Source organism: Lysobacter antibioticus (assembly GCF_000731095.1).
Classification (GTDB): domain Bacteria; phylum Pseudomonadota; class Gammaproteobacteria; order Xanthomonadales; family Xanthomonadaceae; genus Lysobacter; species Lysobacter antibioticus_B.
In genome coordinates this window covers 1-82,849 of record NZ_JMTZ01000004.1, presented here as the reverse complement: position 1 = coordinate 82,849, position 82,849 = coordinate 1, and the positions used below count along the sequence as shown (strand labels likewise).

Genomic DNA, 82,849 nt, shown 5'->3' with positions numbered 1-82,849 from the left:
CGACTCGGCGTCGGCTACAACTTCACCGAGTTTAGCGATGACATGACCGACTTCGACTACAAGCATCGCGGATGGTTCTTGAACTTGACGGGCAGCTATTGATCGGCCTGGTTTGTTCAACTCCACTTTGTCAGTTTCTACAGGACCGTGTCGATAGACATTGGATCTATTTGTGGAAAGGATGCGAGTAAAGCATATGGAATGTGCGCTTCACCTGTCTATTGTAGATGATTCGAGCTAGAAAATTAGGTGCCAGAGGAGTCCATAGTTCCCGCTCTTTGGGGAGGTAATTCGCATGATCAAGTACGAACTTGCCTCGGCCGAATCAAAGGCGTACTTAAGCGATGAGCAGTGGAGTTTCATAGTCGCATCCCTCTCGGGGAATATAGCGAGCAGAGCGAAGCACGATAGGAACCAATACAGGCGCTTCGTCGAAGCCGTGTTGTGGGTAGCGGTCAATCGAGCATCCTGGAACGCACTGCCGGCGAAGTACGGTTCGCGCCGATCGGTCTATATCCGCTACTTACGCTGGTACGAAGCGAATATTTGGTCGAGAGTCGAGTGCGCTCTTGGTGCGAGTGACCTGGGTGCTCTTTTGAGCCTGCTTCTGGTCAAGCATCGAGATGAGCAACGAAAGCGCGAGCGCCGGTAGCAGTCATCGAAGTGCGCGGATGATCAAGCTGAAATTCGACAAATACCGGCTGCAGCCAAATGGTGTTTGATGGGGGCGGCGCTTAATGACAATGGATCTTGGGCAGCGTGGCAAGGTTGCGAGGGAGGTTCCGTCAGCGTTTGGATAGATAGCCCTATGAAAATGTACTGGTCGGCTGCCTTGTTGACGTCTTGTTGTACCTTCAGTGCGAATGCCGCTGACGGCGTGAGATATGCCTATTGGGAGGCTGTCGGGTGCCGCCGCACATGGGCTCGCTGACCGCTTGAGATGGGCTATGTGGCGCTGCTATATGTTGCGTCCTCAGAAGGTAAGGGGCGAGGCAGGTGAAGAATGGGCGATGACTCATTACCCTTAAGTATCCTGATCGCCGATGATCATCCCATTATCATCGTTGCACTCGCAGAGATGATAAAGGCCGCGTTCGGTGAGCACCGCGTTCTTGTGGGTTCTGTAACGGGAAGTGACGCGCTGCTCTTTCGTCTGCAGGCGGAGGTCTGGCGCTGCTTAGTGCTGGACCTACATATGCCCGGTCGGTTAAACAGTGCCCCGTTGCTGCAAGCCGTTTTGACTCAGCTGCCTGACCTTCAAGTGGTAATTTACACTGGTTCGGAGCAGCCATTCCTCGCCCAGACTTTGATGGAGTTAGGTGCTCGTGGTTTTGTCTCAAAGGCCAGCGGCCCAGAGGTGGCAATCGAGGCGATCAATGCCGTGATCGCAGGGGGGCGCTATGTTGATCCGGCGATCGACTTAGATGTGGCGGCTAAGCATCCTTGGCGCCAGCTGACTAGCGGGGAGCGCGCAGTTATAATTTCCTTAGCGCGAGGGGAGAATTTGCAAGCGATTGCGATTGATAGCAATCGCAGCTACAAGACTGTGGCGTTTCATAAGTACAACGCGTTTCGTAAGCTCGGTTTGAAATCTAAAGATGAAATCGGAAAGTACCTCGTCCAGCACGGGCTCGATTACTTGCTTTAGATGCTCTATCGTGCGCCGCAATTGCCTGTTACCTCAATCTTGATGTTGCTGAATGTCGCATGCTCAGGAAATAGATAAGCCTGAAAACGCAGTCCCAGTTGCCAACTGTAGTTTGCAGTGCAGCTAAAGTTTTCTGGGTGCGAGCTCATATGGAAGATGCGTATCATGCGTGTAGGCTTCGCCGAGTTGGCAATGGAGATTCATGAGGGTCTGTGTGTATAGAGCGGGACTAAGAACTGTTAGAGCCTGTGAGGAGAATCGTTGATGACAGCCCACTTTCCGGAGCTCGCCCGACTGCTTCATAACGATGAAGACCGGGTTCAGCGGGTCGTATGGGAGTTCTATCGCTCTGCGACTAAGGATCTGCATCAACTTGACAAAGCTGCAGGTGATCGGCGATGGCTGGCCGCACGGGATATCGCACGTTTAATCTTCTTCAGTTGCCTGCAGGTAGGTGAGCGCGATGCGGCGGAGGCAGCGGCAGACTTGGCGCGTACTCCGGACGAGCTCTTTGCTGACGCCTATCGCGAGCGAGGACCGGAGATCGTGTGCTCCCTGAATCGCGCAGAAGAATTCGTCGCTCGTCGGATCGGAGGATGTCAAGTAGGGTCCGATTCGGCAGATGGTGAGGTCACTAGGCACTAGCTCGAGGCAGTAGCTCGGAGTTGTTGGCAATTGCGCGGCAAGCCGATCGACCGTAAGTTGTGATGATGCTAATGATTTGAGCCCATCGTTGCCCTGTTCCTGTCACTGCGCGGGAGCCAAGCGCATAGATAAGCTGGCTCGACATGGATTCGAGAAGGTCAAACTAAACTAGGTGAGAGTGCTCTAGGCGCCGCTATTTCCTCGTTTTGGTTAACGCAATCTCAAGTCTTTGGAGGTCATATGTTAAGCTTTTCGTGGCTCCATGAATTGGGTGACGATCGTTGGCAGCCGGCTCGCGATGGCGGCTGGTATATCGTCATTCCACTGACCGCGTTTTTGGATAGTAGCGGTGCACGGCAAAGCGATATCTGGGATGAGGCTTTTGATGCTTGGGGTCGTCAGCAGTCGCGAAAGTATTCGCTCGGCCCTATTGTAGGCTTCGAGAGTCAAGGTGATCTCTGCGTAGTTATCTTGGCTGCAATGGGGGGCTTGCCAAGGCCAGAGCTTCCCGAAAGAGAAGCGCAGTATCGTGATCGGGATGCCGTCATTTCCTCTTGAAGTAACTGTGGAGCGATGATGGGCTGGGAAGATCAGCTCATTTCCGGATCCTTGGCAGAAGCTCATGTTCGTTGCGATGGGTGCCGACACGGCCCTGTCTGCCCGTTCGATCAGAGGCCCGATGCTGACTATTGAACGTGCCGTTACCCGGACATAAAGGAAATAGCGCGTCGTTAAAATTATGTTCGAAAGTGCGCTGCCTAAGCTGGTGCCACATACTTCTGCAACTAAGTTGTTTGACCCCAAGCCTGCGTCCCGAGCGCTTTCAAGGGGCGGGCGTGAAGATAGATCCGCCTTAAAAAGCAGCCTCCCCTTTGTCTGGCGTGCTGGGCTTCCTTTTGTCTATAGTTATCGTGGAATGCAAAGCCGATACTAAATCCAGGAAAGCTTGTTTGCTACTGGTGCGCGGACTAGGCAGATGCTATTGGTCTAGATCCGACGGGGATGAATCTTATGCGGCGATTGGTAATGGGATTGCTCTCGTTAGTCCTGCTAATCCCGGCGGGGGTAATGCCGCTCCCATCGCAACGCCGCTTCTATCAGTTCATTTAAGTCACGACAGTGGAGAAACCTCCTTCGATCTTTTTGATCGTTATAAGGGGCTTGCCAGCGATAGAGCGTTGACGGTACTTGTTGACAAGTACGGATTCATTTGGATTGGCGGAAACAATGGTCTCCATCGATTCGATGGTCATAGCTTCTATTCTCTGGACCGCGATCCGAGCGTTCCGGATTCGCTCGCAAGTAGAATTTCCCTATTGCTTGCGGACACTTCTGACGCATTGTGGATAGGTAATCAAGACGGAGTTCTGCAGCGACTAGATCGGGCGAACGGCCGTCTTGAACGGATTCCGATACGTACTACCGTTCGAGCCATTCAGGCAGGCTTCCGCCGCTACGACGCGTCGATTCGGAGGGACGGGGCTGGGACTGAGCACTGTCAAGAATCTCATCGAGGCGATGGGAGGGGTTGAATGCAAGAGTCAGATAGGCGCAGGCACATGTTTTAGCCGGGCCATTGCTGCGCCGGTAGTGGAGGTGGCGGACTTTGAGTCGAAGCCATTGCGAGGAATGACGATTCTAGTGATCGCCGCGGAGCACGATGCCAGAAGGTTCATTCATGAGCCGCTGCGCTGGCTGGGTGCAACGGTTGAAGTCGCTCAGACTTCCGAGTCGGCAATTGCGAGAGTTCAGAACACCGAGCTTGCATCGGTAGATGCGATGGTCATCGACAAGAGGGAGCCGACGGATGCCCATATCGCGTCGCTCCGACGCGAAGCGAGAACGTCCGTCATGCCAGTCATCGCTGTTGGGCACCTCCTTCAATCGAAATCGCGATCGCCAGGAGTTGTGTGGATCGAAGGGAACCCACTGCGCATTCCGCGCTTACGTATGGCATAGAGCTCGTTACCGGGCGCTCGGCAGGAGGGAGGAGAGAAATGGGAGGGGTTGCTTTGCACACGGAAACTATAGCCAAGCATGATCATCCGATCCTGTTGGCAGAGGGCAATTTGATCAATCGCGAAGTGGCAATGAGGCAATTGGCTCGACTTGGATATACATACGAATCCGCCGAGGACGGAGAGGAGGCATGGAGCACGCTTCAGCTTCCTCCTGGCCGCTACAAGCTTCTTATCACCGACGGGCAAATGCCGCGCTTGAATGGATATCGGCTGACTGACCGCATCCGCAAGCAAGAGGCGGACACCGGCAGCCCGCGTCTTAAGATTGTCATGATTACGGCAGACGTTCTTGCTGCCGAGCAAGAGCGCTGTTTGGAGCTCGATATAGATGGATTCTTGACCAGGCCGCTGTCGATCGACACCCTTAAAGATAAGCTGTCCGAGTTGCTGAAAACTCTCGAAGCGTCTGAGCTGGACAGGCAGAGAGACCGTTTAATACAGGACCTCCAGGCGGAATTTTCTCCATTGATGGATAGTGTTCGGGGAAATCAATCCGCCTTCAATCGCGTAATTGATATCTTTGTCCGCACAACGAATGCTGACTTGATCTCTCTCGAGAGAGCAATGCAGAGCAGGGACTTCGGCAGAGTTGGTGAGTTGGCCCATAAGCTCAAGTCGGGCTGCTTTCAGTTGGGTCAGGAGTCGGCGGGTCATGCATTGGCTCGAGTAGAGCGTGCGGCATCGCAGTCTGCAGGCGATGAGGCATTATTTAATCGGCATGTTGAAACAGCGAAGCGAGAGCTTAGACTCGCACTGTCGTTGGCTAGGAACTATCTGCAAAGCAGTCAGGGCAAATAATTGCCCTGTTTGAGGCGCCGGTGGCATAAATCATGGATAGGTCAGGAGTCTGCGTGTATCCAATGTAGATACTCCTATCGAAGGCATGCCCGTCAATTCATAAGTGAACTATGGCATAGGGAGGGGCTGGTCGCTCCTCTGGTCTGCCGGCCGTTCTGCGAGCGCAGTTAGGCAATTTTCGTTGCTATCTTCCGCAATGCGAGACGCCACCGTGCCCAGCACGTCCCACACGAACGGATTCAAGATGCTGATCGTAGACGACGATGCAATGATTACGGAAATCATTTCTGCGCTGCTCATGAGCGCGGGCTGTGAATCTTTCGATACCGAGGCGAGTGGCATCGATGCTCTGGAGCGGCTGGCGGCCGGCCCTTTCGAGCTGATGATCTGCGATCTAAATATGCCGCACATGGACGGGATCCACCTGATGAGTCAGGTCGCTTCGTTGTCTTAAGCCCCGGCGATCGTCCTGCTGAGTGGCGAGGATCATCGTGTATTGGACGTGAGCAAGAAACTTGCCCAAGCGAAAGGTCTGACTTGCTCGGGGCCGTGTCGAAATTAGTGGATCTCGATTCTGTGATAGAGAAGCTTCGCGAATACAGTTCGACAGTGCGGAAGACGGCCGCAGTCCCCCGGCAGCAGCGCTGATATACGATGGAATTTGCGATGGCATCGGCACGGATCTGCAACTGGTTTACCAGCCAAAGATAGACCTTAGGCGTGGCTCGCTCGTTGGAGCAGGAGCTCTCTTACGCTGGTCAGATATGGAGCCAGGATGGATTCGAGTCCCCGATGTAATCCGGGTTGCGGAGCGCGACGACCTCATCAACGCGCTGACCCTAGCTGTGGCAGAGCGCGTGGTTCATGATCGCGCTGTCTTAATGCGAGCGGACATTGGCATCAATCGCGCCTTCAATGTTTCGATGCACAACCTGCATAATTTGTCGATTGCAGAGCGGATGTCCGAAATCGGCCAAAGTCGCCATGGACGATAATGGAGCCGGAGCACCGGCAACGCAGTTCCTAATGGAGCTGCTCAGTGCCGAGTTGAAGATAGAACGCAGCTTCGTAAACGCTGCGCCGCGCAGCGAACATGGGCGAATTTTGTTCCAATCCGCGATAGAAGTGGGGGCGACCTGGCCAGATCGTCACGGGTGCTTAGACGGGCGTCTTCTGCTAACGAGTCCCTCTCGGAGAAGTTCACCAGCGTAGAAATTCTATTGTGTGTAATCTGCTGATTCGCGCCGAGCATAGTTCTGCCGAATAGATACTCACCGACACGGTCTAGCGCGGAAAATTCCCCCAATCTACCTAACGATGGTGTTTGCAAGTGGAGCCGAATTTCAACGCCGGTGTCATCAGGGGCGGTCATTCGATTGCAGCAGAACGTTAGCGTCTTCTTGGTGGAGTCGATAGGAAAGTAGATGCCAGAAGAAACTGGTAGATAGGACCAGGGCAGTTTCCTGCTGCTCAACCGAAATCGTTCGAATTCGGCGGAGCGGCATAGCCAAAGACCGAGGCCACTTGATTCGCGAACAGGCAATGCCGGGGGGGCGATCAGCGCGTGGGCCGTTCCAGCCGTAGTGTGCCAAGAGTTTTCCCAGTTTCCTGGCTACCGATTAGCTACTTAATATGCAGTTGGAGAAATCCGTAGGAAGAAGCTGAGGCTGGTCTCGGGTGCTCTATTGCTAGTCGGTTGGGCGTGGTTTCGAGGCAAATTATGGCAAATAGAAATGAACAGGAGCGTCGTCCTCCCGATGAGTTAGCTTCGGCTCTGGGCTGTTGCCGTCTATTGCTACGACTCGCAAAAGGCCGGGATCAGGATCCTGACTACGCGGTTGCTACCACGGAGCTGAAACGCGCTGTGCTTCATTACGGCGAAGTACACGGCACTAGTTTGGCGCTGTCGAGCGTGCGCTATCGGAAATTAAGCTCCTCTAAGGTGCCTTTGGCCTTCCGAGCTAAAGGGGGCGGCTACCAGGTACTCCTGGGTCTATCCCCAACGCAGGGTCTGGTGCTCTGTCCCGGTGACTCAGCCCCGCAGGTCGTGACTAACGATCAACTACAGGCGGACTGGACAGGCGAGGTCATCCGCATACTCGACTCATCGCTCAAGTTCGATATCCGCTGGTTCATCCCAGAGTTCATTCGTCACAGGCGCCTACTTGGCGAGGTGCTGCTCATCTCGTTGATTTTGCAGTTGCTCGCTCTCGCGGCGCCCCTATTGTTCCAGGTGGTAATGGACAAGGTTTTGGTCCACAAGGCGCTGTCTACGCTGGATATTCTCGCAGCCTCACTGATTGTGGTCGGGCTGTGGGAAGTGGTTCTAACCGGGCTGCGTGAGTACCTGTTCACTCACACCACCAACCGGATAGATATAGCTCTCGGAGTGAAGCTGTTTAGACACGTTCTCGGCTTGCCTCTCATGTACTTCAAGTCCCGTCAGATCGGGACAATCATCGCCCGGGTACAGCAATTGGAGGGGATTCGCAACTTCCTTACCGGGTCGATGTTGACCCTGTGCGTAGACGTGATCTTTACCTTCGTCTTCTTCTACGTGATGGCGCGTCTGTCGTGGACCTTGACCTTGGTCGTGCTTGCTGGATTACCGTTCTACCTGGCTCTTGCCTATGCGAGTACAAGACCGCTGCAGAAGCGCATCGAGAGGCAGTTCCAAGCCGCTGCAATGAACAAGTCACTTCTCAACGAATCTGTCAGGGGCGTAGAGACAATCAAGAGCATGGCGGTGGAGCCGAGAATGCTTCGCCGTTGGGAATCGCAAGCCGCGGAGGCGGTCGAGGCAGGCTTCCATACCCAAACCTTGAATAGCTCCGTCAGTCATGGGGTGGTGCTGCTGCAGAAGGTTGTTGCGGTCGGCATCATTTGGGTCGGCGCCAGCATGGTTACCTCCCTGGAACTTACGATCGGGCAACTGATCGCCTTCAGTATGATGGCGTCACACGTCAATGCGCCCATCGCGAAGCTCATAGAGCTCTGGCAGCAATTCGTTCAGGCACGAGTTGCGGTGGAAAAACTGGGCGACATGCTCAACCTGCCGGCCGAGCAAGAGCAGGTTGGGTTGAGGCCCGAGAACCCGATCATCGGATCCTTGCGAATTCGCGGTCTTGTTTTCCGGTATCAGCCGGATTCGGAGCCAGTGCTCAAGGGGGTCAATCTCGATATCAACGCGGGGGAGAGCATCGGTATCGTTGGGCCTTCCGGCTCAGGTAAAAGCACGCTGGCTCATCTCCTGCAGAAGCTCCATTCCCCGGACGAGGGCGAGATCCATCTTGACGGTATTCCGCTTCATCAAATGGATACCAAGTATCTGCGCAGCCAGATCGGCGTGGTTCAGCAGGAGAGCTATCTCTTCAATCGTAGTGTCCGACATAACATTGCCATCAGAGATGCTGCTGCGTCGTTGGACGATGTCGCCCATGCGGCAAAGCTTGCCGGCGCCCACGATTTCATCCTGCAGTTGCCCTTTGGCTACGACACCGTACTAGCGGAGGCGGGTAGCTCTCTCTCTGGGGGGCAGCGTCAACGAGTCGCGATAGCCCGGGCGCTGATGGCGAACCCAAGAGTGCTGATATTCGACGAGGCCACGAGCGCTCTCGATGATGAGTCACAAGCCGTCATTCAAGAAAACATGGCTGAAATTGCCAGAGGGCGAACGGTCATCACGATTGCGCATCGCCTGTCTGCGGTGCGCCGATGCGATCGAATCGTCACCTTGGAGCAAGGTCGAGTTACTGAGATTGGCAGTCACGAAGAACTGCTTGTTCGCGGAGGCTGCTACGCCAGGCTATACGAACTACAGCGGGCGTTTGGCGGTACGGGAGCGGAAGATGTTCATGAATCGCATTAAGTCGGTTTCCAGGGATCTATTTGGCAAGAGCAGCGGTTCGGCTGTTCCCAAGCGAAGCCGCGATGAGTATGAATTCCAGCCAGGGTTCTTGGAGATCGTCGAGCGCCCGCCGGTGCCGTGGTCGCGCAGAACCGCCGCTGCTCTGATCTTTGTGTTCCTGGCGGCGCTACTTTGGGCGATATTGGGACACCTCGATATTCAAGCGGACGCTGTCGGGCGCCTGTTGGTGCCGAGCAACTCTAAGGTAGTACAGGCCATCGAGGCGGGTGAAATTTCGGCCATTCATGTACGCGATGGTGTGCGGGTCAAGGCCGGCGATTTACTGATCAGCTTGAATTCTGTCGGCGCTAACGCTGAACTGAGCGAGCTGCGTAGCCAGCTCAATTTCAAACTCCTGGAACGGGCCAGGCTGCAAGCCTTGCTAACAGACGATCCGGTCGGCGGTTTCGTTCCTCCCGAGGGAGTGCCCAGCGAGGAAGTCGCTCGCGCAAAAGAGCATCTTCTTAGCGTGACAAGAGAAAGGATGGCCAATCTCGTCGCTCTGCAGGATGAGATGGGCATCAATCGGGCCGGCCAGCATGCGCGCGGAACCGATATCGCTGCGCTACGAAAGCTTGCGAAGAACATACAGGATCGATTAGGGGCCTACCGTGCATTGGCGGAAAGAAAGCTGCTGTCGAATGTGGAGCTGCAGCAACAAGAAAGAGAAAGGCTGGAAATAGAACGCTCGATCGCTCAGCAACAGGCTGAACTAGGTGTTCTCAAGGCCCAGCACGAATCTATGGTAGGCCAACGTAACAGCTACTTGGCGAAAACCGCGAAGGAGTACCACGACAGCTTAAGTGCGGTAGAGATCGAGATCTCCGGGCTCTCTCAGCAGCTAGTCAGGGCCAATGAAAAGCTTCGTCTACGTAGTCTGAGGGCAACGGTAGAGGGGGTCGTACAACAGCTGGCGGTTCATACCCTTGGAGGCGCGATACAGCCTGGCGAGCAGTTGATGGTTATTGTGCCTAGCGAGAGAGGGCTGCAGGCGGAGGTCATGGTGCTGAACGGAGACGTGGGCTTCGTGCGTCCTGGCCAAGCCGTAGAGCTGAAGATCGATTCGTATCCCTATACCCGCTACGGCACGATTCCGGGAAAGATCATCCATGTTTCGCGCGACTCAGTGAAGGACGAAAGACTGGGTTTGGTTTTTCCGGCAAGAGTCGAGCTGCAGCGATTCCATATGTCGTCCGAGGACAAGAGTCTTTCGCTGCAGGCAGGCATGAGCGTGGTCGCAGAAATTCGCACGGGCGAGCGGAGGGTCATCGACTATCTGCTTAGTCCCCTACGCGAGTATGGTTCGGAAGCGCTGAGGGAACGGTAATGGCCGCAGTCGAGAAAGAGCTGCGTACCGCAGTAGGGGCTATAGCTGTACCGCACAGCGGCCTAAGCGCCCTGGCTTATGCGGCGCGTCATTTCGGCGTATCCGTTGAGCCCGGGCAACTGAGTCATCGGCTAGGCCTGGAGCATGGGCCGGTCGGCAGCCACGACATTTGTCGATGCGCTCGCTTGATCGGTGTCAGGGCACGCAGCGTCGATACCGGGGTTGATCGGATCGGCGCGTTGCCGCTCCCAGCGCTAATCAACACGGCCAAAGGCTGGTTAGTGCTTGAGCTTGCGGACACGGAAAGGGCGATACTTCATGACCCAGGCACGCAAACGCGCCTGGACGAGACTCACGCGGGCCTCGCCGAACTGTGGCGAGGGCAGGCGATCCTCTTAGGCGAAGCCACAGACCGTCCGAATAGACGGCCATTCGGATTCGGTTGGTTCATTCCATCGATAACGAAACATATCGGTCAGTTCAGAAACATCTTGTTGGTATCGTTGGTGCTGCAGATCATCGCACTTGCTACGCCTGCACTTTTCGAGAACATCATAGATCGGGTACTGGTGAGCCGCAGTATTTCCAGCCTGCATGTGTTGGGAATCGCGATGTTGGCACTGGCCGTGTTCGAGCCCGCGTATGGGTTTCTGCGTTCCTGGCTGTTCTCGAATCTCGCCGCCAAAGTCAACTCGGAGCTCTCTGCACGCGTCTATCAGCATCTCATGGCATTGCCCATGGGGTATTTCCGGAAGCGCCAGACCGGCGAGATCATCGCCAGAATCGGCGAAATGGACCATATCCGCCAGTTTCTCACCGGGTCAACCCTGACCCTGGTGTTGGACCTGCTATTCCTCGGGTTGTTCATCGCCGCGATGATCTCCTACAGCGCCAAACTGACGTTGGCGGTCGTCGGGACCCTGGTGATCTATTTCCTGATCTGGATGGTCTTTGGTCCGCTTCTGCGCTCCCGGGCGAAGCGGGAGTATGAGCTCAGCGCGGACAACACGGCGTTCTTGACCGAATCGATAGCAGGTATCGAGGTCATAAAGACCACCGCTACTGAGGGTGGCTTCCTACGGCAATGGGAAGGCGAGCTCGCGAAGTTCGTCCGCGCAGCCTTTCATGCCAGTGTGCTGGGCATAGCCATCGGCCAGGGAGTCAGCTTGGTTCAAAAGCTGTCCAGTGGTTTGCTCCTTTGGTGGGGCATTCGTTTGGTGATGGACGGCAAGCTCAGCGCTGGTGAATTGGTCGCCTTTAATATGCTTGCCGGCCACCTGACCCAGCCGATCCTGCGTTTGGCGCAGACGTGGCAGGACTTGCAGCACGCGTTGATCTCTCTGCGGCGGGTTGGAGATGTTCTGGATGAGCCCACGGAGAACGGTAACGGCGGTTTGGCGTCGATCCCTGAGCTGCAGGGAGGCGTCGTGTTTCGCGCGGTGCAGTTTCGCTATGGCGAGGATGGCCAGGAAGTCCTACGCAACCTCAGCTTCGAGGTGCGACCGGGCGAATTCATCGGAATCACCGGGGCGTCCGGATCGGGTAAGAGCACGATAGGCAGGTTGTTGCAGCGGCTCTACGTCCCGCAGCGCGGCCAGGTATTGGTAGATGGCGTCGATCTCGCTATCGCGGATCCAGTTGCATTGCGTCGCCAAATGAGCGTGGTGCCGCAAGAAAGCGTGCTCTTTTCGGGAACGGTAGCGGAAAATATCGCGCTCTGCAGACCCCGGGCGTCGGAGGCGGAAGTCGTCGAGGCGGCCACTCTGGCCGGCGCCGATTCCTTTATTCGATCTCTGGCCGAGGGTTACGGCACCCAGGTCGGCGAACGAGGTTCGCGCTTGTCGGGCGGCCAGCGCCAGCGTATCGCCTTAGCTAGAGCGCTGCTCACCCAGCCCAAGATCCTGTTGCTGGACGAAGCGACCAGCGCGCTCGATTACGAATCGGAGGCGGCGATCATGGCCAATATAGACGTCATCGCCAAGGAGCGCACAGTCATCAGTATCGCGCACCGGCTCAATACGCTGTGCCATGCCGACCGAATCCTGGTAATCGATAGCGGAGCGGTCGTAGAAAACGGATCGCATCGCGAGCTTGTCGCGCGCGATACGGTTTACGCCCGATTGTGGCGATTGCAAATGGGTTGAATGGAAGCTGCGGAGAGCGGATCAGGCAGCGAGCGCGAGACAACTAATACCGATCGACATCAGAGAGCTTCCACGTGGCATACAAATTTACAAAACAGACGCTGAAAAACGGCAAAACAGTGACGCTGGTCAGCTGGGAGGGTGCGGTGCCGCCCAATCACTCCTCCAAAATCGCGGACAGGCCGTGGGTGGGTAGCGAACCCCGCACGAGCGTCAGCTTCTACGAGGCCACGAACGAATTCATGCGCAACGACTGGGCGAGCCAGAACATGCAGCCGAAGTCGTTCATGCTTCCATCTGCGTCAGGACAGAGCGCTGTCGCGGTGATGTTGTACTACCACGCCGCTAGCAACACCTGGCATACCAGCGATGCACTCGACATCGACCACATCGTGCAATGGCGCGACTATTTTGGCCAGGTTGGGGTGGCGAATCATGCCGAAGCGAATATGGCCTACAACGATGTGCAGAACTTGCGTATGCTGCCGTCGGCTATCAATCGCGCCCGCGACAGCGCCGATCAGACGCTGGCCGTCTTCGGCGCCGACTCCAGGGAGTGGCGTGCCTGGGTCGACAGGCACTTTGCATTCGATCCAACAAAGAATCATCCGGATTTCGACCCGGACCTGGATTGGGCGGGCCGGACGACGGCCACGCAGAACCAGCGCTGGGTACCGGAGGACGGCCGCGTTGGATTGAGGTTCGATACCAAGGTGCTCGGGAAGTGGTTCGAGGCCGAGTTGCATAAGTCCTATGTGCGCAGTGTGACGGTAACCAATGCCGCGGGCCAGACACAAGAAGTGCCGCTGTTTCGCTGCGCCGCCTCCGGGCAACTTGTGACTCGCGACGCGTTCGACATCGATCACCATGTGCCGTTCGACGTACTGTCGAAGAAGATGGTCGATGACGCGCCGGGCGGCACTGTGAGTGTGGCCGAAATGTTGGATGCTTATAACGATGTCAGTAATCTGCGCTTGGTCAGCCGTAGCGTCAACAGTTCTCACGAGTTCGAGGTCGACGCCAATAACGAGTTTCCGGACGAGGAAATTCCGGAGATCCCCGGTGAGTTCGACGACTTCATCGACGACAGTCCGCAGTTGGGTGTCGCGCCGCGGTTGGTAACGGGAGTCAATGTCGACAAGTGGGCGCCTGCGCAGGTAGGTAAGAGCTATGAGGATAGCGATAGCCGGTATGGCCGGCAGATCATTCTTCAGCTCGAGAACGACCCAGCCGCGGCCGAGGCCGCCGCCCGCCTTGCCGCGAAGCATCCCACTACCAGCGTCATCGTCCAACTGGACGAGCAGGGCAATTACCGAGTGGTCTACGGCGATATGCCGGCATTGGCAGCCAGCGATACGCTGATGCGTTGGCAGATAGTCGGGCACGGCCGCAGCGATGCGAACGGCCAGCGCACGTTGGGCGGGATGGGGGCCGCGAACCTGGCTCGACATCTGACAGCTTTTCACGCCAAACTGACCGAGACCATCCAGAAGAATGTCGGCACGCCAGCGCGGATCAGCCTGGTGGGTTGCACCCTCGAGCGAAACGGCGAGCCAGAAGGCTTCGGTTACCGCTTCGCCAGCGCGCTCAAGTCGCCCTTGATTGAGGTGTCGATACATACCTCGGACCTGGCAATCGATCGTGAAGGCCGCAAGTGGCCGACTTCGGCGTCGAGAGAGATCGCGTCGGTCGTGGACAACAATAGAATCGCGTCGGTCGTGGACGACAATAAAGTGGTCTATCGATGGCGCTGGGAAGGCGGGGTCGTCCAGACCCGCGAACAGTCCAAGCGGATTGTGCTGATCGGACCGGACCTGATCAACGTCGAGGAACTGGTCGAGGACATCCGCGCCTCAAACAATCGGCTGTCCGGCCTCAATGCTGCCGAGAGAGCGGCCCTGAGTCGCTTCTACCCAAATGCGGCCGGGAACGACCTAGACGAAACCGGACTGCAGGTGGCGCTCGCGAGTCCCGTCGAGTACGCCAAGTTGCTTGACGTCATCAAGCGCATCGGCATGGTTCAACTTGGTTTGCCCGGTAGTGTCGGCCTGGGCGCCCGTGCGCTGGTGAACGCTGAGGACGACGTCGCGTATCGAGCCGCCGCACGCCAGCAACTGGCGACCATGGGCACGGTTAAGATCGATGGAACCCATATCTCGCTGGTCCTATTGTTCGACCTCGGAGCGGCGTTCGATGGAAGCCCGCTTACTCCGGAGCTTGCGACAACATTAGGTGCGGACGTTTCCGGGAAAAAGATCGCTTTCGACCCGGTTAGGCTGGTCGGCACGATGTTCGAGGTGCCGACGCAGGCGGAGCTCGAGGCGTTGGCGAATATCGTGAAACGCCAGCTGTCCGGCATCGGAGGCGATATCGCGGTGCTGCTGCGCGACGGGCCGTTGACCGATGTGCGAGCTGGCTGGCTGCTTGAAACACTCGATAAATCGAACCCTTCGGCCCTGGAGGTTGAGGTCGCTGGCAAGATAAAAGAGTGGTACGGGGATAGCGCATCGGTACGCGCGAACTGGCTGTCTTTGGCGCAAGGCCTGGATCCAGCGCAGCGGCAGCTGGTGCAGAAGCTGTATGTCGAGGCCAGCGAGGCGTCCGGATTCGATATCGCAGAGTTCCGGAAATTCAGTGCAGCCAATCCCGGTCTGTCCAAGATCGAAATCCTGCAGAGGATGGCATTGGATGCGGCCGAACGGAAAGTCCGGTACGACAGCGATGCCAGCGCCGCGATGAAGATCGCGGCCTGGGGAGAAGAGGATGCCGGGCAGTTCCTGATTCATTCCAAGCTCGCAATGAGAAGCGAAATCGGCGGGATCAACATCGATGTCACCAAACTGAATCAGTTCATTGATTCGGCCAGTGCGATGAATCGCATTCGTATCACCGCCGCGATGCTGAAGCTGTCCGGTGAGACATATCGGACTCTGCGAGCGCAGGTGAAAGAGGCGGGAACGGAAGCTTCAAGGGAATTCTTGAGCAAGGTAGATGACGAGCGTACCGTCCTGTCAAATCACAATAAGGAGATCGCAATTAGCCTAGCCGGCCACGCGCTGAACGCGTTCATGACGTTGAATTCGGTCCGCCAGTTGGTAGGCGATTGGAACCGAATGAACGTGACCGACAAGTCCCTCGGTCTGGCGATGGCGGTCGGTGGCGTCGCGATGTCGCCGTTGAGCACCGGGATCGCGAAAGCCTTGGGCCAGTTCAGTAAGGCGATCAACGCCGTCGATAGGTTCGGCCAAGCCGCCAGGGTGGTGGAAGCCGGCATACTGGATCTCGCACTGGCGCCGGCGACGTTCGCCGCGATCGGGCTGCAGTGGAAATCGTTCTGGTCCGAAAGCGGCGACACCAATAGCTTTGAGTATAAATCGTTGGTGGCCAACACGGTCATGACGACGGTAACCACGGCGGTCAGCCTGGCCCTGACTGGGGTATCGATCGCCGCTTCGCTTAGCACTGCCGTTGCCAGTTCGGTGCTGGGTACCATCGCCGCTTCGGCGGGGCCGATCGGCGTCGCCATCGCCGCTGCCGGGTTCATCATCAACGGCATCGTCCAGGGCGCCTTGATCGTTTCCGAGTACGACCAGTACTTCGCCAGCACCGCGGCCAAGGTGGAGGCGTTCTTCGCCGCCTGGATCGGAATCGAAACCGACGGCGTGAAGCGTGCACGTGCTGAGCAGGCGGCGCAAGCGGATGCCACGAAGTTGCAGAACAGCCTCAACAGCGAGTGGGAAAAGACCAAAGCCTATTTGTCCGATCTGTTCTCCAAGGACGGCTATAGGTCGTTGCATTATCGCGAGCGCGTGAATCAGGTCTACCATGGGACCATCAAGGCACAGCAAGACGAATTCATCCATGTTTTGCAGAACCGCCCGGACTTTAAGGATATCCGTACGATCGATTCCAATCGCATCGCCGACGGCGGTGGGGTTTGGGCAGAGCTCGCCAGTGCCGATAGGAATTACGTCGCGAGAGGGGTCGCCGATAAGCGCAACCTGTTCAATCTGAGCGGTGCGGTGTTGAGAGGCGCTGAGGGCGGAGTAGAGGCCGACGCCTTCAACCTCGATGCCATGACCGAAGTCGGGACCATCAGCGGTTCGGATGGAAAGGATACGGTGGTGCTGGACGCCGGTGGTCTGGCCGTTAGCCTGAGCACGCAGAACGGTCGGACAGTGCTGAACTACAGCGGGCAGGCGGTCGTGATCGACGGGGTGACTCGCAACGGCGATCTAGCAACGAAGGTCCCTGGTATCACCAAGTCGGTCGACCAGCGCGTCAATGTCAGCGGCGTCGAGTCCTACATCATCAACAATGCGGGCAAAGCCGATATCCAGGGCAATGACAGCGACGAGTTCTTCGATGTATCTGGAACCGACGTGGCCGTTTCTGGAGGAAAGGGGAACAACACTTACTCGCTGAATCAGGGCAATCGGATCTCAAGTTCCGGCGACGACATCGTGCTGTGGAACGGCAAAGTCGATGCGACCGTGACTTTGCTCGGCGTACCCGGGAAGGCGACGCAAACCTTATTGATCGATCTGCCTGACGTCCACCGCGACATCAGGGCGCGCCGGGCCGGTAACGATCTGCAATTGTCCTACGAAACCCAAGTTCGAAACCGCGATGACCTCGGGACATCCCAATTGTCCCGGGTCGAAACCCGCACTCTTACCATTAGCGGAATCTATGGAAAGGACGGACAGCTCGACGCCAGTAAGGCCATTCAGTTTCTGGACCCTCACGGCAGCAGCTTCACGTTGACTTCGTTGGGATTGATCGGCGACCAATGGCTGCCTTTGTCCACGATGGCCAAGAGCTTTGTGTTCGCGGCGACCGAGGACACGGGTCCGCGGGAATTGATCAACGATAAGGCCGTCAACACCTATTCTTTGAAGGAGGGCGCCGGCAGCTTCGTCGCCAGGCTGCATACCAATCAGTTGATGCAATTCGTTCTGGAAGCCAATCTCGATGACCTGCGCTATAGCGTGAGCAGCGGAACGCTGACCGTCATTTCGCTTCCCGACAAGCCTAAGCTGAAGCTTGAGATACTTGGCTATGCCGAGGCCGTCAACGCTGGTGCGCTGAGTCTATGGCTCGTGCCTCCGCACGTAGAAGGCAAGAAGCCCGGCATCATCGGCGTCGAACTTCCGACGGCGACCGTCAACGCCATCGGCAATTTGAAGGCGATCAGCAACGTGGCGGTGCAAGAGCAGACAGATCGCGAACTGGACAAGGCTAAGCAGCCGACGTATGCGAGAACTTACGACGCCTTAAAGGACTCAGGGATAGAGCTACAAGGAACTGGTAGCGAGGCCTATAGACAGTTGCGTATCGTCAACGATTTGGTTCTGTACCAAGGCGATTTTGCCGATTCGCAAAAGGTGCTCGTTACCGGCTACTTCACTAGCCCCACCAAGCCCCAGATCACGGATCGGCGCGGCGCAAACGCGGGTATCTTGGAGATCATCCCTGCGGCATATGCTGGCGATGCCTTGAGCAATGTGCTCTACGACGAGATCGCGACGCAACTTGCGGGCCTGGACGGGGCCGACACCTACGTTATTGAAGTCACCAGCCGCAGCCCAGCCCGGACGGTCATCGACAATACGTCCGCGGATATGAAGATGGACATACTGGACCTCCTCAACTCTTCCAATTATGAGTTGAGTAGATTACAACGCGCGGGTGACGACCTGGAGATCGTCCTGTCAGTCGCCGGTGACGGATCTGGCCGGGTACCCCCTACAACGCAGATCGAGAAGGTCATCGTTCTGCAGAACTACATAATCGACCCGCACGCCAGGCATCTGCGAGTCAAGATAAAGGGGGAAATCTTTACTTTGCCTTCGGTGGACGAGGAAACCGGCTATTTCATTCACCAGCCAGGTGAGAACGTCCTGGTGATCGGCGACGGTGTGCACCAACTGCGAGTGCCCAAGGCCAATTCTATCCTTCTCTATTCTACAGATGGCTTCGAGCCCAGCAACTATAGTATGACGGTGCAAGGCTACGACTTAAAGCTTGTCAAGGGTGGTCAGACGATCTATTTGCACGACTACTATCGCAATCCGAGTGGGTTGCTCCGCGCATCGAAAAATCTGCAAGCTTCCGGTGTCGATACAACAATTATCCCGAGCGACTTCGAGGCCGATACTCAGGCCTTGTTCAAAAGGCTGGAAGTACCGCGTGACAAGTGGGTGCCCTATATCCTTAGCGGAGTCGATAGCGAAGCGAAGCTGACGTCAATCGCTGCCCTCTCCGGAGAGCGCAGCGCGGAGAATGCGGTGGATTTCAATCTGCTTCCGAGCGAGCGGGATTTCACTGTCTATTTGAAGACCCCTGCGGCGTGGGGGAGCACCGAGCGCGTGCTGTTCGCGACGGGGGCGCCGGGTCTGAATGGGTTCACGTTCTATGTCGATGGAGATGGCTATCTTTGTTACCGAGCCTATGTCCCCCAGGGGGCCTGGAACGGGGTCGGACACACTATGTTTTCCGCGACGGCGCGAATTTACGAAAGCAAACCGGTTGCTCGTGCGAACGACACGGAATTCGTGCTCAAGTTCAGCGCTAATAATATTTTGACCGTAATCGCCGAGGGGCCGAATGGCGGAATGGTGACGAGCGGCATCAATTTGAATATATCGGCGGATCCAGGCCTCAACTTCAGCGCCACGCGGGCGCTGAACAACCAACTGCTGAGCGACGCTAATACCGTTCGAAAGGTGATGGGCGGTTTGGCATTAGGCACCCAAGTCGACAGCATTCTCCGGTCGGATGGCCTGGCCTGGGGCGCAAATTCGGCGGATATCGAGCTGTACTACAAGGTCAGTGGTTTCTCCGAAGCAGGGGCAAAGGCGGCGATCGCCGAAGATTTGACCTCGGTATCGGATGTCGGAACCACTTGTCTTGCGCTTAAGCAGTCGGATAGGCGATTGTCCGAGGATTTTGTCATCGCATACGCAAAGCAGAAGCATAGCTGGTTGCATGCGAAGGGAGGGGTGGATTACGCCGAAGCTTTGGAGGCGCTCGGGTATCAGCCCAAGTTTATCTTGAATGCCTATAGCTACGGGCTCTCCGTGCAAGACGTCGAGGTATATGCTTCGTTAGAAAAGAAGCACCTGGGTAAGGATCGATTGGCCGACTTCGCTTTGGCCTTGTACGGCAAGAGCAAGCCATACCTGATGATCAGCGCCAAGCCGGTCAAGTTCTTGAACGCCCATGACGAGAAGCTGCTGACTTCGTTGCTCGATACCCTGGAGGTTCCCGGTTGGGACAGGCCACGGATACTTCACGGAGTGGCGGGGAACGCAAGTTCAGTACAGTTGCGGCAACTGGAGGTTCTGTTCAACAGCAATTATGTCTCCAGTCAGCAGAAGAAGCAGGATCTGCAGGGATGGCTCGTCCAGGCGATTAATGGGCATCTGACACAGAAGGCCAGCTTCACGCCCGGCATGGTGAACCCTGATGAAGATAAGGTTCTGTTGAAAACGGTTCTGATCAACAAGGGGTTCCTGCCGAGCCGGGCAGCCGTCTTGGCCGAGAAGATGACCCAGGCGAAGGTCTTGGACTACGAGATCGTGGAAAGCCTGATGAATGCCGGCGTCAGCGATGCAGCCCAATTAGGTAAGTTGGCCAAGGCTGGTGTGAGCGGCAAAGATCTGATCGAAGGCAATGCGAAGCGATTGGGATACGAAAGCGGAAACCGCAGCACCTTGATCCAGGTGTCGACCAGTCTACCGCTCCTGCAACGCACGCCGTCGGAGTCGGACACCTACTATGCACGGGAGTTTCTGGGTATCGGCGAGAAGGGCGACGTTCACAAGTTAGGCAGTGACCCCGTGGAGGCGAAGCGCAGGAAGGAGCAGATGGGTTTGGTGCAGCTCATTCATCCGGGGCCGGTGCTCAGCTTGGGCGGATCGGTCCCCGCTCCTACCCGTGGAGAAGACGGGTTGGTTTGGATGTGGCAGCAGGGCTATCTCGATCTGGGCCTCAGCCACGCCGAGTCGACCGAGTCCGGGTTCGGCCGGAGCAGCGGCGGCAACCTGGTCGATGGCAGTGGCTTTAGCGGCGAGGCGTTCTCGTGGCGCGGCGCGAGCACTATGCGCGTGGTCAAGGAAATCAGGCGGGAGAATGGGCAGAGCGTCGAGAAGGAGGTAGCCAGGATCGCGGACCTGTCTCTGGATCAGACCGATATGTCCAGCAGCGAAATCGTGGCTGTCCGTTTCGATATGAAGCACAAGATCGCGCTTTCGTCCTTGACGCTGAAGGCCACGTACGACCCGGCCGATATCCATCAGCGTGATACCACACGCGACGGCACTTATATCGTCGAAGCGCTCAGTGCGGATAACGCATGGATCAAGGTATCCAAGGCGGATCTGCTTTGGGCCGCTAAGCCAGGTGAGAAGGGGGGCGATAAGACCGATATGACCATCGCACTGGATACCGGCGGCGTTCCCTATCAGAGCTATCGCGTCCGGGGTATTTCGGGCAGCTACGACAGGGATCGTTGGCTCGACGAGGTCACGTTCACTACGGCGCCGATCGATTTGGTTCAGGCGTCTGCGGCGAACTCGAGCGATTCGGTAGTAGCGTCGGCGGAGAAGCCGAGTACAACCGCGACCAGCTCGAGAGATTCCGTGGCGCCGGCCGCGTTGTCGACAAGCAAGATGATCGAAATCATGGCCGGTTTCGATGGTCAGTCTGGCGTTGCTCCGGGCATTACAAAAAACATAACCGGCGTCGCGCTGGGCATGGGGTTGGCACCGCCCTCGGTCGACACTGCTTTGCTCTGACGTGCGGAGGCGGCCGGGCTATCGGCCGCCTTCTCGGTTTGGCTGCGCGGACGGCACGTACATGTACTTGGCTGGAGGGCGTGGACTCAGGCTTTCGCAGCCGTTCTTGAGGTTGGACTGTGATGCTAAGGCCTCATAGCTTGGTCTGGGCGATTCGTGCGATCGCCGTGCTAATGCTTTTGGTTCTCGTGGGGACGATGATCGGGCTGATAGCGGGGGCCGTGTCGCCGATATTCTACGCGTTGCTCGCCGATCGATAGCAGATGTAAAGAAAATGGCGCCTAGGGTGGCAATGGCGCCCGATCCGAACGCTAATCGGTGAAGGCGCTAAAGAAGGCTCAATGATCAATCCGGGGTGTGCGTCCTTCGATGCCTGTTGGAGTGTGTATCGATCTGTCCAGGAATTAATGCAAATGATGAAAATAGTTCGCTCTACTTCAGGCGCGTGACGCCCGATGCGAAGCATGGGGCGCTACCGGTGGGCTTAGGGCCGCAGACCGAAACCAAAGAGCCCTCGGGCGTTGCGGCTTTTACGTGCACGCCGAAAGCACCGCCAGGGGCGGTCCATATTTCGCCAGATTTGAACATCGAGCCTTCGTTATTCGAACGATTGGCCGGCGGGACGTCTGCATCGACACTGAAAGCAGGGGGCGAAGCCTGAGTGTCGACTCGGTGGATAATTACCGCATCGCCTGCCAGGTTGCTTTCGTAGTCTCCGTCTTGTTTGCGCGCCTCGATCGTGTAATAGCGCGATGAAGGCTGGCCGGGCAGGGGCACGAGTACCATCTGGCTATTGCTAGATCCCGAAAGGCTGGCGCGGTCCAGCTCTATGTTCAGCCTATCGCTGCCCGCGGCAAGCGTAATCCTTCGCGCCGAGTCGGCCCAGGCCAATCTTGAGCGGCCATATGCGCTCAGGTGCTTGAGGAGTCGGCTCATAGGTCGAGTCGCTCAGGGCGTTGTACCAGGGGGCGCTCATGACGTCACAAGGATTGTCGTAAGGATCTCCGTCGCCGTCGGAATTGTTCGCGTGCGGAAGGCCGTATCCGCGTTCCATCTCATGAGCCAGCGGTGCCAGGTTGTTGAACGACCAGGGCGGGTTCCGGTTTGTACTCCAGCACCTATAGATTCCGTCCAGCGTCGCGCATTTGCCGCCTTCCCAAGCGTACCCGCCGAGATCGCTATTGAGCATCATGTTGATGCCCTGGACTCCACCGTGCAAGGTTCCTGTCGAGGCAGGCGCTATTTAGTCTGCGCAGCGGCCTGGGGGGCGAAATAGATCGACCAAGTGACGATATGCGTTCGCGTCCGCCTGTTCGCGTCACCATCGGCGCTTGGCAAGGCTAGGGCGGCTGCGAGGAATGGGTTTCATAGAGCGAATGCTCTAAGCGCGAAGGGCATACCGTATTAAACATATCGCTGTTCACGTCTCAAGGAACTGGGTCTGCCTATCGTTACTCCGTCGAGTAAATATAGCGCGCTCATACCAAGGAGGTGCATATGCTGTTAACAGGTTTCTCTCATTCAATTGGGCATGAGGTCGGCGTAGAGCAAGTACTGTCTATCCTGGCGAGTCGCGAAGGCATTCAGTTCTCGGCTGACACTGATGAAATTCCAGAAATATGGCGAGAACATATTCGTCAGGATATCGAATGCCCCTCTTGCTTTGTAAGGGGCGCAGAGATTGCCAAGGTTCCCGCCTCTTCTGTCGGAATATCGAGGCGGCGTTGGTGCTTTCAATTTTCCCGGGAGGGCTCGCTTACAAATCATTCCGTGGAGTGCGATTTCTTCGGTGGAAAAGCTGGAGGGCTGCCTGCGAACATGGTGCGGTTTGATACCGGTAGAACTATGATCAATAGAGGCGTTGGAGAGCTGGTTGCCAGGGCGATAAGGCTGAAGATAATTGATGATGGTTCTGCCCGAGGCCTGCGCGAGTGGATTTTCAATTTAAGGAAGGAGTCGAAATTCATCGTAACTCTGGATCCACGCGTGCCAATATGGATCCAGGGGCTGCACGGATCGCTAGAGGTAGACTACGAGGCGCTCCCGTATGAAGTCGAACTCACTAGAAAAATAGTCAATATTCCGGGCTTTGATTGGCGCACCGCAGCTACGGTTGTGTATAGGGGGCAGCATCGAGAGCTGTTTGAAATTCTCCGTCGCGAACGACTATGGCTGCACGAATCAGCTGGGCGGATAGCGGGCTTGGCAAGTACGTATCAAGGCCGATATGTATTAGATCGTGCATCAATTCGGGTTGAGTATGAAAAGGCATTGCGTTTGGCGACGTTCATATCGATACATTGTTCGCCAATCAATTGTGCGCCTGGAGCTAAGAGATCATCGCGTGAACCCGCATTGCTCGCATTCGCGACATTGCTGCTATTTGTCTCAGGGTGGGAATTCGGTGCGGCGATCGACCGATTGGCAGTTGTTATGAATGACCAGTCGAGGCGCTCGGGTGGAGAGGAGCTCTCAAATTTTACGAGTGTCAATCCTTTTGACGATTATGAGGCTTGGGATGAGTTGAAGCGTTTACAGGCATTGCCTGGCTTTCGTACTGGCAAGCTGAATATGAGGGTGGAGCTTTTGGAGATAGAGAGGCAGCTTCGAGCTGATTTTTCATAGAAGATGTCTTCAATCGGCAGGTTCTTGAAACTTGCTATATCCAATTTGCTCGTCAGGTCGAACCGCGCAGCGCGCATTGGATCTATCGGGCCTTATCAGTATGCGGAGGCTGACGGATGCCACGAGTCGGTACAAGAAATTGATTCGAAAGAGGCGTCCGGTCGGGAAGAATATAGTCCGCGAGGAAGGCCGGGTGTCTCGCGATTCCTTAGCAGCGTGCCCACGCCCTTACCAAGTTTGGCGTCGCTAAGCTCGAACGCGAACCGGCGCTGATTCAAGTTCGCCGGTGGTAACGACCGTCCAGAGGCTCGTCCCATTTGCCCTTCTGTGAGCCGTAGGTGTCGTGGTTGAGATCCTCATTGGTGGATGCAGCGTGTGTCAACGCGCCGCCTACTATGCTCTCAATCAGCAAGTCACTATTGTTCTGGATAGGGTCCTAACCGGTGCTCGGAACCACCGCATCTCTGTCGACTTCCGGCAGTATGCGCTTGCATCGATGTTCAAGTGCCAGCGGCCTGTTCGCTATTCGAACTACCAAGGCAACACGTCGCTGTTCAAGCGTGCTACGCCGTTCATCTCGGCAGATGTCGGAGGGCTTGATCGACCAGGTGCTATTTTCGTTAGTAAGATTGGGCGGTCGAAGCTAACCCTGCAGTGTCGACGTAATCGAAGCCGTCGTCGGGTAGATGGAAATCCTTAGCTTGATCAACAATCCAGCCGAGACCGTTCTTTGCTTCCAAATTAAAGCTTCCAATAGGTGTTTCGAAATTGCCTAGCACGTAGTCGTCGATCATGGTCTGACTGATCGAGAATCCGTTTTGAGTCGAGTTGAAGTCTTCAAACGTTCCCGACCACCGGATGATATCGCCGTTCACTTCGACGCTATCTATAGCGCCACGTAATGCTAGACCTGTACTAGGCAAGTAGACCGTAATCGCGTCGCCCACGTCCTTTGACTCGAGCACATACAGGTCGTAGACGACAAACTGGCGGCCATCATTGATTTGCTCCTCTGTAAGCTTCAATTTCCCGGCTATGACTGCTTTCGGGTCTGCTAGCTGTAGAATATCCGTGCGCAGTCGCGCTGCCTTTAGATGCGTCTCGTCCAGCAGGAATGTCGCTCTGCGCCGCGTGGCGAAGGCGTGAAGGCTGCTACTTGCGAGGATGTTTGGTGAGGGTGAGCCAGTAGTTGGTGTTGCCGTATTGAGCAACTTGTCTCGCGAAGCACTATATGTAAATCGTGGCAGTGGGTTGTGATGCAGTAGTGCCCAGGCGATGGAAATGCTTATCAGCACGAGCGTGAGTTCAACGGAGTGATCTCGTTTTTTCATGGAATGCTCTCAAGGCGGCAACGGTTCCACCGGTTGCTGGGAGCGAGTCCGGCAGAGCCCCCGATGAAGCGAGTTCAACCGGCTATAGCAAAATTGGCACTCGAGTTAAGCAGTTTGGCTGGTCTACGCCGGCCAAACTGCAGAGAAGGGCCTAGAAGTATTCGGATACGAGCTTAGATCGTTCATTCATTGCCCGAACCGAATCAGTCACGTTCGCTATGCCCATTGGCATATCGAGCGCTACATCCGAGGTTGCTGTATACAGGTTTGGATTCGAGTAATAAGGTATGGCGTTTCCGCCCATCACATCCCTGATTAAACTGTATCCCTTGGCGTAAGGGGCTGATCCCCCGACTGGAGAGTCGCCATGGTTTAAGCCCATGTTATGACCGAACTCATGACGCATGACATTCGTGCCGCATGCAAGTGAGCCGGTTCCGATCATGTAGTTCTTTCCGGCCGTGAGCCAAGCCAGGCCGCAACCCTCTTCGGTCCCTTCATAGTAGACGGCGTCAGCGGCCAGTTGCGAGCGTGTCGATATGACGACTGGGTCCTTGAGGGCGATACTGAGGACGTCACCTAATGTGTTGGCTACGAACTGGCGTTTGAGCAAGCCGACAGCTTTAACGTAGAAGTTGGCTTTGGAGTTTTCGAGGGCTTCGTTGGTTAGTCGTAATCCGTCCAGCAGTCGCATCTGAGCTGCGGTTTCCCCCAGATGCGCAGCGGCTTCTTCGCTATAGATCAACAGCATGGTAATAAGGCGGGTGTCGAGCGACCAAGCACCTGTTGCATTTCGAATGAAACGGATGGATTCGCCACGACGAACAAGAGTTGCTCCAAACGTAGTGTTCAGGCCAGTAACAGTGAAGTCGGATGCCGCATCGCTCTTGACGATAACTCGATCACCCGGCAGGGCCCCGATCGGAAGATGTACTAGTGGCATCCAGTTGCCATTCGATGAGGTATAGCGAGCGGTAGGCGATTTCATGTCCGGTAGCTGCGGATTGCCGATGCTATTCGCTGTGAATGTTAGAGTCGGGCTAGATTGCACAGCCCAGCGCGTGCGTTCCCTGATGTAGGTGAACTCATAGCGAGATCCATTAAAGATCTTCAGTGTAGAAGTAGTATCTACATTTGCGTTTGAGATGGTCGCGATACCGCTCGCATCAGAGCTAATGGTCACGCGGTCGCGGTCACCTGCAGATGCAGGAAGGCGGATTTCTTGAATTGAACTGCCATCGCTGAATTTGACTTGCGTGTTCGGCACGATAGGTGCCTGCATCTGAGGGCCTGCAGTCGCGGCATTCAGTGTCACGATCGGTGTCTTAATGCTGATCCAGCGTTGCAGGTTGGCGCGATAGGTGAAGGCGTATTGATCGCCGGTCCGTACGTTGAATGTGCTTGAGTATTTTATGTTCTGCGGGCTGATACGACTGGCTACCGAGGCGGTAGATGAAATGACAATCAAGCTGCCATCTGGGGCGGTCGCAGGAAGAGTAACTGTCTGCGCCCAGTCGCCGTTGGCTAATTTGAAGCGCAGAAAATTTCCGGCGGGGAACGAAGAAATGGTTCCGCTGCCGCCATTGGTGTTCGGACTAAGCGTAGGGCCATCGAAACTCCATTGCTGACGCGCAGCTTGATAGACAAAAGTTAGGTTATCGCCGGCGCGCACTCGCATCGAACTCAAAGGATAGTCTGTGTTCGTCGTAACTAGCTGACTGTCATAGGCGGCTACGGAATGAATTGATACCTTGTACTGATCACCGGCGGCGTTGGATAGGGTTAGCCTTGGTGCCCAGTCCCCGTTTCGGAGATGGAAGTCAATCGTGGGGTAGGTGCCTGGAATATTTCCTCCGCCGATTTGATTAGGACTCAGATCGATTGCCATCGCTTTCAATGAAACGAGTGTGAGAACAATGGTCATAAGTATCTTGATCACTGTATTCGTCTCCATAGTTTGAGTGGTGGGGAGCGTGGCCGGAGTTCTGGGATAGCGTTAGCTGGCTTCGATTGCTTGATATGGCGTGTTGTAATCTCAAGCGTAGGTAGGTGAAATGCGCAGAGGTGACTCGTTGAGTGAGCGAGGGTCTGAGACTGCGAATTACACTTCGTCGCTATCGTAATGATTGAGCGAAGGGCAACGTCGTGCTTTGTCACAACGTGAGCGTTGGTGAGCGCTCTGCTTGATTGTTGGCGATTTGATAATGCCGGAGTCTATTTCTTGAGGTAGGCATCATGGGCTCTGTGAAGAGGGTCAGATTCTATAGATCGGTATGAATGTAGAGCCTATGGAGATCACGGATCGAGCTCCGGTGAAGCCGCTTCGTCGCATAGGCTTTGGTGTCTGAAGGCTGCGCGCTGAGCTCAGGCGATCGATCTTCGAGCTGGACGTAAATGCGTTTTCGGCATAGGTCTTGCAGCTGTGTGCCAAGACATCAGCTGTCAACAGCGTTGTTGCTGATGTGAGCGGCAAGATGAACTAAGAGATAGCTGGTCGACTTAAGCAGTGTCGCAGCCGATTTCAAGGCTGAAACACGGCGGCGATGTTCGATTGGTCGCCTGATCGGCGGCGTTGCCACGAGCGGTAAGTTGGGCGACTCGCTCAAGGGATCATAGTTCGGCGCGCTAGAGATACAGTTCCGAACGCATCGCAGTTGCTCACTGGGGTGAACATTCGTCAAGCATTGCGACCTCCCCAGTGTCGAGAGCACCCGCCCGAGCGCTTGGTGCGCGATACGCGGATCGCCTCGAAGTGATCGGGGCGCAATCCATTCCTTCGTAGGGCAGATCTCGCTCCTTGACGCAGAATGGGCTAGTTGCGGAAGCGCCTAACGACAGCCTTTCGTGACGCGGATTTGATCGGAGGAAGGACGGTTTCCGCTGTCCGCTTTGGGCCGACTACGGGCGGCGACTGGCCGAAATCACTAAGGGCCAGTAAAATGCTTCGCTGGCCCAGGAGCCCCACTGGCCCGTCAAGAGGGGGTGAAGCGGGTTCCCGTGGCTCCACCAGTCCTCATTTGCCCCCAACAACCCCCAAACGCCCCCATTAGCCCGTCAAGAGGGTTTGAACCGGGTTCCGCTGGCTCCACCACTCCTTCCGGAAGGGCGTTTATCTCCCCCTCGGCACGTTGAGAGAGCCCCCTAAACAGAATGAATCGCGACCAGCTAAAAAAACTCGAAAACGACCTGTGGTCAGCAGCCGACAAGCTCCGGGCCAACTCCGACCTCAAGGCCAGCGAGTACAGCACGCCGGTTCTGGGCTTGATCTTCCTGAAGTTCGCCGACAACAAGTATCGCCAGCACGAAGCGGCTATCAAGCAGGAGTTCAAGAAGCTCCAAGGTACTCGCCGGGAGCGGAGCGAAGAGAAAATCGCCATCGAGAAGTGCGGTTTCTATCTGAAGCCCCAGGCCCGCTACGACTACCTGCTGAACCTGCCCGAGAAGGAAAACATCGCCAAAGCCATTCGTGCAGCGATGGCCAGCATCGAGAAGACCAAGCCCGAGCTGCTGGGCGTGCTGCCGCAGGAAGAGTACGACCGCTTTACCCGCAGCGACAAGAACAAGCATATCCCCAAGGACCTGCTCAAGCTCTTCTCCGACATTCCGGTGGATGCTACGGGCGACGTGTTCGGCCAGATCTACGAATACTTCCTGGCTAACTTCGCGCTGAGCGAGGGCCAGGGCGGCGGCGAGTTCTTCACGCCGCGCTCCGTCGTCAAGCTGATGACCGAGATCATCGAGCCACATGGCGGCAAGGTGTTCGACCCCGCCTGCGGCTCCGGCGGCATGTTTGTACAGTCGGCAGATTTCATTCTCCAGCACCAGGCCGACAAGGCCGCCGACCTGGACGTCTTCGTCTGCGGCACCGAGAAGACGCTGGAGACGGTCAAGCTCGCCAAAATGAACCTCGCGGTGAATAACCTGCGCGGCGACATCAAGCAGGCTAACACCTATTACGAAGACCCCTTCAACGCCTTTGGCGCCTTCGATTACGTGATGGCCAACCCGCCTTTCAACGTAGACGACGTGACGCTGGACGCCGTGGAGAAGGACCGTCGCTTCAACACCTACGGTGTGCCTCGCAACAAGACCAAGGCCAAGGCGTCGGGTGGTGGCAAGGGCGGCAAGGAAAAAGCTGTCGAGACCGTGCCCAACGGCAACTACCTTTGGATAAACCTCTTCGCCACGTCCCTTAAGCCCGGCGGCCGCGCCGCGTTGGTGATGGCCAATTCGGCCAGTGATGCCCGCCACTCCGAGGCGGACATCCGCCGCACGCTGATCGAGCAGAACCTTATCTACGGCATGCTCACGCTGCCGTCCAACCTGTTCTACACCGTCACCCTGCCGGCCACGCTGTGGTTCTTCGACAAGGGCAAGACCGATGAGAAGGTACTGTTCATCGACGCGCGCAACATCTTCACCCAGGTCGACCGCGCCCACCGCGAGCTGAGCGACGAGCAGATTCAGAACATCGCCCTCATTCCCCGCCTGCACAAGGGCCGCCGCCAGGAGTTCGTGGACCAGGTGGACCGCTACCTGCATCAAGGCATGGCTCAGCTCAAGGAGGCGGCCGAGCACCTGCCGGCCTTGAGCGAGCGCTTGCTGGCCGTGCTGGCCGAAGAGGCGGCCGATGCCGAAACCAGCCAGGCCGCGCACAACGCCATCACCGCGCTGCAGGCTCAGTGGGGCCAGCTCGCCGCGCTGCAGCAAGCCCAGGCCCAGCACGAACGCACCCGCGGCCAGAAGCACAGCGTGGATGACCGCAACGCCGCCCAGCATACGCTGCGCGCCCGGTTCACGCCCTTCTTCAGCGGCCTGCACGCCGCCGTGAAGGCGCTGGACAAGGCCATCCGCGAGATGGACAAGCGCAAGGTTGAAGCCGCCAAGGCAGACGGCAGGCGCGCCACCGCCAACCGCCAGACCAAGGGCGTGAAGGCGGCGGTACAGGCTCTGCACGACGAGCTAAAGGCCGCCGAGCTGTACTACCAGCACGTGAGCTGGCTGCAGGAGCGTTTCCCCAAGGCCACTTACGAAGATGTCACCGGACTGTGCAAGCTGGCCAGCCGTGAGGAGATTGCCGAGCAGGATTGGTCGCTCAATCCGGGTCGGTATGTCGGCGTGGTCATGGAGGAGGATGGGAAGACCGAGGAGGAGTTCTTGATGGAGCTCGCTGAAGCGGGTGATGAATTGGCGGAATTGCAGAGCGAGGCTCACAAGCTCGAAGCAGTGATCGCCAGGAATCTCGCAGCACTGACGGGGCTCTGAATGAAGCTCTTCCCCGATCACTGGAAAACCGATCCCGTCAGTGCGCTCTGCACCGACGTGGTGGACTGCGTGAACAAGACGGCGCCCATCGTTGACGGCCCCACTGAGTACAAGATGATTCGCACGACCAACGTGAAAGCTGGTCGAATCAATCTGGAAGATTGCCGGTACGTTGACGAGGCCACGTTTATCAAATGGACTCGACGTATCCAGCCGAAGCGCAATGACATAGTACTGACACGCGAGGCGCCTCTGGGCGAAGTGGGCCTACTGCGTAGCGATGAATCCGTCTTTCTGGGGCAACGGACGATGCTGTATCGAGCTAATCCCAAGAAGCTGGATCAGCGATTTCTGTATTACTCGATGCTCAGCACGTTGGTCCAAGGCCAGATCAGGTCCCAGGGCTCAGGCGCCACGGTCGAGCATCTGCGGGTGCCCGACGCCGAGTCCTTCCTGGTCGCCTATCCGCCGTTGGATGAGCAGTGCCGCATCGCCGCGCTACTCTCTGCTTACGATGACCTGATTGCCAACAACCAGCGCCGCATCGTCTTGCTGGAGTCCATGGCCGAAGAAATCTACCGCGAGTGGTTTGTGCGGATGCGCTTTCCTGGGGGTGGCGTGATTGCGGCTGACAGCTTGCATCCCCCCGGCTGGGAGCGCCGACCTATTGGCGAAATGACCTCCTTGATCAAGCGCGGTATTTCTCCGACCTATGATGATCAAGCAGAGTATCGTGTCATCAACCAGAAGTGCATCCGTAACGGGCGCCTGAGCATGAGCGAAGCGCGAACGCACTCGACAGCAACATCAGAAGACAAGTTGCTTCTTTCAGGCGACATCTTGGTCAACTCGACCGGCGCCGGCACACTTGGCCGAGCTGCAGTCTTCGATATTGATCTCCACGGAGTGAGCTGCGATAGCCATGTCACGATTATTCGACCTAAGGACATTGCCCTTTACGGCGAGTTCTTGGCCTACACGGTCCAGCTCCTTCAAAATTACTTTGAATCCATGGCATCGGGTTCAACAGGGCAGGCCGAACTGAGCCGAGAACTCATCAGCCGCACCAACGTACTAGTACCGCAGTCCGAAATACTCCTCCGATTCGCTGCAGCCGCCGGGCCGATTCGAAAGCAACGACGCGTGCTGCTCGAACAAAACGAGCGGCTTGCGAAACTGCGCGACGCCCTGCTCCCCCGCCTGATCTCCGGCAAACTCCGTGTCGATGCGTTAGACATCCAGTTCCCGCCCAGCATGTTGCCGACGCTCGAAGGGGCGGCAGAGCCGGCGACCCCGCTCAGTTAGCAAGTCTTCTTCCCCACAACCAGCAACACCAGGAAGGTGTCATGGCCGCCGCGAAGAACTTCATCAGCGAAGACGACATCGAGCAGGCCCTGCTGCAGCGGCTCCAGCACCTGTGCGGCTTCGATGCGCTGAATTGCTTCACGGCCCAGTCCGACGACCTGAACGACGGCTCCGGCCGCACCGACAAGCGCGAGGTGATCCTGGCCGACCGGCTGCGCGCCGCGCTGGAGCGACTGAATCCGCAGGCCCCGACCCACGCATTGGACCAAGCCCTGGCCGAGTTGCTGCTACCGCGCACCGCAATGAGCCTGGTAGCGGCCAACCGTGAGATGGATGCTTTGCTGCGCGATGGCGTGCCCGTGACCTACAAGCCCCAAGCTGGGCCCCAGGCGGGCCAGACGGTGACCGAGCGGCTGCGTGTGATTGACTTCGACGCGCCCGAGCCGCAGAACGGACGCAACCACTACTTGGTGGTGACGCAGCTCTGGGTGCGTGGCGAGCATGGCTACCGGCGGCCCGACATGCTGTTGTATGTGAACGGGCTGCCGCTGGTGTTCATCGAACTGAAGAACAGCAATGTCAAGTTGCGAGCAGCCTTTGAAGACAACCTCACTACCTACAAGGCCGAGATCCCACAGCTTTTCACCGCCAATGCCCTATGTTTGTTGAGCAACGGCATCGAGACCAAGCTGGGTAGCATTACCGCGCAGTGGGAGCACTTCTTCAACTGGCTTCGGGTGGACGACGAGAAAGAAGCGCTTGACCGTTCGGCCATTGCGGCGCAAGGCCTGAGCGTGGAACGGGTGGTGCTGGGGTTGCTGAAGCCAGAGAAGTTGCTCGACTACGTGGAAAACTTTTGTGTGTTCTACCGCGAGACACAGAAGGTGATCGCGCAGAATCACCAGTTTCTCGGCGTGAACAACGCCTTCGCGCAGTTCCAGCGCCGCCGCGAGCTAAAAGGCAGGCTGGGCGTGTTCTGGCACACCCAGGGCTCGGGCAAGAGTTTCTCGATGGTGTTCTACACACGCAAGATTTTCCGGAAGCTCACCGGCAACTTCACCTTCGTCGTCGTGACCGACCGCGACGACCTGGACGGACAGATCTACCGCAACTTCCTGCACACCGGTGTGGTGGCTCCGAAGGACGATGTTCGCCCACGCGATAGCGCCAAGCTGCGCGAGATGCTGGGCAAGAACAAGCGCGTGGTGTTCACTCTTATCCAGAAATTCCGCTACGACAAAGGCAGGGACTACCCGCTGCTGTCCGACCGGGACGACATCGTCGTCATCGTGGACGAGGCGCATCGCACGCAGTACGCCGGCCTGGCCGCGAACATGCGCGCCGGCCTGCCGCGCGCCAACTTCTTTGCCTTCACCGGCACGCCGCTGCTGGGCAAGGAGCGCAAGACAAACGCCTGGTTTGGCGATTATGTGTCGGAATACAACTTCCAACAGAGCGTGGAGGATGGCGCCACGGTGCCACTGTTTTACGAGAAGCGCGTGCCTGAGGTGTTGATCCAGAACGACGACCTGAGCGAGGAGTTCGCGGAGATCCTGGAGGAAGAGAACCTCGACGCCGAAGCGCAGGAGAGGCTGGAAAAGCGCTTTGCGCAGGAGATGGAGGTCGTCAAGCGCGAGGACCGGCTGGACACGATTGCGCGCGACATCGTCTACCACTTCCCGCGCCGCGGCTACCTGGGCAAAGGCATCGTCATCTCGGTGGACAAGTTCACCGCCGTGACCATGTTCCACAAGGTGCAGGCGCTCTGGAAGGCCGAGCTCAAGGTATTGAACGGCCGTATCGCGGCCACCAGTAACGATGTGGAACGCCAGCGCCTGAAGCAGCTCAAGGCCTGGATGGGTGCGGTGCAGATGGCGGTGATCGTCAGCGAAGAAGCCGGCGAGGAAGAGAAGTTCGCCAAGAAGAAGCTGGACATCAAGCCTCACCGGCGGCGCATGAGCGCGCTGGACGAACACGGCCACGACATCGAGTTTAACTTCAAGGAACCCGAGCACCCGCTGCAACTGGTGTTCGTCTGCGCAATGTGGCTAACAGGCTTCGATGCGCCGACGGTCAGCACGCTCTATCTGGACAAGCCGATGCAGGGTCACACGCTCATGCAGACCATCGCGCGGGCCAACCGCGTGAGCAGTCATGAAATTCTGGGTGTAGCCAAGCGGCACGGGGAGATCGTGGACTACTACAACGTCTTCCGCCGTATGAAAAAGGCGTTGAAAGACTATGCCGCCGGCCCCGAGGACGAAGAGCTGCCCGTGCAGGACAAGAGCCAGCTCTTCGCCCTGTTGGACGAGGCCATCGAGCAAGGTCTGGCGTACTGCCATAGCCAGGAGGTGCCGCTGCACGAGGCGCTGGACCGGGGCGACGTATTCACCAAACTGGGCCAGTTCAACGGCTTTGCCAACACGTTGCTGGCCTCCGAGGAACAGCGCAAATCTTTTAACGTCTACGAGAACACGGTCTCGTCGCTGTACGAGGCCTGCAAGCCCGAAGTGCTCCACCAGAAGAAGGGCCGCGTTGTGTCGGCCTTCCAGTACCTGCGCGGGGTAATGGATAGCATCGTGGAGCAGGCCGACATCGACAGCGCAGTGCAGCGCATCGAGGCGCTGCTGGATGCCAGCGTGGTCGTGGACAACACCGAGGCCTTCTCGGTCAAGGAATTCGAAGCGCAGTACAACATCGTGCAGCGTGGCAAGGCCTGGGACCTGAGCAAGGTGAACGTCGAGAAGCTGCGCGAGGAGTTCAAGAACGCGCCCTTCAAGAACATCGAGATCGCAGACCTCCAGGCCTTCTTGCAGCGCAAGCTGGCCGAGATGCTGGCGCAGAACACCACGCGCGGGGACTTCTTGCAGCGGCTGCAGAACGTGATTGACGCCTATAACTCGGGTGCCACCTCCACCGAGAATTACTACGAAGAGTTGACTGCCTATGCCCAGGAGCTCAAGGAAGAGGCTGAGCGCCATATCCGCGAGGGGCTAACCGAGGATGAATTGGAGCTTTTCGATCTTCTGAAGAAAGACGCCCTCACTCAGGACGAAACGCGGCGCGTGAAGCTTGCGGCCAAGCATTTGCTGCGGCGCTTAGTGGAAGAGCAACCTAAGGTGCTGGTGCAGAACTGGCACCAGAGTACGCAGACGCAGCAGCAGGTACGAGCTGAGATCGAACGCGTGCTCGATGCCGACCTGCCGGAAAGCTATGACCGTACCACCTTCAAGCAGAAGTGCGACAACGTCTACGACCTCGCCATCGAGTACGCGCTGCGCGGCAGGAAGTGGGCAGCATGAGCGCGGGTTAGCGACGGTTTGCAGGAGGAGTGGCCCATACCGCATGCCGTACCAGTCCATCATGCTCACCCCTCTAGGAAAGTTCTCGATAAGCCAGTGGCCGATGAACGTCTCGGGGTGTACGTGACGTGATCGAGTGCTGCGAACGCGGTCATCCGGTTGCTCTGAAAGAGAGTCTCGCGTTAGGCGACCGTTGCGTCGAGACCGGATTGCGGCGATATGCCTCCTGGCTTGCTGACGATGCGGCAAAGCCGCAGCCTCGCCAAGACGATCATCATGATCGTGGATTACTCTGGAGGAACCGTAGATGATCCTGGGTAATCAACAGAGTAGGAGTCCGGCTGCCCACGATCCACCAACATCGGTGGTCAATTCGTCCCCTCCCGCAAAAACGGCGCTTTTAGCCGTTTTCTGGCGGCTTGTGTATTTGATATATCTGCGTCGTCGCCCTAGTTACGGTCTGGCGCGCTCTGCGCTAAGCCCTCCGGATTTCCAGCCGACCTGCTGAAAACTAGCTCTGACCAGGTTATCTAAGAGGATCGAATGCAACCAGGAACCTGCTGCGGACAAGGCTATGAAGCCAGTGCGAGCGGATCACACTGGACAATCGATACTGGCACGCGGCCAGGGCGCCGACGCTCAATGCGCAGTGGACGAACTATGGAGATGTCTTTGCCTTAGCCGGCTACCGCCGAGATGCCGGGTGCGTGCAACTTCGAGGGCTGGTGAAGGCGGGGAGCGGGGACGCCGTTGTCTTCGTGCTTTCCGCAGGGTTCCGCCCCACCCGCGCAGCAGATCTATATGGCCGTGAGCGATTCGAGCACTCCGGCGCGCATTGATGTCAGAACCAGTGGAGAAAATCTGGTGTCGCAGCCGGGCGCGGGAGCGCTCGGCTGGCTATCCCTGGATGGCATCACGTTCTTTGCCGAATAGCAGGTGCGGGCGCCAGCAAATGACATTCACTGCTATGTATTTGGTTTGATGATGATGAAGCTCCTCATCCTGCCGTCGAGCATCCAATATGGACGGCCATTTCGGGGGGGGGATTTGCTAACGTCGCCACATGAACGAGGCACAGGAAGTCAGTATAGTGGCTAAGCGACACGATCAAACGGCTCTCGTTACAAGGAGGTTTCTATGAAAAGATCAATTTTCGTCCTGGCAGCCGCGACACTACTTTCTAGCGTCGCATTCGCTCAAACACGCCAGGAGCCTATTGCCAGCCACTACGCAGCGGAGCGCGGCGTTACCACAGCTGAGGCTTCTCGAAGGCTAAGCCACGTCGACGAAGCTTTAAAAGTGAAGGAAGCGGCCGAAGCTAAGTACCCCGATACATTCGGAGGGCTGTACATCCAACACGAGCCGACCTACCGAGTCATCGTGAAATTCAGTCGGGATGCCGAATCGAGCTTGCGGAGCTTGACGGCTGACGTGGCATTCGTACCTGTCAAGTCCGCGTATTCGATTCGGGATCTAGAGAAGAAGGCGACTCAAGTCGCAACCATACTTAAGGACAAGGGCATTCAATGCTCGACTAACGTCGATCCGAAAGAGTCGACTGTAGTCGTATGGCTCGATAAAGCGGACGTTGACAGCGCCCGGGCAAAGCTCGTCGGCGAAGGGCTTGACTTGACGGTGGTTCAATTCTTCCCATATGAGAAGGTCGAACTCACTAAGAACAATTGATTAGGTGGCACGCCCGGGGAGAATTCGACGCAGTCAGCGCGCTCGCCGACTGCGTCGTTGTTTCAATTGCTCGGTCAGGTCAGTTGGTCTTCAGCATGATCGACAATCCAGCTGCAGCAAACTGATCCGATGGCATAAAAAATAGCTCCTTCACAGTCGAAGTCCCGTCCCCTCCCCGACCATGGACCATGCCATAGGCGGCATACCCAATACCATCGTGCCAGGCATAAACTGGGCCGCCACTGTCGCCATGATCGGTCATCATGTCCCCGTTCTGGTTGTGAACTTGGATGTACGTTCCAAGTACTCTGTTATAGAGGTGGGTGTAATCAAGGCGGGCGATATCGCCGCACGTCAAAAACGTTCTGTGGCCGTATTTGCAGACATGCTGGCCGACGATCATCTGCGCTTTGGTGCGTATTGCTCGAATATCAGGGGTTGCGGACCCTGCCTGAATGCTAGGATCTAAATAGTAGATCGAGGAAGTGTATCGGTGCCATTGGATATCAAATGAGCCCGCGTTCTTCTCGCTGATCCTCGGAATAAGCAGTCCAGTGTTGTTCCATATTCTAATTTCGTCGTCGCAATGGCCAGCAGTGGTAACTACGGGTGTGCCATCGGCGAGTTTTGAGTGAAAACCAGAGGTGCAGTATTGTGTCGTGCCCCACAGGCGGTCGGCGCCCCGGTACGCAGCATATGGCGCGAACGTCGGCGTGACGAAGCCTTGCGCTGTTCTCCACTCATAGATGGAGTTGAGCCCCTTCGCATAGTTGGCCCCTATCCTGGGAGCATCCTCAGGCGCTACTTCGACTATTACCTTGGATTTACGTATGTCGATGCCCGCTGTGAATCGGACTGCACGACTGGAAAGATCCTCGGATATTGCGTCGAGTGCCTCACGGAGCTCGATCTCTGAGTAAGGTGCGGAATCCACCTGAAAGAAATCTCCGTGCATAAACTTCCGAGCCGAAGCTCCGGGCGCTTGTGTAAACCTGGCGACCACCTTGAACTTCGGTGTGTGCTCGATATGCATGCCCGCAAAGCTGTCAGGCGCAATATTTCGCAGCTTCGTCTGCGCCTCAATGGCCCGGTCCGTCGCCAGCATGCGACGCCGAGCTTCCACTGGGTCGATGCGATAGTAGTTTGCATACTCCGAAACAAATCCTAAGTGGTCCTTCGGCACTTCGGACATTGCCGGAAATGCTGCCGCTACTGCGCTCACGAATGCCGCAAATTTCCGTTGCTTCATCTGCTCTCTCCTTGTTGTAAATCGCTTCGTAGTCAGTTCTTCAGCGCACCAACAATTATCATGGTGAAACGGCGCACAAGCTGAGACGAGATTGCATTAGCGCGCCATGCTCGAACAGTGATCGAAAGTGGCCTGACGAGCAACGCGCGGATGGCGGTCTCTGCTCGCACAAGTAACGGTCCCTTGCTGGAAGATCAGAGTCCGATCTGCGCTGGCTACGGTTTCAGATCGGTGCGCAACAATCACTTTCGTGATGGCCAGCGACCGAACTCCCTCGTCTATCGGGAAACAAGATGCGGGGCTTCCTAAACATAGCGCGCTAGAATAACGCGCTGCTTCTGGCCGCCAGATAACGTACTCCCCATGTCCCCGATAACCGTTTGATAGCGCCTCGGCATCGTGTCGATTTCGTCGTGAATGCCGATCAGAGTCGTCGCCCTGATGACTTCTTGTCGCTGAGGGCGACTTGCCGCCGCTAAGCCAAGCCTAGTCGTGACATTGCTCGCCGGCCGCGCAAGCACGGCGCAGGATTATTTGCGACGCATCGGCGTGATCGCGGTCACGGCGAAAAACGCCGTGTCGCGGCAGCGGCTGGGCTCGAAGCCGCTGCCGCGCAGGCGTCGCCGCGGCGCTAGGGTCGTTCCTAGCTTGCGGGCGCCCGAGCCCCCATTAAGGTTTCCGGCAAACCCCACTCGCGCCCGCGTCCGTCCATGACCGACCCCACCCGTCCCGTCGCGCCTCCGCCGATCTTTCCGCTGCCCACCACCGGTTCCAGCTACGACGCTGCGGTGCTGGCCGAAGCCGATCGCATCGTCTCGACCCACCAGTACTGCGGTCGTACCGATGTGGAAGGCATGGCCTACGCGGTCGCCGGCTATGCGCGCCAGCATCCCGAGCAGGGCCAGCAGCTGCAGGACGCGATCGGCTCGCGCTTGCTGCCGATGGATCAGATCGCCTTGACTAATGCGGTGCAGACCGTGCAGCGCCTGGATCAGGCCAAGCCGATCGGCACCCAGCACGGCGTCGCCGTCGATGTCGCTCCCGGCGACAGCGAGCGCAGCGTGCTCGACAAGGGCTACCGGCAGATGGCCGCCGACGCCGGGCTGTCGCCGCAGGCCGCCGCCGAGTTCGCGCGCCGCGCGCCGGCGCTGGACGACGGCACGCTGCACGCGCCGTCGGGCGATCCGCAAAAGCAGGGCCCGGCCATCGACTTGTCGGCCGCACGCGACGGCAAAATCGAACTGGCGCCGACCTCGGCGCAGTCGGGCCTGCTGAAGCTGCTGGCCGCGCAGGACCGCTCCGGCCTGGATCCGAGCGCGCCGACCGGCGCCGCCGCCGGCATTCCGTTCATGCCCGACGGCAGCCGCGCCGGCGCGCCTGGCAACGGCGCGGTCACTCCGGAAATCGCCGCCGAAATGCTGCGCAACATCTCCGAGGGCAAGCCGCCGTTCCGTCCCGATCTCGGCAAAGTCGGCCCGGTGTCGTGGTTCGTCACCGAAGGCAATCCGCACGTCGGCGTCGGCAACGACAAGAGCGTGGTGGTGCCGGTGGAAGTCGCCAACACCAGCGGGAAGCCGCCGCTGCAGTTCGGCGAGCGCGAACTGCTGGAGATCTACGACCGCAAGTACGCCGCCGCTGCCGAAGCGGTGGAGCAGCAGGTGCGCGAGAAGGCCGGCAAGGGCCCCGACGAGCCCCTGTCCAAGCGCAACCAGAACACCATCGAACGCAGCGCCAGCAAGATGGCCGAGCGGCAGATGTGGACCGAGGTCGGCGAAACCGTGGCCAAGTCCGAAAGCGGCGTCGGCAAGGTCAGCCTGCAAGACAGCATGTTCTCGCGCTCGGCCAACGGCGAGTTCACCCTGACCAGCCGCCCCGAGAACGTACGCGTCCAGGGCGGCACGCAAGGCCTGCTCGACGTGATCAAGAACCACGGCGTGAAGGCCGATCCTGAAGTCCTCAAGTCGGCGAACGACCTGGCCGCGCGGGAAGGCTGGGCCGGCAAGGTCGAAGGCGCGTTCCGGGTCGGCGGACGGGTGCTGATCGTGGTCGGCGTGGCCGCCGACGCGTACCGGATCTACACCGCCGAGGACAAGGTCAAGACCGTGGTCGAAGTGGCCGGCGGCTGGGCCGGCGCGGCCGCCGCCGGCGGCGCGTTCGCTACCGTCGCCGCGCCCGTCAACACCACCGGCCCGTGGGGCTGGGCCGCGTACGGCGTCGGCACGCTCGCGACCGGCGCGTTCGGCTACATGGCCGGCTCGGAAATCACCAAGACCATCTACGAGCTGGTGGTGGAAGGCAAACCGATCGAGGTCGGCGGTTGACGGCATGGGCCGACAGCGGCCCGCCCCGATCCGATAGCGCCCCTATTCCGGCAAGATGCACGGCATGAACGCAGAACATCGATCGCACATCCTGCTGCGCGGCCCGGTCGGGCGCTGGCAATCGGCGCTCGGCACAGCCGCAGGCTTGATCGGCGACCGCATCGAATTCCACGACGGCGGCCGCGGCGTGCTGCACAGCTGGTCGCCGGCATTCGGTCAGGAAGCGCTGCCGTTCGAATGGCGGATGCAGGCGCCGGGGCATTTGTTGGTGCGCCAGATCTACGACGACGGCGACGACGAAGTCGAAGCCTGGACTGCACTGGAGCTGGAGTTCCGCGAACGCGCCAGCGACCTGGGCGCGCAGACGGTGCTGGCGGAAAAAGGCGCCGAAGGTTTCTGGCTGATGCTCGATCCGCTGGCCTGGGTCGGCCCGCCGCAGTGACGCGGCGGCGCGGGGCTCGGAAATCACAGGCTTTCCAGCGGCGCGGTGCCGTCGGTGGAGCGACCCTTGAAGTCCGCATCGAGGGTGTTCTACGACCAAGCGAGTCGCCACGCTCGCATTCACGACACTAGATAGCGGTGCCAGTCCTGGTTTGGGCTATCTGCGGCGGCAGGGGGGCACACAGTCGTCACGATCATTCCGCAGCCTTCAAACTTCACTCGCAGGAGCACGTATGAAGATGAATAAGTATCGCGCCGTCGGCACTGCCTTCCTGATGTCGATCGTGTTCAGCGGCGCCGCTCTTGCGGACCGGCATCACTACCAGGTTATCGGCGAGGGCTACGGCCACGACCGCGATCAAGCGTACGAAGCCGCATCGTACTACGCGAACCAAGCTTGTTACTTGGGATGGGGAGAATCCACTCAGGAGGAGACGATCCTCGTCGAAGAGTTTCAGCCGGCATCGGGCTACTGGTACGTCAAGCTGGCGCAAGGCTGCTTTTCGGACGACTAAGCCGAGTGCGGCCAGCGTAATTCAAGCGGCAAGCCGGGCAACGCCCGGCTTGCCGTCGGCGCCGAGTTGCGTGGCCTTGGGCTGGATGCCAGTAGACCCGCTCCTTCTTCCTTAGTAGAGCTCAGCGGCTAGCCCTTCTTCTTCAGGGCGCCCGCAAAGAATCCGCGCACCGAGCGCCGCTGCCATTCGGTCGTTGCCATCACTTGCGCGATGATCGCCCCCCTTCAGACGCAGCAGCAGGCCGGCCACTTGATGCAGCTCGCTCTGGACGCGTTTCCCGGGTGGGTTGGATCTACTGGCCCCGGTGCTGCCGGTGCTGCCGGCATCTATGCCCCGGCCCCAGGTCAGAACTGACTGTCGCATCGATCGCAGTGTTTTCGCCTGCGTCGTCGGCGGCGTTGCCGAGCTCATCGCCATCGGCGTGTTCGGGCTGTGCGAACGCCCCGATTTGGCTGCTGCACGCACGGAACTTCTCACTCGTTGGTTACTGATGCTTTTGCGAGCGAAGTCGCATTCGAACGAAATAGAAGCCGAATTTTGTGAGACGTATCAAGCATCGGTCAAAAAGATTGGCCGCGGCTTCCGCCTAACAGCGTAGTAGCTGGCGATGCGCTAAGACGCAGATGCTTGAACCTAAGGCGACGGTGCTTCCGTCGAATCACAGAAAGGCCATCCAGGAACCTTAAGACTACTTCGTCGCTTTTCGCCCTGTGTCGTTGACTAAGGAAAGTCGCTGCGCGAAGCGCCAGGTTCTGATTCAGGCCTGCGTGTTTTGACGGCAGTCGAGCTGGGCCGTGATGTGGGTATGGAACGAGGCTCCTCTGAATTGTGGAACTGTCGCCGGAACGGTAGCGCCCATTCGGAGTGTCCTTGCAATAGTTCTGCACCGCCATGCACGACGCTGTCGACGTGAGCCGGCGGAAGAAAACTCCGTGCTCCACAAACTGCTCGACGACACTGTTCCGGAAAGCAATGCCATGCGCATCGGTCCCGTGGAGCCAGCGGCATGACCGCCGATGAAGGCGGCAGCGGCGCCTCATCCAATCCTGGAAGCCAAACAAGATAAGGAGATTCCATTATGGCAGGCATCAAATGGTCGGACCCCCAATCCCTGGAGTACATCCCCGACGGCAAGCTGGTGACGTTCACGGCGATGCATCAGGCCGAATACACGCAGTACGTCCAGGTCGTCGACTCCGGCGGTAACCCCATCAGTTTCTATTGCCTGGATGGCACTCAGGAGACCTTCCCGATCTCGGGTAGCGGCGTCAACGTCGGCTTCCTCCAGAACGGAGCCGGCAGGTTCACCATGGCGCACGGGATGCAGGTCCAGTTCGGCAGCAGCGGGCCGTACGTTCCGAAGGTCTCGGCGGGCAATCCAGTCGTGTTCTTCATCAACAAAACACTCGGCGGGGGCAATTTATACGTGACGGAAGACGGTACCGATAACGATTACAACGATACCAACTTCGTGATCCAGTGGTACCAGTACGTGGGCTGATCCGCCTTCGCCCCCGTTCCCGACTGAGGTGGGGGCGGCACGATAACTCATGAATTCCCATGGCTGCCGCGATGGATCGCATGGATTCACCACGGGGCGCAACAATGACGGAGTGCAGCAATGAAGACCCGTATCATTATCTTCGGTGCGCTCGCCGGTACGCTGGCGATGACCGCATCATGTACGAGAACCGAGCCCACTGTCGCCGCTTCATCGATCTCCAAGGATCAAGAAACATCGTTTCCGGGCGGCGCACCGATCACGGCGGCTGACCTGACCGCGACTCCGGCGGCTCTGCCCGTCGCCCCGCCGGCGTACAACTACGACCCCTACAAGCCCAACATCACTCACGAGGAATACGCCCGCTTTGCCTGGCGGCAGTTCATCCACTTCAATTCCCCCGCGCAGAAAAACGGCGTCGATGCCGCCGGCAAGTCTCCGGTAGTGCGGGGGAGCATCGATCCGAGACGCAACTTCGCCGCCTCCGGCGCCAGCGACTTCCATCAAAGCGGCAGAACCGCCCGTTCCAACTTCAGCAGCAATCAGCTGCTCTGGGAAACCTTTGCTCACCGGTCCGAGCTGTTCCCCGTGGGATCGGCCCCCAGAGGGAACCTAGCTGCTTTGGATCCTGAGTACGCCTTCCAAAATGTCAATGTCGCCTCAACCGACGCCCGATTCAACAATCTCGACGAAAATACCCAGATCGGCCAGAACCAGATCTTCTTTCCGAAGAGCGGCAGCACGCCGTCGGCCAATCCCCAGGACGATCACATCATATTGTTTCAGGCCAGGGTGAACCCTGTTGAATATGATTATGTAAAGTCCATCTACAACGCCGAGAAGCCCCCGACTGCACTGGAATTGCCTCCCAACGGGACGAACCCGGGAGAATCCGTGGAGGTCAAGTCGGCATGGCGGGAAATGACTCCCGAGTTGATCGCGTCCGGCCGCTATCACACGGCCGAGGCCCTGTACTACTACAACGAGAATGGTCAGATCCAGGCTCGGGTGGCCACCTTCGGTCTGGTCGGCGTGCACATCCTGCGCAAGATGGAGAACTACCCGACGTTCGTCTACACCACCTTCGAACAGCTGGACAGCCTGACCACGCCAGACAGCAAAGACACCGGGTTGTATCTCGTCAACCTCTATGACCAACTGCAATACGATGCATCGGTACCGCCAGGGACGAGGCCGTCGGCCATCCTCAATACCGGATCCAACCGGACCCTGGTCCCGCTGCCCTTGGCGGGCGCGATAGACAGTGCCCACGGCTACGATGTCATTCCCGGCAAATTCACCGTGCCTAAGGGGTTTTCGGGGCCGATCAAGGTCCAGAATCCACCGGTAGGAACAAGCGCTGTCTATAACGTCAACACCGAAGTCCAGAAAGCCATGGCCAGCACGCCCGAGTTCAAGAATTCGGTGTGGCAGTATTATCGTCTCGTGGGGCTGCAGGTGTTGCCGACGAACGAGGACAGCTCCATCACGCCGAAGACGCCTGATCCGCTTACCCAGGACTATTACCTGGCGAATATCGTGATCGAGAGCAGCCAGCCTGGCATCCAGCTGTTCAAGGGCGGAGTCAAGGATCCCCACCCCGACCAGCAGGACTTCACCCTGCTTGCCAAGCGCGGGCTGCCAAGTATCCTGGGCGTGAAGGCGAAGGGGTTGCGTCCGAATACTCCGACCGACCAGCTGGTGATGGGTGGATGCATGGGGTGCCACGGCAACGCCCAATACCCCAGGGACAAAGTTTCCGGCAAGGGGCCGAGTATCTTCAGCTTCCTGATCGACGGGAACACCATGAGCGGAAAAGGCTTCAGTGCCGACGTGCGGAACGAATCGGCTGCGGAGTTGAGCGCGAAACGTCTGGAGTATCTGTCCTATTAGGTAAGGCGCGGGCCCGGAAGCGTTCGCGCTTCCGGGCGATGCGTGGTGGTCACGCGGTGCCTTCGAGCCTGGGGCAGGCTGCGGAAAGCAGGGGTGGCTCAACCTGATCCCATCGTTGTGCTCAGGAGTTCGGTACTTGGATGGAGTGGAGCCGGAGTACCCGGTGTTGCCCGCGTATCAACTCATTCTGGTAGTGCGCAAGGTCCGATTGATGCAGATCCGGGACGTGGCCGGCGGCGGGTATTCAGCGCGGGCTGCAGTTGGCTGTTCGCAATCTGAAGTATGCAATCCTCGCTGCGGTCTGCGCGCCGGGTAACTAACCTCCCGAGAGCGCACACTCCAATCGCCGAGGGCGACTGGGGTGTGCGCTCTTCCATCGCTGCTTGCGCCGGGACCTGGCCGGGGAGGCTCCGAATATTCACCTTGTGACGTGGCAATCTCCATCCGGACCTATGGGCGCTGGGAATCGGGGCGTAGTTCGCTCACGCCGCGTACTTCCGAGGAGCTGGTGGCGGGGATCGAGTGCACGATCACATGCGTGCTGCGCAATCTTTGCTGTTAGCATTCATTTACATATCGCACTACGACTCCGCCATGAGTGACCCCTACAATTCGAATGGCTTGCCTAATCCAGTTCGTCCGAATAGTTCGGCTCCTGCTAGGCCGATCAACCCGCGACGTCACCGAAAAGTGTCTGTAGGCGAGTTTTTTGAGCGATGGCTCATTGCCTGGAACGTGGTGGGTCTTGTGGTATGCATCGCGCTCACGTTCTTCGGCAGAAGCCAGGGCGGCTTTGGCGGCTTTCTATTCGTGGCATGGCCCTTCCTGTTGGCGCTGGCTGTACATTTTTGGGTTGCCAGCTCTTTAGCCTGCCAAGTTGCCCGTGGCCTTTCGGCATTTTGGGCTCTGCTCCTGTTCGGCCAGTTCTTTCGCTATTCTCAATTCGGGATTACCACCCCGAAGACAATTATGCTGCTAGCGATTGCCGTCCTGCTCGGGCTGAATGCTGTGTTTCTTAAGCCAGCTCAGCAGCGCGACTAAGCCTGGCGCCGTTTAGATGGCGATCTTCTGTCAACTCGCTTATAGACCCGGTGTGGCTGGCTAGCCGAGCTGGGCTGCCCGGTCGGCCTATCGCGAGCAGTGCCCTGGCCGCATCCTCCTTTTGAAGTATTCCAGGCATAAACCCCGACGAGCGGGAACACCGGCCAGCCGCCCACCGCCACGGCCCGAGCGCTTCCGTTGACTATTGGCCGCAAGCAGCATCGAGCGCCGTTGTCCCAGTAACCAGGGGAGGGAGCGCCATGGCTGGTAAACCGCATTTCGAGGTTTATCGGGAAGGCATGAAAGCCGGTGGGCAGCGCTCGTTGTCCAATGCGTTCTTGGCGGGATCTCCGACCGATGGACAGTGGCATTGGCGACTGGTCGGTGGAAATGGGGAGCCGATGGCCTATGGCGAGTCCTACCCAGACAAGGACTCGATGCTGCGGACCATTACCCTCATTGCGAACTTGGGAGGCGCTGAGATATTGGAAGTCAACGGCTAAGGAATTAGCAGCCCTTGTTCCTTCTGTGCGCTCGGCCAGTCTAAGGACGGAACCATTCATGAGGATTCACGTCAGCTATCACCCGTTTGCGCCGGCCGACGCGCACAGCTTTTGCTTCGACGATATGGGCCGCGATGCATGCATCGAGCGCTTGACCCAGCAGCTAGGGCTGGAGCCGGACGCCTCGGTCACGCTGAAAGCCGTCCTGTCGCACGGCGGTTGCGTTCGCCCCGAGGGGATGAGCCTTCGCCAAACGCATGCATACAACATGGCGAAGGTGTCGGACTTGCTATGCAACTGCTGGTATACGAGTAACTACCGCTTTTCCGCGTTGCTGGAGTTTCCCGATTTCGGCCGGTACGTGACCGATTGGCGGTGCCTCATGCCTGAGGGGAGTGTTCGCGAGCCTTCTGCCCATGAGAGGTTCGTGCCCCGCAACGACGTTGTTTTTCTAAGCTGCGAAGGGCTGAAGCGGTTGCGTGCCGATTACGCCGAACATGGGGCCGTGCGCTCGCAGTTGCATCGTGCGTTTCCACGCGGCTGGCTGCCGATTTTCTGGGCGGCGGCGGACTACGCCGTCGCTCGCGATCGTGGGCTGATTGAAGCGATAGACCTTGTACGCCCTGATGCCATCGCGCCGTCGTCGCTTATGGCGTAGTGAGAAATGGTGAGCGTCCGACGTTATGAGGATGGGTGCACAGAAGTGTCCAGCGTCCTGTCCTATAGCGTTGCCACACGTACCGCATCCGCAGCGCGGACCTGGCAGGGAAGGGGGATAGAGGGGGTTTGTAAAACGATCAGCGCAGCTGCTGCAAGCGGCTCGAACGGTTGCACTCGTTTCCCGGGGCTCCAGAAGTCGTCTCTCGCCGTGGCTACAGCGGCCGAGCGTTAAGTCCGCATGCCGAGCCCTCGGCGCGCCGGGGCCGTGCTTGAGTCGCCCTGAGATAGGCTAGGAGATTGCGCAATGATAGGCACTTTGCTCGACTTGGCGGCCGATGTGGCCCGTTGGCTGCATGTACTCGCTGCATTCGGTTGGTTGGGTGCCGGCCTTTGGATAAGGCGCCTGACGCTACGAGCCAAACCGCTCCTGGATCAGCGCTCCGAGCTGGAGGTCTGGGACACGCACAGTCTGTCGTTTTGGCGGACCTCAAAAGTCGCGGCGCCTACCGCAGAAGAGCTGGACGGCCTGGTTTGGTCGTTCAATCAGATTCGCTGGCTGGTCGGCTCTGGCATCGTGTTGTTTTGCCTAATCTACTATCGGCAACCCCTGGCGTATTTGGTCGACCCGAGCATCGCTCCGCTATCGGCTCGGGAAGCGATTGTGGCCTCGCTGCTTGGCCTGGTAGGCGCGCCTGCGATCAACGAGCTCGTCAATCGCATACCGCTGCATTTCAAAACTCTATACATGACCGCGACCATCGCCCATGTCCTCGGTTGGGTGGGGCTGTACGCGAACCTGTTCTCCCAGCACGGCGCCATGATCCAGATCGGCGCCATGCTGGGTGTAGTGATCGCGTCCAATGTTATCTGGTGGCTCTATCCCAGGATGCGTAAGGCGTATAACGCGGTGCTGAAGAGCGAGCAGCCGGATCCCATCGACAGGCTGTACTGGGATCGGCGGGGCCGCCATGCGTACATCACTTTAGCGATCGTCTTCCTGATGCTTTCCAGCCACATGGGAAGTCTCGTCCGGGCTAACGGCCACCCTTTCCTTACCATCACCGCCGTACTCGCTTTGAGCGTGGTGGCCCGATGGGTCCTCGACGCCACCCACCAGAACGGCGGGGTGACGCCGATAGAACCCCGCTGGATCGCTGCGACAGCAGTCCTGGCGCTCGGCCTGGGGATAACCTGGATGGCTTTGCCGCGGATTCCAGCCAAACAGGTCGGCACTCCCGCCAGTACCCAGGTCTCGGCAAGCATCGCTACGCACCCGGCCATGCACCGGCCTGAGCACCCGATAGCGAGTTCGATCGCGAGCTCCGCCGCCATGAGCGCCGTCCCATTGCGCGCCGATGCGATCGTTCAACGGCGCTGCGCGGTTTGCCACGCCGCGCAACCCAGCTACCCAGGCATGGCTTCGCCTCCGCGCGGAATCGTCTTCACGTCCGAAACCCTGCCGCTGTATGCAGGCCTCATCGCCGCTGTAGTGCAGAGCGAACGCATGCCGCCCGGCAACGCCACGGACATGCAGCCGGACGAGCGCAAGGCCGTGACTCAATGGGCGAGCGAGCATGCACGCTGAGCTGCTCCCCTATTGGTACCCGATAGCGCGCAGCGAAGACGTGCGCGAAGGTCCCGTCAGCGTATCTCTGTTGGAAACCGATCTCGTGCTGTATCGGTCCGGCCAAGACATCGTGGTGGCCGCCGATCGTTGCCCGCACCGCGGCATGCGGCTCAGCTTGGGACAGCATCGAGAGGGTGCCTTGATATGCCCCTATCACGGTTTGGCATTCGGGCAGCAGGGGCGCTGCGTCCATATACCGGCGCATCCGCACCTCACGCCATCGCAGCAGTTCCGGCTCTCCACATATCCTGCGGTGGAGCGCTATGGATTGGTCTGGACCTGTCTTGGCACTTCGCCTTCGCCGTTTCCGGAGCTGAGCTCCGATTGGGCCGATCCCGCATTTCGCAAGGTGACGCCCGATCCCGTACCGATCGCCGCCAGTGCGGGGCGACAGGTAGAGGGCTTCATAGACGTGGCGCATTTCGCACACGTGCACACCACGACGTTTGCCGATCCCGCCAACACCGCGGTGCCTGCCTACGCGGTCCAGGTCGACGAAGATGGGTTGCGTTTCGATTACTGCAGCACGGTCTCGAACTACGCCGTCGGCAGTGGGATGACTGCGGAGGGCTTCGTGTGGCGTCGAAGCTTCGATGTTCGCCTTCCATACCTGGCTCACCTGACCGTGCATTTCCCAAACGGGCGCCTGAATATTTTGAACGGCGCCAGCCCGGTGGCGAGCGATCGTAGCGTGCTGTTCTCGCCGGTGTGTTTCGATTTCGAGATCGGCACCGACGAAGCGGTCAAGGATTTCAACGCCCGCATCTTCGCCGAGGACCGTCTGATGGTCGAAAACCAGCAGCCGCGCCATCTTCCGTTGGACGCCGCCGAAGCCTCCTTCGCCGCGGACCTCGCATCGGTTTATTACAGGCGCCTGTTACGACAAATGGGGTTGTCCACCGCATGAGCAGCACCTCTCCACTTCGGTCGAATTCTTAGTGCCGACGGAAGTGGGGTGGCACCAACGCAGCAGGATAGAACGCCTGCCGGATTACCCGGAGGAGGCCATCACGATGGATGCTTTGATCGATTTCATGACCGACATCGTGCGCTGGCTGCATGTCATTGCCGCGATCGCCTGGATGGGCTTCGTGCTGTGGCTGCGCAGGCTGGTGATGAGGGCCCGTCCATTCGCCAGCCCGCCGACGGATCTCGAGGTCTGGGACACGCATAGCCTCGGGTTCTGGAAAACGGAAAGAATCGCTCATCCCACAGCACCCGATCTCGAAGGACTTATCTTGTCTTTCAATCTGATCCGTTGGCTGTTCGCTACCGGCCTGGTTCTTTTCGCGCTGATCTATTACCGGCAACCCCAGATCTACCTGCTCGACCCCAGCGCCCCGTCGCTGTCGTCTCGCGCGGCAATCGCCCTTTCGTTGGTCGGATTCATTGGCGCTCCGCTGATCAATGAGGCGATCAATCGTATCTCCCTGCAGCGCAAGGCCCTCTATTACTTCGCATGCGCCGTTCATCTTCTGGCCTGGACCTCGCTCTACGCGAATTTGTTAGCGCAGCAGGGTGCGATGATTCAGATAGGGGCGATGCTTGGAATAACCGTATCGGTCAACATACTGGGTAATCTTTATCCGGCGACGCGTGAGGCGATGGCCGCGGCGATACGGGGCGAGCGAACCGATCCGGCCAAGAAGCAGTACTGGGATCGACGCAACCAGCATTCATTTCTGCTGCCCGCTATCGTCTTCCTGATGCTTTCCAGCCACATGGGCAGTGCCATAAAGGCCAATGGCCATGCGTTCTTGACCATCGTCACCGTACTGGCCCTCAGCCTGGCTTCGCGCCATGTGCTGGAGATAATCCATCGCAACGGTGGCACGTTGCCGACGCGACTTCGCTGGGTGGCTGCCTCCGCCGCGGTCGTTCTGGCGATGGCAGTGGCGTGGTTGCTAAGCATCGAGCACAAGGCCGATCCCCAAGCCAGGATATACGCCCCTTCCGGCGTTGCCGAAGCCAGCACACCTTCCGCAAGGACGGTCCCGCGCAGATCCGCTTTATGAGCCCCCCGCGCGTATCGCGACGAGTGTGGTCTATCGGTCTGGTGTCCGGGATGGGCGGCATGCTGGTGATGCTGGACGCCACCCTCGCCGCACTCGCTCTTATCGCTGTCCAGGCGGATCTGAACGCACCTCTCGAAGACGCGCAGTGGGTCGTTTCCAGCTATCTGATATCCATGGCCGTTTCGCTGCCGACCTCGACATGGTTCGGCAACCGGTTCGGGCACGGCCGCATCTGGGGCGCCGCGCTGGCCGTCTTCATTGCGGCGTCGATAGGCTGTGCGTTTGCGGCCAGTCTCGAAACACTGATTGCCGCTCGTATCGCCCAAGGGCTGGCTGCCGGCATCTTGCTGCCGACCGGGCATGCCATCCTGATAGCAGGCGCTCAGCGCGACCAAATAGGCCGTGTCTTAGGCGTTGTCGGCACCTTGATCAGCCTGGCCGCTGCGATCGGGCCTGGCATAGGCGGTTGGTTGGTCGACGTCGCCTCATGGCGCTGGCTGTTCTGGATCAACGTGCCGTTAGGAGCGATCGCCGCGGTGTGGGCGGCGAAGGTGATGCCGGGCGGCGTCGCCCAGCACGGCCTTAAACTTCCTCTAGGGCAGCTCTTCCTCATCGTGACCGGGCTGCCTTTGGCTCTGTACGGCGCGTCGGAGATCGCCTCCCGCTATCCAACCGGAAACGGTTGGCTGTCTATCGGCGGCGGCGCCATGTTGCTGATGCTCTTCATCGCGGTTGCCCGTACGAGCAAATCGTCGCTGCTGGCGCTCGAGCTGATGCGGAATCCCCAGTTCCGCGCGTCGTCGCTGCTGGCCGTGGGAAACAGCGCAAACCTGTTCGGAGGGCTGCTGCTGTTCCCGCTGTACTTTCATGCCAAGGGGATGAGCCACTCGCAGATCGGTGTGATGCTGCTATTCATGGGGGCCGGAACGTCCTGTGCGCTGTATCTCGCCGGCCACTTTGTGGATCGCTTCGGCCCCCGGCCGGTGGTCCTGGCCGGAGCCGCCATGCTGGCGGTATCTGCGGCGCCCTTTGCCCTGGTATCCGTGCCATCCGACATCGCTGCGGTGTTCATGTTCGTCCGCGGCATCGGGCTGGCCTGGACTACGAACCCGACCACCGCGGCCGCCTATGCCGCGGTGGACCGAAAGGACATCGGCGGTGCGGCCACGCTGGTCAACATCGTGCAACGCGTCAGCGGCGCGCTGGGCGCGGTAGCGGTAGTCGCAATTATCGGATGGCTGGACGGAGGCGGGGGGCATGGCGAAGTCCGTGCGATGGGACTCATGGTCGTCCTGCCTCTGCTGCAGGCCTGGTGGGGAACCTATCTGACCGGATATCGCGCCATGCGCGAACCGGGTTAACCCTTCCTCGCGTCAAGCCGCACGCTGTCGAGGCGTTACCGACAGAGCGGTCGGAGGCTTTATGAGCTACTCGCAGAAACTCATGGATTACTATTACCCGGTTGCCAGACTGCAGGATCTCGAGGCAGCCACGATAGAGGGTAAGCCGCTGGCGGCCGTGCTGCTCGGCAAGCCCCTGGTGATCTATAAAATTCAAGGCGAAGTGGTGGTTGCAGATGACCGCTGCCCGCATCGCGGCGAAATGCTCTCTGCAGGAGCCGTGAGCGAAGCAGGGTTGCAGTGCCCTTACCACGGCTTGCAATTCGCCCATCTGGGGGCATGCGCAAGAATTCCAGCGCATCCCCAAGTGCAAAATTTGAAGCGGTTCGATCTCTGCTCCTATCCGGCCGTGGAGTCTCACGGGCTGCTGTGGACCAGTCTTGGAGCAGGCGCATTCTATGAGCTTGGGCTTGGGCTTGGGCGCGAGAGCGAAAGCCAGCGGCTGGTCGTGGCGCCACCGGTAAACGTCAATGCTTCCGCTGGCCGACAGGTCGAAGGCTTCATGGATATTTCGCACCTGCCATTCGTACATCGCACAACATTCAGCGAATGCACTGCAGAGGCTATGCCGGCGTATAAGGTCGAATCGTTCGGTCGGGGTTTTAGTTTCGAATACAGTAGCTCGCTTGGAAATTATCCGTTTGAGCATGCGTCGCCAAAGGATTTCACCTGGCGCCGCGCCTATCGAATACACGCGCCTTTCATCGCCATTCTGGATATCTATTTTCCGGACGGGCTATTTACCATCTTCAACTGCGCATCCCCCGTCAGCGAGGAGCAGTGCGTCTGGTTCTATCCCATCCAATTCGATGAATCGTTGGGGTTGGGCTCGGATGCGGAGGTCAATGCATTCTCGCAAAAGGTGCAGACGGACGATCTTACTGTCGTGGAAAGGCAACGCCCCAGATACATCGATCTGACCAGCGACTCCGAGCAATCCTTCGGCGCAGATTTGGCATCCACTGCCTATAGGAAAATGTTGCGAAACCTTGGGCTGGTCAAAGCCTGAGCTTCTGCGGCGTTGCCGGATTATTCAGATCAACGGGCACAGCTAAAGCTCCGTGATTTTGACGGTTCACAGCGTTGCTGGGTTGGCACATCGACTGAGCGGCGATCGCGGCGCGCCTGTCGATGCATAAGAGACCGAATGGATCCCGCGTGAGCTTCCTCGCGCATCAAGAATTCTGCGTCAACCCTGCTTGATGAGCGTTCGTTGGCCTATTGGACTGTTCTTACGGGCGGTGGGCTTTGCCAGGCCGGGAATCAGGAAGTCAGTGACGCTCCGGCCATACTTCGTCTTCTGGGCCAACCACACCGGCATCCGGCCACGGCCCGACCAAGTGTTGCGCTTGTTATCCGGGTCGCGGTACTTGGCAGCCACCTTGCCCGTCTTTCGCCGCGGCGCCCGCTTCTTGCCGGCAATCTCGGTTACCGGCCGATCCCCATAGAGTTCCTCGATCGTGTAACCGTGCTGGGCGACCAGTGCGATCACGTTTCGACGCACCAAGGCAATGGGCCGGCGGCTGGATATCAACTGCCTCCGCCGCTCCGCGGCGGTCAGAAGGGACGTCAGTTCCGACAGGCTGAGCTTTTCGATATCGATATTCATAGCGCGCAGGGTCCAGCTCTACCCGGCAACCTGTCAAGCAGCAGCGCCGATGGCCCGGGAGAATGCGTTTCGGCCGGAAGCCGCAGCCGGCCGGAGCTGGGTTGCGCAAGAGGGGCGCAAGTGTCGGTACCGAGCCGCCTGATGCGATCCCTTTTGGCGAGCAAAAGCTCTGAATTCAGGGCCTTACGAATCAATGGGTTAGCCGTGGACTTTCCTGCGAGTTTTCCGGCGATCAGTATGTCTGCCAAGATGAGAGCTCGGCACTACGGTCCCGACCCGTCAACACCTTTCAAGGAAAGATTCGGTGTTCAGCGCATTCCATACGTCAGCATCTTTGCGGCTCCGCTGTGCTCTCGGCTTGGCTTGGCCTTTGGCAATAATCGCTTTGTACCTGGCGATCGCTTGGTTCCCGTCTGACCCGTACTCCGCAGCTGGGGATCTGTCCTGGGTGACCCCCACCAGCGCCACCATCGCGGCGATGGTGGGTTCGACTCATGCGCTTCTGATAGCGGCGCCGCTCTTTGGGCGACTTTCTCGCAAATGGCGTTTGGCAGCCACGTTGCCGATGGCCGTGGCCTTAGTCTCGGCGCTAACTACGTACGTTCGCGCCTGATGAGCCGTTCGCGTCGAGGCCGCTTCGCGGTCTGGCTTAATTCCGGCAGAAGGCAGCTATGAAACTCTCTCGCGTTTTGTTCCATCTAGGCCTTGTCTTCCTCCTGGCCGGCTGTGGATGCGGCGGAAACGAAGACGCAATTCGCGCAATGCGTGCGTTGCCGAAAGAGCGGCTTGCTGAGCTCTATCAATATATTCAGTCTGTTGATGCCAGGCGGAAAAACTTAGATCCAATCATCATGGACTTCCCAAGGAATCCGGTTCCAAGAAAGATTTCTGACCTGAATCCAAAATTCCTTCGCGTCTGGGACGGTAAGGCGTACATACATATTTCAGGCTGTTTCGACGACAAAATTGATCTGCATTTCCAAGGGCTTAACTCCCCAGGCAGAAAAAAGAAGATCTCCCTTACTCTAGGCGATCATAAGGGGTCAGAGACACTGTGGGAGCAGTAGAGCCGCCAGCGAACAATTCATTCGAGCCGAGCGCGTTTCGCGACTCGGCGTAGCTCAGGCGTCAGACGGCAGGGAGAGATCAATGAAGCCTGATCCAGCGAAAGCGACGAAGGGCGGTACGTCGGGCCGCAAGCTCTGGATAGCGGCTTTCTGCGGTGGCGCCGTCACTCTAATCTGCTGCTTGGCAGCGATCGTGATTCATCCAGTCGTCGCGTCCTCGGCGAAATAGATCTTTTGGCTGGCGCTCGGATCCGCAGCCCTGTGTACGGCGGCTGCAGTGCAATTGAGGAGTCCAGGCAGGTTGGACGCGGCAGATGAGGCTGCTTGGCTCGCGCGGCTCAAAGGATGCATGGGATGATTTGGACGGCATTGACGACTAATGGCTAATCCCGCCGTAGCCTTGCATGCGAGTAAGCAGGAGCGGCCGTCTAACAATTCGTTCAGGCCGAATCCGCTTCGCGGCCCGGTGGTATATCCATCAATCGGTGCGGATCCCTAAATCCAGCCACAACAGAGACTGACCGCTCAGTCACATCATTGCGCGATTGAAGTAGGTCGCCTGCTCGAACTCGGCGATGTTCGTGGCAATACGAGGAAGCTGGGGGAACATCTCGGCCAGCTCGCTGACGATAGCCTTCGACAGGGCAGCGCGTTGCTCGACACTGCGTCCCTGCATGATCCAGGCGAAGGTGTGAATGAAATCTTCCCGCCCGCCACCGACGGCATGAATTCCGAAAGGGCGTACGCGGACCTTGATGTCCGCTTCCTCGAACAATCCCGAAGAGCTCGCCACTCGATGCAGCCGAGCGATGATCGATTCTTCGTCGTGGATCTGAAGTATTCCCTGAGAACAATCGACTACGAAGTGCGGCATGAGGGTTCCATCGGCTAAAGGGTGAATCGAGGGCGCGATCGCCTCAGAACGAGGCGGGCAGGGCTTAATCGAGCCGGCGCCACACCGACACCGGGATACTCCCATCCGCCCGCGGCGGCACCTTGTAACGCAGTTCCGCGCCGTCCAACTTGTATTGGCGCTTCTGCGTCGTGCCTTCCCAGTTGGGGAAGGACGAGCCTTCGATCGAGAACGCCAGCAACCCCGCCCGATCGTCGATCGCCATCGTGCCGTAATGAGTGCTGCTGCCCATGACCGCGGACTTGAATTCGTCGACGCTGCCGTCGGCCTTGCTGTCGCTGGCGAAATGCAGGCGTTCGGACTTGAAGATCTGCAGCGAATACCGCCCCTTGGTATCGACGACGAGCCTGCCCTTGGGGCTCTCGCCGTAGTCCCGCGTCGTCTTCCCATCCGGCAACAGCTTGTCCGCGGCGACCAGTGTCCAGGTGCCTTGCAATGGGAAGACGTTCGTCGGCATTGGCGCGTCGCGCGCGGCCAGCCCCGCCAGCATTGCGAGGAATGCGCCGGTCAATGGTTTCATCGCGATAAGTCCTTATGGGTTGAGATCGACCGGCCCATCCTAAGCCGCTTGATCGATATGAAAAATGCATTTACAAAGATATCTGGCATTTCAAAATCGAATCCTTACAGATGAAAGCGATGGACGTGGACGCGGTCAGGGCTTTCCTGCTGGCGGCCGACTTGCAGAGCTTCACCCGCGCGGCCGACGTGCTGGGCACCACCCAGTCCGCGGTCAGCCTCAAGCTGCAGCGTTTGGAAGGGCAACTCGGCCGCCGCTTATTGGAACGCACGCCGCGGCACGTTCGCCTGTCGGTCGAGGGTCTGGCCTTTCTCGGTGTGGCGCGCGAACTGGTGTCGTCACACGACCGCGCGGCCGCCGCCTTCGAGACCGAGCAGCGTCGGTTGGCGATCGGCATCAACCAGCAACTGGTCGGCAGCGAACTCCCGTTTCTGCTGCGGCAGATACGCGACCACGATCCGAACCTGCTGGTCGAGATGCGCATCGGCGGCACCAAAGAACTCATGCAAGGCCAGGAGCGCGGGGAACTGGACGCCGTGTTGGTGCTGCGCCCCGAGGATCGCGGCAAGCGCGGCAAGATCGTTTTCGCGGAGCCCTTTTCGTGGTTCGCGGCGGCCGGCTGGGAGCCGCGCGCCGGTCAGCCATTGCCGCTGGCGACGCAAGGCGAGTCGTGCCGCATCCGCATCGAGGCGGTGCGTGCGCTCGACCGGGCCGGCGTTGCATGGCGCGAAGTCTTCGTCGGCAAGGGCGCCGCGATCCTGGGGGCCGCCGCCGTCGCCGGCCTTGCGGTGGCGCTGCTGGCGCGGCGCGCCGCGCCGCCGGGCACGGTCGACGTCGGCGGACTCCTGTCGCTGCCGCCGATTCGCTCGCAGGACGTGATGCTCTATAGCAACCTCAGCGACCGGCGAACGCGCGATGCATTGCGAGTCCTTACGTTGGCGTTTCAGTGAAGGATTTGGGTCGCGGCGCAGGGGTTGTGTCAGCAGCGACTCGTCGCCCATATGGAACGGCAATGACAGTGAATCTGTGCTGGCTGTCCGGACCGACTAAGGTGTTCCGTCGCATGGCTACGCCTTCACCTTCGAACTTTTCAAAAAGAAACCCCGGCCGAAGCCGGGGTCCTTTACCTCATCTGCAAGCGCAGTGATGGAATCGCTTCACGATTCCTGTCGGCTGCCTTCATCAGAACTTGATGCTCCAGCTTTCGAGCGTGCCGATGTCGTTGGTCGCGTTGTCCTGCACGCGCAGCTTCCAGGTGCCGTTCAAGCCTTCGGTGGTCAGGCTGAACGTCTTGGTGCCGCGAACATCGTCGGCGCTGTCGTTGGCATTGAAGCCCTTGATGGAATAGAGCGAGCCGTCCGGCGCGACCAGGTCGACGCGCAGGTCGCCGCGGAAGCTGTGGTCGATCGCCACCGTAACCAGCGCGTTGCTGGGGGCGTTGCCCGTGCGTCCGGCCACCGTGATCGGGCTTTCGATCGTGGTGTTGTCCTTGATCGCATAGTCGGCGTCGTTGGTGTAGGTCTGCACGCCGCCGCCCGGGGCCGCCACCGTGACCGAGGCGGTCTTGGTGTGAGTGGCGCCGGCGTTGTCGGTGACGGTCAGGCTGACGTTATAAGTGCCGGCTGCCGTATACGTGTGGCTGGGATTGGTGGCGGTGGAGGCCGCGGTGCCGTCGCCGAAGTTCCAGCTGCGCGAGGCGATGCTGCCGTCGCTGTCGGTCGAGCTGTCGGTGAAGGTCGCCGTCAGGCCGCTGACGGCGGAGCTGAAGTTCGCCACAGGCGCCTGGTTGCCCGGGCTGCCGCCGATCAAAGCGTCCACCGCTTCGAACGCGCGCACCATGCCGAAGCCGTACTCGTTGTCGCGGCCGGCCGTGCCGAGGTCGAGTGCGCTGCTCGTCAGCGCATTGCGCACTTCCGTGGCGGTCGCGCTGGGCTTGGCGCTGAACAACAACGCAGCAACGCCTGCGACGTGCGGGCTCGCCATCGAGGTGCCGCTCAGCACGGCATAGGCGTTGACGTCGAAGGTGTAGCTGGGGGTGATGGAGGCGGTCTGGCCGACCAAGCCGCGCAGCGCTTGCCCGCTGCCCTGACTGACGGCGACGGCGCTGAGGGTGGTGGTGGCCCCACCGGGAAGGCCGGTGTTGTAGGGGAAGGGGTCGGAGACGTTGTTGTACAGAATGATGCCGCGACCGCCGCCGCTCTTGACGAAGTTCACCTTGTCGGACGTCGTGTTGTCGCCACGCTCGCACAACACGATCTTTCCGCTCCAGGCGCCGGCCGCGGCGCAACGTCCGCCATCGATCAGGGCGCCGCTTGCGGCCGCCGAGGCCGAACCCACCATCGGCAGGCTGTCGAAGCTTTGGCTGCCGACGGTGACGGGCTGGCCGATCTTGGGATAGGTGCTCGAAATATCGGAGCCCGGCGCGGCGATATCCACCGCATCGTTGTACTGCGAGAACGAGGCCTTGGCCTTGTTGGCGTCGATCGCCGCGACCGAGATTACATCGGGATAGGAGGCCGGATAGCTCTTGGTGGTGTTGCCGGAGTTACCGGCGGCGGCTACCGACACGATGCCCTGGTTGAACAGATTGGTGAACGCCGTGCTCTCGTTGCTGCTGGGCAGGCCGCCGCCCAGGCTCATGTTGATGACCTTGGCGCCGGCCTGGGCGCAGCGGTTGGCCGCGTTGACCAGGTCGGAGGCGTAGCTGAAACCGCAGCTGGGGCCGTCGAAGTACTTGACGATGTGCAGGGAGACTTTGCCCGGGCTGACGCCGATCACGCCTTTGCCGTTGTTGCCGACCGCGGCGATGGTGCCGGCCACATGGGTGCCGTGGCCGCAGGTGTCGGTGTTCCAGGTCTGGCCCGTGCTGGCATATCCACTGACGGTAATGCCGGCGAAGTCCTCGTGGCTGGCGCGCAAGCCGGAGTCGATCACGCAGACTTTGACGCCGTTGCCGTCGGCGCCGCTGGCGACAGTATCGGGCGCCTGCACTTGCGGAATGCCGTAGGGCAGGTACTCCGCCATCGGGTATCGCGGTACGTCGCGCTCCACCACCAGGTTCGGGTTGCTGCGCAGCTTGCGCAGAACCTGCTCGGGCAGCGACACCACCATCGCGTTGAGATGGTCGAATTCGTAATGCGTCTTGCCGTTGGAAATGCTCGGCGCGGCCGCGCCAGCGGCTCGCGCCATGCTGGCCGTCTCCGCGCGCACCGCGCTCACGGTCTGCTGGATCTGCGTCTTGACCTGGGCCTTCTGGCCCGGTTGGAAGCGGACCCACACACGGTTGGGATCTCCTCCTTCCGGCCGGTTTTCCGGCAGCTGCGCGCCGGCGATGCCGGAGACGCACAGCGCTACCGCCGCCGAAAGCGCGCAAATGCGCGGATGTCGCTTGAATGCACTATTCATATTCACTCCCCTAGAGTTTGTTTTATGTAGTTAGTAACGCGGCGATTGGATTGGCCGCGCAGTGCTGGAAAGATCGGGTGGCACGATCTGAATCCATACTTCGGGAGGGTGTGCGCGAATAGAAGACCAAGACACCGATGACAATCACAGATAAACGCGGGATCAATCACACTTGCGGAAGGAGATGTTTCGCGTGCGAACGCTCGTCTTCTCGATTGCGATTGCGGCCATGAAGCAATCTGTGCAAAGACTTGCACATGAGCGGCGAGGGCGACCGGTGATTGCACTCGCGGTTACATCCGATCCTGCAGCGGAGGATCAAGCGGGGCTATGGGTCAATGATCAGACGCCGATATATGTGTGTGGGTGAGATCCGGCGAACGCCTGAGAACAATCGCCGCTGCACCGCATCGGATTTCATTGGCGATAAGTATCTCAACTTGCCAGGTGGCCGACCCAATCCAGGCAACCGATTCTTGGCCAAAGTTCAAGGCACCTGTGCGGATGCTTTAAATGGCGATTCTGTGCGACGACCCCATTTGTAGGGGGTAGCGAGAATGCGTGCAGTGAGAGTGCGTGAGTGAAACGCCGCGCTGTTCGGCAGTAGCGTTTTGCAGCGATAGGAGCAGGGACCAGGAAGCGCTCGATTATCGAGACAGGGTTGAAGGAGATCTCGTGATGGTGGACGCCTTGCTCGATTTCGCTGCCGACATAGCCCGCTGGTTGCATGTGCTTGCTGCGGTGGCATGGATGGGGTTCGGCTTGTGGCTTAGGCGCCTGGCATTCCGGGCTCGTCCACTGATCGGTCCGCAAGCCGAGTTGGAGGTTTGGGATACTCACAGCCTGGGTTTTTGGCGGACCGCGAAAGTGGCCGCGCCGACGGCTTCGGAGCTCGAAGGCCTGGTCTGGTCGTTCAATCAGATCCGCTGGCTGTTCATGACGGGCCTGGTGTTACTCGGCCTCATCTATTACCGCCAGCCGCAAGTCTATCTGATCGATCCCGGTGTTCTTTCCATGTCGGGGCGAGCGGCCGTCGCTTTCTCGTTGTTGGGGTTGTTGGGCGCCCCGTTGATCAACGAGGCCATCAACCGCATTCCCCTTCGTTATCGGCGCACCTACATTCTTTCTTGCGCGATCCATGTCCTGGCCTGGGTCTACGCATACGCCAGTTTGTTCTCGCAGCAGGGCGCCATGATCCAGGTCGGCGCGATGTTGGGTGTGACCATCACCGCCAATATTCTGTGGTACCTCCACCCGGCGACGCGCGAAGCTGTGGACGCCCTGATCAGGGGCGAGCGTCCCGATCCGGTAAAGAAGCAACTCTGGGATCGGCGTAATTATCATTCGTTCCTCCTGCCGGCGGTGGTTTTCCTGATGCTGTCCAGCCATATGGGGGCCATCGTGCGGGCCAATGGCCACGCATTTCTCACGATCGCCACGGTCCTCGTCCTCAGCGTGATCTCGCGTCGGATACTGGAAGCGACGCACAAGAACGGCGGCGTGATGCCGGCGCGATTTCGCTGGATCACCGCTGGTGCGGTGCTGACCCTGGGCTTGGGAGTTGGCTGGCTTGCATCGGCCCGGCACGGGTTCGATCGAGTTCGCGTCGAGGCCCGTGCGCATAGTGCCGCAACCGATAAGCGCCCATTGCACGCAGAAGAGATCGTTCTGCGCCGGTACGCGGCCTGCCACGCTGCGCAACCCAGTTTTCCGGGCATGGCCTCGCCGCCTCGCGGGATCGTCTTTACTCCCGATAACTTGCCTCGTTACGCCGGTCAGATCGCGATAGCGGTGGGAAGCGAGCGCATGCCGCCCGGGAATGCCACGGACATGCTGCCGAGCGAGCGTAGGGCGCTGACAGAATGGGCGATCCGTCATGGGCAATGAGCTCTCGCACTACGGCCCGCGCGGCGTCGGGCTCCGCGTGGCCGGATAGGCCACGTCAACCGTTCGCTTGGTGGCGCGTTGGATGCGACGTCGGCCGCGTCCCGCGCGCCGGCGATCAATCATGGAGCGAAACGATGATTCTGGAAAAGGAAGCAACGAGGCGTAATACGAAGTCGCGCCTGTGGGCGGGCCTGGTGTGCGCCGGGGCGGCGTTGGCCTTATTTGCCACCGGTGCCAGCGCGTGCGTACCGACGAAATTACCGATGGGCGCGAAGGGACCGGGGCTTTGCTACGGGGCGGAGGTCTGGACGGAGCCGACGCTGGGAGGGCGAGCGCTGGAGCAGGAGTTCGACTTCTACCGGACGCCCTCGACAACGCCGACACCGTTGATCGTCTGGGCGCATCCGAACGGGATGAGCAAGGCGCTGGCGGAAGACTCGCCGATGTATCAGGCGCTGATCGTCCCGGCGCTGCGGGCGGGCTTCTCGTTCGCGTCTGTCGAGTTCCGGCATCCGGTGACCAACGATGCGCTGCCGAACAGCGATACCGATCCGCGCGTTCCGCATTACGATCTCGCCTATGCGCTGCAGTTCATTCGCGCCAACGCCGATGCGTTGAATATCGACAAACGCAACGTGTTCTTCGTCGGGCAGTCGCGTGGGAGCTTGGCGGTGTGGACGGCGCTGCAGGACGACATGCGCGATCCCGACAGCCCGGACCCGGTCGCGCGTCAATCCACGCGAGTGAACGCGGTCTATGCGGTGAACGCGCAGACGACATATTCTGGTGCGGAATTCGCCAATCGGTTCTTGATTGCAGGCGATCGGGCCAAGTTCATCGCCGCGTTCAATCAGCAGCACCCGAAGCACGTCCAATTCGGCAGCGCGATAGGCAGCGTCAACGCAGGCGTCAAGGCGGATCCTCCGGTCCGCTTGATCTACGACAGTCCGGAGGTGGGGCGGCTGTTGTCGCTGGAGGAAATGAGCAAGCGCGATCCGATCCACTACCCGGATTTCGGACCAGCGCTTTGTCGCGCGTACGCGAAAGCGTTCGGCAGCAGCGCCCACTGCACCTACGATGCGGACACACGCTATGAAGGCGACCCGATAGCGGCATACGCCGGCTATGTCGACTTCTTCAAGAGGTATATCCGCCCCGGCGCGTCCAGCCCTTAAGGCGTCCGTGGCCCAGCCTGGGGCCGGAACGTTGAGTCATTGCACCGAATAGCTGGGCGCAGGCTGGGGGCAACCGAGTCACGCTCCCTGTGTCCCCCAGGACGCCTTTAGGTTCCGGCCCCCCGGGCCAGCGCAGCTATGGCGCTGGCCCGGGGTGTCGGTCGCATCGAACCGACTAGGGTGCTTGCGTGTCCTAGCCGAGGTACCGGAGCGTGAAATCCATCTCGGCGTTATTGCCGTCGATCGAGCCCGGCATGTCGAGTTTGTACCGGTTGTTATCGCTGACGCCGCCGCCATCGGAATTTCTGCCGTTATAGGGATCATCCCAACTCACCGATACCGAGTTCCGCGACTGGTCGAGGATGTAGTAGCTCACCGATCCATACGTCCCGGTCCCGAAGCGGTCGGACTCGGACTTCCACTCGCCTCTTTCTCCGGACCTGATGACCGTCGGAGGATAGTCGTCCCATTTCCCGTCCGGCAGGCTCTCCGAATTGCTGTTGAGTTCCAGGTCGTAAGGCGTGTTGTTCTGCAGGGTCACGACTACCGAGCGTGCGGCGTCCTTGGACTGCTTGCGAGAGGTTAAGTCCGACATGGCGGCTGTCTCCTTCTTTGGGGGCGAGGGTGCGATCTCTCTCTCGGCATCGGCGAGCGCCGACCGGTCGCGTCGCGATCGTTGCCTGGCAGGATGGAAGCACTGGCCGGCCGTAATGTTGCTCACGAATCTTCATTCTGTGATCGCGTGAGCTGGATTCAGATTGCGTCCTCCTCGTGTAGCGGCCATCGCAGGGTCTTCCAACGGGTGCCTTGTGCCGCGTCTGCAAGGAGGGCCACCCCGCAGCGATCGCCTGGTCGCGACTTGTGCGCTGGGCTCGCAATCGACTGTGACCTCGGCCCTAGAACCGAATACCCGTGTCGTCGGAGGTAGGGGATCCGTTAGTTCGAGTTCGTCTGTATAGGCGATGTGGATCTCCACGTCCGGCGCCACACCGACTCCGCGTGCAGTTCTTGAACCGGGCCGCTCGCAGGCCCGGAAAATAATTGTCGTCGCAAGCTTGTTCCGCGGATTCCGGCGTCCGACCTACGTCACGAAGAACGGAGCCGTCGCACCTCCAGTGCGGTCTATTGCTCGCTGTTCTTAATCACATGGAGCGTAACTATGAACATCACGAAGATCGCTTTTGCTGGCGCGCTCGCTATCTCAACACTGCTGGGCGCGAACAACGCAGCGGCGGCAACGCCGTATCCCACGGCGACAGTGCCGACCTCGGCGAAGGTAGCCCCATCCCCCGAATCGGTCGAGTTCTTCCGGCAACTGTGGGATAACGCGATGCTTTTTGCATACCGCGGATACGGGAACTTCGCGCAGTCCACCTGCGATATCTATCGGTCGCAGGTTTGGCCGGACCCCGGCGCCAATGAGGTCGTACCGCTCCTGCATCATCAATGCCGGATCAGCGTTGTCAACATTTACATCCACCACACCAATCCGCTGCCGTTCCCCCTGTGAACCGCGCCAGTCGCCCAAACGCTGATGTGGCGGCATCGAGGGCGACAGTCCGATGGCACCGATCGGATCGAAGGGCGAGGACGGCCACCGTTCTCGCCCTTCGCCCTATCGCGAACCCGCGCCGCTCAACCGGGCGATGTTCTTCATGCCTGGTTGGAGCGTTAACCTGGGCCAGCACCTTGCCGACAGTTCTGGCGTCGCTGGCAACCCTCCCGGTCGGCGCGTTTCGGGCGATCTTCCCGGCGCCTTGACCGCCTGTGTGGCGATGCGCCGGTTGCGACTGCCCTTTCACAGGCGTTGAGATTCATGCTAATCATGGCAGCCTTCCGTGATTGGTTGCGCGCCCAAGGATCGAGCGTATGTCGAAGGTAGTGCAGGTGCTTGCAATCGCGCTGGTGTGTTCGATCTCGGGTTGCGCCCCTGTTCGCTACTATCAGGCGCTCTCCGGAAAATCCGTCGCGGAGCCGGAGCCGCCGAAGATCGTGGAGCGCGGACAGCGCGCGCCGTCGCACGAGAAAGTGTCGGCGATGAGCGACGGTTTGTATCTTGCGCGGATTCGTAAACACGGCGAGCAGCGGTTCGGTGTGGTCGACCGCTCCGGGCGCGTAGTGATCCCGATCGGCTACCAGTACCTGACCGATCTCGGCGGCAAGGGCTTCAAGGCCATCGGGTTGCAGAGCCTGCGCGGTTTCGACCGGCAAGGCAACGAAGTGTCGACGATGCTGTTCGAGCGCGAGCTGCATTTCGAAAACGGCCAGGCGGTGGCCGTGGTCAAGTCGGCAGCGGGCGATTCGGCCGAAGAGCGTTACGGCGTCATCGACGCCCGTGGAGACACGGTGATCCCGTTCGAGTACAGCGGCATCTTCGAAAGCGCCACGGATGCGAACCCTGCCGTGTCGTGGTATCGGGTCCGGCGGGATATCGCCGGCCCGGGCGAGCCCAGGAAGATTCGCGATGGCCTGCTCGATGCCAAGGGGCGGTCCGTTCTGCCGATCGCGTACTACGACATCTCCCCAGGCATCGATCGCCAAGGCCTCGATCAAGGCTGGGCGATGGTGTTCGAGCAGGAATACCAAGGCGTGGCGGTCAACTTCGTCACCGGTTTGCGCATGCCGCGCAGCGGCGGCAGCTTCTATGGGCGGACCGTCGCTTACCGCGCCTTGCTCAATCCGCCGCCGGAAGCGCTCAATCCGTACGAGAGGATGCAGTACCGGAAAGCGCATGAAGAACGGTATCGGCTGGAGTTGTTCGATACCCACGGCAAGCTGGTGTACGACCAGAGCGACATCGGCGCGACTTGGGACCTGCACGGGCTCATCGCGGTGTCCAGGATGAAGAAGTTCGCCTTGCTCGATGCGGACGGGCGGCCACTGACGCCGTTCAAATACGACGAAGTGAAGGATTACGGTGGCGGCCAGGCGTTGATGATCGTCGCCGGGAAGGTGGTATGCATCGATGCCGCCCTGGCGCCGGGCACGGAACGGTCCGCGCGCGAATGCACCAGGGCGACGACCAAAAAGGTAGGCGGGGAACGAAAGCGCCGACAGCGCGATCCCATCGCGGTTCCCGCGGTCTACCCGCGTTACGGTGGTTGAAACCCTGTGCTAGGGAGCATGTGAATGCCACTGCAGATTAGGGCCGGAGCCGTCGTCTACGATACCTGTTCATGAAACGCAGGCTCACGCCTGCTCGATGGGCTCGATGTAGGCCAGGAACATGTCGGATTTGGCCACCGCATAGGCCTTGATCTCCGGGGCGGTTCGCGGCGATTCCGAGAATCGTTTCCCCCCGGTGCCGAGGGGCGCGATGATGAGGTCGCCCGCGCGTCCGCGAGCCGCTCTCGAGGTGTTCGGCAGCACCTCTCGCATGAAGGCCTGGAGCGTGTGTTCGTCCGTAGCGCGTGCTGGTGGAAGCTCGCTTGCGGGCGGGCGCGCTGATCGTGGCCGACAATTCCGATTACAGCCCGGAGTACCTGGCGCATGTGCGTTCGCTGGCGTCCGGCTATCTCTCCATTCCCTTCTCCGGCGACGTCGAGCTTTAGATGTGGGTTGGATAGGTTGGTGCAGATCTTAACGGTGCGGTCGATGCGGATCCGCTGGTGCGGTCGATGCAGGCAGCTATGGGTAGATCGAACAGGAACGGCACAGAGCCCTTATTTGATCGGAAGACGGCCCGTCGAACAGTGACTGTTCGACGGGCCTCTTTGTGTGCAGGGTCTCGCGGTTCCGTTTTTCCATGGCGAGTCGCACGTTGGCCGGTATAAGCGCGCATGCGGGGCTGCACAGCGAGCCGATGAGTTACAAGAACGAATGGCGCCTTGCTGAGCGTCCGCTCTCGTGCGGCTCGACGCCGCGGAAGCGCAGTTCATCGGAGGGGTGCGAATAGCCTCGACGCCAGAGCCGTACGAGTCCCCAGGTGGCTGGAGCGACTGCCGATACGATCCAAGTTTCGCGGCGACTTATCGTGCCCCGCGTGCTGCGATGTCGCGCCTGAATCCAGACTGAGTAGAGCGTCGATGATCAGTATGTGTGTTGCTCGCATAGATCTGCGATCGGCATCGGTCGGGCGGCAATCACAGAATGGTCTTGCCTCCGTTTCCGAGTGCTTTCATGAAAGGTGGCGAGGATCGAGCGCGGTTGTCCGAATGGGAACGCGGGGTTCGTGTTTTGGATTCTAGGCGGGGCGGCTGGTCGTTGTTAGAAAGAATTGCCGATAAATCCGAAGCCCTGAATCTTTGTCGGCATTTTTTCTCCTCATTGGTTAGGGAATTCAGTTCTCAACGACAAAGGAATACAGCAAGCCATGACCTCTCGAAGCAACACTCTAATGCGGCCCTTACTCACGTTAGGTGCGCTCACTCTTTGCGCGTCCGCGTATGCGGGCGAGCCGTTATTCGTAGGTGAAATCGAACCATCTCCATCGGGTTTGCGCGCTGCCGCCGCTGCGTTGCCGGGCGCTTCGAGTCGCCACATCGTGCGAGTCAATGCGGCTGCGGTGTCGGAGAAGGTCTCCGAGATCGAAGCCGACCTGGATGGTCGTCGGGTGACGTTGGTACTGGAGAACGCACGCAGTACCGACAGCGGCAGCCTGGTATGGATCGGCCACGTGCGCGAGACGTCCAAGACGCGCAGGATGACCGGGCGCGAGGTGGCCCACGACTCGCTCAACTCCGTGGTCCTGGTGCGGCGTGGGAACACCGTGACCGGCACGATGAGCATGGACGGCCGCTCTTTCGGTATTCGCCCGCTGCCGAACGGTGAGCATGCGCTGGCGGAAATGGAAGAATCGCCTCCTATGCAGGACGATGTGCTCATCCCCTCGGCGCCCTCGCCCAGGCCATCGGGGCAAAGCTCGGGGATTCGTCCTGCACAAAGCTCAGTGAATCCTCAATCGTCGGGATATGCCGGGCCGGGACCCGCTGCGCTTAATGCGGGCGAGGACGTTACCGTCCGGGTCATGGTCGTTGTCACGAAGGATGCCAAGGAAGCCATCGCCGCAGCGGGCGGAGATATCCGTTCGGATGTGGAAGCGGGTATCGCCAACGCCAATCTTGCCTATGTCAACTCCAAGGTAGGGATGACGCTCGATCTGGCGCATATCCTGGAGGTGAACTACCCGACGGAAAATCCGTTTCTCGATCTGGATCGTGCAATCAAGCGCGGCGATGGATACATGGACGAAATCCACGCCGCCCGGGATGCGAATGCCGCGGATATCGTCTTGTTGATCAACAACTCGAATGGAACAGCTGGCTTTGTCACTAAACTTCGCCCCGACGAATCGGAGGCGTTCGCTTTCATCGGCAAGTCGAACATACTTAGTATGAGTACGATTGCTCATGAAATCGGCCATTTGCTGGGTGCGGCTCATGATGAGTTCACGGCTAACAATGGTAAGTACTACAGTTATGGACAGGGCTATTGCACCCCGGACAACAGGTTCTACACGATCATGTCGTACGGATTATGTTCGGCCCCGAATGGCCAACGCCGGCAGCTGAGGTATTTTTCCAGTCCGGAGCTGACGTTCGGCGGCACGACCTTGGGTACCGCGGATCTTAACGATAATCGGCGAGTGCTGATCGAGAACAAGAGGCGTGTTGCTGCATTTCGTGGAGACCCGGCCACGGCGAACTTGCGCCCGGTGGCCGATTTTTCGTTTGCGAGAGATGTCTCCGGCGGCTATGCAAATAGATTGCATTTCACCGATAACTCGACCGACCCGGACGGAAGCATCGTTTCACGCTATTGGGGCTTCGGCGATTACGCAACGTCCGCGGAGGCGAATCCTGCGCACAATTTCCTCGACGGCACCTGGAATGTCACCCTGGTCGTTACCGATAATAAGGGCGCCATCTCCACCGTTACCAAGACGGTAACGGTCCCGGATCCCGGGTCGGCGAATTCGCCGCCGACCGCGGATTTCTCGATTTCGAGCAACGGCCTGACGGCCGCGTTCTCCGATCGTTCGGTCGACCGCGACGGCAGCATCGCATCGCGCAGTTGGAGTTTCGGCGATGGCGCCACGGCGACCGGGTCCAGTGCCAGCCATACTTATGCCAAGGCCGGTACCTACAGCGTGGCCTTGACCGTGACCGACGATAAGGGAGCCAAGCATACCGTCGCCAAATCGATTGCCGTCGCCGCTCCGGTGTCGCCCACGGGCACGCTGAGCAACGGAATTCCCGTCGATAGCATTTCGGGGGCCGCGGGCAGCTATCGATACTGGACCTTGGTCGTTCCGCCGGGAGCGTCGAAGCTGAGATTCGCGACCAGCGGATATGGCGGCGATGCCGATCTGTACGTCAAGTACGGCGCTGCGCCGAGCACGAGCAGCTACGACTGTCGCGCGAATCTTGGCAACGGCGCGGAGACGTGCGACATCCCGACCGCACAAGCGGGAACCTACCACGTGATGGTGAACGGCTGGTCCGCGTTCTCCGGAATGCGCCTGGTCGGCAGCTACCAAGAGGGCGGGGCCGACAGCTTGGCCAACGGTGTCGCGAAGACCGGCATTTCCGGCGCGGCAGGCAGCTATCGGTTCTGGACGATGCAGGTTCCCTCGGGAGCGACCGAGCTGCAGTTCGCCACGAGCGAGTACAGCGGCGACGCCGATCTGTACGTCAAGTACGGTTCCGCACCGACGTCCACTAACTACGACTGCCGAGCGAATCTGGGCAGCACGTCGGAAACCTGCCGTATAGCCGAGGCCAAGGCCGGCACCTACCACGTGATGGTGAACGGTTGGTCCGCCTACTCCGGAATGCGTCTGCTGGGCAGCTACCGGGCGGGCAGTGGGGGCGGTGGTTCCTTCGGAGATATCGGTACGGGAGTCGGCATCCTGAGCAATGGCGTTTCGGTAGGCGGCATTTCCGGTTCGACCGGCAGCTATCAATACTGGGCCTTGAGCGTGCCGCTCGGCGCTTCGGATCTGGAGTTCATCGCCAGCGGGTACGGGGGCGATGCGGATCTGTACGTCAAGTACGGCTCATCGCCGACGACGACCAATTACGACTGCCGTGCAAATCTGGGCAGCGCCATGGAAGTCTGTCGCATCGCCAACGTCCAAGCCGGGACGTACTACGTCATGGTCAACGGCTGGTCGGCCTTTTCCGGAATGAACCTGATCGGCACCTATCGTTCCCGGTAATGGCGGCAATCGGACTAAGAGACTTCCGATCCGGATGATCTGTCCGGGTACCGCGCAGCGGCTGCTGCGCGGTGCTTGCCGGTTGCCGGTGGCGAGGCAGCAGGGTTCTTGAATGGCCCCGGCCCACGAGGGGCCAGGGCGTCTCCCTGAAAAATTCGATTCGCCCGTGGGCTTACACTCGTTCGTTCGCGATCGACATGCCCGTCGGGCTAGGGTTGAGAATCGCCGACGGGGGGCTTGCTTGCGTATGCGTGGATCTACTTCGTACCGCCGGCAGCGCTCACTTCGACGAGCAAGGCTCCATCCCATCGAAACTCTTTGGAAGCCATGTTCATCGGGTCGTCCGCAGTCGGCTCCCCGGCCTGCCTTTCGCCATAGCTGATCCAGAATTGCGACGGCCTCTCGGGGTCGGCCTTGAAGTCTTGAACGGTAATTCTGTCGCCGATGAACACCGCATTCGTGCCTTGGTAGCCTTGCGGGGTCTTCAGCGCCGCAGCGGCGTAGTAGAAGGTGCCGCTGCCGCCGCTGTCCTGGGTCAACAGGACAACTTGGTCTTTCTGGCCGTCGTCGTTGAGATCCATCTCGAACGCATGCTCGGTATAGCGCGTCACTTGCTTGGAAGCCGAGCCGGGCACGATGGTTTTCTCCTCGACACCGTCGACCAGCGTGGCCGGCTCCCCGTCGATCATATAGGTCGCATTCTTGGCGTCTTTACCGGGTCGGACGGCGGATGCGGCAGGCGCGGCCTTCGGCGCCGAGTCGGGGGGGACATTAGCCGCAGTGGGCTGTTCCGGCGCGCACCCGGTGATGGCGACCAAAAGAATCAACGGCGAAGCATTTTTGAGTCTGGACAAGGTCAGCGGCCTCGAATCGTCGTGGCTGAATTGTGGCAGGGCAGGCCCGATACTGGGTTAACGAAGGGCGACCGCGCGGGGCGAGGGCGTGGCGAGTCGTGCCGCGCAACTTGATTCATCGCCGCTCTGGATCGCGTTCGACGATGGTCCCCGGCGGGAGATTGGGGCGACTCGGACCATCGTCCGTTATCAGCCAATATCTGCCGTCGCTTTGTTTTTCGATCCGGGCCGTGGGGATGTTGTAGCGAGCGCTTTCGCTCGGGGTGGGCGCAATCCTGGGGCCGAACCGCTCGCGGGCCAGATACGCCATCCGCTCGGCCTCCGGCAGTTTTTCCAGGTCCTCCGGCACGACGCTCGCTTCGGCAGGCGCGGACAAGGCGGCGCCCGGGTCTTGGTCGGCCAAATGCCTGGTGAGCAACTCCTCGTCTCGCACAGTAAGCCCGACGGCCTGCTTGCGCGCGTTGTCGGTGCGGTGCTCATCGGTTGCGGATGGAGATGTCGATCGGCTCGCGTCCTGCTCGAAGAACCCTGTAAGCGTTCGCTGCAACGGATCGGAAACGGCCACGAACACCGACCCGACCAGCGCCGCTAGAACGACGAGCCATAACCACTTTGCCTGCATCATTCGTCAACCTCATCGGTAGGCAGCGCCTCGTCTCCGAGGCGCTGCTTGGGTCCGGCATCACTCCACGAGCTTGCCCGGGTTCTCTCGTACGTACTGATCCTTGGCGTTGCGCATGTTCTGCGAGAACGCTGCTTCGTAGCTATCCCGCAAGCCGCCTGCGTAGTAGTCGTTCGCGGCGGAGTAGCGTCCGGACCGCTTGAGGTCGTTGATGTAGTCGAGCTGGGCGGGGTCCTTATCGATCAGATGCTTGTAGATGCTGGTATTGATGTCGTAGACGCAGCCGCCGCGGTTCTTGCAAAAGGCGGGGTCGTCATAGCGCGCGCCCGCCAGCCAGATGTCGGATGTCGACTTCGCGGCGACCGTGCCTTGGGCGGCATGCACCAGGAAAGAAACCGGACGGCCGGCGGTCTTGGTGGTCAGGTATCTGCTGTCGGCCAGGCGGTCCAGCTCTTCGCTCAGATAGGTTTGCACCACTTCCGCCAGGCCTTCGGTGATCGAGTCCCTCGGCCAACCGGTGTACGAGGCCACATTGGTGTCGTTCGAGTGCTTCAGGAACAAGCTCTTGCGATCCAGTTCGTGCGCGGCCTCGTGGCCGAGCTCCCAGGGAACGTAGTTGCCGGCGCGGTAGGACGGATTATCGGCATACGCATAGATCCAGAAGCCGCGATCCAATGCCGCTTCCGAGCGGTCGGAGAACTGGCCGTACGAGGTGCCGCCCGCGAAGGTGTTGTTCTGGTGATACTCGTTGAAGTCGAAGATACCTTCCACGAACGGCTCGAAGGTGGTTTGCCAGTTGTATGCGTTCGCATTGATGTAGAAATCGCCGGCGCGATAGCTATGGCCGTTCTTCTCCGATTCGCTCCAGCGGTTGTTCAACACCTTCTTGTAGAAGTACTCGTGCGCCAGATCGAGCTCCTTGGTGATCCGCTCCTGAATGTAAGCATTGGAGACCGTAACCAGGTCGCTCGGCTTCTGTGCCCAGATGCGCCAGAGATAACCGCCGCGGTTGTATGGGAACTTGACATCGTAGTAGTAGTCGTCGGCGCTGCTTCTGTCGCGGTAGGGGCGGCACATGCTGTAGTGCTCGCAGTTGCCGAGCAGGCCGGTATAGCTCAGGACGTAGCTCAGAGCCATCACCATGCCCTTGTGCCGGGTACGCCCGGCAACGAGTTCGTCGCTGACGGCCTGGGTTATCGGCTTGATCCGGCCCTTCCACCACTCCAGCACCCCGGTGTCCTGGATGGCGGTCTGGTAGCGCGAGGAGAACTGGTACGTTCCATAGGCCTCCATCAGTTCACGCATCAACGCGGCCTGCGCTCCGCCGGATTGATACGGATTGTCGGAAAGGATGGCGCTACGTGCGGTGTCGAAGGCCGCGTTGTAGGTGTCGAAGAACGCGCTGCGCAATGTGGGTTCGTTTCTGATCCGAGCGGCCGCGACCTGTCCCTTCGTCGTCCGGCAGTCATACCTGAACTTGCCGACGCTGACTTCGGACTGGTTGTAAGCGCCGCGGCTGTCCGTAGCCAGCAAGGTTCCGTCACTGTTCCTGTATACCGGCGAGCCCGGCAGCAGTTGGATGTCGAAGGTGCTCAGGGGATACTCGACGGCGTCGATGCCGCTGCCGGCATTGAGCTTGAACGTCGCCGAATAGTAGAACTTCCCGTCATGGCCGTCCGATGCCTGCAGATAGACCTGCTTCGGCAAGCCGCCCGGGCTGGTCCCGTAGGACAGATTGGTATCGATCTGCTTCTTGTCCTTGGCGTCGTAGTACCCCGCCGATCGGACATTCAAGGTCAGAGGGAAGTAGAGGGGGTTGTCGCCAGCGGATTTCGGTGCGTAGTTAGGCTTGTACACCAGCTCGAAGTGCACGGTGTCGCAATGCGGCGCTACCGCGTTCACCTCGACGTTCGGATTCTGATAGCTCTGATCGTAAGCGCGGTTCGACAGGTTGAAGTATGCCCAATCGCGTGTCGGCAACACCTGGCGGTAACCTTTGTCCGTACCGGTGGAGAACGGAACGTCGACGCGATCGTCGACGCTGGGAAGCGGGCCTGTACCGTTCATGCGCTTCGGATAGCGCACCTCGGTGGTGAATGCCTGGGCATTGTTCGCCAGCTTGGTCGAGAGCAGGCTTTGCCGAAGCGTCCTCATCAGGTACCCGGGAAGCCGGTTCATGAAGGCGTTCGCATTGAGGTACTCATGCGCCCTGTGTCCCGGCGCGTTGGCCGGGACGAACAGGGACACGTAGTTGTTCATGTACTTCAAACGCTCGATGACCGCCTTGGTGGTGGTGATCAGATAGTCCTTGCGCGCATTGTCGTAAGGCAGGGTGTCGGCGCCGTCGGCGAACAGCAGCGCGATGTTGCGGACCAGTTCGCTATTGGTCGCGGTTGGGAAGTTCGCGGGAGTGTCGCTGTTGAACGCATAGATGTACTTGTTCGGCTCGCCCGAGCCGTAGACCAATGCGTCCATGGCGAGCTGAATCTTCTCGATCAGCCAACTCGGCTGACTGGAGATCGGTCGGTCGATCGGTTGATTGACCAAACCCATGCGCAGGAACGCGACCAGACTGTTCAGTTCGTTGAGTTTCGAGTTGAACGCATCGGCGTCGCTCCTCAGGCCCGGCAGTTCCCTTGCCTTGACGGCGATGGCGTCCGCGACCCAGTACATGTGATCGGCGGTATAGACGTCGCTCGCCGAAACCTGGCCCGCGGCCATGCCCACGTTCGCGTTGATGCAGACGATCCCGCCGCTGAAGTTCATCTGCGCCACTTTGGCGGCGAAGTTGGAATCGTTCCAGAACTTGGATACGTTGTTCTCCGGGCGACTGCAACTGTCGTCGCGCGGATTGCTTATCGGTGCCGCCGTCGATACCGCCGGCACGGCGCTCACTGCCATCAGCAGCAGCGCCAATGAACCATTTTTCGCTCGCATGATCGAACCCCTGTTGTTGAGATCCGCCCGGAACAGGCCGATCTCGGATACGTTTAGAAACGTTCTGTGGGCACATGCAGTTGCCGGATTACCCCGTTTCGGAGATGCCCCGAAAGGGGTGTCCCAGCCGGTTCCGATGCCGCGACGACGCATCCCACGCGCACACAAGCCTCGGCCGGCGGATGCGGCCCGGTTTTCAAGGCTTGGTTACGCACTCAGGCGTTATTCGTAGGCGCAGTCCATCGATTCTCCGTTCCCGGGAGCGGCGCTCTGCTCCCGGGCCTTTGAGCCCGATGCATTAGGACAGACTGTCGTCCAAAATCGTATACGGAATACTCTTAGCTGCACTGCAGCAGGGGCGGCCTTGCCGATCGCGCTAGCGACGGATTCGAGGCGGCGTTCGCCCGGTGCTGCCTGCGAAGAAAGCCCAGGACGCAGTACCGGCCGGTGTTTGCTCTGTTGATCGAGCAACAGCCGAGAGTGATTCGTCTCGCCCGTCGATCAGGCGATGTACGTCTGGCGCCGTCGGGGCGCGCGAGCGAATGCATCGGCCCCGCGTTTTGGTCGGGGCCAAACCCACAAACGTTCTCTGCGGGCATCGCGAAGCAAGGGTTCCCAACTCCATGCATCCACCGGCGCCAAGTATCGCCAGGACGCTCCCGGTCGTGCCGATACGTACCCCGACAAGCGTGGGGCTACAGCACGACCCGCTTGAGGCCGGCCTGCGCAGAGATCAGTGCCGACGTGGGGCTGGAGCCGAGGCGGGAGAGGATTCCTGTACGGAATCGAACATCTGCCGCAACGCGCTGACGGATGGCTGCGGCGCGCCAGGTTCGGGTGCGGCGCGTTGCGTTGGAGCGGGTTGCGGGTTGGTCGGAGGTGCAGCGGGAAGTGCGGCAGGCTTGTCCAACAGTGCGTGCCTGCTGGCCGGGTCGTTTTGCGTGCCCTGTATCGCGAACAGGCCACCGCTCTTTCCCAGAGCGACCGAGTCGATCCGCTCCAACGGCGGCGACGCCAGCCGGGCTACGTCGACCAACAAGGCTGCGTTCTGTCTTCGGTCCGATGGCGATAGATTCGCGATGGCGGGGAGTGTGTCGATGGCGCCCAGGGCCTGCTGGTACAGGGCGTTGAAGCCATGGGTGGGATTCGCATACGGATGAGTGTCTGCGACTCTGCGCTCCGGCATGCTGTCGTGCGCGGCCGCGGCGGCCGGGGAAGTGCTCGACGAATGCCCGGGTTGAAGAGGCGCGGCTTGCATGGCTGGACCAGTTGCCGCTTGTGCCACTGCCTGTGGCATGGCTTGCCAGGGGCTGCTGTGTTCGAGGCTCCGCGATTGGCCGATCCATTCCTTAGGGATACCCGTCAGGAACGCGACTTCGCCGTCTCCGCTCGGGCTGGAGATGGCGATGATTCGGGACGCGTCGATCGTAGGCGCATCGGTCAGCAACACCGGCTTGCTTGAGGCAATTCCAGTCTGGGGATCGCGGGCGGGACGGGTTTGATCGAGGTCGGATATCGCCCTTGGCTTTGCGACGATGCTATTTTTTCGCGAAGGATCGATCTCCCACGCGTACATGTGTTCGACAGGGAGCTCGATCCGGTACATGTTTTTGCGGTGCTCGAAGCCGCCGACCCCCGTGCTGGGCGATGTGGATACATGCATGGTCGTGCCGCTGGTCTCTTTGCGGATCTGGTCGTAAAGAGCAGGCAGGCCGACTAGCGCGGGTCGCTCCTTCGTCGCATCGAAGTACTCGGCAATCGTGTTCCCGCGCGCTTTGGGGAGTTGCACAGGGGCGTTCGCATCGACCAGTGAGCGGTTGATCAATTGGCGCGCCGTTGCCTCATCCAGCGGCACTCGGGCTTGAAATCCCGTGGCGGCGATCTGCTCGGGGTCTCGATTGTCTGCGCGATAGACTGCAAAGGGCATGGGGCGTTTCCGGTTGCGTGTTGGTTTTATGCATGCCGTCCAGGCGTTGAAGCGAGCGCTTCAATCACCGTCGAACAATAGTGGATTCACATGCTGCCGGGCCTGTTTGAGCGCCGAGCGATGCCGATCGAGCGATGCGCGAGTCTGACCCTGAAGCGCTCGTGCACGCGGCTGGCTGATGCACAGCGCGCTTCGGCTGCTTCTGTGAGTGATCGGCACGAAGTCTTCAGCTATGGCCGCCTGGGCCCGGAGTAAAGACCTCCGTAGATCGATGCGGCCGCGAGTCCATCCGTCCGGCATCTAGAGGGGAGGTGGCTCGGATTGTCGATCAAGGCGGCTGTCGGCGACATAGGGAAAAATCTTAGCTGCCCGATCCCGCCTGGACGCAGCGATACTCGGCTTGCTGTAATCGTCCCGGCTAGCCGGGCGAATACTGCGGGCGCAGCCGGCCGGACGTGTGTTGCGCATGTGGAATCGATTGCGCCAGCGATCGCGCGGGCCGGCTGCGTCGTGAGCGCCAGCTGGGAACGTGGAAGTGGCTCGCCACTTGGCCGGCCATCCACGGGTCTGATGCGATCCCTGCGGTGTCTCGGTTATCGATGGCTGCGATTGATTGCCGATAGCCTGCCAGGCCGATCGCCCGCCGACAGCAGCGCGCACGTTGCCATCGACGTCGTTGGCATGGGCGATGCCCGGGCCTGTCGGGCGTTCCGTCAACGAATCTGTCGTTTCATAAAGGAGGCTTCATGCATAGCGATCTCATTGCCGCGAAGGCGCTCGTCTACGACCCGGGTCAGTACGAACTGAGCGAGTTTCGCCTGGAAGCCGAGAGTTCGGAGTATGCAGCTTGTACGTTCCGGCTCGACGGGGCTTCGATTTGCTTTCGCGCTGCGAAGACGACGCCGGTGAAGGTCGGGCAATTCGTGACGCTATGGAAGCGCATCGGCGCCGGTCCGATTCGGCCGTTCGACTCATCGGACGATGTCGACTTCTATGTCGTCAGTGCGCGCTGTCGTTCCGGCTTCGGCCAGTTCGTGTTTCCGAAGCGGGTGTTGAGCGAGCGAGGCGTTCTGTCGAGTAGCGGCAAGGGCGGCAAGCGAGCGATACGCGTGTACCCGCCTTGGGCCATGACGAAGAGCGGGCAGGCCCGGGCTACACAGGATTGGCAGTTGCGCTACTTCCTGGAAATAGGCGGAGACGTTCGGTTCGATCGCGATCGTTGTCGAATGCTCTATACGCCAGGAAAGTAGCCGGCGAACCTCTCCAAATAGATAGATCCCGAGCGGTCGTTCGCGGGGAACTTCAGCAATGCCGTGGTCCGCGCGGACCTGTGTGTTCTCCTGTCCCAGCTAAGTAATCGGCTCGCAGGTGCGTGCCGATTCCGAAAGTCAGCGCTTCGTGCCCGCTCTCATCGAAGCTGTTGAAGATGTGCAGGCATCGACCTGGCGCAACGACTCATTCGTGCGTTGCCGCCGATCGCTGCGTCGGTCGGATAGGCGGCGACCGCGTCATTCATCGCCTGCTTGAGACGAGCGGCACGCGAGCGATCGACGCGACTCCAAGCCTGCAGTCGATATGCCCGGCGAGCGGGCAAGGCGCTTTGGCAATACCGCGAAAAGGGCCGGCCCAATGCCGTCGGCACGCGCCGGGAGGCACCGGTATCGACGATGCCCCCGAGGGGGCGTCTAAGACTTTTCTTAGTCCCTCCAACTGGCACTAAGACATTTCCCTATATCAATGCCGCCGGATCTGGCGAAAATGTGCCGCCATGAGACTAATGTCACATTATTTTTGGACTTAATTGGCATTGGCCTCACGGCATGGTGAGCCGAACTGGGGACCTGCAGCCGGCGCATCGGCCAGCTGCAGGTATTTGGGACTGAGGGCAGTGAGGGTGGTGAGAGCTGGCGCCGATTGGCGCGCAGTTCGTCTCCGTCCCGACTGCACACCATGACTTCCACGCTCGATGTGGGCGCTCCTGCCAACTCAGGGGGCGCGCGCTCGTCCGAGGTGTGGGCGAAGTTCCGATCAGGAATCTCTTGACTGCGTGCGCGCAGTCGGGAGGTGAGGCGGTATCTGTTTTCCGGATGACGAATACGCGCTGTGCCGGCAGCTGAATAATCAAATGGGCGGCGAGAAATGAATATCTCTGGGCTAAGAGTGGTTGGAGCTGTTAACAGGTGGGGAGGCATGCTGTGCGCGCCTCTTAGGTCGCTGTTGCGGCAACGCGTGGCTGCTTCGCAGCGAAGCTGGCGACAAGGGCTCGTATGGAGCGTCTTGTTGCTGGCGCAGTTCGCGGCTGGCCAAGCGCTGGCCCAGGAAAATTTCTGCGCCGTAGTCGGTGGGGAGCAAGCGATTTATTCGCTGCAGGAAGCCAACGCTGGCCAGGCCCTTACCATCAGAAAGTTCTTTCCGAATGGCACCGAAACGACCGTTTTTTCGCTGCCAGACCCTCTCGGTCCGGGAACTGCCAACGGGTTGATGATCGACACGGAGGCTAACTCTAACCAGGGGCGCCTGCTTTTCGTCACGAAGTCCTCGGGGTCTGTCCAGTTGAAGGGTGTGAACCCTGATGGCGTCATGTACGACGCGGCTCTGCCGTTCCCCATCAACGGAGATATCGTCCGCGGGGCCTGGGCGAAGGGTACTCCTGGCTCCGGATATATTGCCTCCGGCAATAACCCGATGAGGCTGTATACCTTTACCGCCAGCAGTCCCACGCAATATACGTTTAGTACGACGCCCATCACTCTGACTCCCGACTTTCCGCCCGAAGGGGGCGGTACGGGCGACCTGATATTTTCCGGCCCTGATTCGGGCATGGTGGCGATCGGCAAAGACTTCTATTCCTTCGACATCGGTGATGGCACTTTGACGCGCCTCACCCGGCCGTTGTTGGCCGACGGTTCGCCGAACCTGCTCGAGTGGTTTTCTCTGGCGGCGACCAGCAACTCCGTCTATGCGTCCAACAACAGCGGCCACTATTTCTATAACCGCACCACTGGTCGGTACAGCCCGGTGATTACGGGCGGGACGACCAACGACACGGCGTCCTGCGCCGTGCCGCTCAATTTCCCGCTGAGGCCGAATATCTCCGGCCTGGAGAAGACGCTCGCTCTGGTCAACGACGTGGCCTATGTGGTGGGTCAGCCGATCAAAGCCGGGGACAAGCTGACGTACAAGCTTATGTTTCGCAATACCGGCGATGACGCGGGTACGGTGTATGCCAATAACGTGACCGAGACCATTCCGCCTAATACCACGGTGGAAACCGGCGATGCGGAGCAGGACTTCGGCAACTGCAACAGCACTAGCTGTTCGAACATCAATACCGCCACAGTACCGGCGCGCGGCACGGCCGATTTGATGTTCGTCGTCCGGGTCAATAGCCCGCTGCCGAGCAGTGCCGTGGAGATCAACAATGTCGTGGCGGCCACCATCGGTCGGCGCCCTGACGGTACTGGCGGTACGCCCATCGATTGCACCCCGGGCAGGGGCAACGACTGCACCGAGGTGACGCCGATCGTCAGGGTCGTGAAGACGCTGCAGACCGGCGGCCCGACGGCTGCGGCCGGCGAAACGCTCGTCTATCAGATCCAACTGATCAACGACGGCACGACCTCAGCCACCATTCCGGCTGGCCGCATAACCGAGACAGTGCCGACCGGGACCACCGCTGCAGCGGGCGACAGCTTCAACTGTGCAGTCAGTGCGCCGGCAGCCACCGTGTGCGCCAACACGGCGGAAGTGACGGTGGCCGCGGGCGGCACGCAGAATCTGACCTTCCGGGTGGCGGTGGACAATCCGCTCGCCGCGGGCACTGCGAACATTCTCAATACGGTCGCTATCCCGCAGTTCGTCGATTGCGCATCGCCGGGCAACGACTGTGCGGAAACCACTCCGACCTCGCGGGCGACGCTGACCCTGGTCAAGACGGTGACCAACAACAACGGCGGCACCGCGACGGTCGCCAACTTCCGGTTGACCGCGGAAGGCCCGAGCACGATCAACGGTTTCAGCGGCGACGCGACGGTGACGAACGCGTCGGTCGCACCGGGCGTGTATGTCTTGAGCGAAGCGGAGATGGCCGGCTATGACGCCGGCCCCTGGAGCTGCGTCGGCGGCGCGCTGTCGGGCAGTGATCTGACCTTGGCCGATGGCGATACCGCAACCTGCACGATCAACAATAACGACCGGGCCGCGACCCTGACCCTGGTCAAGACGGTGACCAACGACAACGGCGGTACCGCGGTTGCGACGGCCTGGACGCTGCAAGCGAACGGCCCGACCAGCATCAGCGGTGCCACCGGCGCCACGGCGGTCACCAATGCCTCGGTCAGCGCGGGCAACTACACGCTCTCCGAAACCGGCGGCCCGGGCGGCTATACCGCCAGCACCTACAGCTGCGTAGTCAATAACGGCGGCGCGGTCGTTTCCAACAGCCTGACGCTCGCCGTCGGCGATACCGCGACCTGCACGATCAACAATAACGACCAGGCCGCGACCTTGACCCTGGTCAAGACGGTGATCAACGACAACGGCGGCACCGCGACGATCAACAACTTCCCGTTGACCGCGACCGGTCCAACCCCGATCACCGGCGTCAGCGGTACCGCGGCGGTGACCAATGTGTCGGTCAGTGCCGGCGTGTACACCTTGAGCGAAGTCAACGTCACCGGTTATACCGCCGGCACGTGGAGCTGCATCGGCGGCTCCCTGTCGGGTCGCAGCCTGACCCTGGCCAGCGGCGTTTCGGCGACCTGTACCATCGTCAACGACGACGTTCCTCCGCCGACCCAGACGATCGTCAAGGCGGTGACCGGCAACGCCGATCAAGACGGCACGGGCACGGTGACCTTGGGCGACACGCTGACCTACACGGTGACGGTCACCAACACCAGCACGACCACGAATCTCGACAATGTAGTCATCACCGACTCTAGGATCACCCCGACGGGCGGCACGACGCCGTGCGCGAGTGTGGCGCCGGGCGGCATCTGCACCCTGATCGGCACCTATACGGTGGTCGCAGCGGACGTGACTGCGGGCAACATCGTCAATACCGCGAGTTCGACCAGTTCGATCTGCCCGCCGGGCAGTACCGATCCGACTTGCACCACGACGTTGACCACGCCGGTCTCGTCGCTGAGCCAGGGTCTGGCCAAGACGGTGACCGCGAATGCCGACGAGGACGGTTCGGGCACGGTGTCGGTGGGCGATACGCTGACCTATGCGGTCACGATGACCAACACCAGCACCACTTCGACCCTGCGTAACGTGGTGGTGAGCGACAACAAGATCACCCCGAGCAGCATCACCTGCGCCACGGTGGCGCCGGGTACGACCTGCGTGCTGAGCGGCACCTACGTGGTGACCGCGACCGATGCGAGCGCGGGTTCGATCGTCAACACCGCGACCGTGACCAGCCCGGTCTGCCCGACGGGCAGCATCGATCCAGGCTGCACCACGACGGTCACCACGCCGGTGCCGCCGCGTAGCCAGACTCTGTTCAAGGCGCTGACCGGCAATGCCGACGAAGACGGTTCGGGCACGGTGTCGGTGGGCGACACGCTGACTTACACGGTCACGATGACCAACACCAGCGCCAGCGGCAACCTGAGCAACGTGGTGGTGAGCGATAGCAAGATCACCCCGAGCACGATCACCTGCGCCACGGTGGCGCCGGGTGCGACCTGCGTGTTGACCGGCACCTATGTGGTGACGGCGGCGGATGCGACCGCAGGCAGCATCGTCAACATCGCAACCTCGACCAGCCCGGTCTGCCCGGTGGGCAGCACCGACCCGGCCTGCACCACGACGGTGACCACCCCGGTGGCGTCGCTGAGCCAGACTCTGGTCAAGGCGCTGACCGCCAATGCCGACGAGGACCGCTCGGGCACGGTGTCGCTGGGCGACACGCTGACCTATACGGTGACGGTGACCAACACCAGCACCGGCGGCAATCTGACCAATGTGGTGGTGAACGACAACAAGATCACCCCGAACAGCATCACCTGCGCCACGATGGCGCCGGGCGCGACCTGCGTGCTGACCGGCACCTATGTGGTGACGGCGGCCGATGTGACCGCCGGCAACATCGTCAACACCGCGACCTCGACCAGCCCGGTTTGTCCGGTGGGCAGTACCGGTCCGGCTTGCACGACCACGGTCAACACGCCGGTGATACCTGCCTCGGTGCGTTACGCGAAGGCGGCGAACACCGCCGGCCCGGTGGTCGTGGGCGACACGATCACCTACACCCTGACCACCACGATCAGCGGCGGCAAGACCCTGGGCGTGACCACGCTGACCGATACCCTCGGCACCGGCCTGGATTTCGTCGCGGTAACCAACGCCGCCGGCTACAACTGCAACGCAGCCAACCCGCTGGTGTGCACCTTGCCGGCCGGTACGGTGCCGGGCACCTACACGGTGAGCTATACCGCGAAGGTCAACGAACAGGCGTCGGAAACGGTCAACAACACCGTGCTCGGCGCCGGTACGGACAACCCGGCGTGCCAAGGCAGCTGCGCCACCAGCACTCCGGTGACGCTGACGCAGAGCCTGCGGGTGATCAAGCAAGCCTCGCCGCGCGACGTGAAGATCGGCGACCTGGTCCGCTACACGGTCACGGTCGAGAACACCGGCACCGGCGACACGATCGACGCGACCCTGGTCGACACGCCGCCTGCGGGCTTCACCTTCGTCGACGGTTCGCTATCGGTCGCGGATCGCGACGGCGTCGGCCGCCTGGTCGGTACCTATCCGATCCAGGTCGACCAGGTCGACATCGCCGCCGGTGA

General features: G+C 59.7%; 55 protein-coding genes and 1 pseudogene. 41 read left to right on the top strand and 15 right to left on the bottom strand.

Features of this window, described 5'->3' with window-relative positions:
• The first annotated feature begins 295 nt into the window (after positions 1-295).
• The 12 genes and pseudogenes from EX88_RS27425 (at position 296) to EX88_RS0101230 (ending at position 21,291) form a co-directional block, all read left to right on the top strand.
• A complete protein-coding gene (locus EX88_RS27425; RefSeq protein ID WP_081930528.1) occupies positions 296-652 on the top strand; it encodes a transposase in 357 nt (118 codons plus the stop codon).
• A gap of 351 nt (positions 653-1,003) precedes the next feature.
• Positions 1,004-1,648, top strand: a complete 645-nt coding sequence (locus EX88_RS0101265) for a response regulator transcription factor (RefSeq protein WP_051884298.1) — start codon at positions 1,004-1,006, stop codon at positions 1,646-1,648.
• 885 nt (positions 1,649-2,533) lie between these two features.
• On the top strand, positions 2,534-2,851 hold the full coding sequence (locus EX88_RS25620; RefSeq protein WP_152566034.1) for a hypothetical protein: 318 nt from the start codon (positions 2,534-2,536) through the stop codon (positions 2,849-2,851).
• Positions 2,852-3,174: 323 nt separating this feature from the next.
• Positions 3,175-3,513, top strand: a pseudogene (locus EX88_RS27420) (hypothetical protein); the annotation flags it as partial.
• A 178-nt stretch (positions 3,514-3,691) separates the two neighbouring features.
• Positions 3,692-4,252: an ATP-binding protein gene (locus EX88_RS27415; RefSeq protein WP_161786059.1), complete on the top strand. Its 561-nt coding sequence runs from the start codon at positions 3,692-3,694 to the stop codon at positions 4,250-4,252.
• 38 nt (positions 4,253-4,290) lie between these two features.
• Entirely contained in the window at positions 4,291-5,112 is an 822-nt protein-coding gene (locus EX88_RS0101255; RefSeq protein ID WP_081930526.1) for a response regulator, read from the top strand.
• Between the two features lie 244 nt (positions 5,113-5,356).
• Positions 5,357-5,566 carry a response regulator gene (locus tag EX88_RS0101250; RefSeq protein WP_036147812.1) on the top strand — a complete coding sequence of 70 codons (210 nt, stop codon included), beginning with the start codon at positions 5,357-5,359 and terminating at the stop codon, positions 5,564-5,566.
• A 103-nt stretch (positions 5,567-5,669) separates the two neighbouring features.
• Positions 5,670-6,107, top strand: coding sequence for an EAL domain-containing protein (locus tag EX88_RS24980; RefSeq protein ID WP_081930525.1), 438 nt, complete (start codon positions 5,670-5,672; stop codon positions 6,105-6,107).
• Positions 6,108-6,832: 725 nt separating this feature from the next.
• Complete coding sequence (locus EX88_RS0101245) at positions 6,833-8,980, top strand: type I secretion system permease/ATPase (RefSeq protein WP_051884296.1); 2,148 nt, start codon at positions 6,833-6,835, stop codon at positions 8,978-8,980.
• Complete coding sequence (locus EX88_RS0101240) at positions 8,967-10,346, top strand: HlyD family type I secretion periplasmic adaptor subunit (RefSeq protein WP_200875782.1); 1,380 nt, start codon at positions 8,967-8,969, stop codon at positions 10,344-10,346. Before EX88_RS0101245 ends, EX88_RS0101240 begins: the two co-directional genes overlap by 14 nt.
• Positions 10,346-12,490: a type I secretion system permease/ATPase gene (locus EX88_RS0101235; RefSeq protein ID WP_031370208.1), complete on the top strand. Its 2,145-nt coding sequence runs from the start codon at positions 10,346-10,348 to the stop codon at positions 12,488-12,490. The genes EX88_RS0101240 and EX88_RS0101235 overlap by 1 nt, the downstream gene beginning before the upstream one ends.
• Before the next feature lie 74 nt (positions 12,491-12,564).
• Complete coding sequence (locus EX88_RS0101230; protein ID WP_152566033.1) at positions 12,565-21,291, top strand: C80 family cysteine peptidase; 8,727 nt, start codon at positions 12,565-12,567, stop codon at positions 21,289-21,291.
• Between the two features lie 432 nt (positions 21,292-21,723).
• Here EX88_RS0101230 and EX88_RS25615 read toward each other — a convergent pair whose 3' ends face one another.
• The gene (locus tag EX88_RS25615; RefSeq protein WP_152566032.1) at positions 21,724-22,227 is read right to left on the bottom strand and encodes a hypothetical protein; all 504 of its coding nucleotides are present in this window, start codon (positions 22,225-22,227) and stop codon (positions 21,724-21,726) included.
• A gap of 561 nt (positions 22,228-22,788) precedes the next feature.
• Between EX88_RS25615 and EX88_RS25610 the strand changes: the two genes are divergently transcribed.
• The gene (locus EX88_RS25610; RefSeq protein WP_152566031.1) at positions 22,789-23,916 is read left to right on the top strand and encodes a hypothetical protein; all 1,128 of its coding nucleotides are present in this window, start codon (positions 22,789-22,791) and stop codon (positions 23,914-23,916) included.
• Positions 23,917-24,536: 620 nt separating this feature from the next.
• Here the strand turns inward: EX88_RS25610 and cpaB are convergent.
• A complete protein-coding gene (gene cpaB, locus EX88_RS25605; protein WP_152566030.1) occupies positions 24,537-25,247 on the bottom strand; it encodes a metalloprotease secretion chaperone CpaB in 711 nt (236 codons plus the stop codon).
• 151 nt (positions 25,248-25,398) lie between these two features.
• Positions 25,399-27,171 carry a metalloendopeptidase CpaA gene (cpaA, locus tag EX88_RS25600; RefSeq protein ID WP_161786058.1) on the bottom strand — a complete coding sequence of 591 codons (1,773 nt, stop codon included), beginning with the start codon at positions 27,169-27,171 and terminating at the stop codon, positions 25,399-25,401.
• Positions 27,172-28,397: 1,226 nt separating this feature from the next.
• On the opposite strand from cpaA, the gene EX88_RS0101210 reads away from it, so the two are divergent.
• The 4 genes from EX88_RS0101210 (at position 28,398) to EX88_RS0101195 (ending at position 36,805) form a co-directional block, all read left to right on the top strand.
• A complete protein-coding gene (locus tag EX88_RS0101210; RefSeq protein WP_031370205.1) occupies positions 28,398-30,512 on the top strand; it encodes a type I restriction-modification system subunit M in 2,115 nt (704 codons plus the stop codon).
• Positions 30,513-31,817 carry a restriction endonuclease subunit S gene (locus EX88_RS23375; RefSeq protein ID WP_051884295.1) on the top strand — a complete coding sequence of 435 codons (1,305 nt, stop codon included), beginning with the start codon at positions 30,513-30,515 and terminating at the stop codon, positions 31,815-31,817.
• A 41-nt stretch (positions 31,818-31,858) separates the two neighbouring features.
• Positions 31,859-35,119 (top strand): type I restriction endonuclease subunit R, encoded by a 3,261-nt coding sequence (locus EX88_RS0101200; RefSeq protein ID WP_031370203.1) that lies wholly within the window; start codon positions 31,859-31,861, stop codon positions 35,117-35,119.
• A gap of 1,137 nt (positions 35,120-36,256) precedes the next feature.
• Positions 36,257-36,805, top strand: a complete 549-nt coding sequence (locus EX88_RS0101195) for a hypothetical protein (RefSeq protein WP_152566028.1) — start codon at positions 36,257-36,259, stop codon at positions 36,803-36,805.
• Between the two features lie 79 nt (positions 36,806-36,884).
• On the opposite strand, the gene EX88_RS0101190 is transcribed toward EX88_RS0101195, so the two are convergent.
• On the bottom strand, positions 36,885-38,054 hold the full coding sequence (locus EX88_RS0101190; RefSeq protein WP_152566027.1) for a S1 family peptidase: 1,170 nt from the start codon (positions 38,052-38,054) through the stop codon (positions 36,885-36,887).
• A gap of 710 nt (positions 38,055-38,764) precedes the next feature.
• On the opposite strand from EX88_RS0101190, the gene EX88_RS23370 reads away from it, so the two are divergent.
• The 3 genes from EX88_RS23370 to EX88_RS0101175 all read left to right on the top strand — a co-directional run bounded on the left by EX88_RS23370 (position 38,765) and on the right by EX88_RS0101175 (position 41,331).
• Positions 38,765-40,375 carry a hypothetical protein gene (locus EX88_RS23370; protein WP_036147805.1) on the top strand — a complete coding sequence of 537 codons (1,611 nt, stop codon included), beginning with the start codon at positions 38,765-38,767 and terminating at the stop codon, positions 40,373-40,375.
• Positions 40,376-40,439: 64 nt separating this feature from the next.
• Positions 40,440-40,817: a hypothetical protein gene (locus EX88_RS0101180; protein WP_152566026.1), complete on the top strand. Its 378-nt coding sequence runs from the start codon at positions 40,440-40,442 to the stop codon at positions 40,815-40,817.
• 232 nt (positions 40,818-41,049) lie between these two features.
• Positions 41,050-41,331 carry a hypothetical protein gene (locus EX88_RS0101175; RefSeq protein ID WP_031370199.1) on the top strand — a complete coding sequence of 94 codons (282 nt, stop codon included), beginning with the start codon at positions 41,050-41,052 and terminating at the stop codon, positions 41,329-41,331.
• A gap of 128 nt (positions 41,332-41,459) precedes the next feature.
• Here the strand turns inward: EX88_RS0101175 and EX88_RS27410 are convergent, their stop codons facing one another.
• Positions 41,460-41,543, bottom strand: coding sequence for a DUF3489 domain-containing protein (locus EX88_RS27410; RefSeq protein WP_430536888.1), 84 nt, complete (start codon positions 41,541-41,543; stop codon positions 41,460-41,462).
• 92 nt (positions 41,544-41,635) lie between these two features.
• On the opposite strand from EX88_RS27410, the gene EX88_RS25595 reads away from it, so the two are divergent.
• From EX88_RS25595 to EX88_RS0101120, 11 genes are all read left to right on the top strand, one after another.
• Entirely contained in the window at positions 41,636-41,929 is a 294-nt protein-coding gene (locus tag EX88_RS25595) for a hypothetical protein (RefSeq protein ID WP_152566025.1), read from the top strand.
• A 480-nt stretch (positions 41,930-42,409) separates the two neighbouring features.
• Positions 42,410-42,832 carry a hypothetical protein gene (locus EX88_RS0101165; RefSeq protein WP_031370198.1) on the top strand — a complete coding sequence of 141 codons (423 nt, stop codon included), beginning with the start codon at positions 42,410-42,412 and terminating at the stop codon, positions 42,830-42,832.
• A gap of 120 nt (positions 42,833-42,952) precedes the next feature.
• Positions 42,953-44,725, top strand: a complete 1,773-nt coding sequence (locus EX88_RS0101160) for a hypothetical protein (RefSeq protein ID WP_051884294.1) — start codon at positions 42,953-42,955, stop codon at positions 44,723-44,725.
• 594 nt (positions 44,726-45,319) lie between these two features.
• Positions 45,320-45,766 (top strand): hypothetical protein, encoded by a 447-nt coding sequence (locus tag EX88_RS0101155; RefSeq protein ID WP_152566024.1) that lies wholly within the window; start codon positions 45,320-45,322, stop codon positions 45,764-45,766.
• Positions 45,767-46,026: 260 nt separating this feature from the next.
• Positions 46,027-46,269: a YegP family protein gene (locus tag EX88_RS24970; protein ID WP_081930524.1), complete on the top strand. Its 243-nt coding sequence runs from the start codon at positions 46,027-46,029 to the stop codon at positions 46,267-46,269.
• Positions 46,270-46,327: 58 nt separating this feature from the next.
• On the top strand, positions 46,328-46,927 hold the full coding sequence (locus tag EX88_RS0101145; RefSeq protein ID WP_031370195.1) for a hypothetical protein: 600 nt from the start codon (positions 46,328-46,330) through the stop codon (positions 46,925-46,927).
• A 306-nt stretch (positions 46,928-47,233) separates the two neighbouring features.
• A complete protein-coding gene (locus tag EX88_RS0101140) occupies positions 47,234-48,514 on the top strand; it encodes a urate hydroxylase PuuD (protein ID WP_031370194.1) in 1,281 nt (426 codons plus the stop codon).
• Positions 48,504-49,463 carry an aromatic ring-hydroxylating oxygenase subunit alpha gene (locus EX88_RS24965; protein ID WP_081930523.1) on the top strand — a complete coding sequence of 320 codons (960 nt, stop codon included), beginning with the start codon at positions 48,504-48,506 and terminating at the stop codon, positions 49,461-49,463. Before EX88_RS0101140 ends, EX88_RS24965 begins: the two co-directional genes overlap by 11 nt.
• A gap of 106 nt (positions 49,464-49,569) precedes the next feature.
• On the top strand, positions 49,570-50,571 hold the full coding sequence (locus EX88_RS0101130) for a urate hydroxylase PuuD (RefSeq protein WP_152566023.1): 1,002 nt from the start codon (positions 49,570-49,572) through the stop codon (positions 50,569-50,571).
• A gap of 59 nt (positions 50,572-50,630) precedes the next feature.
• Entirely contained in the window at positions 50,631-51,932 is a 1,302-nt protein-coding gene (locus tag EX88_RS0101125; protein WP_161786057.1) for an MFS transporter, read from the top strand.
• 61 nt (positions 51,933-51,993) lie between these two features.
• The gene (locus EX88_RS0101120) at positions 51,994-52,980 is read left to right on the top strand and encodes a Rieske 2Fe-2S domain-containing protein (RefSeq protein ID WP_036147804.1); all 987 of its coding nucleotides are present in this window, start codon (positions 51,994-51,996) and stop codon (positions 52,978-52,980) included.
• Positions 52,981-53,160: 180 nt separating this feature from the next.
• Here EX88_RS0101120 and EX88_RS0101115 read toward each other — a convergent pair whose 3' ends face one another.
• On the bottom strand, positions 53,161-53,580 hold the full coding sequence (locus EX88_RS0101115; RefSeq protein ID WP_031370189.1) for an H-NS family nucleoid-associated regulatory protein: 420 nt from the start codon (positions 53,578-53,580) through the stop codon (positions 53,161-53,163).
• A 671-nt stretch (positions 53,581-54,251) separates the two neighbouring features.
• Between EX88_RS0101115 and EX88_RS25590 the strand changes: the two genes are divergently transcribed.
• Entirely contained in the window at positions 54,252-54,647 is a 396-nt protein-coding gene (locus EX88_RS25590; RefSeq protein WP_152566022.1) for a hypothetical protein, read from the top strand.
• 529 nt (positions 54,648-55,176) lie between these two features.
• Here the strand turns inward: EX88_RS25590 and EX88_RS0101110 are convergent.
• Positions 55,177-55,521 carry a 5-carboxymethyl-2-hydroxymuconate Delta-isomerase gene (locus EX88_RS0101110; RefSeq protein ID WP_031370188.1) on the bottom strand — a complete coding sequence of 115 codons (345 nt, stop codon included), beginning with the start codon at positions 55,519-55,521 and terminating at the stop codon, positions 55,177-55,179.
• Between the two features lie 64 nt (positions 55,522-55,585).
• A complete protein-coding gene (locus EX88_RS0101105) occupies positions 55,586-56,080 on the bottom strand; it encodes a lipocalin-like domain-containing protein (RefSeq protein ID WP_031370187.1) in 495 nt (164 codons plus the stop codon).
• Positions 56,081-56,190: 110 nt separating this feature from the next.
• Here EX88_RS0101105 and EX88_RS0101100 point away from each other — a divergent pair, with 110 nt between their 5' ends.
• On the top strand, positions 56,191-57,030 hold the full coding sequence (locus EX88_RS0101100) for a LysR family transcriptional regulator (protein WP_031370186.1): 840 nt from the start codon (positions 56,191-56,193) through the stop codon (positions 57,028-57,030).
• 232 nt (positions 57,031-57,262) lie between these two features.
• On the opposite strand, the gene EX88_RS24200 is transcribed toward EX88_RS0101100, so the two are convergent.
• Entirely contained in the window at positions 57,263-59,485 is a 2,223-nt protein-coding gene (locus EX88_RS24200; RefSeq protein ID WP_081930521.1) for a S8 family serine peptidase, read from the bottom strand.
• Positions 59,486-60,163: 678 nt separating this feature from the next.
• Between EX88_RS24200 and EX88_RS0101090 the strand changes: the two genes are divergently transcribed.
• The gene (locus EX88_RS0101090) at positions 60,164-61,372 is read left to right on the top strand and encodes a urate hydroxylase PuuD (protein ID WP_031370184.1); all 1,209 of its coding nucleotides are present in this window, start codon (positions 60,164-60,166) and stop codon (positions 61,370-61,372) included.
• A gap of 134 nt (positions 61,373-61,506) precedes the next feature.
• Positions 61,507-62,547, top strand: coding sequence for an alpha/beta hydrolase (locus EX88_RS0101085; protein ID WP_152566021.1), 1,041 nt, complete (start codon positions 61,507-61,509; stop codon positions 62,545-62,547).
• Positions 62,548-62,740: 193 nt separating this feature from the next.
• Here EX88_RS0101085 and EX88_RS23365 read toward each other — a convergent pair whose 3' ends face one another.
• A complete protein-coding gene (locus tag EX88_RS23365; protein ID WP_152566020.1) occupies positions 62,741-63,268 on the bottom strand; it encodes a hypothetical protein in 528 nt (175 codons plus the stop codon).
• 438 nt (positions 63,269-63,706) lie between these two features.
• On the opposite strand from EX88_RS23365, the gene EX88_RS0101075 reads away from it, so the two are divergent.
• Entirely contained in the window at positions 63,707-64,057 is a 351-nt protein-coding gene (locus tag EX88_RS0101075; protein WP_031370181.1) for a hypothetical protein, read from the top strand.
• Between the two features lie 359 nt (positions 64,058-64,416).
• Positions 64,417-65,652, top strand: coding sequence for a WG repeat-containing protein (locus EX88_RS0101070; protein WP_031370180.1), 1,236 nt, complete (start codon positions 64,417-64,419; stop codon positions 65,650-65,652).
• Between the two features lie 84 nt (positions 65,653-65,736).
• Here EX88_RS0101070 and EX88_RS26990 read toward each other — a convergent pair whose 3' ends face one another.
• Positions 65,737-65,925 (bottom strand): hypothetical protein, encoded by a 189-nt coding sequence (locus EX88_RS26990; RefSeq protein ID WP_152566019.1) that lies wholly within the window; start codon positions 65,923-65,925, stop codon positions 65,737-65,739.
• A 32-nt stretch (positions 65,926-65,957) separates the two neighbouring features.
• On the opposite strand from EX88_RS26990, the gene EX88_RS26985 reads away from it, so the two are divergent.
• Together EX88_RS26985 and EX88_RS24955 are read left to right on the top strand one after the other, a co-directional pair.
• Positions 65,958-66,098 carry a hypothetical protein gene (locus EX88_RS26985; protein WP_223621278.1) on the top strand — a complete coding sequence of 47 codons (141 nt, stop codon included), beginning with the start codon at positions 65,958-65,960 and terminating at the stop codon, positions 66,096-66,098.
• A 761-nt stretch (positions 66,099-66,859) separates the two neighbouring features.
• The gene (locus tag EX88_RS24955) at positions 66,860-69,706 is read left to right on the top strand and encodes a pre-peptidase C-terminal domain-containing protein (RefSeq protein ID WP_081930520.1); all 2,847 of its coding nucleotides are present in this window, start codon (positions 66,860-66,862) and stop codon (positions 69,704-69,706) included.
• A 257-nt stretch (positions 69,707-69,963) separates the two neighbouring features.
• On the opposite strand, the gene EX88_RS0101045 is transcribed toward EX88_RS24955, so the two are convergent.
• From EX88_RS0101045 to EX88_RS0101030, 4 genes are all read right to left on the bottom strand, one after another.
• Positions 69,964-70,560, bottom strand: coding sequence for a hypothetical protein (locus tag EX88_RS0101045; protein ID WP_152566018.1), 597 nt, complete (start codon positions 70,558-70,560; stop codon positions 69,964-69,966).
• Between the two features lie 115 nt (positions 70,561-70,675).
• A complete protein-coding gene (locus EX88_RS0101040) occupies positions 70,676-71,185 on the bottom strand; it encodes a hypothetical protein (protein ID WP_031370174.1) in 510 nt (169 codons plus the stop codon).
• A 57-nt stretch (positions 71,186-71,242) separates the two neighbouring features.
• Positions 71,243-74,119 carry a hypothetical protein gene (locus tag EX88_RS0101035; protein WP_152566017.1) on the bottom strand — a complete coding sequence of 959 codons (2,877 nt, stop codon included), beginning with the start codon at positions 74,117-74,119 and terminating at the stop codon, positions 71,243-71,245.
• A 733-nt stretch (positions 74,120-74,852) separates the two neighbouring features.
• Positions 74,853-76,046 carry an XVIPCD domain-containing protein gene (locus EX88_RS0101030; RefSeq protein WP_152566016.1) on the bottom strand — a complete coding sequence of 398 codons (1,194 nt, stop codon included), beginning with the start codon at positions 76,044-76,046 and terminating at the stop codon, positions 74,853-74,855.
• Positions 76,047-76,792: 746 nt separating this feature from the next.
• On the opposite strand from EX88_RS0101030, the gene EX88_RS0101025 reads away from it, so the two are divergent.
• A complete protein-coding gene (locus tag EX88_RS0101025) occupies positions 76,793-77,296 on the top strand; it encodes a MepB family protein (RefSeq protein ID WP_031370171.1) in 504 nt (167 codons plus the stop codon).
• A 1,570-nt stretch (positions 77,297-78,866) separates the two neighbouring features.
• The coding region (locus EX88_RS0101020) for a DUF7507 domain-containing protein (RefSeq protein ID WP_031370170.1) at positions 78,867-82,849 on the top strand (3,983 nt) is incomplete at its 3' end.

What these genes read in the sequence shown, in the direction of transcription:
- cpaA (WP_161786058.1), bottom strand. Translation starts at nt 27,171, where the DNA reads ATGACCATTGTTCTCACACTCGTTTCATTGAAAGCGATGGCAATCGAT.
- EX88_RS0101265 (WP_051884298.1), top strand. Translation starts at nt 1,004, where the DNA reads ATGGGCGATGACTCATTACCCTTAAGTATCCTGATCGCCGATGATCAT.
- cpaB (WP_152566030.1), bottom strand. Translation starts at nt 25,247, where the DNA reads ATGAAAAAACGAGATCACTCCGTTGAACTCACGCTCGTGCTGATAAGC.
- EX88_RS0101100 (WP_031370186.1), top strand. Translation starts at nt 56,191, where the DNA reads ATGAAAGCGATGGACGTGGACGCGGTCAGGGCTTTCCTGCTGGCGGCC.
- EX88_RS24965 (WP_081930523.1), top strand. Translation starts at nt 48,504, where the DNA reads ATGCACGCTGAGCTGCTCCCCTATTGGTACCCGATAGCGCGCAGCGAA.
- EX88_RS0101145 (WP_031370195.1), top strand. Translation starts at nt 46,328, where the DNA reads ATGAGGATTCACGTCAGCTATCACCCGTTTGCGCCGGCCGACGCGCAC.
- EX88_RS0101255 (WP_081930526.1), top strand. Translation starts at nt 4,291, where the DNA reads ATGGGAGGGGTTGCTTTGCACACGGAAACTATAGCCAAGCATGATCAT.
- EX88_RS0101155 (WP_152566024.1), top strand. Translation starts at nt 45,320, where the DNA reads ATGAGTGACCCCTACAATTCGAATGGCTTGCCTAATCCAGTTCGTCCG.
- EX88_RS0101250 (WP_036147812.1), top strand. Translation starts at nt 5,357, where the DNA reads ATGCTGATCGTAGACGACGATGCAATGATTACGGAAATCATTTCTGCG.
- EX88_RS25620 (WP_152566034.1), top strand. Translation starts at nt 2,534, where the DNA reads ATGTTAAGCTTTTCGTGGCTCCATGAATTGGGTGACGATCGTTGGCAG.
- EX88_RS24970 (WP_081930524.1), top strand. Translation starts at nt 46,027, where the DNA reads ATGGCTGGTAAACCGCATTTCGAGGTTTATCGGGAAGGCATGAAAGCC.
- EX88_RS0101165 (WP_031370198.1), top strand. Translation starts at nt 42,410, where the DNA reads ATGGCAGGCATCAAATGGTCGGACCCCCAATCCCTGGAGTACATCCCC.
- EX88_RS25615 (WP_152566032.1), bottom strand. Translation starts at nt 22,227, where the DNA reads ATGAGCCGACTCCTCAAGCACCTGAGCGCATATGGCCGCTCAAGATTG.
- EX88_RS0101120 (WP_036147804.1), top strand. Translation starts at nt 51,994, where the DNA reads ATGAGCTACTCGCAGAAACTCATGGATTACTATTACCCGGTTGCCAGA.
- EX88_RS0101140 (WP_031370194.1), top strand. Translation starts at nt 47,234, where the DNA reads ATGATAGGCACTTTGCTCGACTTGGCGGCCGATGTGGCCCGTTGGCTG.
- EX88_RS24955 (WP_081930520.1), top strand. Translation starts at nt 66,860, where the DNA reads ATGACCTCTCGAAGCAACACTCTAATGCGGCCCTTACTCACGTTAGGT.
- EX88_RS23370 (WP_036147805.1), top strand. Translation starts at nt 38,765, where the DNA reads ATGACCGACCCCACCCGTCCCGTCGCGCCTCCGCCGATCTTTCCGCTG.
- EX88_RS0101210 (WP_031370205.1), top strand. Translation starts at nt 28,398, where the DNA reads ATGAATCGCGACCAGCTAAAAAAACTCGAAAACGACCTGTGGTCAGCA.
- EX88_RS0101130 (WP_152566023.1), top strand. Translation starts at nt 49,570, where the DNA reads ATGGATGCTTTGATCGATTTCATGACCGACATCGTGCGCTGGCTGCAT.
- EX88_RS0101030 (WP_152566016.1), bottom strand. Translation starts at nt 76,046, where the DNA reads ATGCCCTTTGCAGTCTATCGCGCAGACAATCGAGACCCCGAGCAGATC.
- EX88_RS26990 (WP_152566019.1), bottom strand. Translation starts at nt 65,925, where the DNA reads ATGCGAGAGGTGCTGCCGAACACCTCGAGAGCGGCTCGCGGACGCGCG.
- EX88_RS0101200 (WP_031370203.1), top strand. Translation starts at nt 31,859, where the DNA reads ATGGCCGCCGCGAAGAACTTCATCAGCGAAGACGACATCGAGCAGGCC.
- EX88_RS0101040 (WP_031370174.1), bottom strand. Translation starts at nt 71,185, where the DNA reads ATGATGCAGGCAAAGTGGTTATGGCTCGTCGTTCTAGCGGCGCTGGTC.
- EX88_RS0101105 (WP_031370187.1), bottom strand. Translation starts at nt 56,080, where the DNA reads ATGAAACCATTGACCGGCGCATTCCTCGCAATGCTGGCGGGGCTGGCC.
- EX88_RS0101090 (WP_031370184.1), top strand. Translation starts at nt 60,164, where the DNA reads ATGGTGGACGCCTTGCTCGATTTCGCTGCCGACATAGCCCGCTGGTTG.
- EX88_RS0101190 (WP_152566027.1), bottom strand. Translation starts at nt 38,054, where the DNA reads ATGAAGCAACGGAAATTTGCGGCATTCGTGAGCGCAGTAGCGGCAGCA.
- EX88_RS0101085 (WP_152566021.1), top strand. Translation starts at nt 61,507, where the DNA reads ATGATTCTGGAAAAGGAAGCAACGAGGCGTAATACGAAGTCGCGCCTG.
- EX88_RS0101245 (WP_051884296.1), top strand. Translation starts at nt 6,833, where the DNA reads ATGGCAAATAGAAATGAACAGGAGCGTCGTCCTCCCGATGAGTTAGCT.
- EX88_RS24200 (WP_081930521.1), bottom strand. Translation starts at nt 59,485, where the DNA reads ATGAATAGTGCATTCAAGCGACATCCGCGCATTTGCGCGCTTTCGGCG.
- EX88_RS25590 (WP_152566022.1), top strand. Translation starts at nt 54,252, where the DNA reads ATGAAACTCTCTCGCGTTTTGTTCCATCTAGGCCTTGTCTTCCTCCTG.
- EX88_RS0101160 (WP_051884294.1), top strand. Translation starts at nt 42,953, where the DNA reads ATGAAGACCCGTATCATTATCTTCGGTGCGCTCGCCGGTACGCTGGCG.
- EX88_RS0101235 (WP_031370208.1), top strand. Translation starts at nt 10,346, where the DNA reads ATGGCCGCAGTCGAGAAAGAGCTGCGTACCGCAGTAGGGGCTATAGCT.
- EX88_RS0101035 (WP_152566017.1), bottom strand. Translation starts at nt 74,119, where the DNA reads ATGCGAGCGAAAAATGGTTCATTGGCGCTGCTGCTGATGGCAGTGAGC.
- EX88_RS27425 (WP_081930528.1), top strand. Translation starts at nt 296, where the DNA reads ATGATCAAGTACGAACTTGCCTCGGCCGAATCAAAGGCGTACTTAAGC.
- EX88_RS0101180 (WP_152566026.1), top strand. Translation starts at nt 40,440, where the DNA reads ATGAACGCAGAACATCGATCGCACATCCTGCTGCGCGGCCCGGTCGGG.
- EX88_RS0101070 (WP_031370180.1), top strand. Translation starts at nt 64,417, where the DNA reads ATGTCGAAGGTAGTGCAGGTGCTTGCAATCGCGCTGGTGTGTTCGATC.
- EX88_RS0101115 (WP_031370189.1), bottom strand. Translation starts at nt 53,580, where the DNA reads ATGAATATCGATATCGAAAAGCTCAGCCTGTCGGAACTGACGTCCCTT.
- EX88_RS23375 (WP_051884295.1), top strand. Translation starts at nt 30,513, where the DNA reads ATGAAGCTCTTCCCCGATCACTGGAAAACCGATCCCGTCAGTGCGCTC.
- EX88_RS0101125 (WP_161786057.1), top strand. Translation starts at nt 50,631, where the DNA reads ATGCTGGTGATGCTGGACGCCACCCTCGCCGCACTCGCTCTTATCGCT.
- EX88_RS25610 (WP_152566031.1), top strand. Translation starts at nt 22,789, where the DNA reads ATGCTGTTAACAGGTTTCTCTCATTCAATTGGGCATGAGGTCGGCGTA.
- EX88_RS0101025 (WP_031370171.1), top strand. Translation starts at nt 76,793, where the DNA reads ATGCATAGCGATCTCATTGCCGCGAAGGCGCTCGTCTACGACCCGGGT.
- EX88_RS0101075 (WP_031370181.1), top strand. Translation starts at nt 63,707, where the DNA reads ATGAACATCACGAAGATCGCTTTTGCTGGCGCGCTCGCTATCTCAACA.
- EX88_RS0101175 (WP_031370199.1), top strand. Translation starts at nt 41,050, where the DNA reads ATGAAGATGAATAAGTATCGCGCCGTCGGCACTGCCTTCCTGATGTCG.
- EX88_RS0101195 (WP_152566028.1), top strand. Translation starts at nt 36,257, where the DNA reads ATGAAAAGATCAATTTTCGTCCTGGCAGCCGCGACACTACTTTCTAGC.
- EX88_RS0101240 (WP_200875782.1), top strand. Translation starts at nt 8,967, where the DNA reads ATGAATCGCATTAAGTCGGTTTCCAGGGATCTATTTGGCAAGAGCAGC.
- EX88_RS0101110 (WP_031370188.1), bottom strand. Translation starts at nt 55,521, where the DNA reads ATGCCGCACTTCGTAGTCGATTGTTCTCAGGGAATACTTCAGATCCAC.